The organism is Yersinia antarctica, assembly GCF_056636475.1.
Genome location: NZ_JBSJQF010000001.1, coordinates 977,952 through 1,093,294 on the forward strand (window position 1 = coordinate 977,952; position 115,343 = coordinate 1,093,294).

Sequence of the window (115,343 nt, forward strand, 5' to 3'; positions counted from 1 at the left end):
AAACATCACTTTGTTTGATGGGCATGTCGATGCTGAAAAACGTCAACGTATTGAACGTTCACTCCAAGGGCTGCAATTAACCCCGGTTATCGATAAGTTGCCCGGTGGCCTCAGCGCTTTGGTACGTGAAAGCCATGCCGCACTCTCTTTAGGCCAGCGTCAGCGGTTATTGCTGGCCAGAGCGATGTACAGCGATTGCCCGGTATTGGTGTTAGATGAACCTACTGCCAATCTGGATGAAGATACCGCCCATCAGGTGATGCAGACCTTATTGGCACATTGCCGGGAATATCAGAAAACACTGATCACCGTGACACACAGTGAAAGTGTCTTACCCATGTTTGACAGTGTTTTCCGCTTAAATGACGGTCAGTTGGCGCGTTTTGCGCAATCTGCGGCATTAAGCCGCCTGACACCGGTTGCAGGTTAATTATGCGTATAAACATAGTGAACAACAGACCACGGTTACTCCTGATCCTGCTTATTACACTGCTGTTAGTTATCGGCGGTGGGGTAGTGCTGTGGTTATCTAATAGCGAGCAGGACGTACCGCAATTAAGCGAAACTATTGGTCGCGGTGATATCGAACGAAACGTCATGGCAACCGGCAGCTTAAAACCCTCATTGCAGGTGAATGTCGGCGCGCAGGTCAACGGGCAGCTAACCAAACTCTATGTTAAACAGGGCGATCGCGTCACTCGTGGCCAATTGTTAGCTGAAATAGACCCGACCTTGCAGCAAAACGAGTTACGTAAATCGGAAGCTGAATTACAGAGCGCGCAGGCACAAAAGCAGGCAAGCCAAGCATTGTTACGCCAATATCTACTTGAATTTCGCCGTCAACAGACTTTGGCAACGGAAGGTTCTGGTGTGAAAAGTGCGCTAGAAAAAGCACAGGCGCAATACGACAGCCAGTTAGCACAATTGCACGTTAACGAAGCGCAAATTGTGCAAAGCCAAATGTCACTGGAAACCGCCAAAGCCAATCTGGGTTTTACCCGCATCATGGCGCCGATTGACGGCGAAGTACTGGGGATTGTCACCAAAGAGGGGCAAACCATTGTTTCCTCGCAAACCGTGCCGACAATTTTGGTGCTGGCGAATGTCGATACCATGACGGTTCACACCCGTATTTCAGAAACCGATATTCTCAAAGTCAGCGTTGGGCAGCCACTATGGTTCTATGTGGTCGCTGACCCCGAGCGCCGCTATGAGAGCCGGATGGATGCTATTCAGGAAGCGTCGGCAGAAAGCTTGCGCGAAGAGAGTTCCGTCACATCTAACAGTCAGCAACCTTCTGCCGTCTATTACAACGGCATATTCAGCATTGCCAACCGTGAGCGACTATTGCGCACATCAATGACGGCGCAGGTATTCATTATCACCGCGCAGGCGAAAAATGTGTTGCGAGTACCGCTATCAGCGCTGGGGAGTCAACAGTCAGATAAACGCTATCAGGTTCAGGTCATCCAAGGCAAACAAACGGTGGTTCGTGAGGTATTGCTCGGTCTGCGTAATGATCAATATGCCGAAGTAAAAGAAGGCTTACAGCCAGGTGATCAGGTGGTGCTAATGGGTGCACCTCCGGGAGTCACTAATGCGCGCTAATACCATTGATTCACCATGTCCGTTGATCGAACTTAATGGAATTTATCGCCATTTTGCGTCGGGTAGCCAATCGGTCGCGGTCCTTAAAGATATCTCGCTGTCTATTGGTTGCGGCGAAATGGTGGCGATCATCGGTGCTTCCGGGTCAGGTAAATCGACGCTAATGAATATCATTGGTTGCCTTGATAAGCCAACTCAGGGGGAGATGTCGATTCATAACATCTCTACCCGGCAGGCCAGCAGTGAGCAACTGGCGCAATTAAGAAGCCAGTACATCGGTTTTATTTTTCAGCGCTACCACCTGATGCCATATCTGACGGCAACGGAGAATGTGGTCATTCCGGCACTTTACACTGCTATGCCATCTGCTGAGCGTCAGGAGCGTGCGACCTATTTATTGCGCCGCTTAGGCCTTGGTCAGCACCTGTTACACAAACCAGCACAGCTCTCGGGCGGGCAACAGCAGCGTGTCAGTATTGCCCGCGCTCTGATGAATGGTGCCGGTATTATTTTGGCCGATGAGCCGACCGGTGCGCTCGACAGAGCCAGTGGGCAAGAGTTGATGGGAGTATTGCATGGCCTGCATCAGTCCGGCCACACCATTATTATCGTGACCCATGATCGTAATATCGCTAATCAGGCCCAGCGCATTATTGAGATAAGCGACGGTGAAATCATTGCTGATCGCCATAATGAGGCGTCTGAGACGGAGGCTGTTCACGCCGCGTTACCCGCCACACTGGCAACGGGTCGGCCACACTGGTGGTTGAGTGTCAGGGAAGCTATCAAAATGGCCTGGCGCTCACTGCTCGGGCATCGTATCCGTGCTTTCTTATCGATGTTGGGCATCATTATCGGCATCTCATCGGTGGTCTCTTCCATGGCGGTGGGCGAAGGTGCGCGTCAAGAAATTCTAAGTGAAATCAGTCAACTGGGTACCAGTAATCTGGATATTCGTCCCGGATTGGGCTGGGATAAACCGCGCCCTGATTTTGAGCGCGCACTCACGCAGGCAGATGTGGCATTACTTAGTCAACAACCCTATGTCGATAGCGTGTCACCGGTGGTGAGCAAGATGGTTGCCGCGGTGCGTGGCGACAAACAAGTGATGATTTCGCTCTCTGGGGTCAGTAACGGTTTCTTTCAAGTAAAAGGGCTGAGTTTTACTGTGGGCGATGGTTTTACCCAGCACCACGTCAATGCGCGTGAGCCGGTGGTTATCTTGCAACCTGAACTCAGTGACACCCTGTTTGCTGTTGGGGAAAATCCGATTGGCGAAATTGTTCAACTCGATGGTATTCCTCTGCGGGTGATCGGGGTCGCCAAGCGTAATGGTTCGTCATTTGGCGGGTTATTGGCCGCCTGGATGCCTTATACCTCACTCACCGAGCGCATTTCAGGTGATATTCCACTCGAATCAATCACCGTGCGGGTACGTGAGGGTTACAACCTGAATGAGGTGCAGCGCGAGGTTGAAACGCTGCTGGATATGGCCCACGGCCAGCGGGACTTTTTCATTCTAAGCAATGACCAGATGAGCAAAGCGATTCAGAAAACCTCTGATTCGATGACATTGTTAATCACTTCCATTGCCGCGATTTCGTTGCTGGTGGGTGGGGTTGGGGTGATGAATATTATGCTGGTGTCAGTGACTGAACGGACCCATGAAATTGGTATTCGCTTGTCAGTTGGTGCTCGCCCCAGTGACATCATGATCCAGTTTCTGATTGAAGCGGTGGTTATCTGTACTCTCGGCGGCTTGATTGGGATTATCGGTTCGGCGCTGGCGGGGGTGATTTTCTCGTGGGTTACCCAAGAATTTACTATGATTTTTACCTGGCCGCCGTTAGTGCTGGCGTGCAGTTTCTCTGCGCTTATCGGGCTAGGGTTTGGTTTTTTCCCGGCGCGCAATGCCGCCCGTTTGCACCCAACCGAGGCACTGGCACGAGAATGAGCAGACTGATTAATGTAGGACTTATCATGCTGCTGTTAACCGGCTGCGGTTCATCACTGAAAAGCGATTATCAGCGCCCCATGCTGTCGGTTCCCGAGGAGTGGCGGGTTAAAGATACTGGCGGGGGTTACCTGCATCACAGTGTGCACTGGTGGGAAAATTTCGATGATCCACAACTGTCTGACAGCATCAGTCGGATGTTGGTCAGTAATAATGACTTAGCTGCTGCTGGCCTGAAGTTACAGCAGGCGCGCCTGACGGCAGGGCTGACCAATACCAATTTGACACCGGATATCACCATGACCGGTGCGGGCAGTAATACCCGTTCGCTGAATGAAAATACCCAGCCGCGAGAAAGCTATAGCACCTCGCTTGGTCTGAGTTACGAGCTGGATTTGTGGGGCAAACTGGCCCGCGCCCGTGAGCAATCCGCCTGGCTGGTCAATGCGACCGAACAGGATCGACAAGAAACTGCACTGTCACTGATTGGGACCACTGCGGATCTCTATTGGCAGATTGCTAAATTTAACCAGCAGTTGGGCTACCAACAGGCGGCGTTAGCTATTTCGCAAGATACGCTCAACATTGTGCGCTCGCGTCTGGCGGCGGGGGATGCAAGTGAAATTGAACTATTGCAGGCACAACAAGCCCTGCTGGATAGACAAAATCAGTATCAAAATCTCGAACAACTGCGGGAAGCTGCACGTAATGCCATGGCACTGCTGTTTAACCGCGCGCCTGATTATCGTCAGGCCGAACGCAAGTCATTGGATTTACAACAGCAAGTTGCGATAGCGGAAAGTTTACCGTTACAGGTGATTGCTCAACGGCCTGATGTGCAGGCTGCCGAATGGCGCTTGCGTGCAGCCTTGGCCGGATCTGATGTTGCCAAGCTGAATTTCTACCCGACCCTTTCGCTAGGAGCGAGTTTAGATGCCGGTAGCGCGGTGTTTTCACAATGGTTTAGCAACCCGAGCCGGACACTCAGTGTCAACAGCGCGCTGCCTTTCCTCCAGTGGAACACTGTGCAGCTCACCATCGAGCAGTCAAAGCTGGAAGTGAAATTGGCGGCTGTTGATTTTCGCAGCAAGGTTTATAGCGCCTTGAAAGATGTCGATGACGCGATGACGGCACGGCTGAGCTATCAGCAACAAAAACAGAATCAGTGGCAAAACCTGCAACTCAGCCAACGTCGGCTAATCCTGACTAACAGCCAATATCAAGCAGGTGCCGTCTCATTTCAGACCTTACTGGATGCGCAGGATGCCCTGCTGACCAGTGAAACCAATTTGCTCGAACTTCAATATAACTACCTAAATGCCACCATGAAACTGTGGTTGGCGCTAGGGGGGGGTGTTGATAACAGCAGGGAAAGTAAAGGAATTAAATCATGACAAATACAAATAAACAGCGCCGCGTGGTGGTAACCGGCTATGGCAGCGTGACCCCGATGGGCATGACGGCACAGCAGAGCTGGGCGGCGATTATGGACTATCAATTGGGTTATCGTTATTACGATAAATCTGAGCAGGGTATCAAGTCGCGCTTTTTTGGTTTGCTTGATGCTGAGCCGAATCTGAAATCAGTGCCTGCGGCTATCCGCCGCCGCCTACCGCGTTATGCCCGTTTGGTACTGGCGGCAGCGAAAGAGGCGATGGGGATGGCCTTCGCCGAGCAATCTCCTGAGGCTTATTATGACTTGTTGGACTGCGGAACCATCATTGGTAGCGGTTGGGCGGGGCAGGATGAAACACATGATAACTATGAAGGTTATCTGGCAACCGGGCTGGGTACGCCTTTTGGCTGCTTCCTCTCAATGCCTAATGCGGGCACTGCGGCGTGCAGCCTGTACTGGGGGTTACGCGGCTATCAGAACTCCCCGATTGCTGCCTGCGCTACCGGGACCATTGCCATCGGTGATGCATTTGAAATTATCCGTAGTGGTCGGGCGTCAATGATGCTGGCAGGGGCGGGTGAATCATTGCGCAGCGATGCCGCAGTATGGAATATCGATATTCTGGGTGCACTGGCGCGCGAGCAAGACGATATCACCAAAGCCAGTTGCCCGTTTAGTTTGGATCGCAACGGCTTTGTGCTGTCTGAAGGTGCGGCGGTACTGTGCTTGGAAGAACGAGAAGGTGCGATTGCACGCGGTGCGACCATCCTCGGTGAGATCAAAGGTTACGGTAACTACTCTGATGCATTTGATTTCACCGCACCGGCGGAAGATCGGGTGGCGCGGGTGAAGACTATCCGTCACGCCTTGCAACAGGCCGGTTTGAGTGCTGATGAGATTGATTATGTGAACTTGCACGGCACCTCGACCCAGCTTAACGATCTCAATGAGACTCAGGCCATTAAACAGGCCTTTGGCGAAGCGGCTTATACCACGCCACTGTCCAGTACCAAATCTTATTCCGGCCATCTGATTGCGGCGGCGGGCAGTTTTGAATCCATTATCTGTCTGCAAGCGCTTGAGCATCAGATAATGCCCGCCACCTGTAATTTGAAAAATGCTGATCCACAGTGCGACCTTGATTACATCAGCGAGGGGCATCGACCTAAAGCACTGCGCAATACCCTAAACCTGAGTTTCGGTTTTGGTGGCGCCAATGCCGCCTTGGTTATCGGGCTGGATTGAGCATGATATTCAACTACACCCTCAGTGATGCACAGCGTTGGGCTGCGTTTTCCGGCGATTACAATCCGATCCATTTTGATCTGCAACATGCACAACGGTTCGGCCAACAGGCACTTACCGTACATGGTATGCGTGCGATGTTAGATATCAAATATCAGCTCAGTGCTGGGTTATTACCCTGCTTGCCTGCAACGGATTTTCTGCGTTTTAACACCCGTTTACGTCAGCCGGTTCTGTGCAATACCCCCTACTACCTGCAACTCGAGCAAGGGGCTAGCCAGGCCAGTGGCAATCTGGTGGATATTGGCAGCGGCGAAAACTGTTTTAACAGCAAATTGCGCAGCGCACCGGCGTTGGTATTGTCAAAAAGCGAGCATTGGTCGGTCCTCTCGGCGGATAACCTTCATCAGTTAAGCCAACAGTATCCAGGAGATGCCACGCAACCTGCTGAATGTTGGGGTTTTTTCGATGCGTTGCTGTTTAAGTTATTAGTCGCAGCCCCACAAACACTGGCCACCGCAAAACAGGTGTTACCGGGCATTCAGGCTGACACCTTGATTGATGTCTTTAAGCATGTGCCAGTCATCCAGACTCACCATGACGTGCATTTCAGTGCTGAATTTATGGGCGTCAATAACCCAAATTTATTTGTCCGTGGCGCATTGCGCTACAGCATCGAGCCAACACTTATCGTCGGTAATGCCGATGATGGTTGGGTATTGCGCGCCGCTATTCAGGCCTGCTTAGATGCTGGGGCATTAATTACCACCGCTGTAACATTAAAAACGTGGCCATTAGCCGCGCACTAAATAAGGATAAGACCATGGAAAAGTATCAACACGTCTATGACACCGTTTGTGAAATGTTATCTGACGCCAAAGATCTGGAAATGTCGGCATTGTCGCCGGATATGCCGCTGCATCAGCTAAAACTCGACAGCCTTGATTATGTCGAGCTGATGGTGCTGGCAAAGCGCGAATTCGGGGCGACGCTGAATGCGGAAATGTTTATGGAAAATCCAGATATGACTTTAGGCGAGCTTTGCCAGAAGTTGGCAGAACAGAAGAAATAATATTATGAGTAGGCAATGGGTATTAATTACCGGTGGCAGTCGTGGTATTGGCCGTGCTTTGGTCGAAGAACTGGCCAAAGAGTGGAATGTGGTCTTTACCTGGCGCAGCGGTGAGCAACAGAGTCACGATGTGATAGAAAGCTGTGCCGGCCTGCCTGGCTGGGTAACCCACTATCGTTGTGATGGTAGCGATGAAGCGGATGTCGACCACCTCGCGCCACAACTGCTGGAGAAGTATGGTGCGCCCGGCGCGGTAATCCATAATGCGGGTATTACTGGTGATGGCCTGCATATTCAGCAAAATGGCGATAACTGGCGCAATGTGATGAACACCAATTTGAACGCTATCTTCTATTGGAATAAGCACCTATTGCCGCCGATGATCATGCAGGGCGAGGGCGCAGTTTTGCTGATGTCGTCGGTAACCGCTATCAAAGGCAATGTCGGGCAGAGCGCATATGGTGCCAGTAAAGCCGCAATGATTGGCCTTGGTCGCTCATTGGCGCTGGAGATGGGGCGTTTTGGTATTCGGGTTAATTGCCTGCTGCCGGGGATAATCGACAGCGATATGACGCGCGCGATGCCTGCCGATGCCTTAAAAGGCTTACGTAAACAGATACCACTACGGCGTTTAGGTGATGCGCAAGAAGTCGCCCGTGTCAGTGCTTTTATGATAGGCAATGACAGCCGCTATATGACCGGGCAAACACTGGTATTGGACGGCGGATTGACCGCCTAATTCAGGTAGCCTGTTCAAATACACTTGGCCTGACCCCATCTTGAATTTCGTATGGATGGCGGGCAAAATCCCACTTTTCGCGGTGTTGTTATCAACGTGTTTGTTGGGTAATCGGGGGGCCAGCCCCCCTTTATATCGTAGGTCGACACAGGATAACGGCGGTTACACCCAACCCTGGGTGCGGAACATTTTTAGCACCGAGACAAAGGCCATCATCTCTTCCGGCGTCCCTAACGTGAGGCGGTTCCAACCCACCGCGGGGGGAAATTCACGCCCGACAAACACGTGATATTGTTTCATGCGGTTTTGATAGGTTTTCACATCCCCGTTCACCTGATGAAAAACAAAGTTTGCCTGCGACGGAACATAGGATAATTTCAGTTCGTCCAGGGTCTGAGTAACAATTCGACGCGCCTGATCGGCTGACTGGCGGCTGTATTGTACAAAGGCTTTGTCTTGCAACGAGGCTAAAGCCGCCGCTGCGCCGGCGGTATTGGTATTATCCAGTGAAACAAAGTTTTCCACCGCGGCTATCAGTTCTGGATGCGCGATACCATAACCTACCCGAAGGCCCGCTAGCGCGTAAATTTTGGAGAATGTCCGGGTAACCAACAGATTTTTGTGGCCGGCTTGAACCAGCCCGATAGCACTGCGAAATGCAGGATCGCTGACAAACTCGGCATAAGCCTCGTCGATGATAAACAAGGTTTCCGGTGAGGCATTTTTAATCCAGCCTTCAATAAGGTTTGCCGGGGTAATGGTCGCGGTAGGGTTATTCGGATTACACAGATAGACGATTGAACGCCCTTTGAAGCTGGCGACTTTCTGCTGCATTACAGGCAGGTCAAATGCCATTTCTTTGGTCAGAACGACTTTCTCAATGGGAATGTCAAAAGGCTTGGCATAGAGTTCGGCGTAGTTAAATGTAGGGTCCGGCACCACGAGCTGGATTGGTGTATTCGCAAGTTCAGCTTGGCGGATAACCGCTTGAATGACGGCCTGAATCGTCTCTGATGAGCCATTCCCCAGCGAGATATTCTCGGTTTTGAGTTGGTATTCTGTGGCGATATTAGCAATCAATTGTTCGCGGGCAGCATCGGGGTAGCGAAATGCAGTCGGCAACGCGGCGATAATAGCCTGATGCGCTTTTGGTGACATTCCTAACGAGTTTTCATTAAAATTCAACAGCAGTGGCTGCTGTTCAGTAGGGATCAGCGGTTGTGCGTTTATCTTAGAACTTTTGGCCTGAGCCGTTGAAATAAAGTTACCCAGTGTTAATCCGCCCAGTAATAGACCGGATGATTTTAACAGTGTACGACGATCCATGCTAACTTCCCCTGTATACCCCTTTACTTGTAGTTATAGGTGTATTAGCGACGTTCACTCACCCGAATGGCTTACTGACGTAAGTTGAACTGGATTAATGAGCCTTTTTGAGATTCACCCTACGGGCATGGCATACATGCTGTTCAAATCAGTTCATAACCGATTCTCCCTTCACCTACCGCTCACCTGCAACTACAACTTCTTTGGGTATAACGCTCTGTTACATTTTGTTATAAGTGGGATGAGCATAGCCTGAGGCCTTATTTTTAAGCAATACCTTTTATCATAAACTCATTTTTTACCAGTAACTTACAAGATTATTCTTATCACTATCGGCGAATTCAATTTAGTTTGGGTTATTGGCTATTCATGGCGAAGATATCCGTTACAAAATGGATAATAGCCCCTCAACATACCAACGGGTATTGCGGGGGTAATACTCGTTATTGACGCGGAATATATCCCCCTATCGGCCTTTTCCGACCCGTCATCGTGATGCTGCTCACAATAATTTGTGCAGTTGCCTAAAAAAACACGCCTTTATTGCCAATTTTGCAGCCAATCTCCTAATGACTAATGCAAGGTTATCTTCAATACTGGTAATGTGAAATGATATTCCATTTAAATAGATCCGATGTTTTATTATTTTAAGTGAGCTAAATCATCATAAAAAATAGGGGTTTACTGCGTTAACTGACCAGAGACTCAATGAATTATAAAGGCAGGTAATCAGGTGAAAATAATATCAGTAGATGTAACCGTTTTTTCTTATCCGACCCGGCGTGTTTCTGATACCGCAGGGCACTCGCATCCAGGCGCAGAGTCCTTAGCCAAAATGGCCATGCTGACGCTGACCACTGACGAAGGTGATTGCGGTTATGCATTTGCACCACCGGAAGTGATTCGCCCGCACATCGTCAATAGCTTCTTTAAAAAAGTTCTGATTGGGCAAAACCCGTTTGACCGCGAACGGTTATGGAATGATCTGGTGCATTGGCAGCGCGGCAGTGCCAATCAGTTAACCGACCGGGCGCTGGCCATTGCCGAGCAAGCTATTTGGGATTTGTTGGGGCGCAAACTGGGCCAGCCAGTCTATAAATTACTGGGCGGATATCGCGACAAAGTATTGGCTTACGGTAGCACCATGTGTGGTGATGAGTTAGCTGATGGATTGTCGACCCCGGATGAGTATGCGCGCTTTGCCGAGCAACTGGTCGCCCGTGGCTATAAGGGTATTAAGCTGCATACCTGGATGCCGCCAGTCTCTTTTGCGCCAAGTCCGCAGATGGATGTTCGTGCTTGTGCGGCGGTGCGTGAAGCCGTCGGCCCAGATATTGCTCTGATGCTGGATGGCTACCATTGGTACAGCCGCAGTGACGCCCTCTATATTGGTCGTGAACTGCAAAAACTTAATTTCAGTTGGTTCGAAGAGCCTATGGAAGAGCAGAGCATGGCCTCTTACTGCTGGCTGCGGGAAAATCTACAAATTGACATTATCGGACCTGAAAGTCTGGCCGGTAAATACTTTAGCCGCGCTGATTGGGTGAAGGCCGGTGCTTGCGATATTTTACGCGCTGGCGTCCAAGGCGTGGGTGGTATCACACCTTGTCTGAAAGTGGCTCATCTGGCGGAATCGTTCGGCATGGATTGTGAAATCCACGGCAATGGTGCGCCGAATCTGGCGGTAGTCGGTGCAATCCGTAACTGCCGTTGGTATGAGCGTGGGTTGTTGCATCCATTCCTGGATTATGACGAGCCTGCCGCTTATCTCAACAGCATCATTGACCCGATGGACAGTGATGGCTATGTCTCTCTGCCAACGAGAGCAGGCTTGGGCGAAGATATTAATTTCGATTATATCGCCGCCAATACCCTTAGTGCTTGAAGCCGCGGCGGTGCGAACTGCCTACCTGCGACTCCAATCACTTTGGGGATAACTCTATTGTATCGACCTATAAAAACAAGCATTCAGATCTAGCCTTTTCTTACCGGAGATGGTCCATGAACGCGATAATAATAGTAAGAACACTCCTCTTTACCCTACTGATCACCCTGACGTCGACCAGCGTCAGTGTCGCTAAAACACCTGATGACCAACTGATTGTTGGCATGAATATGAATAACCTGCTGTCGCTCGATCCGGCAGCCATGACCGGCAATGATGCTGTCGCTATCATTGTTAACCTGTACGACTCTTTGGTGGAACTGGATCCACACACTCCCAGTAAGGTGCTGCCCGGTGCTGCCACCGAGTGGAAAATCAGTGACGACGGCAAGTTGATCACCTTTACGTTGCGTGAGGGTATGAAGTTTCACTCCGGCAATCCCGTGACGGCGGCAGATTTTGCCTGGTCGATGAACCGCTTGATGCATCTGAATCTGGCACAGGCCACCACCTGGAAATCCTACGGTTTTACCGCCGATAACGTGGAGCAATTGATCCGCGCCAAAGATCCACTGACGGTAGAAATTGAGTTACCGAAACCCACCGATCCCAAGCTGGTAATTTATTCATTAGGTACCTTAGGTAGTGGGTCGATTCTTGATCGCGCCACCGTCATGCAGCATGAGAAAAACGGTGACTGGGGTAATGGCTGGCTAACCACCAATGAAGCTGGCTCCGGCCCATTCAAACTGGATGTTTGGCAGGCAAAAGATGTGTTACGTATCAGCCGGGTAGATAATTACTGGCAAGGTGACGCCAAAATGAAGCGGGTGATATTCCGCCACATGACTGAGTCGCAGGCGCTGCGCTTAATGATTGAAAAAGGCGATATCGATATCGCCAGCGGGATGTCGGTACCGGATATCAACGCGCTGAAAAGTAACCCGCAAATCCAGGTTGATGAGGTCCAGCGTGGCACTATTTATTATGTCGCGATGAGCCTGAAAGAGCCGCATTTCGCTAACCCTAAAGTACGAGAGGCTGTGCGCTATCTGGTTGATTATGATGGTATTAATAAAACGATTATGCCGGGTTATGGCATCTTCCATCAGCGGCCAATCCAGAAGGGTATGGATGTCACGCTACCGGATCCCGGCTACAAGTTGGATGTGGCTAAAGCTAAAGCATTGTTAGCGGAAGCCGGCTATCCCGACGGTTTCACCACCACCCTGCGGGTATTGTCTGATCCGCCGTTTATTAATGTCGCCACCTCGGTTCAATCGACACTGGCACAGGCAGGGATTCAGGCCAAAATTCTGACGGGCACCGGTAATCAGGTGTATGGCGCAATGCGTGATCGTCAGTTCGATATGCTGGTGGGTCGTGGTGGTGGTGGTGTCGATCCGCACCCGCACTCCAGTCTGCGTTCCATTGCTTATAACCCCGATAACAGCGATGCCGCCAAACTGACCAACTTCCAGGGTTGGCGCACTTCATTCTATGATCAACAACTCAACTCGCTGATCGACAACGCGTTAATCGAGAAAGATCCGGCTAAACAGAAGCAGATGTACATTGAAGTTCAGCAGCGTTATGACGCGCTATTCCCAGCCATTTTGCCGATTTCCCAAATGGTTGATTCGGTCGTCGTGCGTAAAGACGTGATGGATTATGTACCACATCCGTCGACCACAACCCGCCTGTTACAGGTGTATAAGCAGCGTTAAACCGCTGCATGTTGGGGGAGATAGCATGAATGTTTCAGATTGGATGGCTCCGCACGGGATCGTGCGGCGTTTATCGAAGCGCTTTTTGCAGGTGGCCGTAACCTTATTCGGTTTATTGATTCTTACTTTTATTATTGGTCGGGTGATGCCGATTGATCCGGTACTGGCGATTGTGGGTCAGGATGCGGATCAAAGTACCTATCAGCAGGTCTACCTGCAATTGGGGCTGGATAAACCGCTATGGTCACAGTTCTTTATCTATTTTAACTCACTGATCCACGGTGATTTGGGCAATGCCTTACTCACCGGCCGTCCGGTAGTGGATGACATTATCCGGGTCTTCCCAGCCACCATTGAGCTGGCAACCATGGCGATTCTGGTCGGGGCTGGTCTCGGTATCCCGTTGGGGGTCATGGCGGCAGCACGTCGCGGCAAGTTTGCCGACTATGTGGTGCGGTTTATTAGTCTGGCGGGTTACTCAACTCCGATTTTCTGGGTGGGCATGATGGGCCTGTTGGTGTTCTACGCCTGGCTAAACTGGGTGGGGGGGGCAGGTCGGGTAGATATGGCCTACGACGGTTTAGTTGATCGCCGCACTGGCTTATTGTTGATTGATTCGGCGCTGGCAGGGGAGTGGGAGGTGTTTCGCAGCGCGGTAAACCATCTGGTGCTGCCCGCTACCATTCTCGGTTTCCACTCGCTGGCCTATATCAGCCGTATGACCCGCAGTTTTATGCTGGCGCAGTTGTCACAGGAATACATCATTACCGCCAAAGTGAAAGGATTGTCAGAGTTTCAGGTGCTGTGGGGCCATGCATTCCGCAATATTCTGGTGCAATTGCTGACCGTGGTGGCACTGGCCTACGGCTCATTACTGGAAGGCGCAGTCTTGATCGAAACCGTCTTTTCATGGCCCGGTTTTGGCTCTTATCTGACGGGCAGTCTGTTATTGGGTGACATGAATGCGGTGATGGGCTGTGTATTACTGGTGGGGCTGATCTTTGTTTCACTGAATTTACTGTCTGACATGCTGTATCAGATCTTCGACCCGAGGACGAATCAATGATGCTTTCCTCCGAACCCGATAATGTCGTAGCGCGCCCTGAGATGAAACCTCAGGGATGGAAGCGCGGGCTACGGCGGGTAGTTAATTTCTTCCGTTTGTTAATGGGTAACCCGCTGACGGCTATTGGTGTCGCTATCATCGGTTTGCTGTTAGTGGTGGCATTCTTGGCTCCGTGGCTGGCGACCCATGATCCATTGGCGCAAGATCTCAATAACTCACTACAGGCACCCGGTAGCCAACATTGGTTTGGCACCGATGAGTTTGGCCGTGATCAGTACAGCCGGTTGATTTATGGTGCCCGTACCACGCTGTATATCGTGGCGCTGGTGTCAGTGACTGTGGGACCAATCGGCCTGTTATTGGGGGTGGTAGCGGGTTACTTCGGCGGTAAAGTCGACAGTATCCTGATGCGTATTACCGATATTTTTATCTCATTCCCGAGCCTGGTGTTGGCGCTGGCTTTTGTCGCGGCATTAGGCCCCGGTCTGGAGCATGTGGTTATTGCTATTACCCTGACGGCATGGCCGCCGATTGCCCGTCTGGCAAGGGCGGAAACCCTCTCTTTGCGTAATGCGGACTTTGTTTCTGCGGTGAAATTGCAGGGCGCGTCGCCACTGCGGATCTTGCTGCGTCACATTGTGCCGCTGTGCCTGCCGTCGGTAATCATCCGTATCACCATGAATATGGCCGGTATCATTCTGACTGCTGCTGGTCTGGGCTTCCTTGGTTTGGGGGCTCAGCCACCGGACCCTGAGTGGGGAGCGATGATCTCCAGTGGCCGCCGTTACATGATGGAGTGTTGGTGGCTGGTGACAATTCCTGGTCTGGCGATTCTGCTGAACAGCCTGGCATTCAACTTCCTAGGAGATGGCCTACGTGACATTCTTGACCCCAGAACAGAATAAATCAGTGCCTTTGCTGGAAGTGGATGACCTGCGGGTTAGCTTCGTCAATGGCAAACAGGTGACCGACGCGGTGCGTGGTGTTTCGTTTTCCCTTGGTAAGGAGAAACTGGCGATTGTCGGTGAGTCCGGCTCGGGTAAATCTACGGTTGGCAGGGCGCTGCTCAAGCTGCATCCGGCCAGCGCGCAGATCCACGCCAATAGGTTGCGCTTTGCCGAAGTAGATTTGCTGAACGCCAGTGAAGCCCACATGCGTGAAGTGCGTGGTAAGCGTATGTCGATGATTATGCAGGATCCAAAATACTCGCTCAATCCGGTGGTGTGCGTGGGTGATCAGGTGGCAGAGGCCTATCTGGCGCACCATAAAGTCTCGCGACAGGAAGCGCGCGAGCGCGTATTGGCGATGTTTGATGTGGTGCGTATCCGTCAGCCACAAAGGGTGTATCACCTCTATCCACACGAGGTATCCGGCGGGCAGGGGCAGCGCATCATGATAGCGATGATGCTGATAACCGGGCCGGAAATGGTGATCGCCGATGAGCCAACCTCGGCACTGGATGTCTCGGTGCGTTTGCAGGTATTGGCGATGCTGGATGATTTGGTGCAAGAGCGTGGCTTGGGGCTGATCTTTATTAGTCATGATATCAATCTGGTGCGCAGTTTCTGCGATCGGGTGCTGGTGATGTATGCCGGTCGGGTCGTGGAGTCGATCGCGGCCTGTGACCTTGATCAGGCGCAACACCCCTATACCCGTGGTTTGCTAAATGCATTACCGGATATCGGTAACCGCCGTGATCGCTTGCCGGTTATGGTGCGTGATCCGGCCTGGATGAATGGTTAAGGAGCCTGTTATGTCTGCAAATGCGATGATTGAAATCAATAACCTTAACCTTATTTTTGGTGAAGGCAGCCAGCAGAATCAGGTGTTGTTTGATGTTAATCTGACGGTGAATAACGGTGAGATTTTTGGCTTGGTTGGGGAGTCCGGTTCGGGTAAAACCACAGTGCTGAAATGCCTGGCGGGGCTGTTTAACCATTGGAGCGGTCAGCTAACCTTGAATCAGATCCCCTTGGCACACCGCATTGAGCGTGAGCGCTGCCGCCATGTTCAGATGGTGTTTCAGGATCCCTATGGTTCGCTGCACCCGCGTCATACCATCGAATACATTTTGTCTGAGCCACTGATTATCCATGGCATTGGTGATCGCGACCAACGGATCGACACTATTTTAGATAAAGTGGGCCTCAACCGGCAGTTTCGCCAGCGCTATCCCCATCAGCTCTCGGGTGGGCAGCGCCAGCGCGTCGCCATTGCGCGGGCATTGATTCTTGAGCCGCGGGTATTGCTGCTGGATGAACCGACCTCGGCTCTGGATGTGTCGGTGCAGGCAGAGATCCTAAATCTGCTGGCTGAGTTGCAACAGCGGGAGAAACTAACCTATCTGATGGTAACTCATGATTTGGGGGTCATTGCTCATCTTTGCCATCGGGTCGCGGTGATGCAACATGGCCGGATTCTGGAAACACTGAACACTGAGGATTTGACCACTGACTGCGAAAAAACCGCTTATACCCATATGCTGGTAGATGCCAGCCGCCACTATAGCCGTGATTTGGCGCAAAAAGCTGCCGAGATGTCGTAATCGCGTCAGGCGCTTCTGCGAGGGAGCGCCTGCGCCTCAGGACTCATCAGCCATCTTCTTAAGCCACTGAATAAACGCATTAATCTTTGGCCATTGCCGGTCGGATAATGTTGAAATGTAATAGCGTTGTTCACATCTGACTTCCATGTCGGGGAACGGCATAATCAACTCTTGGTTTTCCAACCGTTTGTTGACCAGTTTTTTACGGCCCATCGCCACCCCAACATGATTTATGGCTGCGATAATCGCCAAATCGGAGCGATCAAACCCCATGCTGCGCTGGGTGGGATCAAGATCAAAACCGATTTGCTGACTCCAGCTATTCCACTCACTGCGATCGGAGTCATAGCTCCAGGCTTGCCGATCGTGCAGCAAGGTGCATTGCCGCAGATTGATCAGATTGCCGTGTAACTGATGTTTTTCCGCATATTCCGGGCTGCACACGGGGACCATCGATTCATCCATCAAGTGTTGATATGACAGTTTCTCCGGCGTTTTATCATCGAAATAAATCGCTAAATCAATACCGCCGCCCTGAAAGTTAACATTCTCATTGCCGGTCAGAATATTCAGGCTAATGGCAGGATAGCGATGGGCAAAGTCCGCCAATTTCGGTACCAGCCAACATTGGGCGATGGATGGCCGGGAATAGACGGTTAATGTACCGGACAACTCCTGATTTTTTATCTCCAAAATTTCCTGATTCAGGTACTCCAGCGACGATTTAAGTACCCAAAAGACGCGTTCCCCCTCGCTGGTGAGTTCCACTTTACGATGAAAACGCTGGAACAGTTTGAACCCCAACTCCTCTTCCAAACTATTGATCCGGTGGCTAACGGCACTGGGGCTGATGGATAACTCATCAGCCGCCAGCGCAAATGAGCTGTGCCGCGCGGCAATTTCAAAGGTATAGAGTTTGGATAGCTGATAACCATTAAGCAGCTTATTACGGGTGATATAGCTTTTTTCCGGGTACATGGCGGCGGCTCAGATAATCATTTTTGACTCAATAGCATATCGTATTTATTGCTGGAGCAGATATTTAGGGTTATCTAATGTGATGCAAACCTGAATAAATCATAAAACTTTGACTGATATTACCTATTTGGGTCAATCTAGCTCATCTTAAGCTGGATTTTCATCATTTGTCAGCCCCGGCTAATTCTTATTCAATAGTGATAGAACTTATTATTAGATGAGGTTGGCTATGGACTCACAAATATGGGTAGTGGGTACGTTATTATCAAGTATCATTATTATCATCTTCACCATTGTAAAACTGAAAATACATCCTTTTCTGGCGCTATTATTAGCCAGTTTTTATGTCGGGCTATTAATGGGCATGAATCCCATTGAGATGGTTAATTCCATTGAAAGTGGGATTGGCGGGACGCTGGGCTTTTTAGCCGCAGTGATCGGGCTGGGCACCATTTTAGGCAAAATGATGGAGATATCGGGTGCGGCAGAGCGTATCGGTATCACCTTACAACGTTGCCGCTGGCTATCACCTGATGTCACGATGGTGTTAGTTGGGTTGATCTGTGGCATTACGCTATTTGTTGAAGTGGGTGTGGTGTTATTGATTCCACTGGCTTTTTCCATCGCAAGAAAGACCAATACCTCGCTATTAAAACTGGCAATCCCGTTGTGTACGGCGCTAATGGCCGTTCACTGTGTGGTGCCACCGCATCCGGCAGCCATGTATGTCACCAATGCCTTAGGGGCTGACATTGGCACTGTGATTGTCTACGGGCTGGTGGTTGGGCTGTCAGCATCATTAATTGGTGGGCCGTTATTCTTACGGCTAGTGGGTAATCGACTGCCCTTTAAAGCGGTACCGCAAGCGTTCTCTGAAATTAAAGTGCGCAATGAAGATGAATTACCCTCTCTGGGGGCAACTCTATTTACCGTATTACTGCCCATTATTCTGATGTTGGCGAAAACCGCCGCAGAACTGAATATGGAAAAAGGCACTCCGTTATATTCAGTATTATCGTTTATCGGTAACCCCATTACCGCCATGTTTATTGCCGCGTTTGTGGCCTACTACATGCTGGGCATTCGCCAAAATATGGGTATGAGTGCGCTGCTGGCTAAAACCGAAGATGGTTTCTCCTCGATTGCTAATATCCTGTTGATTATCGGTGCCGGTGGGGCTTTTAACGGCATATTAAAAGCCAGTGGTTTGGCAGATACGCTGGCAGTGATTTTATCCAATCTGGATATGCACCCGATTCTACTGGCCTGGTTGGTGGCCTTGATTCTGCATGCGGCGGTTGGCTCGGCTACGGTAGCAATGATGGGGGCGACGGCGATAGTGGCACCGATATTACCAATGTATCCCAATGTCAGCCCAGAAATTATCACCTTAGCGATTGGCTCCGGTGCCATTGGTTTCACCATCGTCACTGACTCGCTATTCTGGTTGGTAAAGCAATACTGCGGTGCCACCCTTAATGAGACCTTTAAATATTACACCACCGCGACGTTCATCGCCTCGGTGATCGCATTAGGTACGACCTTCCTACTTTCTTACATTATATGACCGAAAAGAGACATGCTATGAAACACACTGAAATTGATAAATTGATTACCGACTTTCCTTTGGTCACAAAGCTTATCAATTTAGAGGAGGTCACTTGGTTTAACCCGTTATCGACCATATTGGCAGAGGGATTGCCGTATGTCGGATTAACGCCGTGGGATGTGGCGGATGCCGAGGCACGGCTGCAACGCTTTGCGCCCTATCTGTGTCAGGCATTCCCTGAAACACAAAAGACTCACGGTATTATTGAATCTGATATCGTGGCGATTCCCACCATGAAAGAGACGTTGCAACAGCGATACGGCGTTGAAATTAGCGGTCGACTGCTATTAAAAAAAGATAGCCACCTGCCGATTTCTGGTTCGATTAAAGCGCGTGGCGGCATTTATGAAGTGTTAACCCATGCTGAAAAGTTGGCGCTACAGGCTGGGTTATTGGCCGAAACCGATGATTACAGCAAACTGTTCTCAGATGATTTCCGCCAATTTTTCAGCCAGTACAGTATTGCGGTGGGGTCTACCGGTAATCTGGGGATGTCGATTGGCATCATGAGTGCCAAGCTGGGGTTCAGTGTCAGTGTGCATATGTCTGCCGATGCGCGTGAATGGAAAAAACGCAAACTGCGGGAACACGGTGTAAATGTAGTTGAGTATGCACAGGACTACGGCGTGGCGGTGGCACAAGGGCGCAAAGAGGCAGAATCTGATCCGAATTGCTTCTTTATCGACGATGAGAACTCGCCAACACTCTTTTTGGGCTACTCGGTGGCAGGCAGCCGGCTGAAAAAACAGTTTGCCGAGCAGCAGATTGTGGTTGATGAAAACCATCCGCTGTTCGTTTATCTGCCTTGTGGGGTTGGTGGTGGCCCTGGCGGGGTTGCTTTCGGCCTGAAGCTAGCGTTTGGTGACCATGTGCACTGCATTTTTGCCGAACCGAGTCATTCGCCGTGCATGCTATTAGGTGTCTATACTGGCCGGCATGATGGTATCTCCGTGCAGGATATTGGTATCGACAACATCACCGCCGCAGATGGTTTGGCGGTAGGGCGGGCATCAGGATTTGTTGGCCGCGCTATGGAACATTTACTGGACGGTTTCTATACCTTAAGTGATGCTGAGATGTACGATCTGCTCGGCTTGCTAAATCGCGATGAAGGTATTCAGTTGGAGCCTTCGGCACTGGCTGGAATGCCGGGTGCGGCGCGGGTAAATCAGTGTTCTGACTATTTAAGTAATAACCACTTTAGTGCTGAGAAAATGCAGAATGCGACCCATCTGGTTTGGGCTACCGGCGGTGGGATGGTACCTGCCGAAGAGATGAAAAAGTATCTCGCAACAGCAAAGATTTGATTTCATGAGATGATAACAATATAAAAACGGGGTAAATGATTACCCCGTTTTTATATGGGGGATTATGTTATCGGCTGGGCGTCGCCAGCGATGGGAGATAGGTCAACATCGTTGCCGCCTTCTTACATCATAAAAGCAATTTGATCATGATAGCTCTCAGGGATCTGTTTGGTCGGTTATTGCGTTGCGGTAATGTGTGGTGCGACATCTTTATATCTATATTATTGATAGGGGAATTTAACTAAATCATCGCGCCATGGCGGATGAAAAGGTAAAGGGATGTCGCAATGGAAAGAATGGCGTTAGCTGCCGGTGGTGTCGCTGCTCAAAAATCGCCCGGTAGAATTATGCTCGCGGGCGGCGCGCTTGGCGTGGTTTTCGGCGATATCGGTACCAGCCCTCTCTATACACTGAAAACCGTCCTGTTGCTGTCAGGAAATAACCCGACACCTGCAGTGATAATGGGTTTGTTATCACTGATTATCTGGACACTGATTCTGGTTACCTCGGTAAAGTATGCCGTTTTCGCCATGCGTATTGATAACAATGGTGAAGGGGGCATTATGGCCTTAATGTCGCTGTTGGTACGTAAGGGGAAGGGGAACAAGTGGGTTATTTTTTCTGCTTTACTCGGAGCGGCATTAATTTACGGTGATGGTGCCATTACGCCAGCGATATCTGTACTCTCAGCCCTTGAAGGTCTGAAAATTGTTCTCCCAGACGCTCAACCCTATATTTTACCTGGGACAGTTATTATTTTGGTTGCGTTATTTGCTCTTCAGCCTTTTGGTACCGCAAAAATAGGCAAAGTTTTTGGCCCCATTATGGCACTGTGGTTTTTCGCTATTGCGGGGCTGGGAATATGGGGGATAGTTCAACACCCAGCAGTGTTGCTGGCTATTAATCCATACTATGGCATCAAGTTCTTGTTTTCCCATGGCTTTGCCAGCTTTCTGGTATTAGGCGGTATTTTCCTGTGTGTCACGGGGGCGGAAGCCTTATATGCGGACATGGGGCATTTTGGTAAAAAACCTATCTGGATGGCGTGGTTCGGTTTGGTTTTTCCCAGCCTGTTACTTAATTATGCCGGTCAGTCGGCGCTGATTTTAGCCGGTGCTGATATTTCACATAATATCTTCTTCCGCTTGTGCCCGCCGATAATGCAACTTCCGTTGGTGATTCTGGCGACACTCGCGACCATTATTGCCAGTCAGGCGATTATTACCGGCGCGTTTTCCATGACTCGCCAAGCGATTCAATTAGGGTGGCTACCTCGTTTGCGGATTAAGCAGACAGCCGCTGAGAGCTACGGGCAAATTTATATTGGCACGATCAATTGGCTATTAATGATAGTGACTATATTTCTGGCTGTATTCTTTAAATCCTCTGAAAACCTGGCCGCAGCTTACGGTATTGCAGTGTCGTTAACGATGTTGATGACGTCTGGTTTGTTATTTGTCGCTATGCGCAAGATATGGCGTTGGAATTTACCAACCAGTATGTTAGTGGCGGGGGGATTTCTGATTATCGATACCAGCTTTTTAATCGCTAATCTCATCAAAGTGTTGGACGGCGGTTATATCCCGCTGCTGCTGGCGACCGTGGTCTGTACAGTGATGTTGGTATGGCACCGAGGGGTTAAAGCAACCTCACTCGCTATCAGCGAGAAAGTGGTGGGAAGCGATGAATTCTTTAGTAAAATCCGCGATAAAAATATCCCTCGAGTATCGGGTTCTGCGGTGTTTTTGACCCGCACTCAGAATGAGATTCCCCCAGTCATGCGCTGGCATGTGGCCCGTAATCGCGCCCTACAACAGAAGGTGTTATCACTGACGATCACTATTTTGAATGTTCCACTGGCGGAGGCGGCAGAGCGGCTGGTGATGACCGAGCAAGCGCCAGATTATTGGCGCGGAACGGCACAATACGGTTTTATGGAGCGGCCGCATATACCGGCATTATTACAACGTATTGCCGATATGGATTGTCAGTTTGAGCTGGATGATGTGACCTATTATTTAGGCCATGAAACCATTGTGGGCCGTGAAGATGGCAGGGGATTACCGGCATGGCAACGAAGCAGCTTTGCTTTTATGGTCAGAAATTGCACTCATGTGACTGATTACTATCATTTACCCAGCGATCAGGTGGTAGAGATTAGCCGGCGGGTCGCTATCTAGCCAATTAAAAGCCGCCAGCGTAAAATTTTCCACTGGCGGCTGAGTATGTTACTGCGGTTTAACGTTTAGCCCTTACTGCCCCGGGCGGCAATAATCGTATCGGCGACATTACGTGGTGCTTCAGCATAGTGCTTGAACTCCATGGTATAGGTGGCACGGCCTTGCGACATGGAACGCAGCACGGTGGAGTAACCGAACATTTCGGATAACGGCACTTCTGCGCGGATAATCTTCCCGCCGCCAATCATCTCTTCCATGCCTTGTACCAAGCCACGGCGAGAAGAAAGGTCACCCATCACGTTACCGGCGTACTCTTCCGGTGTTTCTACTTCCACACTCATCACCGGTTCCAGAATCACTGGTGACGCCTGTTTGACCGCTTCTTTAAAACCAAAGATGGCGGCCATTTTAAACGCCAGTTCCGATGAATCCACTTCGTGATAGGAACCGAAAGTCAGTGTTACTTTCACATCCACTACCGGATAACCGGCCAATACACCGGTATTGGTGGCTTCGAGTACACCTTTCTCTACCGCACCGATATATTCACGCGGGACCACACCGCCTTTAGTTGCATCAACAAACGCAAAGCCGCTGCCCGCTTCCTGCGGTTCGAGGGTAAAGACCACATGGCCATATTGCCCCTTACCGCCAGACTGCCGCACAAATTTGCCTTCGACGTCAGTCACGGTTTTACGCACAGTTTCACGGTAGGTCACCTGTGGTTTACCGATATTGGCTTCCACACCGAACTCACGTTTCATCCGATCGACAATTATCTCCAGATGTAGCTCGCCCATACCGGAAATAATAGTCTGGCCTGATTCCTCGTCAGTACGGATACGGAACGACGGATCTTCTGATGCCAACCGTTGCAATGCGATCCCCATTTTCTCCTGATCGACTTTGGTCTTCGGTTCAATCGCTTGCGAAATCACTGGTTCGGGGAACTCCATCCGTACCAAGGTAATCACGGCATCCGGGTCACATAACGTCTCGCCGGTGGTGACATCTTTCAAACCGACACAGGCCGCAATATCACCGGCGCAGATTTCATCGACTTCAATGCGGTTGTTGGCATGCATCTGAACAATACGGCCAATACGCTCTTTCTTGCCGCGAATCGGGTTATAAACGCTATCACCTTTTCGCAACACACCGGAGTAAACCCGCACGAATGTTAACTGGCCGACGTAGGGGTCAGTCATCAGTTTAAATGCAAGTGCCGAGAATTTTTCATTATCATCGGCGCGGCGACTGACTTCATTGCCCTCTTCATCAGTGCCACTGACCGGTGGGATATCGACCGGTGACGGCATTAGTTCAACCACCGCATCCAGCATCCGCTGCACACCCTTGTTTTTAAAGGCACTGCCGCACATCATGGGCTGTATTTCGCCCGCAATGGTACGGATACGCAGACCTTGGGTGACCTCTTCCAGCGTCAGGTCACCGGTCTCCAGATACTCGGTCATTAGCGCCTCAGAGGCTTCAGCCGCTTCAGCGACCATCTTTTCGCGCCACTCATTGGCGGTTGCCAGCAAGTTTTCCGGGATCGGGGCGTAACTGAATGTCATACCCTGAGAGGCTTCATCCCAGATAATGGCCCGCATCAAACGAAGATCTACCACACCGATAAAGTGCTCTTCACTGCCGATCGGAATCACAATCGGCACTGGATTGGCCTTCAGGCGGTCAATCATCATCTGCCTAACGCGGAAGAAATCAGCACCTGGGCGGTCCATCTTATTGACGAAAGCCAATCGTGGCACGCGGTATTTGTTGGCCTGACGCCAGACCGTTTCTGATTGTGGCTGTACGCCACCTACCGCGTCATACACCATGACTGCACCGTCGAGTACCCGCATGGAGCGTTCCACCTCAATGGTGAAATCCACGTGCCCGGGGGTGTCGATAATATTAATACGGTGTTCCGGTAAGGTACGGTCCATACCTTTCCAGAAGCAGGTCACGGCAGCCGATGTAATGGTAATGCCACGTTCCTGCTCCTGAGCCATCCAGTCAGTTGTCGCGCCACCATCATGTACTTCACCCAGCTTATGACTGACGCCAGTGTAGAACAGAATACGCTCAGTGGTGGTTGTTTTACCGGCGTCGATGTGGGCGGAGATACCGATGTTGCGATAGCGCTCGATAGGAGTTTTACGTGCCATATTAAGTCCTTAAAAGATAATGGCAATTTCGGGGCGGGCGGTTTGCTGCTCTGCCGGGAAGTTGTTAAGTTATGATCTTGGTTGATCAATCGGTCGAGAGCAGCATAGTCCAATTGTACGAATATACACGTACAATTTGATTATTTGTTCTTAAAATATGCAATAATGGCGGCGTACAACGGCTGAGGTAGCTTTCAGCATGGCATGAGAATTAATTGTAGGGTCGACATGGCGTATAGGCTATATTGCGGCGCAGCTAAGCTGTGTAGCGGTAGCCAAATCAGGCGTGCTGGCCTGTCACTTATCTATAGGAATACTATGATTGCAAATCACCCTGAGCGTGAGCAGATCCGGCTGGAAAATGTGCTGACGGCTTTAGGTAATCCGCTGCGGTTAGCGGTAGTACGTAGGTTGGCGGCTGGTGGGGAGCATGCATGTGGCACCTTAGTGCAAGGGTTGTCTAAATCCACCCTGACCCATCATTGGCGCGTATTGCGGGAAAGCGGTGTTATCTGGCAGCGGCCTTGCGGGCGCGAGAGTTTGCTATCACTGCGACGCGATGATATTGATGCCCGTTTCCCCGGTTTATTGGATGTGTTGTTGAGCGCGGTGGAGAATGATGCAACCACCGATGAATCAACGGCGAAGCATCTGCCGGAGTGAGCTGAGGGCGACAGTGGCTATTTGCCGCCCTTAGTCAAAAGGTTAAATCTCTTGGGCGTGCGCCAAAACAAAATCTTCCGCTTCTTTCGACCACAAACCGTCGGTTTTACGCAAAATAGCCTGGAGTTGCTGTAATAACGGCAGCTCTTGTGATTGGCTCATCAACTCACTCAATGACGTCAGCGGGATATTTTTACCGGTATAGACCAATTTCTTACCGCCAATAATCTGCGGTAGATTTAAGGTGGTCTCTGCCGCGTCATTTAAACCCAGAATATGGGAGACCACTTTGCCGGCATTCACCTTCTTCGCTTCAATTAATTTTACTGCTTCGCGCATATCATCGGTATTACCGCCAGAGGTACCGACATAATGGGTAAATGAATAATGGATATCGTAGAAATTAACCGACGCCATAAAATTCTTATCCTGCGGGCCGGCAAAGAAATTAAAGCAGCCGTCCGGTGCCAATAAGCTTGAAGCCAAGGTGACTAATTCTGCGGAAGGTACGAAGACAAATATATCGTCGTAGCCTTTTCCGCCAGTCAAAGCCATTAAACGTTCAAACTGATCCTCTGTTTGTTTGGTATTGAGATAATGTACTGCTGTTGATGATTCGCTCGGATACAGGCGGGCGGCATAATCTAGTTTTTGCTGGTGACGGTCAGTTATCACCAGTAATTGTGGATTGACTGGCCCGTGCAGCGCGTAATCAATGGCCAATAATCCCATCGGACCAGTACCGCCGAGAATTAGCACATTCCCACCAGGTTTTATGCCCATCTTATGCTGGTATGTGCCGGGAATAAGATGGTAATTGGCGTTAAATGCGCCGATAACACAAGAAAGCGGTTCTACCAAGGATCCTTCGAAATAGCTTTCACCTTCATAAGGCAGCAGACAGTCTTGTTCCATCACCTCATTAGGGATAACCACATGGGTGGCTTCGCCGCCGACATAAGGGAATGAATAGCCTGGGCAGTCAGGGCGGTCGGGTAATTGCAAGTTGGCTTGAATCACATAACGGCTGCCGGGTTTAAATTTATGCTGCCATTTTTTACCCACTTGTAAAATATCGCCGCAAAATTCATGGCCGATAATAATCGGATTTTCTGCCACATTATCCGGCACCTTTTTATGCTCAGCCCCCAGATTGGCCTCTTTCCACGAAGAAAGACAAATACTGTCGGTCACTACCGTGGCCAGAATTTCATCATCATTTATTTCCGGTAAGGTGAAGCTTTCCAGTCGTAGGTCATTCTTACCATATAAACGCAATGCTTTGGTCTTCATTTGGAACCACCTCAATCATTTTTAAATATAAAAAAACAGCAGATCGAATAAAAAATCTCCCCGGCATAAATCAGGAAAGAATGCCAAGCCATGAGCCTAAAATACCAAGGCCAAACAAGGAGAAGATAAGCCAGATAGGGTTAATTTTACGTTTGAGTAATCGCATCATTAACAGGGTTAGTGCCAGTGCCAACAGGCCGGGACAGAGCTGATCCAGAATGTTTTGCACCGTCATGGTTACCGTGCTGCCGTCCTGTGCCGGTGTTTTCGAAATCACCAGTGGCACATTGATGCTGGTCCATTTGGTGACCAAAACCCCCATGATAAACAGGCCCAGAATGGACGCGCCTTCCGTCAGCTTTTGTAGCAGATTGCCGCCAAGGTCTTTGACGATATTGACCCCCTTGGTAAAGCCGTATTGCAGGCCGAACCATTTCAATGCCAGACGAACAGAGTTGAAGGATAAGAAGAACAGTATCGGGCCTAGTACATTGCCATTTAGCGCCAGCGAGGCCCCCAAGGCTGCGGTGATTGGGCGTAAGGTTCCCCAGATCAATGGGTCACCGACTCCGGCCAATGGCCCCATTAGCCCGACTTTCAGACTATTAATTGCCCCTTCATCAATGTCGGCCCCATTGGCTCGCGCTTCTTCCATCGCCGCCGTCACCCCGATAACCGGGCCACAGACGGCGGGAGTGGTGTTGAAGAACACTAAATGACGTTTTAAGGCAGCAACCTGATCTTCTTTCAGTGGGTACAAACGCTTGATTGCGGGCACCATGTCATAGCAAAAACCTAAGCCGTGGATACGTTCATAGTTAAAAGAGGCCTGTTGTAAGTTACTGCGTAAGAACATTTTAAACAGATCAGAGCGAGTTAATTGTTTGTGAGGTGTGCTCATTTCAGCGTCTCCTAATCTTCTAATTCATCAAGTTTGGCGTGGCTGGCTGACGTCGCAGGAGCCGCCGGTTTCTGATACAGAGGATTTAACTGGATATATAGCAAGGCAATAATCAGGCCGATGCCACCGAAGGCGAGCAGGCTGAAACCAAGGTAGCCACCGACAATAAAACCGAGGAAGAAGAAGGGCATAAGGTATTTCACGCCCATCATGTTGAGTACCATGGCATAACCGACCACCACAATAAATCCGCCCGCGATTTGTAACCCATGGGTGACTACGGTTGGAATCGCGCTGAGCATGTGACTGACGGTATCGGCACTGACAAAGATGGATACGATCAAAACCGGTATCGCCACGCGCAGAGCCTGAACCAGTAGGGCTGAGACATGCATTAAGTCGATCATGGCAAAGTTGGCTTTTTCTGCGGCCCTATCTGCTGCGTGCTGGAAAACCACGGTAATGGTACGGGCGAACACTGTCAGCACCTGACCGGCTGCCGCCACGGGTAGGGCGATAGCAATCCCGGTGGCAATGTTTTGATGGCCGACAATCACCAGAATGGTTGAGATAATACTGGCGAGGGCGGAATCGGGGGATTGCGCCGCACCGACGTTCATCCACCCGAGGGCGATCAATTCCAAGGTACCGCCGAGAATCACGCCGGTGGTCATATCACCGAGGATCAGGCCAGTAATGGTACAGGCGATTAATGGCCGATGAGTTTGAAATTCATCCAGCACACTGCCCATACCGGCGATGCATGAGAAAATAAAGATTAAGATTATCTGTACTAAACTTATTTCCATGGTGGACCCCTTTCGGCAATATACTCCTATTAACCCTGGCCACTATCGCCATGGATTATCATTAAATAGTTTCATTGCCCAGGTTGAGTAATCGGATTTAAATGTTTAATAAAACCTGAGTTATTATTTGTCGGTTGTGTTAAATGTCGTTATTTAGACTCCAGTTCACGTATTTTTTTAATCACATCTACCTGAGGGTCGGAAGTGACTACCCGTAAATCCAAATGTACGCCACGTTCAGCTAATGCATAAAAGGCTTTAATATCCTCCTGATCAACTGATACTGCTTTAGTTAATTGCCTTTTACCTTGTTTAAATGCCATGCCACCAATATTAATAACTTCAATCTTCACGCCTTGATCCACCAGGCGCAAAACATCGGTCGGATTGGTAAATAAATAAAAAACCGTATCATTACTGTAATTAGGATTGTGGTAAACCGCGACGGCTTTTTCTATATTAACCACGTTTACTTTTATTCCCGGAGGTGCTGCCTGTTTTAATAACGTTTTACGAATATCATCGTTATAGACTTCGTCGCTACAGATAATAATCCGCCCAGCTTTGGCCTCTTTCGCCCATACTGTGGTGACCTGACCGTGAATCAGCCGGTCGTCAATTCTTGCCAGATTGATTTTCATATAAAGTCGGCCTCTTCTTCTTCGACATTCTGTAAGTGATGGAATGACTGCACACACTGCGCGCCGATTTCCAGTAAGTAATCAGCCAGTTCTATTACTGCCATCGAGTGCTGGTTATCGGCAATCTCCAGTGCCAGTGGTAGTGATAATCCACTGATAACTTGAATGTTGTGATTGTTGAATGCCAACCGTGCGGCAGCGTTGTATGGGCTGCCACCTTGCAAATCAACCGCAATCAGCCAAGAGCAACTGTCACTATGTGCCATCACATCCTGCATTTTTGTCACTAAATCTTCGGCATTTTCACCACGGTTAAATAACAGCGGGGTAATATTTTGTGTTTCGCCATACACCATATTGACGGAGTTAAGCATTGAAACCGCTAAATCACCATGAGCACAAAAAATGACACTAACCATCATACCTCCTGTTTAGCCTCGGGTTTTACCACCGGCAATGTTGTAGGTAACGCCGGTAATATAGCTGGCACGTTCGGATAATAAGTAAGTCACAAAATCAGCCACTTCTGATAGTTTTCCAGCCCGGCCAATTGGAATGGCATTCTTGGTATAACCGTCACGTAACTGCTCAACCGTTATATTACGGGTGTAGGCCAGTGCTTCTTCATAATCCAGGGTGCGCAAACCGGTTTTCTCCAAAATACCCGGCGCGACGCCCACCACACGAATACCGTATTTTCCCAGTTCTTTGGCCCAGGAGCGGGTAAAACTATATAGTGCGGCTTTAGTTGCGGCATAACAGCTTTGTCCTTCAGAGCCTTCTAATCCACTTTCCGACGTGAGATTAATAATGACACCGCGTTTGTTCTCAACCATATTGCGTGCCACGGCTTGTGACATCAGATACACCCCTTTCTGATTCACATTTACCATTTTTTCAAATTCGTTATCTTTCAGCTCATATTGGCTGTGGCTCTGTTTCGGATCGACCAGCAGACGGGGGAGATTAATCCCGGCATTATTAACTAATGCATCAATATGCCCATGTTGGGTTAGAATATTATCAATTGCAGTCTGTACACTGCTACGGTCTGAAATATCCAATTGAATAAAACTCAGCTGTGGATTATTTTTAATGTCACCGTCAAGTTTATTAACATCGGCTAATTGCACCTTGGCACCTGCCGCCAGTAACTCTTCCACAATAGCGTAGCCAATCCCTGATGCACCACCGGTTACAATGACAACTTTATCTTTTAAATTAAGCCAATCGTTCATAGAATTTCCCTGCTGTTCTGAATTTTGCTAATACTCAGCCATACACCCTAAGGCGCAATTAATTGAGTTTTTTTATATAAAGAGGAAAGGTTAATGATGACTGACAGTAAACTTTTCCTCATTGTATTTCTTTAGCTGCTTTTTATGCCGTTAGTTTGAGTATCTCCTCAGCAGTTTCTTTCGTGGTCACCAGACTATTAATATACTTTCCTTTAATTGCTCCGATGATCCCGCTGATTTTTTCATGGGAATGCGCAATACCGATGGAATAACGGGCTTTTTTAATTTTCTCTAAGTCGATAGTGATCGTCTTATCGCTAATGTAGGTTTCCACCGGGTTGCCCTGCAAATCGTAAAAACGCGAACAAATATCGCCAGCAACCTGTCGGTCATTAAAGTGATCAATAACATCACTGCCATAAAAAGCGCGCCAGGTGGAATTCCCCGAGATATTGGGTGAACCAATACCGAATATAGCGATATCCAGCCGCTGCCAATAGTCAGCGATAGCCTGATAATGCTGAGATTGCACAATGCCATCACGGATAACACTTTTCTCCAGAATTGCCGGGAAATCGATCAACAATGACTCGCCTTTTAATTTCATTGCGGCGCTATAAACCAGGGTATTCACATGATAACGGCTTTCCAGTTTACCTGAGGGGCCACCCACCATCGGGATACAGGTTAACTGACGCGATACCGGTGATATATCCATTTGCTCAATCAGGGTGGCAATCGCACTGCCCCAAGAGAAGCCGAGGATATCGCCATTTTCAATAATTCGGTTTAACAATGCGGCACACTGTTTTGCCATTAATATCAACTGATGTTCTGGCGATTGATCATGTTCTGAAGAGACGACAATCGCCTCACGTAATTTAAAACGCGACTTCAACTGCTGTTCCAGTAACAGATTCTCGTTATAGTTATAATTGATTGAAATAGTAACAATGCCCTGTTCGCGTACTTTTTTTAGCATTCGGCTGATACTGGTGCGATAAATACCGAGCGCGCGTGCTATCTCCGCTTGCGTGAAGTTTTGCTCGTAATACATTTGTGCAATTTTCACCATCAGGCGCAGATCGTCGCTCTTTTCCATTTTCAACCTCTTGCACATTTGTGCAAATGTTATTAAGTTATCTATGGCTTGATATAATCACTTTCCATTTTTGAAGTCAAAAGCACAATATAACGAATAACTCTCAATATCTTCCATAAAAAACCAATTGAAGCGCTATTACCCACTTTAGTTATCGCACAGATGTGCATTTATATTTAATGAATTGATTTATATTAAATAAATTGAAATAGGGTTTTTGTGTGCCGCAACGATCTTGACGACAAAATTTGGATTGTGATCACATTTTTATTTTGCGTGATATGGTTGGTTTTGCACATATGTGCAAAATGGCGCGGTTATAGCACTAACCCCGGTAATACTTATCCGAGGTTAGTCAGGGAAAGGGACTAATTCAGTAACGGTTTGTAGTGATGGGGCTGGCGCATGGTGACCAGATCTTTACGGCGCACGACATTGGTTGGGTAGGGGCTGCCGGCGAGAGACGCGGTATTAATGGTTTGTGTTACGGCTTGCGTTTCTTGCCACAGCAGCCGCTCAAGACGTGGGAAAGTGAAGGTTTCCGGCCCGAATATTCCGCTATATCCTCCTTGCTGATTGAGGTCATCGACAGCATTGGCAAAGGCCAAATAAAGATTATTTTCCCCCGCGCGGGTTCTGAATAAGTGCCAGTGTAGCGGGTCGGCTCCCATTGGAATCGGATAATTTTGCACCACGACACTGCCCGCATGCGCAGCAGTGAACCCCGCAGGAAGTGCGGCGGAACAGGCGATAATATCGCATCCCATCAGGGCCAAAATACGCGCTGATTCGGGCAACAGTGCATCATGGCCCAGCAGCAATCCGACCCTTCCGAGCGCAGTATCAAATACGCGCCAGTGCTCCCCAGCGCTAGCCCACGCTTGATGTGCTCGAGACAGATGTATTTGCCGATAGGTGCCAATGACCCCCTCCGGCCCCAACATAATCTGGGTGTTGTAGCACTTATCTTGCTGTTTTTCGGCCATTCCTACTACCAGATATACCCGTAACTTTATAGCCAGACGAGCCAGCGCCTGCACCGCGGGACTTTCTGATGTTTGGGCCTGAACCGCACCCGCGAGATAACCGGTCAGTGATAACTCCGGGAACACGATAAGCTCACTGCCTTGCTGTAACACCGCCTCTTCTGTCAGGGCGGTAATTGCTGCCAAATTATCCTCCACCCGTTCTGTTGGGGAGAACTGCGCTACCGTGATCCGGCTCTGCTTACCGGGCGGCAACGGCCGTTGCCCGTAAAGCCCAAAGAAATCCTGTGGGTTCCACAAAAAACTGTCACTTAATAGCGCGTGATAATAGTCAGGGCGGCGCTGCTCAAACACTAACTCGCCTAACACTTGACGCTGACGGCTACGGCTGATGTCAATTTCGGCATAAGCAATCCCATCGCCGCCATCCACCACCGCAGCAATGTTGCCATCAGGCTCAATGATGCAACTGCCACCGCTAAATTGCACGCCGCGCTCTAATCCCCAGCGGTTGCTTTCCAACAGATAGCAGCCATTTTCCATGGCCCGGCTGATCCAGTAAGGGGCCGGAGTGCGCTCTGCCAGCCAGTTGCTGATATGGCAAATGACATCAACGCCATCCAGTGCCAGCAGACGGGCCGTTTCGGGAAAATGAATATCCATACACACCAGCATGCCAATACGTCCCAGCGGTGTATCAAACACTTGATGCCCGACGTCACCCGCAGCAGCCCATTTAGGCTCTGAAATATAGGGGTGGCTTTTGCGATGGCAGCCAATCACCCCCTGCGGCCCGATGAGTACCGCACTGTTGTAATACAGCGCTGTTTGCGGATCCACTTCTGGCATCCCTAAGACGATATAGCATTGATAACGCTGCGCCAGTTGCGCAAAGCGGGCGGTGCTCTCACCGGGGACGGTTTCGACCATGGGCGCAATCTCTTGTCGATCAAACCAACAGTAACCGGTGGTCGCCATTTCTGGCGTGGTAATCAGACGAGCACCTTTCTGTGCCGCCTGTTCTACCAATGCCAGTAACTGACGCAAATTCGCTTCTTTGGCAAACATTAAGGGTTCAAATTGAATTGCGGCTGCAAGAAAAGGCGTTATCGACATGATGATCCTCATAAATAATAAATTTTAGGTTCGGCATATAGCGGCAATTAAACTCAATTCTTCCGGTGATTGGCAGCCGCTGGTGTGGTCCAAGAGAAAATATCGTTGGCTTGAATCAATGCGCACGAGATCTCTTCGACGGTAATGCGCTTATCCATGGCCTGATGGCGCAGGATGTCGTAAGCCTGCTCTTCACCAATGCTGTGCATCCGCATCAGGATCGCTTTGGCCTCACTGACCTGGCGAACCCCGAGCACTTTTTTCTCCAGCCGTTCGATTCGATCACTCATCAGCCGCTGCTGTTGGGCATGGTGTAAAGCAAACACCATGGCTGACAATAAGCCTGAGGCGCGAATGGGAGTGGTTATCGAGGTGCCCGCGCCCATATTGAGTGCTTGATCAATAAATGTCGGATTTTCATAGGTAATAACTGCTATCAGGGCATGTTTGTTAGGGTTGAGCCATGACACATCTGGTTCCGGGTTATCTGACTGTAATGCATAGAAAATCAGATCTGTATCGGCGGGGAGTTGCTCAGGGATAGGCCAGAAAGCCTTAACCTTAAACCCCATTCGGCGTAAATGATTGGTGAGGGTGGCACCGTCTTCGTCGTCGGGATGTAACACCACACAACGGATCCCACGACTGAGTAATAGGGCGGTTGCACTGATTCTGCTATCGCTAGGTCGCATGTGGATACCCCACTGTCGTTAACTTCGTGACCCAATCGCCCTGAATCTGATTAGTCATATAGGGGTCGGGTTCGACGATACGGCGAGACTCCTGCACGACGGTAAATTGCCCATGCTCATTCGCCATACCAATGCGTGGATACAGTCCGGTATGTTGATTCAGCGGGTCAATACGAATGCGGCCTTGAGGGGCATCAAATTGGCTCCCACGCAGTGCGGCAGACAGTGGGAAGATATGGTCGCTGCCGCATTCTGCCATGGCTTTGGCAAACAGATGCACCTGGCTGTAAGTGGCTTCCCAATTCATGTCGGTGGTGAGTTCCGGCCCGAATTGTTGATGGAATTGTTTAAGTGCTGATTGATTTGCTTTGGTGCTAATGCTTTGGAAATAGGGAGCTGAACTGAAATGGCCCTGTGCCACTTGTGCCCCCATAATGGCAATCTCGGTTTCTGATGTATTCAAGCTGCCAATTGGCATGCGGCCAGGATCCAGCCCCGCAGCCTGATAAGCCTGATACAAAAAGGGGACTGTTTGACCTACCACGGTACTGAAGATGAAGTCGGGCTGCTTTTTGGTTATCTCCTCAATGATGGGCAGAAACGCCTCATAAGGTGCATTCAGATCTAAATAGCGCTCGCCAATAACCGCGCCATCGTGGCGTTGCAGAATTAACTCCTGCATGTTGCGATTACATTCATAAGGGTAAATATAACGGGAGCCAATCAAATAAACCCGCGCGCCAAACTGCCCGGTGAGATAGTCCGCCAGTTGTACACAGTTTTGATTAGGTGCCGCGCCGCCGTAAAAGATATTCTCCGAAAACTCAAAGCCTTCATACAGTTGTGAGTAGAACAGCAGCCGACGGTACTTTTCGACGATGGGTGACATGGCTTTACGGCTACTGGAGGTGTAGCCGCCAAAAATCACATTAACCTCATGTTCGACGATCAATTGTTCGGCCAAGGCACGGAACTGCGTATCGTCAGATTGTGGGTCAAAATGAATCGCATTCAGTGGCCTGCCGTTGATGCCGCCATTTTGGTTAATTTCGGCAATAGCCTGTGTTGCTCCCCGCCATTGCGACAGCTCTTGTGCCGCCGTCACACCGCTGAAGGAGTACAGTAAGCCAATGTTGACCGGTGTATCTGAACTCATAGGCACCTGCTTATCCAAACTCGATGAATACCCGTCATACTTCAAGCTGCAGGGGTGTTGGCTGCCCTCGTTACTGGGCCTCGCCTCTGCGAGGCCGCTGCAAACAGCGTTCAAATTGGTTCCTGACCGATTTGTCACTCACTTGCCGCCTTCCTGCAACTCGAATTATTTAGGGTCTAGAATTTTTACTGTGCTAGCTGTTTTTACTGCGCTAAAAGTTCTTTGTTAAGCATCGCGCCGACGGTGTATTTCGGGTCGACCATGTTGCCCAGCCGCACTTTGCCGCATTGGCTCAGTAACATGTAGGCATCCCACTGTTCGAAGCCAAAATCGGCCACCAGCCAGTAAATCAGGTCGCGATAAGCAATACGGGTGGCATCCTCTAACGGGCGCGCACTGCCGATACTCATGATGGTTTCGGCGTTCTCCATTCGTGGCCAGGAGAGTTGCCAGTTCTTAATCAAATCCACTTTGATGGTGGTGATTGAGGCGAACTCCACCGCGGTGCCGCAAATCTCCCCATCCCCCTGACAGGCATGAGCATCACCAATAAACAGGCGTCCTCCGGGGGCGCGCACCGGCAGATAAGTAATGCTCCCCGGCCCGATATCCGGGACATCCATATTCCCGCCGTGATTATCCGGCGTGAGTGAATTGATTGAGTCAATTTCTGGCGACACACTTAGGGTGCCAATGTGGGGTTTATAGGGCAGGGTATGGCGTTCGCTCCAGTAGACCTTTTCGCTATCGAGCTTAATCATGCGCACTTTTTCTGGTAGTGGGTCATTGAGCATGGCGGTTAGATCTGTTCCGGTCAGCCCGCCAAAATGGGGGATCATCGCACAGATGCCGTGCGGGTTAACGCCACGCGGCAACATGGATTCGATATAAACTGCGATCACATCCCCTTTCTCGGCACCATTGACCATGATCGGGCCATTTTGTGGGTTGAGAAAGGGCATTTTGAGCAGTTGGCTCGGAATATCTTGCTCTGAGCTAATGGCACCTTCAAAGGCATCGCGGGTATCGACAATCACCCGATCACCGGGTTCAATGGTCAGCACCGGTGTTGAGTAGGGGCCGATAGTATAGTGAAACTCTTTTTGCATCTCTTCGGTCAGATGATGGGCCACCGGTTTACGTCCAGCACCGACACCGCGTTTGACCATGATTGATTCTTCCAGCCATTTCATTAGCAATTCTCCACGTAATATACTCGTCATACTTCAAGCTGCATGTGCGCTGGCTGCCATCACTCACCCAATATATTGATTTATCTAAACTAATTGGGTTGGTTTCGTTGCCACTTTCCTGAAACTCGAACTATTTAGGGTATAGCGGCATCCGGTTACAAAGCCAGATGACGGCGCATTAAAAGATCATCAGAAAGTTGTTGTTGGGTCAGGTTTTCTACTATTTGGCCTTTGTCCATCACTGCGCACCGTTGTGCGGCCCGCTGGATCATTGCGATATCCTGTTCAACCAGAATCACTGCCACATGCAGTTCGCGGGCAATGCGCACCAGAGTATCGGCAATGATATTGACGATAGAGGGCTGAACACCTTCCGAGGGTTCATCCAACAGTAATACTTTGGGTGAGCCGACCAAGGCTCTGGCGATAGCCAATTGTTGTTGCTCGCCGCCACTCATGGTGCCGGCTTTTTGTTTGAGTCTTTGGCGCAAGATGGGGAAGTAATCCAGCACCCGCTCCAGCAAGTCTTTAGCAAACTCACGGTGTTCTCGTACAAACTGCATGCCGACTTGCAGGTTCTCCGCCACCGTCAGACCAGCAAACACTTCACGTCCTTGCGGGACGTAACCAATCCCCAAGCGGGCACGGCGCTGCGGTGAGGCTAGGGTGATGTCAGTCTCGCCCAACAAAATGCTGCCTTGTTTCGTCGGTACCGCACCAATTAAAGTGCGCATCAGTGTGGTTTTCCCCACCCCATTGCGGCCAATCAAACCTAAGACTTCTGCGGCGTGCAGTTGCAGTGTTACGCCATTAAGCACTTGCCCACCGCCATAACCGCCGGTCAGCCCCTCTATTTGCAACACCACGTTATTCATACCGCTTTCCCCAAATAGATATCCGCCACATCCTCACGGGCCAGCACGTCGGCGGCATTGCCGTCAGCAAAAACCTGCCCGCCATGGAGGACCGTGACTTGTGAGGCAATCTGGCGCACGAATGTCATGTCGTGTTCCACGACCATCAGCGTCAGACCATCACTCTGCATCTGCTTAATCAGCTCACCAGTGAGATAGGTTTCATCAATAGATAAGCCTGCCACTGGCTCATCAAGCATTAGCAACGTCGGTTGCAGCGACACGGCCATCGCAATTTCCAGCCACTGTTTTTTGCCGTGAGACAAGTTACCGGCCAACTGATGGTATTCAGAGCTCAGCTTAAAGCGCTCGAGTAGCTCATCGACACTGACCGCTTGTGAGCGAACCTCTGGGCGTAAGTGGCTGAGTGATAATTGCAAATGTTGCTCAACGGTCAATTCAGGGAAAATACCGGGGATCTGAAACTTAATGCTCATGCCCATCCTGATGCGCTGGAAGGGGGCTAAAGTATTCAGCCGACGATTGAAGAAACGGATATCCCCATCACTTGGCGTATGTTCACCAGTCAGTAATTTGAAAAAGGTACTTTTACCGGCGCCATTCGGGCCAATGACACAGCGCACTTCACCGCGACGTATTTGCAAATCGACCTTATTGATAACCTGAATGCCACCGAAGCGCTTACTCAGCCCACGGGTTTCGAGGATCAGATCCTGTGATGCCTGATTCATAGCGATTCCCCTTTCTTCTGACGTGCGGCAGATAAGCGGGTGATTTTTTCTGCCAGCCAAGGTAATAGACCATTAGGGGCGGCCAGCACGACAAACAGCAGAATGGCCCCCAGCAGGATCATGGCGTATTCGCTGCCATAGATAGCCAACCATTGGGATAACCACACCAGCAGGGCTGTGATGACCACCGTGCCGAAAATGTTTTTACGCCCAGCGGTCGCTACCCAGATAACCGGCATCGCGGCGGCAGTTAGCCCCATGGAAGAGGGGGTAATGTAAGAACCCCACAGGGTATAAAGTGCGCCGGATAACCCGGAGAGCACGCCACCCAGCACGAACACCAGTAATTGGTAGCGGCGGATATCAATACCGAGCATTTCTGCCCGACGTGGGTTCTCACGAATAGAGGCCAGTGTCAGGCCAAAATCGGAGCGCAATAAGCGCCGAACAGCCCAATAAACCCCCGCGAGCAGCACGATAATCAGGTAGTAGAACGCATTGCCTTCCAGTGTCAGTAATTCGCCGCCAAACCACGGTAGGGAGAGTGGCGGCATACCTGACATACCATTAAACCCATTCAGTCGCGCGCTGCCGATAGCCCATTGCGGGCCTGCGGTCTGGGACATAAAGGTTTCCAATACCAGCGTGAAAGAGAGCGTCACAATGCCGATAAAAATACCGGTCACCCCGCCGTAAAACATCAGATAGCCCAGTGCCGCCGCCACGGTGGCAGCCACTAGCAGTGCCATGACCAGCCCCGACCAGGTGGAGAGTACCCCATCGCCAAAATTCAGCGTCATCACGCCATAGGTGTAACCGGCAAGGCCAAAGAAGGCGGTCTGCCCGAAAGATAAAATGCCGCCATGCCCCCACATTGCGGCCAATCCGATGGCACAGAAGGTCCAGAGTAGGAAGTAGGAGAAGTCGCCTATCATGGCGCTATCGACCACTAACGGCAGCGCGAGTGCGCCGGCCAGAATTAACATTGCCGCCAGCCGAGTGGTGGAGGGCGTGCGTTGCTTCACCGTCGATAAATTAACAGAGGTCATTGTCACATTAGGCTCCTAGCGGTTACGGGTAAACAGGCTGCCAATACCGTTAGGCAGTAAGCGGATAACCAAGACAGCGGTGACCAGTAAGCCAATTTGCCCCGCCAGTTGCCCATACCAGGAGTTCAGCCCGGTTTGTATCGCACCTAAGGCAATCGCTGCAGGAATGGTGCCAACAAGTACATTGGCGCCACCGACCACTACCGAAACAAAGGCTTGAACAATAAAGCTGCTGCCCATGGTGGGTACGGCGGTTAGCGTCGGGGCATAAATGGCCCCTGCGAGCCCCGCCAGCCCTGCGCCCAGCGCGAATGTCAGGGTATAAATACGATCAGTTTCTAACCCCAGGCAGGAGGCCATGCGGGCGTTTTGAATGGTAGCTCTGGCACAGACGCCGTAATTGGTGTGGAAGAACAGCCAATAGAGCACCATTAATATGGCAATGGCGAAAAAGGGTAGTAATGCGCGGTAAGTGGCAAACGAGTATTCGCCAAGGGTGAAAGAGCCGAAAGGCGTAGACAATCCCTCCAGTGATGGACCGGCGATCAGCAACATACTTTGCTGCACAATCAGGCTGATAGCCCACGTCGCCACCACCGAATCATACAAACGGCCATAGAGATGGCGCACCACAAGGCGCTCGACCACCCCGCCGAAGAACGCCGCCGCTAAGGTACCGGCGAGCATGGCAAAAGGCAGTGGCAAGCCTGCTTTGTTCATCAGGATGGTGACATAAGCACCACACATAATGAATTCGCCATGTGCCAGATTTATCACGCCCATCATGCCAAAAATAACCGCCAGCCCTAGTGCTGCCAGCACCAGATAGGCGAAGTTATCGCCAAACTGATAAATCACCGAATAGAGAAAGGATAGCGTTAACATCGTTTGGCAATCCCTGGTGTCCTGATTGACACTATTGAAAATGGATAACACAGGGAAGCCCGCTCAAGCGGCGACTTCCCTATAAAATAGCCCGTTCAAACTGCTGACAAAGTCAAATGAAGGGGAAACGTGCCGCTGGGATCGCTCTTAGTTTCAAATACAAGTGCGTAAGCCATCGGAGCGCCCCGAGGTGTGGTCCCCCCTTCACTCACCAAGCTATCAATAGCTTTGTCATTAGCGTGGTTTAGGCCTTTTTCGGCGGAGATGATGGTGTGTATTGGCTGTTATCCGGTTTCACCGGCAAGTTACAACCGGCCTCACCCAACCAATACGGTTTGATATCGGCCCACACTTTCGGGATCTCGATTGAGTGGTCATCTTTGACATGAGCCAGATAGATGGTGTGGCTCAAATGATGGCTTTTCGGATCGATACAGACTTTTCCTGAAGGGCCATCGGTACAGATATCACCACTTTCCAGTGATTTACGCACCGCGTCCATATCGGTGCTGCCCGCTTTTTCTACCGCCGCTTTGTACAGATAAACTGCGTCGTAGGCATTGGCCGCTTCCTGATTGATGTACGGTTCATTCGGGAATTTGGCGTGAAAACGCTGTTTGAAATCATTACTGGCGGGGCTATCCACCTCTTCAATGTAGTTAGCCGTGATATACATATCTTTCAGTGCCGGGGCTTTAAAGCGTTTGTGCTCATAAGCTTGGCCGACGTTAACTGAACTCCCCATCGGCAAGTTCAATTTTGCTGCGGCTTGTTGCTCGTAATAAGAAGATTGGTTCGCTCCGACCAGCAAAGTCATCACGAAATCAGGTTTGGCTTTCTGGATGTTCTGAATGGTTTGACCAAATTGCGAAACACTCAGCGGAATAAACTCCTCACCCACCATGGTGCCGCCATTCTCTTCCACAATTTTGCGTACCCATTCAGCTGAGATTTGCCCGAAGTTATAGTCGGCAGCAATGGTGTAAACTTTTTTGCCGTACTTCTCCATCATCCATGGGATCAGGGTTGAGAACTGCTGTTCAGGCACGGCGCCGGTGACGAAAACATTGGAGTCACACACGCCGCCTTCATACTGATTGTTATACCAGTAGAGCTGCTTTTCACGGTCCATTATCGGGCGGATAGCTTCGCGTGAGGCACTGGAAAACGCCCCGAATATCACATCTACTTTGTCATTTTTAATTAAGCGGCGAGCCATTTGTTGAAAGCGGGTGTTATCGGATTGCGTATCGTATTTGACCAACTCGATTGGGCGTCCGAGTATGCCGCCTTTGGCATTGATTTCTTCTACTGCCAGTTCTGTAGCATGAATTTTGGGAATAACCGGCAAAGCAAAGTTACCGGAAGCATCTTCCAATAAACCAATTTTCACCGGTTTTTCTGCCGCGATCGTCATACCTGAGTAGGTCACGGCAAATGCAGTTGCCAGCGCGATTGAGAGCGCAGCGTAATGACATTTTATTCTTGACCGTTTTATTCTGGACATAAGTACCCCTGATATTGGTTAAAAAAGTGGGTCTGAAAAAAAGCCAAAAAAAAAGCCCGGCAAAGTCAGATGACATTGCGAGGGCTCTATTGCCATAACCACAAGCCGACAACGTTGGCGTTCTTGCGGAGAAGTCAGGGTCACTATAAAAAGTAATCAGAGTTATTGTCAACGAAGAATTTCCAATAAAAATCAAATAGTAAAATTGAAATTCGTTGCACTAAATCAGGGCTTTACGTTGCACGTAAATGGTTCATTCGTTTGGGGCTGGTGGGGGGCGCTAACTGTGGATGATGAAAAGCAAAATGGCGAGATTATCCATGTAGAGCATAGTGAAGAGAATGGCGGAGGTTAATAAATTGCACCAGTGGGGTGCTTAAAAACTATTCGAAATTTTATCTGCTTTTTATCTGTAAATTTTTTATTTGTAAACTTTTTATTTGTAATAAATCCAACCCCGGCGAAACCACCGAGGTTGGATTTTAATGTTAACCGCAGCGGTTACATCTTGATGCCTGGATCTGTTGGAAGAAATCATTACCTTTATCATCTACCAAGATAAAGGCTGGGAAGTCTTCCACTTCAATTTTCCAGATGGCTTCCATACCCAGTTCAGGATATTCCACACACTCCAGACTCTTAATGCTGTTTTGTGCCAATACTGCGGCTGGGCCGCCAATGCTGCCCAAATAGAAGCCGCCGTGTTTGTGACAGGCATCGGTCACTTGCTGGCTACGGTTGCCTTTTGCCAGCATGATCATGCTGCCGCCGTGGGATTGCAGGAGGTCCACGTAGGAATCCATGCGGCCCGCGGTGGTTGGCCCGAGGGAGCCTGATGCATAACCTTCTGGCGTTTTGGCCGGCCCGGCGTAGTAGATCGGATGATCTTTAATGTATTGCGGCAAACCTTCACCGTTATCCAACCGTTCTTTTAATTTTGCATGGGCAATATCACGGCCAACAATAATCGTCCCACTCAGTGACAGGCGGGTTGATACCGGATACTGAGACAGCTCTTTTAAGATATCGGCCATTGGGCGGTTAAGGTCGATTTTAACCACTTTGCCTTCGGTGCTCTGGCGCAAATGCTCAGGAATATATTTCCCTGGGTTTTGCTCTAGCCTTTCCAGCCAAATCCCTTTGCGGTTAATCTTGCCTTTAATATTACGGTCGGCAGAGCAGGAGACCCCCATCCCGACAGGGCAGGATGCACCATGACGCGGCAAACGCACCACCCGCACATCATGAGCAAAGTATTTGCCGCCGAACTGCGCGCCTAAACCTAAGTCCTGTGCCGCTTCCAGTAGCTCTTGTTCCAGCGCGGTATCACGGAAAGCTTGCCCGTGCTCATTCCCTTCAGTCGGCAGACCATCATAATATTTGGTTGAGGCTAATTTGACGGTCTTGAGGGTACTTTCAGCCGACGTCCCACCAATCACAAAGGCGATATGGTATGGCGGGCAGGCCGCGGTACCCAAGGTGCGCATTTTCTCGACCAGATACTCTTTCAGCTTGCCCGGAGACAGCAGCGCCTTGGTTTCCTGATACAGATAGGTCTTGTTGGCTGAGCCACCACCTTTGGTGACGAACAGGAATTTGTAGTCCTCGCCTTCAGTGCTGTACAGGTCAATTTGTGCTGGCAGGTTGGTGCCGGTGTTCACTTCTTGGTACATATCCAGCGCCGCGTTTTGCGAGTAGCGCAGGTTATCTTCAATAAAGGTGTTATACACGCCGCGTGACAGGGCTTCTGCGTCATTGCCACCGGTCCAAACACGTTGGCCTTTTTTGCCGACGATAATTGCGGTGCCGGTATCCTGACAGGTCGGTAAAATCCCTTTGGCGGAAATTTCCGAATTACGCAGGAATTGCAGAGCAACATATTTGTCATTTTCGCTCGCTTCTGGATCATCCAAAATAGCGGCAACTTGCTTTTGGTGAGCGGGGCGTAGCAGGAATGAGGCGTCGTGGAAAGCGTGTTGGGCGAGGAGGGTCAGGGCTTCTGGCTCGACTTTTAGCATGTCGTGGCCTTCAAACTGGGTAACCGAGACGTGATTATTACTGACAAGGTAATACTCAGTATCATCTTCCTTTAACGGGAAGGGATCCTGATAGTGGAACGGTTTGTTTGACATATTTTTCTCACATTCAACATCAGTTAGCGAAAGCGTTCGATAACAGAAACAATCGTTAGTAATCGATAGAAGAACCAAGCCGATATTTTTTAGTATGACTTTAACAAGAATTTTACTATAGATTGTCAGTGCGAGGCGACGGCTCCACCCTCTTTATAAAGGGTGGATCTCATTTTCCGCACTTATCGGTGGTTCTGGCAGGATGATGGTGGGACACTATTATATCCTTCATACTTGAAACTGCCGGAGTGTTAGCTACGTTCACTCACCCGAATCACTGACTTATGTCAGCTCATCGGGATTCGCTTTCTTGCTGCCTACCTGTAACTCCAATTATTTTGGCTATAACTTGATGATGTTATTGTGTTTTTCACTAAATTCTGCCTGTGATGCAACTACATGACTCTGCTTAACGCCTCGGCAATGCACTTAAACTTGTCAAAACGCGCTCTCAATATCTGGTGTTTTTCAGCATTGGGTAGCAGGCGAGTGATAGGCGGCGGGCTGGCAGTGATGGCGTCCTCAAAACCGCGATAATAGCCGCTTCCCACTGCCGCACACAGGGCCGCAGCCCGGCAACCGGATTGCTGAATATCGACAATTTCTAATGGCAAATTACTGGCATCACAAAACATTTGCATCCAGATGGCCGAGTGAGTGGGGCCGCCGCTGAAACGGATGCAGTCGGTGTTATCGCCCAGCGCCAGAATCTGGTCCTGATGCAACAGATGCGAAAAAACAATCCCCTGATAAATCGCGTAAACAATATCCTGGCGAGTATGGTGCCCGCTCAGCCCTAACAGACCGCCGCTAAGATTGGCACTGTAATTGGAGCCGTATAGCCACGGGAAAAACAGCAAATCTTCCGACTTCGCATAACCCAACTCAGCCCATTGATTGAGTGTTTGATAGCTGTCGGGCAAATCTGGTAGGAATTGCTGTACAAACCACGCCAGATTACTGGCGGAGGTTGGGCTGCCTTCGTGAACAAAGTAGGTACCGGGGATGCAATATTTCCCCCACACATAAGGGTAGTCAGATGGCTGTACGCCTTCGAATACCCGGGTAGCTATTGACCAGGTTCCTGCCACAGCACTGAGCTGGTGGCTATCATGCAAGCCGGAGGTTAACGCCGCACCGACTACATCAAACATACCACCGTATACCGCAATACCGGGTCTTAAGCCACAGGCCTGTGCCGCCTGTTGACTGACATAGCCTGCCAGATCCGCAGAGCCAATAATCGGTGCGGTTTTCTCGGCGACTTCCTCAATGGCGAATATCTTCATCAGTTGCGGATCAAAATTGCCGCTGTATTGGTTATAAAGATTACTGCCAGAGATATTAGTCTCTTCAATGGTGAACTCGCCTGTCAGGCGATAGCGGATATAGTCATGTGCCATTAACACATAACCGCTGCGGTGATAGTTTTCCGGTTCGTTCTCTTTAAGCCAACGCAGTAGGGCTGCCGGATGGGATGGCCACAGTTGTTGTAGGCTGAGTGCATAAGCTTGGTTTGCTTTGCCTTCTTTTTGCCAGCGGCTAACCAAAGTTTGCGCGCGGGAATCGGAAGAAACAATGCCATGGCGCACCGGTTGGCCCTGTTTATCTACCAAATACAATCCTTTACCGTGAGCAGAGAAGCTGATGCCGTGAATTTGCTCGGCCGCCACACCAGCCACCGCCTGCGCATTATTGAGGGTCTGGCGGATAACCTGGCAAGTCGCCGCCCATAGTGCTTCCATATTGCGCTCACAAAACCCTACCTGTGGGCTAAGCACCGGCAAAGCCTGCTCTGTAACCGCAATTTCGCACCCTTCGGCGGTATAAATCCCGGCCTTGGTTACCGTGCCGCCAAGGTCAATGCCGAGAAAATAGTGGCTCATTATGGCTCCTTAGCATGCAGCCGGTAAGGTATCGTTACCCCAACCAGCCAGCCGCATTTTGTCTTCAATCCAGTGGCGGGCATGGATGATGTCTAGCAACGGTTCGGCTGATTTCTCGGTCCACATTTCAATCAGAAAGGTGCCGCGATAGTTCAGACGCCGCAGGGTTTTAAACAGACTAACAAAGTCGACACAGCCTTCACCGAAGGGCACATCACGAAACTGACCAGGGCAATCTGTGGTGACGGCAAAAGTATCTTTCAGATGGATAGCCGCAATTCGGTCAATGCCACTTGCCAGTTCAGTATCCACTTCATTGCCCCACGCGGTGAGGTTGCCAATGTCGGGATACACGGTAAACCACGGCGAGCCAATTTTGCGGTCCAACGCCTTCCACTTGCTGATGGAATTCATAAACTGTGTGTCCATGATCTCTACCGCACACATCACTTGTGCCGCCGCTGCCTGCTGTGCTGCCCATGCCATACCTTGTTCAAAACGGCGGATGGTTTCGCTGTCTTGTGGCTCGTAATAAACGTCATAACCCGCCAGTTGAATGGTGCGAATACCCAGATCTTGCGCCAGCCGGATGGCTTGCAACATGATAGTGTGTGCTTGCTCACGGGTGGCAGCATCACGACTGCCAAAGGGATAGCGGCGATGTGCCGACAGGCACAGTGTTGGAATTCTCACCCCGGTTTGCTGGATAGCGCTAATAACTGCCATGCGCTCCTCGCGGCTCCAATTTAACCGGGCCAGCCGCTCGTCGCTTTCATCAACCGACATCTCGACAAAGTCGAAACCGCAGGACTTTGCTACCGCCAGCTTTTCAACCCAACTGGTGCCCACAGGCAGTGCTTTTTCATAGATTCCTAATGGGTGAATTCGCATTATTCTGTTTTCCCTATGGCCATCTTACTGAAATTTTTCAATCGGTTATTTTTCATGGCACGTTTGGCTTTCCATTTCTCTTTGAAGAACTTAAAGGCCAGCGCGAAGATAAGCGTGATCCCCCAAACCGCCAGATTGAAGTGCAGGCTGACACCCAGTAGGCTCAGGCCGGTGGCGATGACCTGCAATACCAGTAGCGCACAAAACACATGGCTAACTTTCCCTACTCCGCCGAACGGATTGGTCCCACCCAGCACGATAGCCAACACGGTCAGTAACAGATAAGAGTCGCCATATCCCATGCGTGCTGAGTTAAAACGCGACATCATAATCAGGCCGGCTAACACACATAACAGGCTGGAGATGGAGTAGATAGCAATCATCACGCGGTCAGTACGGATACCACTGAACCAGGTGGCGTTGATATTGCTGCCGCACATATAGATGGTTTTACCTAGCCGTGTTTTACCTAATATCAGTGCCAACAGCAGTGAGGCGACGACAAAAATAATCATCGGGATAGGGATGCCCATCACCACCTCTGATCCCATGCTGCGCATAATGGGCGGCATACCACTGAGTGCGGCCCCTTTGGTCAGATAAACACCGATCCCGCTAATAATGGTCATGCTGCCCAATGTCACCAGAATCGGGTGCGCGCCGATGCGAGCGATCATCAGCCCGGTTAGCGTGCCGATAATGACGGCAATCAGCGCCGCCCCCAACAGGGCAATCACCAGCCACATCAATTGTGTCGCGGTGCTGGCATCCGCTGGAACATATTGAATAAGCAACCAGGCCATAAACAGGCCGGTGAGGTTAGCTGTGCCGATGATGGACAGATTTAGCCCGCCGCTGAGCATCGGCACAAACATGGCAAAGGTCAGCAGCCCTAACTCCGGCAATTGGAAAGCGATGCTCAAAAAGGTGTTCGTGGTAAAGAAGTGACCGGGCATAGCCAGACTGAAAGCCAGTGTTGCCAGACAGCAAATACTCAGTAAACCGGAGATGGTGCCGTCGATATGGAAAAACGTGTTCTTTTTCATAAAAAGCCCCTGTCAGACAAAGCCAACATCAGTTTCTTTGCGTTTCTTGTAATGGGTGACGCAAATGGCGGCGACGATCACCACGCCAATCACAATGTTGACGAAGTAACTGGAAACGCCGATCAGGTTGAGGCCATTTTTCAGAATACCAATGAGGAAGACGCCCATCAGTGTGCCAACCACCGAGCCGCGCCCACCGGACAAACTGGCACCCCCTAACACGGCTGCGGCCAGAACATCCAACTCGCCGCCCACCAGTGCACTTGGTACCACCTCACTCATTCGGTAGGTCTGCAACATGCCACCGATTGCTGCCGTTGCCCCTAAATAGCCATAGGCGAACAGATAAAGCAGTGACCCGCGAATACCGATACGGCGCGCAGATTCAGGGCTACCGCCGACGGCATATAATTGACGACCAATATGAGTTTTATTCAGTAGCAGCCAGGTGAGTAGGGCAATAGCGAGCATAATGACCAGCGGCAAGCCAATCTGGTAACTCTCGCCATCAACGCTAAAGGGCAGAATGGATCGCTGGGTTATCCACCAGTCCGGCAAGTCATAAATACTGTGGCCGTTGGTTATCCACATCAGGATGCCAAACAGTACCGATTGCATACTGATGGTGATAATGATGGAAACGATATTTAGATAGTAAATCAGTATCGCATTAACGAAACCGAGCAACACGCCGATGGAGATAGCGATAACCAGGCACAATAGCGGGCTGGCAATCACGTCATTGAGTAGCAGTGATGCCACCACGTATTGCACCACCGAGGCCACGGCAGCAAAGGAAATATCGATACCGCCGGTCACCAGTACTACAAAAAGCCCGAGGGCAAAGACGCCGGTGACGGCATAGCTTTCCGTCAGATCCAGCAGGTTTTGAATGGACAGAAACTCACTGCTAAGCAGGGAGAACAGGGCCAGCATAATGACGATAACCCAGGCTAGCCACCCTTCAACGGATTGCGGTTTGAGTCTGCTGATATTAGGCATTGATGGCCTCCGCAAGCTGTTGCTCAGTCATTTGATTCGGGATCAATTCATTGACGATGCGCCCCTGTTTCATATGCAGGATGCGATCACAGTTGTAATAGGCTTCTGGCACTTCGTCGGAGATAAGCAGTACCGAAATACCGACACCTGATAGGCGGTGAATTAGCTTGTAAATACTGTCTTTCGCACCGATATCGACGCCCACGGTAGGGGAGTCAAGAATCAGTACTTTCGGTTTGGTCAGAATCCATTTGGCCAGCACCACTTTTTGCTGATTACCGCCGGATAAGGTTGACAGTGGGTTATCGGGGTTGGTGACTTTAATGTCTAAATCTTTTACCCATTCCTGCACCAGCGCCGCTTTTTTCGTTTCATCAAGTAGGTAGAGCGGGGTGCGAATACGTTGCAATATTGACAGCATCATGTTGTCGGCGACCGATTGCGGTAGCACGGCGCCGAGTGTCAGGCGGTCTTCAGAGACGTAACCAATCCCCAGCTCGATGGCGCGGGTATTATCTTTGATGTGAACCGGTTTGCCATCAATAGCAATCTCGCCGCTATCAGGGTGGGTGATGCCAAATAGACTCAACGCCAGTTCTGTGCGCCCGGACCCGAGCAAGCCACAAAGCCCTAGCACCTCACCGCGATGCAGACTAAAGGAAATATTCTCAAACTGCCCTTTGCGGCTGAGCTTATCTAACTGCAATACCACTTTGCCCAGTTCGGCATTCGGTAATTTCTGCTCATGGGTAATGGTTAAACCGGTCATCAGCTCGGTAATCCGCCCCACGGAAAGAGTGCTTGCCGGCCAGGTTCCCACTTTCTCGCCATCACGAATGACGGTAATTCGGTCCGAAATCTCTTTCACTTCATCCAACCGGTGGCTGACAAACACCACGGTGATGTTCTTGTCGCGCAGGTAATTCACCGTGCGCAGCAACTGATTCACTTCTGTTCGGGTGAGAGACGCAGTTGGCTCATCCATAATCACCAAACGGGCATCAGCAACCAATGCGCGACAAATAGCAACCTGCTGACGTTGAGCAATAGGTAAGTTTTGTACCAGCGCATCGGGGTCGATGGTAAAGGCCAACTCTTGTAAAACCTGGCAAGCTTTCTGTTTGAGTTTGGTTTTGCTAAACCAACCGAAGTAACCTTTCAGGTTGTATTCGAAAGCAATGTTTTCCGCCACCGTCAGGTTAGGGAACAGCGACAAGTCTTGATAGATAACCTGCACCCCCAAATCGCGAGCGCGATCAGGGGTTAAACGCGGGTACGATTTATCGTCGATAATAATTTCACTACCGTCATCAGGGGCATACACACCACTGATGGTTTTTATCAGCGTACTTTTGCCACAGCCATTGGCCCCAGCTAAACAGTGCACTTCACCTTTATTCAACGTCAGAGTGATATTTTTGAGTGCCTGATGTCCGCCAAAGCTTTTTGATAGCTCTTTTAGCGTGATAAGCGGCACTCCTTTATCAGCATCAGAAATATTAGTCATAGTGCTGTTCCCCGGAAAACGGCCTCAATACTGCGGGCCGAAATAAGCACCGAGCAGTGCCCGGCGCTGTTTTTTAGTTTGGATTGTGTTTACAGACCAAGTTTGACCAGACGCTTGGTGTTTTCTACATCCAGTTTTTCCGGGTTATCACTGAGGATGGTATTCCCCTTGGTTTTGATTTCACCCATATCGCCCAGTTTGACGCCGTCTTTAATTGGCTCGCCGTTCATCATGGCGGTGGCTACCTGCACGAATACCTTACCGGCCACCATTGGATTGGAAATATAACCGCCATCAATCGCACCTTTCTCTAACAGCTTGATACCTTGACCCGGAGTAAAGGTACCGAATACGCAGGTGGTGTCGTTTTTCTTACGTTTATCAATCGCGCGGCCAGCGCCAATCGGACCTTGTGAACCGAAGGACATAATACCTTTTAGATCTTTATGTTTAGAGAGCAAGTCATTGGCGGTACGCATGGAGTCATCCACCGACTCAGCAACGCCGAAACGGTCTTCAACCAGGAGCATTTTTGGATAATGTGCTTTTTGATAAGCAATGGCGGCATCGGCCCACTCATTCACCAGTGGCACAGTCAAACTACCGACAAACATGGCATATTTGCCTTCCTCACCCATGCATTGCGCCATATCTTTCATATGGTTAGCGCCCATGCTTTGGGTGTCTAATAGCTCAAAGTCCCAGTCGGCATTGATTTGGCCTGGTGATTCGTGAGTAATGACTTTAATGCCTGCTTCCTGCGCCCGTTTCAGCACTGGCTCCAGCACTTTGGCATCATTTGGCACCACACCAATCACATCGACTTTTTTGGCAATCAAGTCTTCAATAGCACGAACTTGCTCGGCGGGGTCTGCGGTGGTTGGCCCGACTTGCCAGGCATTGACGCCGAGAGCCTGACCTTCTGCTTTAATGCCCTGTTCCATCACATTGAACCAAGGAATACCCCCCACTTTAACCACTACCCCCATAGTGAATGGTTTATTGGCTTTTTGTGGCACTTTACTGTCATCCGCCCAAGTAGCATGGGAAGTAATTAATGTGGTTATTAAACAGGGTAAGATTAACTTTTTCATTATTAAATCCTCTGAAAGAACAATTTTAGAAAGCATCAAGACGTCCTGCTTTGTATATATAAAGAGAGAAAACAAAGCAGCTTGGCTTATTCTTATTGTGTGACTGTTTCACTGGTGTTGACGCTATTATTCCGATGAATAATTTTGTTATTTATCTGATTCAATAATATTTAATTTTGGATTGTCACTGCGATAGTTTTGCGAACTTAATCTATTAGTAATAAGAATATCGACTTCATCTAACATGCATATTTTACAAAATGCATACTGGTCAAATTTACTAGAGTCGGCCAATAATATTTTTTGGCCCGAGACTTGTAACATAACTTGTTTTAACTTGGCGTTAATGTCGTTGCCATCACGCACCCCACTTTCCTGATTAATACCCTGGCAAGAGAAGAAAAAAGTATTGATCTGGAAATTGCGGATAGCATTCTCCGCCACCGGACCATGGAAGTCATCATGGCGGGCAGAATACTCACCGCCAATACCAATGATGCGCACTTTGTCACGGCAGGCCAGTGCCTGGATAATCTTCACTGAGTTGGTGACGACGGTAATCTCAATGTCTGGGATTTGGCGTGCCAGAAACCAGCAAGAGCTACTGTTATCCAGTAAAATACAGTCGCCCGGATGGATAAATTGTAATGCTGCTTTAGCAATTTTCATTTTAGTATCAGGGTGTTCCTCCGTACGTTTACGGAAGGATTCGGCCCGATCAATAGCATTAAGGCTGTAGTGGGTCTCTTTAATATCAATGACGGAGAGATCAGGGCCATCCAGTGCCACCGCGCCACCAAAGCTACGGATCAGTTTTTGCTTTTTTTCCAGCACCGTCAGGTCACGGCGAATAGTTTCTTGCGAAACCTGGCATAATACCGATAACTCAGTTACCAGCGCCGAGCCTTGCTGCTGCACATGGCTACAGATGATTTTATAGCGTTCGGCTTGTAACATATTTACCTCAAAAATTGTCTTAGCGCTTAATGCTAAAAAGCACCCGTAGCACTCATGCTGCTATACCTGAAGTTGTTGGTATTGCAGGTAGCACGTCTGCGGCTTCAAATACGATGATGATATATTGGTATTTATCTGCTGTTTATACAGTGACTGAATTCAAGTATTGCTTTAAGGGGTGTTTTCCTCTGAGATTGTGTGGTGAGAATCACATATATTAATATGTTATTCATTTAATTATCATAAATAATGTGATTCATGCCTCATGTTAAGGGCTTCTTTGCCTTACGAATGGTCAATACTGGTAATGAAAGCACACATTCGGGCATGACAATAATGCCCGTTTGTGACCGAATTCAACCGATTCTTTTTGTTTGATGATTAACTCGCCTTTCATCCTCTTTAATTTAGCGATAAATAGAGTTAGGTTAGTTTGCAGCTAGATATTATTTTTGGGGATAGATAAAGCCTGGGCTGAAGAATAGATTTTGAATGACGGATTTAAGTTGGTTATTTTTAATTAACAGTTTTCTTATTTATTAAGCTCATTACCAATGATGGCTATTTATAGCGAGTTGCTTGTTTAATCACGGCCATTAAATAATCTAACGACATCATGTGCGTTATTGGTGATTGTTAATTGCCGTACTGAATATTATTTCATGAGGTAGCATCATGTTAGAACAGTTAAAACAACAGGTTTTTGACGCTAATTTAGCATTACCAAAATATAAACTCGTGACTTTTACCTGGGGTAATGTCAGCGGTATTGATCGTGAGCTCGGGTTGGTGGTAATTAAGCCCTCTGGTGTTGAATACGAGGCCATGAGTGTGAATGACATGGTGGTGGTGGATTTGGCAAGCGGTAAGGTGGTGGAGGGAAATAAAAAACCGTCTTCCGATACCGATACCCATCTGGTGCTATACCGGGCCTTTCCCGAAATAGGTGGTATTGTCCACACCCATTCTCGCCATGCCACCATTTGGGCGCAGGCGGGTAAGTCGCTCTCAGCATTAGGCACCACTCATGCTGATTATTTCTATGGCCCCATCCCATGCACCCGCCTTATGACTGATGCCGAAATTGCTGGCGACTATGAGTATGAAACCGGCAATGTCATTGTCGAAACCTTTGCCCATCAGGCGTTAAGTGCGGGGGAAATACCGGCGGTTTTGGTCAATGGTCATGGCCCGTTTGCCTGGGGTAGCAATGCGGCCAGTGCGGTGCATAACGCGGTAGTGCTGGAAGAAATTGCTTATATGAACCTGTTTACTCATCAACTTCGGCCTGCGGTGGCTAATATGCAGCAAACATTGTTGGATAAACACTATCTGCGCAAGCATGGCGCAAAAGCCTATTACGGTCAGTAAGGTGAATGGCAGCTTAGTGGCGTAGAGCAAGTCTGCGCCATCAGTTACTCTGCATCGACATTGGAGATGACCTGTTCTACATCATCCAGCGTCCCGATTTTTACCTCTCCCGTTCGGCACATTTTACTTTTGTCGATCAGTAAGATGGATTGCGTGGCCCGTTTTAACAGCATGGTCTTGAATTCGGCATTAAACGGGTTTGAATCCCATAAGGTGCCGTCGGCATCAATGCCTTCGCACGAGAAAATAAACAGATCAATTTCGATGGTTTTTAGCAGTGAAAAGAGTGCGGGGTTAACGTAGCAGGCATATTTACGCTGTAAGCGACCACCGGCACTGATCAACTCAATATTTTGGTGTTTCACCAATTCCTGGCAAATCCGTACACTATTGGTAAACACCGTTATATCGATATCGGGCAGCTTTTTGGCTAAATACCAGCAGGTGGAACTGGCATCCAATGCGATCACCATTCCACTGTCAATCAGTGACAGGGCATGGTCAGCAATGCTGGCTTTGCTGGATAGGTGACTTTTTAGCCGGGTGGTAAAAGGATCGCCGCTGTCTTTGGTGGCACGCTTAATGCTTTTGGCGCGCCCGTGCTGGCGGATGATCAGCCCTTGCGCCTGTAACTCGTTCAAGTCACGGCGAATGGTCTCTTGGCTGACCTCAAGTAACTGAGCCAGATCTGCGGTTGTCAGCGTTTCATGCTGTTTGATATGTTGCAGGATTTTCTGGTGACGAGATGCTTTCATGATCCTCTCCGTCAGCAAAGCCATGTATACATTGATTGATATTAATATATTGGTTAATACCAACACATCGGTTAATACCAACAAAGAGTACATGGCTAAAGGGATGAGGTTACGTGATCACGGGTTTAAAAAACAGGCGTCACCCCCTTCTTTAATAGAATATTACCGTATTTGGCGGTCTCTCCGGTGATGACGATGGCATAGGCTTGCTGAGCGCGCTGATAAAACGCAAAACGATCAATACGTTCCACTGGCAACGCTTCCTGGCTACCAAACAGGGCATGTAAATAGCGTTTTTCAACCGCGGCATCAAGGGTGTCGCCTGCCACCGCGGCCATCATTACCAATGGTGGTGCGTAGCTGTCCAGTTCAAATAACGGAATAGTGGCCGCTAGCAATGCGCTAACAGATAAACCATCGGCATGAATCACCAACGGGCCACCGTTTTTTCCAATCGCGTGCGCTGGGAAATGGGCATCCGAAAAGATTATTTCATCACCGTGCCCCATCTCTGCCAGCGTTTTTAGCAGTTGTGGTGACAGTAATGGCGAAATGGTTTTAAGCATGAATGGCTCCTTCAGTAATGGGATATGGGCTGTCGCTCAGTGCCTGATAAAGCGGTTGTTGCTCGCCTGGCTGATAGTATTGATAGCGGTAATTGACCTGCTCCCGCGCTTGTTCAGCACTGCGGTAATAGCCAGTGCCACTCCAGACAAACAACGCCGCCCCCAGAACCGTGGTTTCAGCTTCATCAATTACTTTGATGGGCAGATTGAGCACATCGGCTTTGATCTGGTTCCACAAGGTATTACGGCTACCACCACCAACCAGCAGCAGTTCGCGGGTACGGAATTCACCAATCTCTTCGAGTAATGACAGATTGCTTTTTAACTGCCAGGTAAGGCTTTCCAACGCAGAACGGTAAAAATGCCCGCGCCGCGCCGCCAGCGAGACCCCTTGCCAGCCGCCCGATTGATGATGCTGAGCACTGCCCAGTAGGTTGCAATTCATACGTATGCCGTTTGCCCCGGGTACGATAGCCTCAGCTTCACTAATCATTTGCTGGTAGACCTCGGCACTGGCTTCGTTATGCCAATACAACTGCCGCACCCATTCCAGTACCCCTGAAGCTAGCCATTGCAAACCTGGGTTAAACAACCTTGGGCAGCTATCAAGTTCACAAGTGGAACCGGCAAATTGTGGCAATAGTGTCGTATTCACTTTTGGGGTCCGAACCATCAGGATTTCCCAGGTACCGGATGACAGTACCGGTTGATCCAAATCAGCACCCGAACCAAATAGTGCAAACTGAGTATCGTGACCGGCTGATATCACCGGCAAACCCGCGGGTAACCCTAACTCAGCGGCGATATCTGGCAGTAGCTGACCAATGATTTCACCGGCGGCCACCATCGGTGGGAATAAATCAGCGTGAATACCGATCTTTTGTAAAATCGTGCTGCTGAATTGCTCACGTTTGACATCCAACAGTTGGCTGGTGCCAGCCATGGTGCGGTCGGTGGTAAATTCCCCGGTAAGGCGATGGTTGATTAAAGATGAAATAAACAGCCAGGCATGGGCTTGTTCAACTAAATCGGGTCGATTTTCCTGTAACCAAATCAACTTGTATAAGGTGTTAAAACTGAACTGACCGATACCGGATATTTGTTGTAACTTTTCTGCAGACATATAGCGGGAGATACTCTCCATCACCGCCACGGTACGTGGGCATTTCCAACTGATAATGGGGTACAGCATTTTGCCGTTGGCATCCACCAATGCACCGTCTACGCCGAAGGTAGTAACAGTCATGCCATGGATCTTATCCTGATGAATCTGTGGCAGTAATTGGCGGCAACACTGAGCGAAACTGTGCAAGATGCCATCGAGCGGCCACAACTGCCATTGCGGATTAGCCGGATCGGGTTGGCTGTGGTTCGGCATCACAGCTTTCGCCACCACCACACCTTGAGGATCGACTGCGATCGCCCGGATATTAGTTGCGCCGCAATCTAAAACAATGACCACATCGCGCTTCATAAATGCTCCTGTTACTGCTGTTAGGCAGAAAATGTCTTGCCACGGGGGCGGATAACGCGGAACGAAGGGAATATGGGGCGTCGAGGCGGTAACGACGTGAGCCGCTAAATCCTCGGGGCACGATAAACCCTTCGTTCACCTTGCTGACAGCAAGGGTTGTTTTATGACTCAGGTAAGGAGTGCTCCACACCTGAGACCCTGCTCAAACATCACATTATCTTTTGTATAGTGGGCCGTAATTTTGGCAGGCACGGTAATCCTGCCCTTCGATATCCATACCGTGCGCGCCCCACGCAGTTGGCCGGTAAACACTCTCTTCTTCGACGTTATGCATGCATACCGGGATGCGTAACATCGAGGCGAGTGTAATCAGGTCCGCCCCGACATGGCCGATGGTCAGCACGCCATGGTTAGCTCCCCAGTTCGCCATTACCGAATAAACATCGCTGAATGGCCCTTTGCCGGTCAGGCGTGGAGCAAACCAGGTGGTTGGCCAACTTGAATCGGTTCGCTTGTCCAGGGTGTCGTGAACGGATTTCGGTAATTCGACACTCCAGCCCTCGGCAATTTGCAAGACCGGCCCGACGCCTTTAATCAGATTGATACGGCTCATGGTGAAGGGCACCCCACCACGGGTCAGGAAACGCGAAGAGAAGCCACCGCCACGGAAGTATTCATGGATAGCAGGGCACCATTCGGTTGCCGCCAGACAAGCATCGGCTTCTTGCTGGCTCACTTGCCAGTGCGGTTTGATGGTCGGTTTACCTTGCGCATCGTTTTGGCGGCAAGTGCCGTCCAACGCGGCAGAGCCGGAGTTAATCAGATGGATAATGCCGTGTTCGGCAACCCCCTCCAGTTGATGGCCGGTAACCCGCTGTACCGCTTCCGGTGACCAGTAGGTACGGACATCCGCAAAGATCTGCGCGGTGCCGGTCAGGGTATGGCCAAATAGCATCGCCACGCCGTTCAAACTGTCGTTTTCGGTGGCGACAACCATCGGTTCGCGCACGCCGTTCCAGTCGAACGAACTATTCAGCAAGGCTTCAGCGGTATCGCCATTTGGATATTGATCGGTCCAGTGGCGCTGACCCTGGAAACCGGCAGCAATAGCGTTATAGCCTAAGGCTTCTTCACCAAAACCTTTCGTTGCCAGTGTTGGATTACCTTGCATCATGTCGCGGATACATAACGCCATTTGCAGGCTTTCACGCAGTACCGCGCGGCTGCTTTCCGGTGAACGGCGGTATTGTTCTGCGTTTTTATCCGGTCCGTATTTGAAGTTTTTATCTGCCCATGACAACGCCAGTTCTAGCTCTTGCTCGTCATAGATTTTTTGATCAATGCGGCGGCGCAACTCTGTCATATCGACCGCTTGCACTTTCATTCCTAACCAGGATTCAAAGAAGTTATGGTCAACAATGGAGCCGGCAATCCCCATGGATACCCCACCGAGAGAGAGGTAACTTTTGCCCTTTAAGCTGGCAACGGCTAAACCTGCGCGAGTAAAGCGCAGCAGTTTTTCCTGCACATCGGCAGGGATGCGGGTGTCATTAGCATCCTGCACGTCATGGCCGTAAATGGAGAAGGCTGGCAATCCTTTTTGATTGTGCGCCGCCAGTGCTGCTGCCAGATAGACCGCGCCAGGGCGTTCGGTACCATTAAAGCCCCAAATAGCTTTCGGGCGGAACGGGTCCATATCAATGGTTTCGCTGCCGTAGCACCAACAAGGTGTCACCGTGATGGTTAGGCCAATATTCTGTGCGCTGAATTTATCGTCACAGGCGGCGGATTCTGCCATTCCGGCAATGCAGGTATCAGCAATGACACATTCAACGGGCGTGCCGCAAGGATGGTGTACCACCTCTTGCAGAAACTCTGCGGTGGCACGGGCCATTTTCATGGTTTGCTCTTCCAACGATTCACGCACACCCATTCTGCGTCCATCAATGACTGGGCGAATGCCAATTTTAGGTAATTGAATTGTCTTTTTCATTATTAGTCCTTGTGTTCAGTAGCAAAAATTTAATGTTAATTTGTCCGTTACCCGTATTATTAATTAACAGGAATTGTTTTGTACTTGGCGAAAATAAATATAATGGCAAAACATAAAGCAGGAATAATTTCAGCCGTAGGTATATTCCCTGCCGCATCGCTAACTAATCCCATGATCGGGGTGACGATACCACCACCGACAATGGTCATAACAATAATAGATGCGCCATATTTAGTGTCTTGATTTAGGTTCTTAATGCCTAATGAGAATATGGTTGGGTATTGGATTGACATAAACATACTGCACAGGGTAAGTGCTAATAATCCAATGTGTCCGCCGAAGGCCGCAGAGATAATACATAACAACATAGAGATAAATGCATAAGCCGCTAAAACTTTCTCTGGTGCGAAACGAGTAATTAACCAGGTGCCACTGAATCGACCTATAAAGAAACATACCATAGTGGCCGTTAAATAATTAGCCGCATATCCCGGTGTGATATTCGGTAACTCTTCAATGGCATAACGAATTAAATAGCTCCAACATGCGGTTTGTGCGCCGACATAACAGAACTGTGCTAATACCGCCCAGCGCCAATGTGTTATCTTTAATAACCGTGGTAGTGATGCAAAGAAAGAACCGTTATGCGAATCATCCGATTCACTTTTTATTGCCGGGAAACGAGTGATTAAAATTAATAGCGCAACAAAAATAACCACCGCAACAATAATCAGATAGGGTAATTGAACAGCTTTTACTAAACTATGATGATAGCTATTCAAATCCTCAGCAGACAATTTATCCAGTACTTCCTGTGTTTGGTGGGGCACATTGGAGAGTATTAAACTTTGGCCGAACACTACCGCAATAATGGCCCCGAAAGAGTTAAAGGTCTGTGCCAAGTTAATACGGAAGTGACCGGTTTTTTCTGGCCCCAATACAGTGACAAAAGGATTGGCAGCCGTTTCAAGGCAACCTAAACCGGCAGCGATAATAAATAATCCGATTAAAAACAAGGTGCAATTCATCGTTTCGGCCGCAGGCCAGAACAATGCCGCCCCGAAGGCATAGAACAGTAATCCAGTAATAATCCCCGCCTTATAGCTAAACCTTTTCATCAATATCCCGGCAGGTATTGGGATTAAGAAGTAGCCAAAATAGAAGGAGGATTGAATCAGCCCTGCTTGAAAGTTGGTCAGGGTGAAAGCCTGTTGAAATTGAGGTAATAAAATATCATTTAGGTTGTTTGCTACTGCCCAAAGGAAGAACAGTGAACACAGTAATGCGAAAGGAATCAGATACCTTTTTTTATTTTCTGCCTCGTCACTTACCGAGGCGGAAATTTTAGTGCTATCTGTTTGTATTAAAATATTTCCCATGATGCCCTCGTCAGATACTTCACTAGTCCGAAAGTTTGTAATGTTCGACGGAATTATTTTTGTTTAATGAGTGATACTTTCTCTGGCGAGCCACAACTGCCTGAGTGACAAATTTAAATATCCTCATTGCGATAAGTCCCGTTCTTTATAAGGTAAAAATCGCTAAAAAGTATGAGCTGAATCACATTGGTAACTCAATGCTGATATTTTGTGATGATAGTCACTTTAAATAAAAACATTTCATGACTGTTTGAAATGAATTGTGTTTCAAACACACATAGGTAATGACCGATTTTTCTATTTCTGTCACAAACGGTCAGTTATCGAGAAATATCCCGGCATTTAATCATTCAGCGTCACTTGACCGTTTTCCCATATTGTTTTTTCAAACGGACATTTAATGAAAATAAATAATATCTAAATTACGATGAAGTCATGAATAGTCATGACATGGCTCACATTTTGGTGTGCTTTATTTTTCAGTTGAATTAAATGAGCGAAAGATATATCCACAGTTGTTAACGCTTATTCGCCTACATCCATTATTCAATGCATTTTTATATTTAGGTATTTGCATCTTAAGAGAGGAACAAATGAAGAGAGAAGCACTGGCGCGCGATATTATCAATACTTGCCTGGAAATGACCCGTTTAGGGTTGAATCAAGGGACTGCTGGCAATGTTAGTGTGCGTTACCAGGATGGATTTTTGATTACGCCCTCCGGTATTGCCTACGACAAACTGACGGAGTCGCATATTGTTTATATCGATGCCAGCGGCCACCATGAGCCTGGCAAAGTCCCTTCCAGTGAGTGGCGTTTTCATCAGGCGGTTTATCATACTCGGGCAGACGCCAATGCGGTGGTACACAACCACTCAGTCCATTGCACCGCAGTATCGATTCTTAACCGCCCGATCCCGGCGATTCATTACATGATTGCCGCTGCCGGTGGCGATGATATCCCCTGTGCGCCCTACGCCACTTTTGGTACCAAAGCGCTGTCTGAACATGTCGCCGTGGCGATGAAGCACCGCAAGGCCACGCTGTTGCAGCACCATGGCCTGATTGCTTGTGAGGAGAATTTGGCCAAAGCGTTGTGGCTTGCTCATGAAGTTGAGGTGTTGGCAACACTGCTGCTGGCTATCTTGCCGATTGTCGATGAGGTGCCGGTGTTATCCAAAGAAGAGATCAGCGTGGTACTGGAGAAATTCAAAACCTACGGTTTACGGGTTGAAGATTAGCGTGCGGGTTAAAATACCGAGAGGAATCAGTCATGAACAGAATGATTTTAAACGAAATGGCGTGGTTTGGGCGCGGTTCACTGGATGCGCTCACCGATGAAGTGACACGGCGGGGATATAAAAAGGCGTTAGTGGTCACCGACAAAATACTGATGGAGTGCGGTGTTGCGGCTTGCCTAATCAGCCGCTTGCAACAGGCCGGTCTGGATTTTGCTGTCTTTGATGCGGTAACGCCCAACCCGACAATCGCCATCGTACAACAAGGTGTGGCTGTTTTTCGCCAAAGCGAGGCGGATTATCTCATCGCGCTGGGCGGCGGTTCGCCACAAGATACCAGCAAGGCCATCGGCATTATTATCAATAATCCTGAGTTTGCTGATGTGCGCAGTTTGGAAGGGGTGGCTGACACCCGCAACGTTTGTGTACCTATTCTGGCCATTCCAACCACCGCCGGTACTGCGGCAGAAGTGACCATTAACTATGTAATTACTGATGAAGAGCGGCGGCGCAAATTTGTTTGCGTCGATCCTCATGCTATTCCGGCAGTGGCATTTATTGATGCTGACATGATGGACAGTATGCCAGCGGCCCTGAAAGCCGCGACCGGAGTTGATGCGTTGACCCACGCCATCGAAGGTTATCTGACTAAAGGGGCTTGGGAACTGACGGATGCTTTGCATCTTAAAGCCATTGAAGTCATCAGTCGTTCATTGCGGGCTTCCGTGCAAGGTGATGCCGCCGCCACCGAAGATATGGCTCTTGGGCAGTATATCGCTGGAATGGGGTTCTCAAACGTAGGGCTGGGGTTGGTTCATGGTATGGCACACCCTCTGGGGGCGTTTTACAACATGCCACACGGTGTCGCCAACGCCATTTTACTGCCTTATATCATGCGTTATAACGCCGCTTATACCGGTGAACGCTTGCGTCAAATCGCGATGGCGATGGGCCTCGACAATGCCCTGAGTGGGTCATTGGCACAGGTTCGTGAGCAAACCATTCAGGCAGTAATTGAATTGAACCGTGATATTGGCATTCCGTCATCCCTGAGTGCGGTGGGTTTGCTGGCTGATGATATTCCCGCGCTGGCAGCAGCAGCCTTCGCGGATGTATGTACCGGCGGGAACCCGCGTGAAGCGTCGATTGATGAAATTATGGCGCTGTATCATCAGGCTTGTTAAACCGAACGGTTATTTGTCACAGATTCATCATAAAGCAGTGAGGAGAAGGCAATCCCCACTGCTTTATTGATACCAGACAACACCCGCACTCCCCATAAGAGGTAGGCTCATAACTGCGGGGAGAACTGTTTATCATCCTAACTATAATAACTGCTGTAGCTGGGCCACTGCGCTCTCATTCATGACACAACCTCTCCCGCAGAATTACTCATTTTTTTGAATTAATCGGATTTCATCTATCACAGATGTTGTCCATTTTCTGGAATGCAACCAAGTGGGAATCTTATGAAAGAGACCAACGAATCCCGGCTATTAACGGCAGAAGTCACGCGCCGAAAACTGGTCCAAACGACGCTTATCGGCAGTCTTGCCATGGCAACCGGGGCCTTTTCGCTCCCGTTCTCCCGCGCCGCCCGTGCGGTGCAATCGGCAATAAATCCGCTCAATGATGACAAAGTGATCTGGAGTGCTTGTACTGTCAACTGCGGTAGCCGCTGCCCGCTACGTATGCATGTCGTTGATGGCGAAATCAAATATGTCGAAACCGACAACACTGGCAATGATGATTTTGATGGCTTGCATCAGGTGCGTGCCTGTTTGCGTGGCCGCTCCATGCGCCGCCGGGTATACAACCCTGACCGTCTGAAATACCCAATGAAGCGTATTGGCGCGCGTGGGGAAGGCAAATTCAAGCGCATCTCATGGGAAGAGGCATTCGACACCCTTGCGGGCAGCATGCAAAGTATCATTAAGGAATATGGTAACGAAGCTATCTATCTGAATTACGGCACCGGCACCTTAGGTGGCACCATGACCCGCTCATGGCCACCGGGATCGACGCTATTGGCGCGGCTGATGAATTGCTGTGGTGGCTACCTTAATCATTATGGTGACTACAGTACTGCGCAAATCGCTGCTGGCCTGAATTACACTTATGGTGGCTGGGCTGATGGTAACAGCCCGTCCGATATCGAAAACAGCAAGCTGGTGGTGCTGTTTGGTAACAATCCGGCTGAAACGCGCATGAGTGGTGGTGGGGTCACCTACTATCTGGAGCAAGCGCGGGAGAAATCCGATGCCAAGATGATAGTGATTGATCCACGCTATACCGATACCGCAGCAGGTCGGGAAGATGAATGGATCCCGCTGCGGCCCGGTACCGATGCGGCACTGGCATCGGCCTTGGCCTATGTGATGATTAGCGAGAATCTGGTCGATCAGCCGTTCCTCGATAAATATTGTGTCGGTTATGATGAGAAAACCTTGCCGGCAGATGCGCCAAAAAATAGCCACTACAAAGCCTATATTTTAGGGCAGGGTGCAGATGAAACCGCCAAAACACCACAATGGGCGCAAGCCATCACCGGTGTTCCAGCCGCAAGAATCATTAAACTGGGGCGTGAAATAGGGTCGGTGAAACCGGCTTATATTGCGCAAGGGTGGGGGCCGCAGCGCCATTCCAACGGCGAAAATACCAGTCGGGCCATTGCCATGTTGGCTATCCTGACGGGGAACGTTGGCATTAATGGCGGTAATTCAGGTGCCCGCGAAGGCTCTTACGGTTTGCCATTTGTCCGCATGCCAACACTGGAAAACCCAGTTAAAACCAGTATCTCGATGTTCCTGTGGACTGACGCGATTGAGCGCGGGCCAGAAATGACCGCTACCCGTGATGGTGTGCGCGGTAAAGATAAGCTGGATGTACCGATCAAGTTTATCTGGAATTACGCCAGTAACTGTTTGATTAATCAGCATTCAGAAATCAACCGTACCCACGACATTCTGCAAGATGATAAAAAATGTGAAATGGTGGTGGTTATCGATAATCACATGACCTCGTCAGCCAAATACGCCGATATCATCCTGCCTGACTGTACCGCCTCTGAGCAGATGGACTTCTGCCTTGACGCTTCCAGCGGCAATATGGCGTATGTGATTTTTGCCGATCAAGTCATCAAACCGCGTTTTGAATGCAAAAATATCTATGAAATGACCACTGAACTGGCAAAACGCATGGGGGTGGAGCAGCAATTTACCGAAGGGCGCACGCAAGAAGAGTGGTTGCGTCATCTCTACCAACAATCGCAACAGGCCATTCCTGAACTGCCTTCTTTTGAGGCGTTCCGCGAACAGGGTATCTTTAAAAAACGCGATCCGGCGGGGCATCATGTTGCCTATAAAGCGTTCCGCGCAGACCCTATTGCCAATCCGTTAACCACACCATCGGGCAAAATTGAGATTTACTCTGCCGAACTGGCACAGATTGCCGCCACGTGGGAACTGCAACAAGACGATGTTATCGATCCGCTGCCTGTCTATGCCGCAGGTTTTGAAAGCTACGATGACCCGCTCAATCAGCAGTATCCATTACAGTTAACGGGTTTCCACTACAAAGCCAGAACCCACTCCACCTACGGCAACGTCGATGTTTTAAAAGCGTCCTGCCGTCAGGAGATGTGGATTAACCCAATGGATGCCCGCGAGCGTGAGATCAAAAATGGCGATATGGTGCGTATTTTCAATGGCCGAGGCGAAGTTCAGATTAACGCCAAAGTCACGCCGCGCATGATGCCGGGGGTTGTGGCACTGGGTGAGGGGGCATGGTATAGCCCAGATGAGAAACGCATTGATCGCGCGGGCAGTATTAACGTATTGACCACTCAGCGGCCTTCTCCGTTGGCGAAAGGGAATCCATCCCATACCAACCTCGTTCAAGTTACCAAGGCATAAGGAGCTGACTGATGACAACGCAATATGGTTTTTACATCGACTCCAGCCGTTGCACTGGGTGCAAAACTTGCGAGTTGGCTTGCAAGGATTTCAAAAACTTGTCTACCGATGTCAGCTTCCGGCGTATCTACGAATATGCCGGTGGGGATTGGCAGCAAGATAACGGCGCATGGCACCAAAATGTGTTCGCTTACTATCTCTCTATCGCCTGTAATCACTGTAGTGATCCTGCCTGTACCAAAGTATGTCCGAGTGGCGCAATGCATAAGCGTGATGATGGTTTCGTTGTGGTAAACGAAGACATTTGCATCGGTTGCCGCTATTGCCATATGGCATGCCCATACGGTGCGCCGCAATATGACGAAGCAAAAGGGCATATGACCAAGTGTGACGGCTGCTATGAAAGAGTCGCTGCCGGTAAGAAACCGATTTGTGTCGATTCTTGCCCACTGCGGGCACTGGATATGGCCCCTATTGATGAATTACGCGAGAAATACGGTGATTTGGCCGAAGTCGCACCATTGCCAGCAGCCCATTTCACGCTGCCGAATATCGTAGTGAAACCTAATGCCAACAGCCGTCCGGTCAGAGATACCACCGGTCATCTGGCAAATCCGAAGGAGGTATAATATGGGCATGGGATTGCATGAATGGCCACTAATGGTCTTTACGGTACTGGGGCAGTGCGTGGTCGGCGGCTTTATAGTGCTGGGGCTGGCGCTGATATTCGGTGGTTTGAGTCACGGGCAGCAACAGCGAATTCACCGCAGCATGTTGGTACTGTGGGTGCTGATGGCACTGGCTTTTATCGCCTCGACACTGCATTTAGGCTCGCCAATGCGAGCATTCAATTCATTAAGCCGCATTGGCGAGTCGGCGCTCAGTAATGAAATAGCCGCCGGTTCACTGTTCTTTGCGGTGGCAGGTTTTTACTGGTTGTTGGCCGTATTGGGTAAAATGCCAGCGGTACTCGGCAAAGTCTGGCTAGTGGTCGCCATGGTGCTGGGCGTGGTATTTGTCTATGCCATGTGTCGAGTCTATTCCATTGATACTGTTCCTACTTGGGACAACCTCTATACTCCGCTAGGTTTTGTTCTTACCACCTTGATTGGCGGCCCGATGTTGGGTTATTTGTTGTTACAACTGGCCGGGATTAATGGGCGAATGATGCTGCAACTACCGATGATCAGTGTATTGGCACTGATTATCAGTATTGCCAGTGTCATTATGCAGGCGGCCAGTTTGTCGACGATTTACAGCTCGGTACAGCAAGCTTCAGAGCTTATTCCCCACTATGGCACACTGATGGTATGGCGTTTGGTGCTACTGGTTCTGGGGCTGGGTTGCTGGATTTGTCCGTTAATCAGAGGCCGCACACCGACGACGCTCGGCATGGTCTTCGCTATGCTGCTTATTTTTGCGGGTGAGCTAATTGGCCGTGGCGTGTTTTACGGGTTGCATATGACAGTCGGAATGGCAATCGGCGGTTAAATATAGCCTGATGGCGACTGAGCAAAGCCCATGCTGGGTTTACGCCCAACGTGGCTTTGCTCGCAATGCTTCACCCGTTTGATGGCGAATTGATCGCGCTCCTGAGGTAACAAAATGGTTGAAAACAATATGACTTATCAACAAATTGCGCTGACTGGCCACGTATTGGGTGCGCTGTTTTATTGTGAACCGGACAGTCCGGCGTGCAGTGATATTGTGGCGCAACTCAGCAGTGATGAGTGGGTAGCCCAGTGGCCTTATGGCCTGGAAACTCAACTAATGCCCATTGCCGCTTTATTGGCGCAAGACAAGTCAGATGAAACCCTGGAAGAGGCTTGGCAGCGGCTGTTTATTGGCCCATATGCACTGCCCGCTCCCCCGTGGGGATCGGTTTATCTGGATAAAGAAAATGTCCTGTTTGGCGACTCGACGCTCAAACTGCGTGATTGGATGGCGCAGCAGCAAGTGGAGGTGACACTGGAGCAGCAAGAGCCAGAGGATCATTTCGGCTTATTGCTGATGATGGCCGCCTGGCTGGCAGAACATCAACCAGCGGATTTACCGGTTTTACTGGCAGAGCACCTGTTGCCGTGGGGGTATCGTTACCTCGCCTTGCTGCAATCTGATGCCAGACACCCGTTTTATCAGGGGCTAGCTGAGTTAACGACCCTGACATTGACCCACTGGCAACACGAATTACAGGTGACGCCTGCGGTGATTGAGTTATATCGCTGAGTATTAAGAAAATATAGCCTTGTTATTAATATAGATATTATTTTCAGTATATTAACACTGGCTTTCTTTGGTCCAGTCTTCTATTAGGAGGGCTGGAGCCATTGAAAAAGCTTTGTCGTTTGTCACCAAAATGGCTCCAAGGCTGAGTGCATGGGCTGCAATTAATTGATCTAGAGCTCCCATGATATGTCCCTTTTTTTCCATTTTTGCACGTAGTTTGCCATAGCATTCTGCAGCTTCGCTATCCCACGCATGCAGGGTTACCGAGTCCAGAAAGGCTGCTACCATCGTTTTTAGCGCTTTGTTTTGACGTTTTGCTACTCCGTAGAGCAATTCAGCTTCTGTAATACTGGAAATACAGACATCAGAAGGTTTCACGTGCTGTATGCTGAGCAAAACATTAGGATGACGTCGAAATAAATGGCTCACTGTATTGGTATCAAGCATATACATGGCGCTACTTTATCCCGTCGAATGGGTCACGGTTTGCTGTACCTTGCTGACGTTCATTGATACTCAAGAAATCAGCAGGTACGCGTGTTTTATTGATTAACTGAAGCAGTTGGCTCCAGTCATCCGGTTTAGCTGGTTGCTTCGATAAGATTATATTTCCATTTTCGTCACGGCGAATATAGACTTGATCAGTATCAAACTCGAACTCAACGGGTAACCTAACTGCCTGATTTCTACCATTTTTAAATAACTTCGCAACTCTATCCATCATTTACTCCTTGTTTCTTGGCCTATGCCTTAGCATATGCTCGTTTTTGTTCTGTGCCAAGGGCTAAATTGCTTTTCCCTAATATGTAATTTCTCACTTATCTTTTAACTCTCTTTTTGACTAATTTGTGACCGGCTTCTACTTTCCTTGCACTCACATTGGACAAGCTGCGGGGCGTTTGTATTATTACATTGAATATAAATTTAATAGTGAATATATATTCAATGCGGAGAAAAATAATGAAAAATACCCTACTGAAATCCTGTCTTACCGCAGCATTGATCTCAATGGCGGGTGTTGCTGGTGCCGCCAGTAACGGCCTGATCGCCATTATCACCCCATCCCACGATAACCCGTTCTTTAAAGCGGAGGCGGAAGGTGCTAAAGCCAAAGCGACGGAACTGGGATACACCGTACTGGTGGCTTCCCATGATGATGATGTGAACAAACAAAACCAACTGCTGGAAACTGCCATCGCTCGTAAGGCTAAAGCGATCATTCTGGATAACGCCGGATCAGATGCCACTATCGGGCCATTGAAAAAAGCCAAAGCGGCCGGTATTCCGACTTTCCTGATTGACCGTGAAATCAATGAAACCGGAATCGCAGTATCGCAAATTGTGTCGAACAATTATCAGGGTGCGCAACTCGGCGCTGAGAAATTCGTTACGTTGATGGGGGGCAAAGGCAAATATGTTGAATTGCTCGGCCGTGAGTCCGATACCAACGCTCATGTTCGTTCACAGGGTTATCACGACGTGATTGACGAACATAGCGACATGAAGATGGTTGCCCAACAGACTGCAAACTGGAGCCAGACTGAAGCGTTCAACCGTATGGAGTCCATTTTGCAGGCTAACCCAGATATCACTGGGGTAATTTCCGGTAACGACACCATGGCACTTGGTGCAGAAGCTGCATTAAAAGCAGCAGGCCGCAATGATGTCATCGTCGTCGGCTTTGACGGCAGTGACTATGTTCGCGACTCCATCATCAACAAAGGCAATATCAAAGCCACTGTATTACAGCCGGGTTGGGCACAAGCTCAGATGGCGGTGGTGCAGGCTGATAAATATCTGAAAACCGGCAAAACCGGGTTGGAAGAAAAGCAACTGATGGATTGCGTATTGATTGATGAAAACAATGCCAAGAATCTGAATGTCTTTGCACTGAAACAATAATCGCGACTGAAACACCCATCTTATAATCACCGGTTATTAAAACCATGGTTTAAGAATGAGGGGCGTAATCGCCCCTCCTGACAGGAGGCAGTATGTGGTTCAGTGCCTTATCGAAAGCAGGCGGTTTGTTGGTTATCAGTACGGTGCTGGTGGCTTGTACCGTGGTTGATTTGGATGAAAACGGTAAACCGATTCTGCCAGTCGATCCTAACGCGGTGGTCAGTGACTATAACCAGCCACCGGACAAAGTCGCCTCCACCATTTGGGTGAGTAAAGTTATGCCGTTTGCCAATAGCAATGCGCTCAGTTGGCAGCAGGTAAAGCAGCAACAAAGTCAGCCAGCAGCAGGGAAAAATAGCCAAAGTCGTTTTGTTCGTTTTAACGGCAAAGTGATGGCGGTAGACACAGAAGGGCGGGAAGGGTTGATTCGTTTGGCCATTGACGGTGATGAACAAGTGCTGCAAGTGGGGCCAATCGTCAAAGGTAATGCCATTCGTGATGCATCAACGTTTATCCGCTTCGAAGATTTTAAAAATCAGGTGCAATACGCCCAGCTCTCTAAAGCATTAAGCAAGCGTGCTTTGCAGGATGTGGCAAAACCCGATGCCAGTTGGGTCGGGCAGCAAGTCGAGGTATTGGCAGCGGTGACACTCACCCCTACCGGTCTGAGCAATGGTGTGCCGCTCAGTTTGAATAAGGAGAGCCACTAATGGATCACAGACCTGACATCGTCATGCGTGCTGAGGACATTTCAATGCGTTTTCCTGGCACATTGGCGCTAGATGCCGTCAGTTATAACGTTTATCGCGGCAAAGTGAATGTGATTATCGGCGAAAATGGCGCCGGAAAATCTACCTTAATGAAGATCTTGGCTGGGGTACAGCAACAAACATCCGGCCAAATCTACCTGAATGGTAATGCGGTGAGTATTGCCAATACTCGTGAGGCTGCGGCGTTGGGTATTGGCATGGTTCATCAGGAGCTGAACCTGTCGGAAAACCTCAATGTTGCGGAAAACATCTTTCTGGGGCGTGAGATTCAGCAAGGCTTGAAACCCATTAATCAGGCAGCGCAGGAGCTGATTGCTGAACAGTTAATGGTGCGTCTTGATCAGGTTATTTCGCCGAAAGAAATGGTATCAAACCTGAAAGTAGGCCAACAGCAATTGATTGAAATCGCCAAAGCACTGGCAGAACAGGCGGATATTCTGATTCTGGATGAGCCGACGTCGGCGTTGAGTAAAACCGAAGTTGATATCCTGTTTCGGGTTATTCGCGAACTGACGCGACAGGGTGTTTCCATCGTCTACATCTCACATCGTTTGGAAGAGTTGATGGCGATTGGTGACTACATCACTATTTTGCGTGATGGCCGTTTTCAGGCTGAAGCTGCGGTAAAAGATATTGATGTACCGTGGATTGTCCGTGAAATGCTGGGCAGTGACCCGGTTTCCAGTTTTCTTCACCCGGACCGTACATTTGGTGCGCCGATGATGGAGGTTGATAACGTCACGTTAATCAATGAATCCGGCAACACGGTAGTGAATCAGGTCTCATTGCAAGTGCGGGCGGGTGAAATTGTCGGCATCTATGGGTTGATGGGGGCAGGTCGTACCGAATTGTTTGAATGTCTGCTGGGCACGCAGCAGAGCTACCTTGGCACTATCCGGCTCAATGGCACGTCGATTAATGCCAAGACCTCAACCGCAGAGCGCATTCGTCTGGGAATGAGTCTGGTACCGGAAGACCGTAAAAAAACCGGTATTTTCCCTGTGTCATCGGTGGCCAATAACCTGACCATTTCCAGCTTATGGCGTCGGTTAAAACACAGCTTCACTATCTGGCAAGAGAGTGAGTCACAAGTGGTGGCATCGGTTATCGGGGATTTGTCGATCAAAGTCTCTTCACCGGAAGTAGAGATTCAGGCTCTCAGTGGCGGTAATCAGCAAAAGGTGGTGATAGGGCGCTCATTACTGACCAGTCCAAACATTTTGCTGTTGGATGAGCCAACGCGAGGCATTGATGTCGGTGCGAAAGCTGATGTGTTTGAAATGATGGTGAAACTCTCTGAGCAGGGGATTGGTATTTTGTTCTCAACCTCTGATCTGAAAGAGATCATGGCGGTATCTGACCGCATACTGGTGATGTCGAATGGCAAGCTGACCGCGAACTTATCCCGTCAGTCGGCCAGTGAATCGGCATTGGTTACGGCAAGTGCACAAGGGTTCGAATGATGAAAGCAACAACTGGCACTGCGTTGGCGAGTCACCGGCCCGGTGGCGCGTCGTGGTCACGGGAAAATATGCTGCTGCTTCTGCTCAAGATGCGCACCTTTATTGCCCTGTTTTTGATTCTTGGTTTCTTCTCCGTGATGGTACCGGGCTTTCTGGCGACAGGCAGCTTGATCATTATGGTGAAGCATATCGCTATCAATGCCTTCCTCGCACTGGGCATCACGTTTGTCATTATCACCGCAGGGATTGACCTCTCTATCGGGGCAACCTTGGGGTTGTGCGGCATGATTGCGGGCTGGATGATCACCCAAGGTATTGTATTACCGATGTTTGGTATTGCCATTTTCCCCAGTGTTTGGGTGGTGGTCCCGGTGGTATTGGTCATCGGAGCACTGATTGGCGCGGTCAATGGTTGGATTATAACCCGCTATAACGTCGCGCCGTTTATCTGCACCCTCGGTACCATGTATGTGGTTCGTGGTGCGGCGATGCTGATTTCTGGCGGTGAAACCTTCCCAGGCTTACAGGGCAATCCACAACTCGGAAATACCGGTTTTGATCTACTGGGGTCCGGCACATTACTGGGTTTGCCGATCGCCATCTGGATCATGTTCATTTTGGCTCTGGTGATTGCCTATGTAGCGCGTCGCCTACCTTTTGGTCGCCATGTCTACGCTATCGGTGATAACGAGAGAGCAGCCGAACTGTCTGGTGTCAAAGTCCGGCAGGTCAAAGTCTGGGTTTACACCATTTCCGGTTTCTGTGCGGCAATTGCCGGGATCATTGTTTCCGCTCAATTGGTGGCCAGCCACCCTGCGAACGGCAGCGGCTTTGAGATGAATGCGATAGCGGCCGTGGTATTGGGGGGAACTTCTCTGGCCGGTGGCCGTGGCACCATCCTCGGCACACTGATCGGCGCATTTGTTATCGGTATTTTAGCTGACGGGCTGGTGATGATGGGGGTCAGTGAATTCTGGCAAATGGTTATTAAAGGTATCGTAATTATTGTGGCTGTGATTATCGACCAGATGCAAAACCGTATGCAGCATAAAGCAGCAATTGTGTCGCAAAAAGCCAACGTAGTTGCGCAAGTGGGCAAAAGCGAGCAGGCATAAAGAACCCATAACGGCTAATGGGCTGATGGGGTAACACCGTGCCCTAAGCCGCAGAACACTGAAGAGGTAACGCCGGAGGAGGCTTTCCGGTCAGGCTTGATGAAAGCTATTTTTTAGCACCATCAGGAATAAATATTCGCCAATGAGTAAAAATTCAATGGCGAAGGAAAATATAAGAGAGGTAATGTCATGAATCCGTATTCACTGTCAATCGATGAGCTGGTGAGAAAGGCGCGGGCTATCCGCCGCCGGATCGTCCTGCTTAATGCGAACAGCCCCGCAGGGGGGCATACCGGTGCTGATCTTTCGCAGGTAGAGATTCTGACCGCACTCTATTTCCGCATCCTTAATTGCGCACCTGACCGGTTAACTGATCCTGAGCGCGATATCTATGTGCAATCTAAGGGCCATGCCGTTGGCGGCTATTACTGTTGTCTGGCGGAAGCGGGTTATTTCCCAGAGGAATGGTTGGCAACTTATCAACACGCTAACTCTCATCTGCCGGGCCATCCGGTAAAACACAAAACGCCGGGGATCGAATTAAATACCGGCGCGCTAGGACATGGTTTGCCGGTCGCAGTCGGGATCGCATTAGCGGCAAAACGCGCCAACAGCAAACGCCGAGTGTTTGTTCTGACTGGCGATGGTGAGTTAGCCGAAGGCAGTAACTGGGAAGCGGCATTAGTGGCTGCTCACTATCAGTTAGACAATCTGATAATCATTAACGATAAAAACAAACTCCAGCTGGCGGGCACCACCAAGTCAATTATGAATACCGACCCGTTGGCGGATAAATGGCGTGCATTTGGTTTAGAAGTAACGGAATGCCAGGGTAATAACATGCAATCGGTGGTGGAAACACTGGAGGCATTACAACCCAAGGGTAAACCCAATGTGGTGATTGCCAACACCGAAAAAGGTGCCGGTATCTCCTTTATTCAAGGGCGCGTGGAGTGGCACCACCGGGTGCCGAAAGGTGCTGAAATTGATCTGGCACTGGAGGAATTGAGCGATGAGTAATGCAGAACATTTGGCCTCAGTGATGGTTGAGCAGTTTATCAAAGCCGTGGATAACGGTGTTGATCTGGTTCCGGTGGTGGCTGATTCCACTTCGACGGCGAAAATCGGGCCGTTTACTGCTCGCTTCCCTGATCGCGTGGTTAACGTAGGTATTGCCGAACAAGCGATGGTCGGCACCGCCGTGGGCTTATCCATGGGCGGGAAAGTTGCAGTAACCTGTAATGCCGCGCCATTCCTGATTTCACGCTCCAATGAGCAGCTAAAAATCGATGTTTGCTACAACAATAGCAATGTTAAGTTGTTCGGTCTCAATTCTGGCGCCAGTTACGGGCCGCTGGCCAGTACTCATCACTGTATCGATGATATTTCTATCTTACGTGGTTTTGGCAATATCGAAATTTATGCTCCCTCTGACCCACAAGAGTGCCGTCAAATAATTGATTATGCTATCGCCCATCAGGGACCGGTCTATATTCGTCTGGACGGCAAATCCTTGCCACAACTCCATGATGAGCACTACCACTTTGTACCGGGGCAGATTGATGTCTTGCAGGATGGTCAGGATATTGCTCTGGTAGCGATGGGTTCTACAGTGCATGAGGCTGTAAGCGCTGCCGCGATACTGGCGGATAACAACGTTTCTGCTGCGGTGGTCAACGTTTCTTCTATTCGTCCGTGTGATACTCAGCAACTGTTAGCCATTCTCCAGAAGAGTCAGCGGGTGATTACCATCGAAGAGCACAACATTAATGGTGGTGTGGGCAGTTTGGTGGCTGAAGTGTTGGCCGAAGCGGGCAGTGGGATCCCATTGGTGAGATTAGGTATTCCTGATGGCGGCTATGCGATTGCTGCCGACAGGGCAGATATGCGTGCCTATCATGGTTTTGATGCGGCAGGCATTGTAGCGCGTGCTCTGCGGTTTTGCCGAGGAGAGTAATCATGTCAACGCCGATTATTCTGGCTATTGATGAAGGCACCACCAATGCCAAAGCCATTGCAGTGGACACTGCCGGACAGATTCTGGCGAAGGCTTCAGTGCCTCTTCTGTTGAATCACCCAAGGCCTGGTTGGGCAGAGCAGGACCCGCTGGCTATCTGGCAGGCGGTCTCTTTGGCAATCGAAGGCTGTCTGAACCAGTTGGCAGGTGCGCGGGTGGCCGGTGTTGCCATCAGTAACCAGCGTGAGTCGGTGCTGATTTGGGAGCGGGAGACCGGCACACCACTGACGCCAGTGGTGAGTTGGCAATGTCGGCGCTCAAAGCTTTTCTGTCAAACGCTGAGCCAGTTACCGGAGGCGGCAATGATTGCCGAACGCACTGGATTGCCGATTGATCCGCTGTTTCCGGCCGCCAAGGTTCACGGCATGCTGGCAGAAATCCCACGTGGTGTGGAACGTGCGGCTCACGGTGAACTGTGCGTCGGAACCATCGACTGTTGGTTAACCTGGCAGCTCAGTGGCGGCCAAAGTTTCTCGACCGATTTCTCCAATGCAGCCCGTACCCAACTGTTTAATATTCATTCCGGCCAATGGGATCCTGACCTGCTGGCGCTATTTGGTATTCCCAGTCTTTGTCTGCCTGCGGTATTACCCTCGGCGGCTATCCACGGACATACCGGTAATACCGGTATTATTGGCTTGCCACAGGGGATACCGATTGTGGCACAAATCGGCGACTCCCACGCTGCACTCTATGGGCAGGGCGGTGACCGTGCGGGCGAAATCAAAGCGACCTATGGTACCGGCTCTTCCCTGATGACTACCGTGAAGCAGGCGGTAACACAGAGCAATGGCCTGAGTACCACCATTGCCTGGCATGACGGTGAACTACGTTACGCCCTCGAAGGCAATATCACGCATACCGGTTCGGGGGTGGCGTGGGTTTCACGCATGCTAGGTATCACGGATTTAGCGCACTTGACCGAGATGGCGCAAAGTCAGTCAGGTAATCAGGGCGTCTATTTTGTTCCAGCCCTCTCGGGATTAGGGGCGCCTTATTGGGATAGCCAGGCTCGTGGTCTGTTCTGCGGCTTGACCGATGCTACCACCCCTGCGGTATTAGCCCGCGCCGGGTTAGAGTCGGTCGCCTACCAAATAGCCGACGTCTTTTTTGCTATGGAGCGGGCTGGCAACCATCGTCTTGAACGGCTGCGGGTAGATGGTGGAGCGACCAGCAACCGCTGGTTGATGCAATTTCAAGCCGACCTGTTGCAGCGCACGTTGATACGCAACCATACCGCCGAAGTATCGGCACTGGGGGCGGCATATTTAGGCGGGAAAACCCTTGGCTGGTGGCAGGATAACCAGCAATTAGCCGCACTTCCCCGTGAAGTGGAATACATCGAACCGCGCGCTCAAAGTGCGGAGATGCAAGATAACTATAGCCTCTGGCAAACGGCCATCGCGCGTGCGCGTTTTCAGCCGAAATAACCCACACTAGGAGTAAGCATATGTCAGCAATACCTCGTAAGTTAACTTTCGCGGTGATTATCGGCAACCGGGGGTTTTTCCCAAGCTATCTGGTGGCTGACGCGCGCCGTGATGCTCAGGCGCTGTTTGATAGACTGGGCATCAACATCATTATGCTCAATGAAGAGCAAACCCCCTTGGGGGGGGTTGAAAACTGGCGTGATGCCAACGTGTGTGCCGAGTTATTCCGTAAGCACAGCGAAGAGATCCATGGTGTAGTGGTGATTCTGCCCAACTTTGGTGATGAAAAAAGTGTCTCAGATGCTATTCGCCTTTCGGGCCTTAAAGTACCGGTATTAGTACAGGCTGAAGAAGATGCGCTGGATAAAATGGGGCTAGCGACGCGTCGCGACAGCTTCTGCGGCAAAATCTCGTTATGTAACAATCTGCGCCAATATGGCATTCCATTCACATTGACCAAGCAGCATGTTTGTAGTCTAAACAGCGAAATATTTAGCCACGACGTCGAACAATTTGTACAACTGTGCCGTGTGGTGCATGCCATGAAACGGGTGCGTGTCGGGGCTATTGGTGCTCGTCCAACTAACTTTAATACTGTGCGCTACAGCGAGAAGTTATTGGAGAATTTGGGCATTACTGTTGAAACGCTCGATTTATCCGAAGTGTTCTTCCGCGTCGCTAATCTCAGTGATAACGATATTCGTGTTGGTGAAAAACTGGCGCTGTTAAAAGCCAACGGTGACACCAGTGCCATCCCACAAGATAAGTTACACAAAATGGCGAAACTGTTTGTGGTTATCAGTGAATGGATCATCGCCAACGATATCGATACCACCGCCATGCAGTGCTGGACCTCGCTGCAACAGAATTTGGGTATCAACGTCTGTTCCATTATGAGCGTGATGTCCGGGCAACTGATGCCAAGTGCCTGTGAAGTGGATGTAATGGGGGCACTATCGATGTATGCACTGGCGAGTTGCTCACTGGCGCCGGCCTCAATTGCTGACTGGAATAATAACTTTGGCGCAGAACGTGATAAATGTGTGTTATTCCACTGTGGCAACTTTGCCAGTGAAAGTCTGGAAAGCTCAACCATGGGCACCGCTGATATTATCGGAACAACTGTAGGTTGCGAGAATACCTGTGGTGCTGTCCATGGTCGCATGAAATCCGGGCCATTGACCTATTTCCGCCTCTCTTCTGATGATTTTACCGGTCGGGTTCGGGCTTATGTCGGTGAAGGCCGTTCTGTCAGTGACGAGTTAGATACCGTGGGTTGCCGTGCGGTAGTGGAAGTGCCACAGCTGGAAAGCTTACTTACGCATATCTGTAATAATGGTTTCGAACACCATGTGGCAATGAACCATTCAGCGACAGCTCAGGTATTGCAAGAAGCATTCAGTAAGTATCTGGGAGTTGATTGTTACTGGCATGGGAAGTCGCCGCTTTAGTTTCAATGACATTATCAAATGCCGCACCAGGGAGGGCGCGGTGAATCATTATGGTGATTATTAACCGAGCACAGTCGCTTTAAAGTAAGGTTTCGGCGGTTAACCTGTCGGTAATCAATACATCAACATAGTTACCCGTCAGTGCACCACGAATGGCAGCACTTTTCCCTACCCCTCCTGCCAGCGCTACCACTCGGGGGCAGGCACGCAGTTGTGGTAGCGACATACCAATCACTGGATCTTCTTCATCGCTAAGTACCGCATCGCCAGCAGCATCAAAATAATGCAGACATAAATCACCCACGGCCCCACGCTCTGCCAGTAACTTGAGCATCTCTTCGTGATAATAGTTACCGGAGTTTCTCAATAGCTGTGATGGCTCCAGATCACCAATTCCCACCAATGCCAGATCAACTTCGGCAAATTTATTCACTACGTCGGCAACTTCACCACTGGATATCAAGCGTGCGCGGTCTTCTGTCGAACGTTCAATACTTTGAGCGGGCAGCAAGTAAGCCGGACAATTTAAAATATTGGCTAATGCTTGAGTTAACAAGGTGGCTTGCACATTACCATTGGGGCCAACCCCTCCCAGTAATTGGATAACCCCGCTGGTTTTGATGTTAAGCGGATGAAGATTATCAACCATCGCCCGGATAGTGCTACTCCACGAAGAGATCCCCACCATATCGTTTGGGCGAATACTGGTTTGCATGTAATGGGCAGCAGCAGAACCAATAGCTTGCTTTATTTGGACTGGGTTGGCGTCATCAGCAATATCCACCACAATGGCCTGATCGATTCCATAGTGTTTTTGAATCCGTGATTCGATACCAATAAACATATTGGTAGGCTGAATCACGCTGATTTTCACCACTCCTTCTTTAACGCAGCGGGTGATCGCTCGGGAGACAAAAGATTGAGATAAATGCAGGCTGTCAGCAATTTCAGATTGCTTCATACCTTCGCTGTAATACAGCGTGGCTATTTTCACCAGCAACCGTTGCTCATCTTGTCTCGACATGGTTCCGTCCCGCTAATTATCTGATGCTGGTATTTTTATTCAAAGCTGAATAAATAACAAGCTGTACCGAATTTTAACGTCAGAGAGGCTGTACAAACAAACTGATACCCCTATGACCCCGAGTTACGGGGCGTTAGGTGTGTCTGTTGCAGACGATTCCTCTGTTTTTTCTACTTCTTCTTGTTGGTCAGGAGGCGGCATAACATCGTGGATCATTTGCTCGTCAAAGCTAGGGTTCAGCGCTGGTGACAGTGGGGAACTGACCAGGCTGTCCGGTATTGCCATGTGTGGAACCGGGGCATCGTTAACGAATTCGTCCTGATCTTGTTTCACCGTTCTGCTCAGTGTTATCAGGCTCACACCACACAGTACGAAGAATGCATATAGAATATTGCCACCCAATGGCTGAATCAGGGCACCTACAGCGAGCGGCCCAATACTGGCGCCAACGCCAAATGACATCAGTAAGCATGCCGCCAGTGAAACTCGCCGCTCTGGTGCAATCAGGTCATTAGCCAGAGCGACCACCAGTGGGTAGAGGGTGAACTGCAACATGCTGACGACAAACCCCAGACCCAGTAAAAAATGGAACGAGATATGGGGCACCAGGGCCAGCGGCAGTGCAGTTAATGCCAGTAATAATGCGTTAATACGGATCAGTAGCGTGCGGTTATAGCGATCGGACAACCAACTGAGAGGAAGTTGGGCCACTAAACCGGCAAAGATAGATAATGCCATAAACAGGCCGGTCTCCTGCGTTGATAGCGATTGCAGGCTGGCATAGACCGGTGCCAGACCATAGAAGGAGCCGACAATCATGCCAATTACCAAAGTTGATGCCAGTATTTTAGGAATTGAACTGATAAAGAATTTCAGCTCCATAGGGGCTGGGGACATTTGTTGGGCATTACTGCGCGTTGTTAGGGCTACAGGCACCAGGCAAAGGGCAAAAAATAGCGCAATAATCATCAGGGTGCTCAGACCCAACTCAGGTTGGAGCATTAATACCACCTGACCTAACGCCATACCGGCATAGGTTGCAGCCATATAAACACCAAACACGATACCGCGTTGATTAGAGGCTGCCTGATCATTGAGCCAACTTTCCAGCACCATAAACTGACACATCATACAGAGGCCAATAATCAAGCGCAGAACTACCCATGCGGGGATGTATTCAGTAAGTCCATGGCTTAACACGGCTGCCGTGATAATACCGGCACAGGCGACATAAGCGCGAATATGGCCTACGCGGGCAATCAGGAAATGGCCAACCTTGCCACCGATCACCAGACCAATATAATTTGCGGCAATAATTGCCCCAATTAATGCACCTGAGACATGGATGGCGGTCAACCTTAGCGAAATATAGGTCGTCAATAAGCCTGAACCCAGCAACATCAAAACGGTTGCACTATAAAGTGGGAAAAAGGCGTTAAGCGTTTTTTTCACTATCTCGTCCTTAGTTCATCATCCCGGATAACTATCCAGTACCCCTGATGCAACTTGCCGCATCCTACGTTGCCGATAAATTCAAACAGCTCTTTTGATACTAACAGCAAAGCCTGTGAGGTAAAGCTTTGTACGGGAAAGCGCTTTTTTTCATTCCTCCTTGCGAGAGGTTTCGCATAACTGACAGTGGTTGTCGTTACGGGCTAAAGAAGTGCTACTATCGGCGGCGGGAGATTTTATTAGAGTAGGGGGCAACAATGAGCGAGAAACAATTACGCCAGCTCAGTATTGCAATCGGGAATAAGCTAAAGGCCCGTGGTGCCTGGGTGACCTGTGCTGAGTCCTGTACAGGGGGTTGGGTGGCCAAAGCATTAACTGATATTGCGGGGAGTTCAGCGTACTTTGACCGTGGTTTCGTGACATACAGTAATGCAGCCAAACACGATTTGCTCGGTGTGGACGAAATCACGTTAGCAAATTATGGTGCTGTGAGTGAAGCCGTAGTACGAGAGATGGCGCTCGGAGCATTGAGAGAAGCGAATGCTGACTTCGCGGTATCTATTAGTGGCATTGCCGGGCCTGATGGTGGCAGTGCGGATAAACCGGTTGGTACGGTATGGTTTGCTTTCGCGGCACGTGAAGGGCAGATTTTGGCATGCAAACAGATTTTCCCCGGTGATCGCGATGCAGTAAGGCTGCAAGCGGCTGTTTTCGCGCTACAAACACTATTAGATGATTTTCTGTAAAAATAGGCTTGATACTGTATGATTGTACAGTATAATTAGCGGTAATTTCCTGCATAAAACAACATTCAGTGGTAATGGTAGGGGTAACCCCTGCATACCAGAGAGGGAGTAAAAATGGCTATTGATGAGAATAAACAAAAGGCGTTAGCAGCAGCACTGGGCCAAATTGAAAAACAATTCGGTAAAGGCTCTATTATGCGCCTTGGCGAAGACCGCTCAATGGATGTTGAAACCATCTCTACCGGTTCCCTTTCTCTTGATATCGCATTGGGAGCCGGTGGCTTGCCAATGGGGCGTATTGTTGAGATTTATGGTCCTGAGTCATCAGGTAAAACAACGCTAACGTTACAGGTTATTGCTTCCGCACAGCGTGAAGGCAAGACTTGTGCATTTATCGATGCTGAGCATGCTCTTGACCCAATTTATGCCAAAAAATTAGGTGTAGATATTGATAACCTGCTTTGTTCTCAGCCAGATACTGGTGAGCAAGCATTGGAAATCTGTGATGCATTGACTCGTTCTGGTGCTGTTGACGTTATCATCGTTGACTCGGTTGCTGCATTGACGCCTAAAGCCGAGATTGAAGGCGAAATCGGTGACTCTCACATGGGCCTTGCGGCACGTATGATGAGCCAGGCTATGCGTAAGCTGGCGGGTAACTTGAAGAATGCGAATACCTTACTGATCTTCATTAACCAGATTCGTATGAAGATCGGCGTTATGTTTGGTAACCCTGAAACTACCACCGGTGGTAACGCACTTAAATTTTACGCGTCTGTGCGTTTGGATATTCGCCGTATTGGCGCAGTAAAAGAAGGCGATGTAGTTGTTGGTAGCGAAACTCGCGTTAAAGTTGTGAAAAACAAAATTGCAGCGCCATTTAAACAAGCTGAATTCCAGATTCTGTACGGTGAAGGCATCAATATTAACGGCGAACTCGTTGATTTGGGTGTTAAACACAAACTGATTGAGAAAGCAGGTGCATGGTATAGCTACAACGGCGACAAAATTGGTCAAGGTAAAGCGAATGCCAGCAACTATTTAAAAGAAAACCCAGCGGTTGCGGCAGAGTTGGATAAAAAACTGCGTGAAATGCTACTTAACGGTGGGAACGGCGAACAACCTGTAGCAACAGCAGCATTTGCCGATGAGACTGATGAAACTAGCGAAGAGTTTTAATTAATAAGGTTAAAACAGCGCGTTAGTATCAGCAGATTAAGTAGTTAACAAGCGGCCCATTAATTGGGCCGCTTGAGTAAGTAAATAGCAATTCGTATTCAGCTCTCCACTCCTGCTCATATCCAAAATAATCAGAGCCCGTACCTACCTGCAACGCCGAGAGAGAAGGCTGTTACCCAAAATAATTTGATTACAGCAAGGTAGCCAACGAATGAGTTCCGATGAACTGACCCTTGTCAGTAATTCGGGCGAGTGAGAGCCGCTAACACAGCAGTAACCTCAAGTAAGAAGGGTATATGAATGACCTGTTAAGCCGTGCCATGAGATTACTCTCTCAGCGTGATCATAGTGAATCGGAGTTGCGCCGTAAGCTTGCAGCCCAGCCTTTTTCGGCAAAAGGGAATTGGGGTAGGCGCACCAGCGGTGAAAATAGCAAACCTGTCGAAGATATTGATCCTCAAGCTATCGAACAAGTTATTGCTTATTGCTATCAACACGATTGGTTAGACGATTCCCGCTTTGCCACCAGTTATATTAATAGCCGTAGTCGGAAAGGATATGGGGCACAGCGCATCCGTTCGGAATTGATGCAAAAAGGGGTCGATAAAGAACTAATTCAAGCTGCTTTTGAAATCAGTGAAATCGACTGGTGTCTGCTCGCAAAAGAAGTCGCACAGCGTAAATTTAGTGAAACTTTACCTCTTGAGTGGAAAGAAAAGGCGAAAGTTCAGCGTTATCTCCTCTATCGTGGCTTCTTCCAAGAAGAAATTCAGTCGATTTACAATGATTTTGTCGAATGAATGCACGCGGGATTTTACTTCCCCTCGAAGAAAATTTATCTTATTCCCACTTTTTGTTCGTGAGCTTACCCACTGCGTTATCAATAATTGATGCGCAATATGCTTGCGGGCCATTCTTTTAGCTTGTTTCCGGGGCAATTATGAGCAAGAGCACCGCTGAGATTCGTCAAGCGTTTCTCGATTTCTTCCATAGCAAGGGACACCAGGTTGTATCAAGCAGCTCTTTGGTTCCCAATAATGACCCGACGCTGTTGTTTACCAATGCGGGGATGAACCAGTTCAAGGACGTTTTCTTAGGTTTGGATAAACGGGCCTATTCTCGTGCAACGACCTCTCAACGTTGTGTGCGTGCAGGTGGTAAGCATAACGATCTGGAAAACGTAGGTTATACCGCGCGTCATCACACATTTTTCGAAATGTTGGGTAACTTCAGCTTTGGTGATTATTTCAAACATGATGCTATCAGTTTCGCTTGGGAATTATTGACCAGCGAACAGTGGTTTAACTTACCAAAAGAAAAACTTTGGGTAACCGTCTACGAAACCGATGATGAAGCCTATGAAATCTGGGCTAACGACGTTGGTGTTCCTCGTGAACGTATCATTCGTATCGGTGATAACAAAGGTGGTGCTTTTGCGTCAGATAACTTCTGGCAAATGGGTGATACCGGTCCATGTGGTCCATGCACAGAGATTTTCTTTGATCATGGTGACCATATCTGGGGCGGACCTCCTGGGTCGGCAGAAGAAGATGGCGATCGCTATATTGAGATCTGGAATCTCGTCTTCATGCAGTTTAACCGCCAGTCAGATGGCACTATGCTGCCATTGCCTAAGCCCTCGGTTGATACCGGTATGGGGCTTGAGCGTATTGCTGCGGTATTACAACACGTTAATTCTAACTATGAGATTGACCTGTTCCGCGATTTGATTAAAGCGGTGGCGCAAGCCACTGGTGCAACCGATCTTTCCAGCAAGTCGCTGCGTGTCATCGCTGACCATATTCGATCTTGTGCCTTCCTGATTTCTGATGGGGTTATCCCGTCAAATGAAAACCGTGGTTATGTTTTGCGTCGTATTATTCGCCGCGCTATTCGCCATGGCAACATGTTGGGGGCTAAAGAGACTTTCTTCTACAAATTAGTTGCTCCGTTGATTGCCGTGATGGGATCTGCTGCTGCTGAATTGAAACAACAGCAGGCGATGGTTGAACAAGTTCTGAAAACTGAAGAAGAGCAGTTTGCGCGCACCTTAGAGCGTGGCTTAGCCCTGCTGGATGAAGAGCTCAGTAAATTGACCGGTGACACCCTCGACGGTGAGACGGCTTTCCGCTTATATGATACTTACGGCTTCCCGGTTGATTTAACTGCTGATGTTTGTCGTGAGCGTAATCTGAAAGTGGATGAAGCTGGTTTTGAACAAGCGATGGAAGCTCAGCGTCGTCGTGCCCGCGAATCCAGTGGTTTTGGTGCAGATTATAATAGTATGATCCGTGTTGATAGCGCGAGCCAGTTCTCGGGTTATGACCATGTTCATCAACAAGCTACCGTTACCGCATTGTTCCGCAACGGGGTAGCCGTTGATGAAATTAATGCCGGTGAAGAGGCAGTTGTTGTCTTGAATCAAACACCATTTTATGGTGAGTCTGGTGGTCAGGTTGGTGACAAAGGCGAACTTAAAAATGCTACCGCCACCTTCGTGGTAGCGGACACTCAGAAATACGGTCAGGCTATCGGTCACTTGGGGCAATTGACTCAAGGTACTCTGCGAGTTAACCACAGTATTGATGCTCAGGTTGACGTCGCACGTCGTAATCGCATTCGGTTGAACCACTCCGCAACCCATTTACTGCATGCGGCATTGCGTAAAACGCTGGGTGAGCACGTTGCTCAGAAAGGCTCGTTAGTTAACGACAAGTATTTGCGTTTTGACTTCTCTCATTTTGAAGCGATGAAGCCAGAACAAATTCGTCAGGTAGAAGATCTGGTCAACGAGCAGATTCGCCGTAACTTGCCAGTCCAGACAGAAGTGATGGAACTGGATGCGGCCAAAGAAAAAGGGGCGATGGCCCTGTTTGGTGAGAAGTATGACGACCAGGTACGAGTATTAACCATGGGCGATTTCTCAACTGAGCTGTGTGGCGGTATTCACGCCAGCCGCACTGGTGATATTGGCTTGTTCCGCATCCTGTCTGAATCAGGTACGGCGGCAGGTATCCGCCGTATCGAGGCAGTCACTGGAGAGGGGGCTATTGCACTGCTACACCAGCAAACTGACCTGCTGGCGGATGTTGCTCATCTGGTGAAGGGTGATACCCATAATTTGGCAGATAAAGTCCGTGCCGTGTTAGATCGCAGTAAACTGCTGGAACGTGAACTCCAGCAACTGAAAGATCAACAAGCCGCTCAAGAAAGTGCGTCATTGTCATCAAGTGCGAAATTGGTTAACGGTGTGAAGTTACTCGTTAGTCAGTTAGACAATGTTGAACCAAAAATGCTGCGTACCATGGTTGATGATCTTAAAAATCAACTGGGGTCGGCCATTATTGTGCTGGCAACAACAGCGGATGATAAGGTCAGCCTGATTGTTGGTGTAACCAAAGATCTTACCGGAAAAGTAAAAGCAGGTGAGTTAATCGCAGATATTGCCCTGCAAGTGGGCGGTAAAGGCGGTGGACGGCCTGATATGGCACAAGCGGGTGGTACTGATGTTCTGGCATTGCCAGCGGCATTGGCAAGCGTAGACGCTTGGGTAGCTTCCCGGTTATAAGCAAGTAATGACCTATTAAATCAATACGCCATATCTCTATGCTGGGTATGGCGTTTTTCAATTTTCATGTCATAGTTCGAAAACAAAGTTAAACGCAAAGTTGTTTGCTTCAGCTAAACTTGTATTAGTTAGAGACTCGACCAAGCTACTTACATTTTATGTGAATGTGATGGCTTACGTTTTCACGGTGTATGATGGATAATGGCGGGGAAACTGAGAGACCCGACTCTTTTAATTTTTCAAGGAGCAAAGAATGCTTATTCTGACTCGTCGAGTTGGTGAAACACTCATGATTGGCGATGAGGTTACGGTTACTGTATTAGGGGTTAAAGGCAACCAAGTTCGAATTGGTGTAAATGCTCCGAAAGAGGTTTCTGTTCACCGTGAAGAGATCTACCAGCGCATCCAAGCAGAAAAGTCTCAACCGACGACTTACTGATTTTGAAGCAGCGTCTCGTGTTATACGAGACGCTACTGCTGTCTATTCTTCTCAGTTCTGCTGTTTTATCTCCTTTTAACCTTCTTCTCCCTGTAATAATTTTCTATTTTCAATCTCTTTAATTGGCCGCTGGTGAGAGTTTTATTTTTTCCTCTATCGAATTACGCCGCAATAAACACTATCTTGCCTGTTGATAAAACACTCTTTTTGACGTCAAACTGGTCATGTTGTGTGTGAATTGTGCAAATGAACGTGAGTTGGGAAAAATTGTTTGACTTATAAGTGCGGGAAAGTAATATGTGCGCCACGCAGTGCCGATGAGCTTCTTCAAAAGCAAGTCAGGCACAATTCGAAAGAAGCGTATGGTGAGGTGGCCGAGAGGCTGAAGGCGCTCCCCTGCTAAGGGAGTATACGGTCAAAAGCTGTATCGAGGGTTCGAATCCCTCCCTCACCGCCATTTACTATGCACCCATAGCTCAGCTGGATAGAGTACTCGGCTACGAACCGAGCGGTCGGAAGTTCGAATCTTCCTGGGTGCACCATATTTTGCAGTATGGTGAAATAGTCAAATGAACATCAGGTAGTGTCAAAGAATTAATTGCACCCATAGCTCAGCTGGATAGAGTACTCGGCTACGAACCGAGCGGTCGGAAGTTCGAATCTTCCTGGGTGCACCATCTTCTAGGTCATACATCTTGTTGTTAAGTTTCACTTGCTGAAACGCCTCCGTAAAATTAGAAATAAAAATCGCACCCATAGCTCAGCTGGATAGAGTACTCGGCTACGAACCGAGCGGTCGGAAGTTCGAATCTTCCTGGGTGCACCATATTAAGAAACCTCGCTACGGCGGGGTTTTCTGCTTTTTAGTTTTTGCTTCATGTTCCCTATAGCCCAGCAAAACGAAATACCTGAATTCTCTTATCTCGTAATCAACGCTTCAACTCATTGGTTTCTTCTATATCAAATAGCAACTTTATTAAGCTGAATTTATTATTTATCAAGTAAATTCATGCAATTATACAGTAAGCGACAATTTAGTTAGTTTGCGATAAAGTAGCTTTTCATTTATTCCTAGGCGCGGGGCCACGATGTACGATCGCTACGAAGGCCTGATTTTTGATATGGATGGCACCATTCTGGACACTGAGTCCACACATCGTCAGGCCTGGCGTCAGGTGCTAACGCCTTATGGTATGCATTTCGATGATCAAGCGATGGTGGCTTTGAATGGCGCACCGACTTGGCGAATTGCCCAGGCAATCATCGCTAATCATCAATCTGATTTGGATCCTCATTTATTGGCCACTGAGAAAACAGCATTAGTGAAGACGATGCTGTTGGATAATGTGAAGCCTCTACCGCTCATAGACGTGGTTAAAGCCTATCATGGGCGTATACCTATGGCTGTAGGGACAGGAAGCGAGCATGCTATGGCAGAGATGCTCTTGTGTCATCTGGGTCTGCGCGGTTATTTCGCGGCCGTTGTCGGTGCTGATGATGTCACCAAACATAAACCAGAGCCTGAGACATTTTTACGCTGTGCGCAGTTACTCGGCGTGCAGCCAGATAAATGTGTCGTCTTCGAAGATGCTGACTTTGGTGTTGAAGCGGCTAAAAGGGCCAATATGGCAATAGTTGATGTGCGCCTGTTGTGAGTAGTACGCTAGCTATTGCTTCTTTATTCGGGAGTAGCTTCCTCAGTGCGACGCTCTTACCCGGAAATTCTGAAATTCTGTTAGTCACTCTATTAACGGCAGGTAGTGCGCCGGCAATGATGCTGGTGTTATCTGCCACTGTCGGAAATACCCTTGGGGGGCTAACAAATGTTGTTATAGGACGTTTATTACCGGAGCTAAAGCCACAGCGGGGGATGAGTACAGCATTAGGCTGGCTCCAACGTTTTGGCCCAGCGGCTTTGTTATTGAGCTGGCTACCGATAGTGGGCGATTTGATGTGTGTGTTGGCAGGCTGGTTGCGAATGCCCTGGGGTCTTGTGGCTTTTTTTCTGTGTTTGGGAAAAGCATTACGTTATATCGTATTAACGGTAATTACGTTGCAAGGAATCGCCTGGTGGCAGTAAAGAATGTGACAAACTTACATAGTCACCTCGATGCAGTTTCAGTATGCTGGCGAGTTATGGTTTTCAAGAGCGGGAGGTCGATTTGATCCCGGATGTATCACACGCGCTAACTTGGCTGGAAGCGCACCCTAAAGCCCTGAAAGGGATCCGTCGCGGTATCGAGCGGGAAACATTGAGAGTGACTGCCGATGGCCAATTAGCCTCGACGGGTCATCCAGAGTCATTGGGTGCAGCCCTGACACATCAATGGATTACCACTGATTTTGCTGAGGCATTGTTGGAATTCATTACTCCAGTCGATGGTGATATTGACCATTTGCTGACTTTTTTACGTGATATCCACCGTTATACGGCACGTAAACTGGGTGATGAACGTATGTGGCCGCTCAGTATGCCTTGCTTTATTGAGGCTGAGCAGGATATTGAATTGGCTAAGTATGGTTCTTCTAATATTGGCCGTTTCAAAACACTTTACCGTGAAGGTTTAAAAAACCGTTACGGTGCGTTGATGCAAACTATCTCTGGAGTGCACTATAACTTCTCTTTGCCGCTGGAGTTTTGGCAGGCATGGGCAGGTATCACCGATGAAAAAAGCGGTAAGGAAGAGATCTCAGCGGGCTATTTCCGACTGATTCGCAACTACTACCGTTTTGGTTGGGTTATTCCATATCTGTTTGGTGCTTCACCGGCGATTTGCTCATCGTTCCTGCAAGGGCGCGAGACGGCATTACCCTTCGAGCGTAATGATAAGGGGATGTGTTATTTGCCCTATGCCACCTCTTTACGTCTGAGTGATTTGGGTTATACCAATAAATCACAAAGCAATTTGGGTATCACGTTTAATGACCTGCACACCTATGTTGCTGGGCTGAAACGTGCGATCCAAACGCCATCAGAAGAGTACGCAGCACTGGGGCTAAAAGACGGTGACCGTCATCTGCAATTGAATACCAATGTATTGCAGATTGAAAATGAATTGTATGCCCCTATTCGGCCAAAACGGGTTACCCGGGCTGGCGAATCACCGTCAGATGCTTTGCTACGTGGCGGCATTGAATATATCGAAGTGCGCTCTCTGGACATTAACCCATTCTCACCGATTGGCGTTGATGCAGTACAGGCACGGTTCCTCGATCTATTCCTGATTTGGTGTGTATTGGCCGATGCGCCTGAAATGAGCAGTGATGAACTACTGTGTACCCGTAAGAACTGGAATCGGGTTATTTTAGAAGGGCGTAAGCCGGGGCAGACGATTGGCAGGGGATGCAACGATACCCGTGAACCGCTGGAAAAGGTCGGAAAAGATCTGTTTGCAGACCTGCGCCGTGTTGCAGAAGTGCTGGATGGCAAAGACAGTACTGAATATCAACAAGTTTGTGATGAGCTTGTGGCGTATTTTGATGATCCAAGCCTGACATTCTCCGCGCGTATTTTGCAAGCGATGAAAGAAGGTGGTATTGGTGGTATTGGCCTTGAACTCGCGGAGCGATACAAGGAGATGCTGCAAAATGAACCATTGGAATTACTGACAGAAGAGCAATTAAGCGCAGAGCGAGATGCTTCATGGCAGCGCCAGCGTGATCTGGAACTCAAAGATCAACTAAGCTTTGAAGAATATTTGCTGCTTCATGGCGGCCAATAAAAAGAAAAGGCCACATTGCTGTGGCCAAATTAACATCTCTGATAACAGGGATGATGATAACAAATGCGCGTCTTTCACATATTAAGACGCACAGGATTCGAAAAAGTTTCACGGATTGCGAAAAAAGATCAGATAAAAAATTATTTTTTTATGAGGAGGTGACTAAATGCCATTATTGGATAGCTTTACCGTAGACCATACCATTATGAAAGCACCGGCTGTGCGTGTTGCTAAGACGATGAAAACCCCTCATGGCGACGAGATAACTGTATTTGATTTGCGCTTCTGTGTGCCAAATAAAGAAGTGATGCCGGAACGCGGGATTCATACACTGGAGCATCTATTTGCCGGTTTTATGCGTAACCACCTCAATGGCAACGGTGTTGAGATTATCGATATCTCGCCAATGGGATGCCGTACCGGTTTCTATATGAGCCTGATTGGTACGCCGGATGAGCAACGCGTTGCTAATGCCTGGAAAGCGGCAATGGCGGATGTGTTGAAGGTAACCGACCAACGGAAAATTCCTGAACTGAATGAGTATCAGTGCGGTACTTATCATATGCACTCACTGGAGGAGGCTCAGGCGATTGCCAAAGGTATCCTTGATCGTGATGTACGTATCAATCACAACGAAGAACTGGCGCTGCCGAAAGAAAAACTATCTGAATTACATATTTAGTTTTCGATAGGCTAATGCAAAAAAGACGCTGATAAGGCGTCTTTTTTATGTTCGCTAGCCGCATTGGTTACGCAGTTAGGCGGAGCTGCCTTGAGACACTATGGGGGCGACTCGCACCTGTTTAATCATGTTCTCTTGTACATCCAGAACATCAATTAGGTAATTGCCGATACGGACCTGAGCACCTACCTGTGGGATCTCTTGTAGCTCTTCCAGCAGCATGCCATTGATGGTACGGGCATCGATCGGAAGTGACCAGTTGAATGCTTTGTTCAGTTCGCGAACGCTGGCGCTACCATCAATGAGTACTGAACCATCGCTTTGCGGATTGACCTCTTCTGCCAGTGTTGGGGACATTGACGTGGTAAAGTCGCCAACGATCTCTTCCAAAATATCTTCAACTGTCACCAACCCTTGAATATCACCATATTCATCGACAATCATGCCGACTTTCTCTTTATTTCTCTGGAATTTCACCAGTTGCACATTCAGTGGTGTGCCTTCTGGAATAAAGTAAATTTCATCAGCTGCGCGCAGCAAATTCTCTTTATTGAACTCTTTTTTCTCCGTCATCAATCGATAGGCTTCCCGCACACGTAACATGCCGATGGCATCGTCCAATGACTGGCGATACAACACGATGCGCCCATGTGGTGAGTGGGTTAACTGGCGCATGATTGACTTCCAGTCATCATTGATGTCAATACCGACCACTTCATTGCGTGGCACCATGATGTCGCTAACTGTAACTTTTTCCAAGTCCAGTACCGATATCAACATATCTTGATTACGGCGGGATATTTGTGAGTGGGATTCATTCACAATACTGCGCAATTCATCTTTGCTGACGGCATCGCTTCTGTGAACATTCCCTCTAATGCCACACAGACGCATCAGCGCGCGCGTAATGGTATTTAACAACCATACCAGTGGCAGCATAATTTTCTGTAGGGGAACCAGTAAGAAACTGCTGGGGAAGGCGACACGTTCAGGATAAAGTGCCGCGATAGTTTTCGGCATCACCTCAGCAAAAATCAACACCACAAAAGTCAGCACTCCGGTTGCTATTGCGACTCCGGCATTCCCGTATAAGCGGATACCAACAATAGTTGCCAAGGCGGATGCCAAAATATTAACCAGGTTGTTGCCGATTAACACCAGACTTATCAGGCGATCGGGACGTCTTAGTAGTTTCTCAACTCGCCGTGCGGCGCGATTACCCTGTTTGGATAAATGGCGCAAACGATAGCGGTTAAGGGTCATCATACCGGTTTCGGAGGCAGAAAAATAAGCCGAGACCACGACCATAATGACCAGAATAATGATCAGCGTGCTAGTTGATACGTGATCCAACACTGTATTCCTTAATGGCGATGGTGGCTCTGTCAGTTCAACTGATCCATACGCTGATGATGGAGAGGATGATTAAGGAACTATAATTTCCTGCACCAAGCGGCTGCCAAAATAGGCCAGCGTAAGTAGAAATGCACCAGCGAAGCTGAACCAAATCACTCTACGCCCACGCCAGCCTTCATGGTAATGGCCCCATAATAGAACAATATAGACAAACCAGGCCATGATCGATAACACCGCTTTATGGACGTTTTCTTTACTAAATATGTTGTCCATATAAAGTAAACCAGTACACAGCGTCAGTGTCAGTAATACCACCCCAATTTGGGTGATATGGAACATTTTACGCTCAATACTCATTAATGGTGGCATGTCTGCATTAAATGTCAGTTTTTTATTCTTTAACTGATAATCGAGCCAAGCCAGTTGTAATGCATATAACGCTGCGATAATAAGTGTCGCGTAAGCAAAAAGCGCCAACCCAATGTGAACGAATATGGTGGGGCTGGTTTCCAGATGAGTAATAAACTCGCCCGGTAGCAAACTGGCAAGGGCCAGGTTGATCATGGCGAAGCTATAGACAATCGGCAGCAAGAACCAACCGCGCCCCCGTGAGGCGACGATAGTCATGATAGTGCAGATCATCAACCCCACGATGGAGCCAATATTCAATAAAGTGAGGTTTTGGCCCCCACCGACATCAAAAATCTGATGCTTCAGAGCAATAGCATGGCACACTAGAGCCACGACGGCAGAAACCAGCGCTAACCGCCGGTAAGCACTATTTTTCTGCACCAAGCTTGGGACAATCAGGCCCAGGCTGAGCAAATAAGCGATCAAAGCCAAAATGGAGAACACGGGCATAGCGGTATATGAGTATCGGCTAAGTGAATTAGATAGCCAGTATAGCGTTGAGCGCGTTCCTCTCCAACCGTTCTCCGACGTGAGAGCAGAGATCGTTTAAGCTTCGTGTTATAATCCCCCCATTGTGTCGCCAGAGCGGCCTGTTTCCACGTTGAGTATGAGACAATGTTTGAGAACTTAACTGATCGATTGTCGCGCACACTGCGCAATATCAGCGGCCGTGGCCGGCTGACAGAAGAAAATATTAAAGAAACGCTGCGTGAAGTGCGCATGGCGTTACTGGAAGCTGACGTAGCCCTGCCGGTGGTTCGTGACTTTATCAACCGGGTAAAAGAGCGTGCTGTCGGGCATGAGGTGAATAAAAGCCTCACACCAGGCCAAGAATTCGTCAAAATAGTTAAAAATGAACTTATCACCGCCATGGGTGAGGTCAATAACGAACTGAATCTGGCCGCTCAACCGCCAGCAGTGGTGTTAATGGCCGGTCTGCAAGGGGCGGGTAAAACCACCAGTGTGGCCAAACTGGGTAAGTTCCTTAAAGAGAAACAGAAGAAAAAAGTGCTGGTTGTGTCTGCCGACGTGTATCGCCCTGCGGCGATCAAACAGTTGGAGACGCTGGCACAGGGTGTTGATATTGATTTCTTCCCGTCTGATGTACAAGAAAAGCCGATTGATATTGTTAATCGTGCCCTGCAACAGGCAAAACTTAAGTTTTATGATGTTCTGATTGTCGATACCGCCGGTCGCTTGCACGTCGATGAAGCGATGATGGACGAGATCAAACAGATTCATGCCGCGATTAATCCGGTTGAAACCTTGTTTGTCGTCGATGCAATGACCGGTCAGGATGCTGCAAACACGGCGAAAGCATTCAACGAAGCGTTGCCGCTCACGGGTGTGGTGCTGACCAAAGTTGATGGTGATGCTCGTGGTGGTGCGGCTCTGTCTATCCGCCATATTACCGGCAAGCCGATTAAATTCTTGGGCGTGGGTGAAAAGTCCGACGCACTGGAACCATTCCACCCGGATCGCGTGGCTTCACGCATTCTGGGGATGGGCGACGTGCTGTCGCTGATTGAAGATATCGAAAGCAAAGTTGACCGTGCACAGGCGGAGAAACTAGCCACCAAGCTGAAAAAAGGTGATGGTTTCGATCTCAACGACTTCCTTGATCAGTTGAAGCAAATGCGCAATATGGGCGGTATGGCCAGCATGTTGAGTAAAATGCCGGGTGCCGGTCAGTTGCCAGAAAACGTGAAATCGCAGATGGACGATAAGGTGACGGTACGTATGGAGGCCATCATCAATTCGATGACGCTGAAAGAACGTGCTAAACCAGAGATCATCAAAGGCTCGCGTAAGCGCCGTATTGCTACTGGTTCTGGCGTGCAGGTACAGGATGTTAACCGCTTACTTAAGCAGTTTGATGAAATGCAGCGCATGATGAAGAAAATGAAGAATGGTGGCTTGGCTAAAATGATGCGTGGCATGAAGGGTATGATGCCACCGGGTTTCCCAGGCCGCTAAACGTCATACCCAAAGTGATTGGGGTTTCAGGTAGGCGGCCAGTAAACTAATCACGATGAACTTACTCAAGTAAATGATTCGGGTTAGTGCGCGCAGCCAACAACCCTGTGGTTTCAAGTACGAAGGGTATATTTCACGCAGTGGTGTTAACCGTGTGAGATGAGTAATGATTTCCCGCTGAAAACGGCGGTAAACGAAGAAAACTGTACTCATTCCAAAACTAGCGCACAGGAATCTACGCTTTAGATTGCTTTTTGCGCCAAAATGAGTAAAATTTTCGGGCTTTTTATATTGCAACTGGACCCCGTTCCCCGATGGGGTCCAGTTGTTTTATTAACTAAAGAGGATGTTATGGTAACAATTCGTTTGGCTCGTGGCGGCGCTAAAAAGCGTCCGTTCTATCAAGTAGTAGTGACCGACAGCCGTAATGCTCGTGACGGTCGTTTTATCGAACGTGTAGGCTTCTTTAACCCGATCGCAGCTGGTCAGGCTGAAGCTCTGCGTTTGGACCTGGACCGTATCGAACATTGGGTTGGCCTGGGTGCAACAGTTTCTGATCGCGTATCTGCGCTGATCAAAGACGCTAAGAAAGCAGCTTAATCTGTCGCGGTGGTGGTTATTATGAGCAAGCAACTCAATCCAGTGGTTCCCGATCAGCCGATTGTACTCGGTAAAATGGGTTCAACTTACGGCATTCGCGGTTGGCTCAGAGTATTTTCATCCACCGAAAACGCCGAAAGCATTTTTGATTACCAGCCGTGGTTTATCCAGCAGGCCGGTAAGTGGCAGCATGTCGAGTTGGAAGACTGGAAGCGCCACAGTCAAGATCTGATCATCAAAGTTAAAGGTGTTGACGATCGGGATGCCGCGAATTTACTGACTAATTGCGAAATTATCGTAGATTCCAAGCAACTACCCGCACTAGAAGAGGATGATTACTACTGGAAAGACCTTATGGGCTGTCAGGTAGTAACAACCACGGGTTACGAACTGGGTAAAATCATCGATATGATGGAAACCGGTTCTAACGATGTGATGGTAGTGAAGGCAAACCTGAAAGATGCATTCGGTATGAAGGAGCGGTTGGTCCCGTTTCTTCATGGGCAGGTTATCAAGAAAGTCGATCTCACTGCTCAACGTGTTGAGGTAGATTGGGATCCTGGTTTTTGACCTCCGAATTAAACGGCAAAAGTGAGTGGAACAAAACGATGTGGATCGGTGTTATTAGCCTGTTTCCCGAGATGTTCCGCGCAATAACCGATTACGGGGTAACTGGCCGGGCAGTAAAAAATGGCCTGCTGAGCGTGCAGTGTTGGAGTCCTCGTGACTTTACCTACGATCGGCATCGTACCGTGGATGACCGCCCATACGGCGGTGGCCCGGGAATGCTGATGATGGTGCAACCGCTAAGGGAAGCCATTCATGCAGCAAAAGCAGCGGCAGGCGAGGGAGCAAAGGTGATTTATCTGTCACCTCAAGGGCGCAAACTGGACCAACAGGGTGTTTGCGAATTGGCTACCAATCAGAAGATGATTCTGGTATGTGGTCGGTACGAAGGTGTTGATGAGCGCGTACTGAAAACCGAAATTGATGAAGAATGGTCAATTGGTGATTACGTTCTCAGCGGTGGAGAGCTGCCGGCAATGGCTCTGATAGATTCAGTATCCCGCTTTATCCCGGGAGTGCTAGGTCATCAGGCTTCAGCAGAGGAAGATTCCTTTGTTGATGGATTGCTGGATTGCCCACACTACACTCGTCCTGAGGTGTTAGAAGGGATGGAAGTTCCGCCAGTATTACTGTCGGGCAACCATGCCGAGATTCGTCGCTGGCGCTTAAAGCAGTCGCTGGGCCGTACCTGGCTTAGAAGACCTGAACTTCTAGAAAGCCTAGCTCTGACTGACGAGCAAATGGTGTTGCTGGCTGAGTTCCAACGGGAACACAAGCCCTGAAGCAACAGAACTATGAAAGGAGTGTTGTGCCGCGTGCCAACTTCCTGATATATCAGTTTACCTAGGGTAAGAGACTTATTATGAGCAATATTATCAAGCAAATCGAACAAGAGCAGATGAAGCAGGACGTACCTGCATTCCGTCCGGGTGATTCCGTGGAAGTGAAGGTATGGGTTGTTGAAGGTTCTAAAAAGCGTCTGCAGGCATTCGAGGGCGTGGTTATCGCTATTCGTAACCGCGGTCTGCATTCTGCGTTCACCGTTCGTAAAATTTCCAACGGCGAAGGTGTTGAGCGTGTATTCCAAACTCACTCCCCAGTAATCGACAGCATTACTGTGAAACGTCGTGGTGCCGTTCGTCAAGCGAAACTGTACTATCTGCGTGAGCGTACTGGTAAGTCTGCTCGTATTAAAGAGCGTCTTAACTAAGATACAGCTAGCGCTGCATCCAAAAGTTAATAGTTATGAAGGGGTTAGCCATCGGCTGACCCCTTTTTTTATTTCAATGATGACAAAAAAACGACAGAGATTTCAGCGCGATAAGTGGGGGAAGGCGAACTGAGATAATTAGCGTGGCATCACACCACGCTAAAGAGACTAATAGATGATTACAGGCCGTAAACCAGAGTTATTGATGTTGTGGTATCAGTATTTTTAGGCGCGCTGGCAGGTGGCTTAGTGTTATAAGTCACAACATAAGCCAGGCGCAGTGCGAAACTTTTATTGATGGCAACATTTAACGCAGTTTCAGAGTTCAGTGTAGTTTCTTCGTTCGCTAATGCGGAAACCCCTTCGCTAAACACCGTATTATCAGTTAGTTGATAGGTATAGTTCGCACCGCCATAAGCCAATGCTTTAGTGGCTCGACCACCACCATAAAATTCATCGTGGCGAACACCGGGACCAAATTCCACCCGTAGGTTGTGCAACGGTGTGGTCATAATCTGGCGGCCATAACCGGTAGTTAATACCGACCGGGAATCAAAACCGTTGTAGCGATCATTCAGCCAACTGGCTTGCCCGAACAGGTAGTTACTGTCAGTCAGATTATAGCGGGTACGCCCGCCTAGCTGGTAACGTTCGGAAGAGCGTTGATTGTTAGCGCTGGTATTACGTGCGGCTCCCCACAAACTATAGGCGGTGTTAGGTTGGAACCAGGTTAACGTTGAGTTAGCGGTCAACGTTGAGTTAGTGGTATTACCTGATTGTGCGGTATAGCCAGCCTCGACAGTACCATCAAAGCTCTTCTTGGCTGTAGCTGGATCATCTAAGGCAGTAAAAACAGTCCCATCAGCAAGAACTGAAGTGCTGATGAGGGATAAAGCGATTGCGCTGAGATAAAACGGCAACGCCCTGGTATGACGCAAAGAAAACATAATAGGCCCATGGTGAAAAAAATGATTTTTGTGCTGCGGCCCGCATTGTAGCAGTTGTGATCCAACTAAATCAGAAGATATTTCGGATTGAATAATTAATTATAATAAGAAGGTTTTTCCGATGAGTTAATTCTTAAAATGTAATAAAAAGAGTGTATCAACTTTTTACTGTGAGTAATAAAATAATAAAAACAGATATTTTGTTCACAGCATGAAATTCTTATGCCACAAAATTAAAGAGGCCAGTTCACAATGGACTGGCCTCTTTGCATATCATCTGTATACCGAGTAATTACATAAAGGTCGTTACCAGTAGGTAACCGGTGATACACGAGCTAATAACACCGATAAGACCTGGGATGATAAAACTATGGTTAATGATAAATTTACCAATCTTGGTGGTACCTGAACGGTCAAAACCGATGCAAGCAAGGTCGCTTGGATAAGTTGGCAGAACAAAGTAGCCATAAGCTGCAGGGAAGAAGGCAATCAACATTTTAGGATCAACACCAAGTTGCAGGCCCATTGGTGCGATGGCGGCTAATGCTGCCGCTTGGCTGTTTACCAGTTTGGAAACCAAGAACAGAACAATGGCATAAGTCCAAGGCTTACTTTTCACGACATCTTCCAATACCAGTTTCAAATCACCCATATGGGCTTGGAAGAAGGTATCACTCATCCAGGCAACACCGAATACCGAGAAGATAGCAACCATGCCAGCTTTAAATACGGCACCGTTAGAGATATCACTGGGTTTAACTTTACAGCCCATCAATATAACCGCACCAGCTATCAGCATCATCATCTGAATAACCAGGTTCATTGACAGTGACTGCAATTTGCCCTTAACTTCAAAGGCTGGTCGCAGATCAGCAAAAGCGCCCAGTAATACCACTATTGCGATAGCTGCGAAGAATATCCAGGTAGACCAGTAGGCTTGTTTCGGGAAAACCTGATTCAATAATGTATCTGTTGAACCATAGATAAAGGAGCGTTGCTCTGGATCTTTAATTCTCTCTTGAAAATCAGGGTCTTTATCCAGGTCTTTACCACGACGCAGACTCCACAAGGCTGCCATTAGTACCCCAACTAAAGAGGCTGGGACTGATACGGCCAGAATCTCCAGAATGCTGTAAGCATGGCCGATACCGTGGTTGGCACCAATAATTGATACTAATGATACGACAGCTACCGATACGGGTGAGGCGGTAATAGCCATTTGTGAAGCAACGGATGCAACAGCCATTGGTCGTTCCGGGCGAATACCTTTCTTAATGGCAATATCAGAAATAATCGGGAACATGGTATAAACAACGTGCCCGGTGCCACATAAAAAGGTTAATGACCAGGTTGTAAATGGAGCTAGTAGCGTAATATGCTGAGGGTGCCGACGTAATAAGCGCTCGGCAAATTGCATCATTACATTTAATCCACCGGCAGTTTGTAATACAGATGCACAACCAATAACAGCTAATATGGTGAGCATGACATCTACTGGTGGTTTCCCTGGTTCAAGCCCAAAGATAAAGGTTAGAATAAATAAGCCGATACCACTTATTAACCCCAGCCCCATACCTCCGTAGCGTGTCCCCAGTAGTAGACATATAATTATAATTATAAATTGTAGTGTTATCATAACGTTCCCTTGCTTCCAACATGAATGAAATTCGGTTAGGTATTTGCTGGTTTTAAGCAATGAGCATGGCTCTTACTCGACTTTCTCTATCAGAGCACAGATTGTATTGATTAAAACCTGGCTAATATCAAGGGAGTATTGTTTAGTTATGTAATTAATTAAATCTGAGATCTGCCTCTATTTTTATATCAGCCCAGACTTTTCTAATTAATTAAAGTGGCGTGAGGAGGGAATTATGGGATATATGGTCTGATTGTGAAAATAATGTATAAATATTGTATTCAATTAATGTGTTAATTTTCTAATAACACTTATTATTTCCCGTTTTAACACATTAATATTATCAATTGGATCATAACTTGAGGGCGGTTTTCCTTTTGCGTTGGCACCGCCATGCTGTTAATGATTGGCATGCATTGATAAAGCGTACAATCGGTCGGGGAATTTTCTGTGATTTTTAACTGCCACATCTCTCAACTAATACCTAATTTCTCCTTCAGTGATTTTAAGTAGCGGCGACTCACCGGGATATGCCTACCGCTACGGGTAATCACTTCGGCTGAGCCGTTATCCATCAGTTGAATTTCTCCCAGTTGTTCAGTATTCACCATATATTGACGGTGGCAGCGGATAAATGGTGTTTTTTCTTCGAGTGTTTTGAGTGACAACTGGGTATAGCCTGATTGCACTGTCCCGACGACATGCACCCCGCTAAGCTCAGAGCTTAGATATTCTACTTCTTCAATTTTCAGCAAAAAAATACGGTTATGACCGGAACAGGGGATATGCCGCAGCATGGGGTCAGTGATTTTATGTAAATTATTATTTACGGTAAGGCCGCGTCTTAAGCGTATTAGCGTTTTTGCCAGCCGTTGATAATCGAGTGGTTTTAACAGATAGTCAAAGGCGTGCTCTTCAAATGCACGGATAGCATATTCATCGTAAGCGGTAACAAACACGATGTGTGGCATGTTTTCTGGATTCAACATTGATGCCAATTCCAGGCCATTAATTCTTGGCATTTGGATGTCGAGAAACACCACGTCGGGCTGTAAGCGCTGGATTGCAGGGATTGCTTCCAGTGCATTACTGCATTCGGCGACGATCTCAATATCGTGTTCTTCACTTAGTCTTTCGCGTAAATCTTCACGCGCAGGTTGCTCATCGTCGACGATGATGACTCTTAACATACAGCCTCCACAAATTTTCCGCATTCTATCATGGCCTCCGAGGGAGGTTGGGACCATCTGCGGAAACTGCGACTTACCGCAAAAGTCGGACAGAAATAGGGTGGTAAAAGTGTGGTAATTATTTATTTACACATATGGATTGAAAACTTTACACGCCATGGTATTGTGTACCCCATCAAACGATAAATACGCTAAACGACATCCGCTAAACAGAGATAGGGTAAAGAATATGATCATGCAAAAAGATGCGCTCAATAATGTCCATATCAGTGCTGAACAAATACTGATAACCCCGGAAGAACTGAAAAACCAGTTTCCTTTGAGCGACAATGATCAGTATGCGATTGAATCCGCTCGCAAAACCATTGCTGACATTGTTCAAGGACGAGATCCACGTTTATTAGTCGTTTGTGGCCCATGTTCGATCCACGATGTGGATGCTGCTCTGGATTATGCGCGTCGTTTGAAAACACTCTCTGCGGAGTTGAGTGATAGCTTATATATCGTTATGCGTGTCTATTTTGAAAAACCAAGAACTACTGTCGGTTGGAAAGGCCTTATCAACGACCCGGCAATGGATGGCTCTTTCGATGTGGAAGCTGGCTTACATATTGCCCGTCGATTACTGCTGGATTTAGTGGGTATGGGGTTGCCGTTGGCAACTGAGGCACTGGATCCGAATAGCCCGCAATACCTGGGTGATTTGTTCAGTTGGTCAGCAATTGGTGCGCGTACCACTGAATCACAAACTCACCGTGAAATGGCATCTGGTTTATCCATGCCAGTTGGATTCAAGAATGGTACTGATGGCAGTTTGGGCACCGCAATCAATGCAATGCGTGCTGCGGCTATGCCACATCGCTTTATGGGAATTAACCAATCCGGTCAGGTTTGTTTGTTGCAAACCCAGGGCAATCCACACGGTCATGTGATTTTACGTGGTGGCAAAACCCCTAACTACAGTGCACAAGATGTCGCTCAGTGTGAAAAACAGATGCAGGATGCGGGACTCACTCCATCCTTAATGATAGATTGCAGTCATGGTAATTCGAATAAAGACTACCGTCGCCAGACTGCCGTCGCTGAATCTGTGGTTGAACAGATCAAGGCGGGTAATCGTTCTATCACCGGTGTGATGTTGGAAAGCCATATCCACGAAGGGAATCAGTCATCTGAACAACCCCGTACTGCTATGCACTACGGGGTTTCAGTGACCGATGCCTGTATTAACTGGGAAAGCACCGAAACCTTGTTACGTGGCATGCATCAAGAATTGCGTTCAGTGCTGGCGGCACGGACTGTAGAGGAAGAGTAAGTATGGTGGCTGAACTGACCGCTTTACGCGATCAAATTGATGAAGTCGATAAAGCCCTGTTGGACTTGCTGGCTAAACGCCTGCATTTAGTGGCAGAAGTAGGTGAAGTTAAAAGCCGTTATGGTTTACCTATTTATGTTCCAGATCGTGAGGCTTTGATGTTGGCCTCACGCCGACAGGAAGCTGAGGCTTTAGGTGTACCGCCGGATTTGATTGAAGACGTATTGCGTCGGATAATGCGAGAGTCTTATACCAGCGAGAATGACAAAGGTTTTAAAACCTTGTGCCCACAATTGCGGCCCGTAGTCATTATCGGTGGGCAAGGGCAGATGGGGCGTTTATTTAGCCGCATGCTGGGCTTGTCTGGTTACCAGGTGAAAACACTGGAGCAAGAGGACTGGCCACAGGCTGAGTCCATTCTGGCGGATGCTGGTATGGTGATTGTTAGTGTACCCATCCATATCACTGAAGAAGTGATTGGGCGATTGCCAAAATTACCGCCAGATTGCATTTTATTGGATCTCGCTTCGGTGAAAAACAAGCCGCTGCAAGCCATGCTGGCTGCTCATGAAGGGCCGGTTGTGGGTCTGCATCCGATGTTTGGCCCTGATGTGGGCAGTCTGGCGAAGCAAGTGGTGGTGTATTGTGATGGTCGCGACCCGCAAGCATACCAGTGGCTGTTGGAGCAGTTACAGGTATGGGGGGCAAGATTACACCGCATCAGCGCTGTCGAACATGATCAGAATATGGCATTTATTCAGGCATTACGGCATTTTGCGACCTTTGCCTATGGGCTACATCTGGCTGAGGAAAACGTGCAGCTAGAGCAATTGTTGGCACTGTCTTCACCGATTTATCGTCTGGAACTGGCGATGGTTGGGCGGTTGTTTGCGCAAGACCCACAGCTTTATGCCGATATTATTATGTCTTCGGAAGATAATCTGGCGCTAATTAAACGTTATTACAAACGCTTTGGTGAAGCGATTACTTTGCTCGAGCAGAGTGATAAACAAGCCTTTGTCCAAAGTTTTCAGAAAGTTGAGCACTGGTTTGGCGATTATGCAGAGCGTTTTCTGGTGGAGAGCCGTTCATTGCTGCGTCAGGCGAACGATAGCCGGCTATAATCATACCCGTCATTGGTTGCACTTGTTACTCGGCCCATCCTTGGGCCTTGTAAATCCTAAGCGTTGTGAATCTCTAAAGCTGCGTTAACTTGGATTGACCGGAATCACGTTCTCGCTTGGGTAGCAACCCAATATTTTCAATGAACGGGTAATAGGTGCTAAGTCTGCCAGCGCTTTTTGCATCGAATCGGACCGTAAATTAGCCTGCACATCAATATAAAACATCTCTTCCCACGGATTGCCATTAATCGGGCGGGATTCCAGTTTCGTCATGATGATACCGTGGTCTCGCAGCACTAATAGTGCTTCAACCAGTGCCCCTGATTGCTGACCCGTCGCCATAATTAAGGTGGTTTTGGCCGGTATCTGCTCTGAAACTTCAATGGACTTACGGGCAAGAACAATGAAGCGAGTGATATTTTGTTGCTGATTCGCCAGATTATGTTCCAGCACCTGCAAATTATACAGTGCACCACCGGCTTCACTACCCAGAGCGGCGGCTGTTGGCGAGTTCATTTGTGCCACTTTTTCCATCGCCGCAGCAGTGCTTTCGCAATACTCAATTTTCCAATGAGGGAAACGATTAATGAACTGGCTGCACTGCTGGAAAGGTTGTGGGTGACTGTATACGGTTTCGATTTTGCTCAGGTCAGTTTCAGTTGCAACCAGAACACAGTGGTCAATAGGGTTGGTTATTTCCCCTACGATGAACAAACTGGTGTGTTGCAGCAAATCATAAACGTCGTTAATAGAGCCGGAACTGGTGTTCTCTATCGGTAAGACGGCGTAATCCGCTTGCCCGGTTTCTACCTGAGTGAAAATATCTTGGAATTTCTGACAACCACATTCAATCAGTTGCTCAAAATGACGAGCGGCATATTGACGTGCAGCCAGATGTGAATAAGAGCCTTTTGGGCCCAGGAAAGCGATACGGGCAGAATGCAGGGCGGTTTGATTAAGCTGATGTTGTAACAGTGCCTGCTGAGTTAAGACCGAGTCTTCGATAATAAGTTGGAACAGACGAGTGACATAGAATCCGTCGAGGTCATAGGGCTTAGCGGCAGTTATCAAGGCATCCAGTAAGTCACGTTCACGCTCTTTATCGCGAATAGGACGATGATGGAGCTGCTTAGCTTTAGCGACATCCACTGCTAATTCACGCCGCTCTGCCAGCAAGGCGAGCAGTTTTAAGTCTAGTGCGCTGATGCGTTCACGTAGCACCAGTAATGGATTATCGGTCATAGGGATTTGCCTTATTTTTCTGAATGATTATACCCTAAATAATTCGAGCAGCAGGAAGGTAGCCAATGCACATGCAGCTTGAAGTATGACGAGGATATACACATAAAAAAAGCCTCCCGCTTGGGAGGCTTTGTTGTTCGTCTTCGCATTCTTTATCACACGACGAAACGCCTCCCAATCAGGGGAAGGTAAAAAAGAATGCGAAGAAAAACACTTTATTGATCATCGTTACTGGTTACCTGTTTTACTCGTAAGTGTGTTGCCACGAAAAAAATAGTAAAGAAAGTCAGTTCTTAAAACTGATCAGACTCTAAATTAACCGCCAGCCTGAATTGCTGTCAATAAAAAACGCGCCCAAAGGCGCGTTAGATCCGAAATGAGATGGATGGCTCCGGCTATTGTTCTTGCTCGGACTCTTCTTCCTCTACATCTACTGATTCCAGATTAGCTTCTTTAACACTACTTGCTGCGCGGCGAGCTTCACCTTTGTGCTGCACTTTATTTAATTGGCGTTCTAGTTTGGTGATAAGCTCATTAATTGCAGCATACATATCATCATGTTTGGCACTGGCAACCAATGGCCCCATTGGTGTACTGATAGTTGCATCGGCAACAAATCCTTGTGGACCTTTAGACAGTACGATGTGCGGGTTTATTAACTGGGCCTGCCATTTATCCAGTTTGGTGAGACGGTCTTCAACATGCTTGCGAATTGCTGGGGTAATATCCATTTGCTTACTGGTAATGTTGACTGTCATATGACTTACCTCTCTGTCTGCTCCGTCTTGGATAACTTCAGCATACCTCTCTTTCTCACAAAATGTATGATCAAGGTCACTTTTTTTTGTCACTTTTTGCAAAGGTCATGGGAACTGTGATTCAACGTCAGGAATAGCGGCTGGGGGCTTGAATCATTGATTATAATGCCGCATTATTGATAAGTTATATTGCCTGCATTCAGTTAAAAACGGCGTTATTTTTCTGTTTTAGATAGGATATTAGCGCGATAGTCTGATGCAGTGAGTTTTCTCGGCCTACACCAGTAAAGTGAACATCTGCCGTAAGGCAAGAATTGAAAACGGCAGCCTAGGCTGCCGTTTGTTATTTTATCGAGCCAGACAATATCAGGCTGGGTTCGCTGCAATTATCTTGGCAACTTTGTCTGCCTCGGCATTGAGTTGCAGTTGTTTATAAGCATTTTCCATCAATGGCAACGCATCACGGGTTGCTTGAGTATCAGGATAATCTCTCAACATTTGTTCTACACGGTTAACTACCGCGACGTAAGCGCCTCGTTTAGTGTAATATTGCGCCACGGCCAGTTCATGCTTGGCCAGACGATTTTTCAAGAACGTCAGGCGTTTTTGCGCATCAGTTGCGTACTGGCTGTTCGGATAGTTTTGAATCAACTGGTTAAAATCGCGGAATGCGGCCTTGGCATGTTGCGGGTCGCGGTCTGAACGATCAATCCCGAAGAAACCTTGCAATGCGCTGTCATCCAGAGCCATGTCAGTCAAACCACGCATATATAATACGTAATCGATGTTAGGATGTGTTGGATTGAGGCGCATAAAGCGATCGATTGAGGCTTGCGCCAACGGCAGATCAGCAGATTTATAATACGCATAAATCAAATCAAGCTGAACTTGTTGGGAGTAAGGCCCGAAAGGATAGCGGTTATCTAACGCTTCTAGTTGCGTAATAGCTCCCTTAAAGTTACCGTCCTGCAGTTTTTGCTGAGCGGTAGCATAGAGCTCAGAAGGCGGGTTATCGGGAACCACGTCCTTGTTACTGGAGCAACCGGTCAGCACCAGGCTCAACGTGGCGGCAGCCACCAGATATTTCATACGCGTCATGACGTTTTGATTATCCTCGAAGTGTTATTCCGGGAGACTGTCCGTTAAGCTCCCGACAAAGATCTAGATACAATAGCACATTATATTAAACGGCATCGCCGTCAAAACCCAACGTTAACGAACAAGAAGCTGCATATGGCACAACAAGTACAACTCAGCGCAACGGTGGCCGAATCTCAACTCGGTCAACGGTTAGATCAGGCTTTGGCCGAATTGTTCCCTGATTATTCAAGATCTCGCATAAAAGAGTGGATTTTGGAAGACAGGGTTAAAGTCGACGGTAAAACAATTAATAAGCCTAAAGAAAAAGTGTTGGGTGGTGAGCTCGTCGCCATTGACGCGCAAATTGAGGAAGATGCCCGCTGGGCGCCTCAAGACATCCCACTGGATATCGTCTATGAAGATAACGATATTTTGGTCATTAATAAACCCCGTGGTTTAGTTGTGCATCCCGGAGCCGGCAACCCAGATGGTACGGTTCTGAATGCGCTGCTCTATTATTATCCTGAAATCATGGATGTCCCGCGCGCGGGTATCGTTCATCGCCTGGATAAAGATACTACTGGTTTGATGGTAGTAGCAAAAACGGTTCCGGCACAAACGCGTTTGGTTGAAGCACTGCAAGCGCGTGAAATTACCCGTGAATATGAAGCCGTAGCCATTGGCAATATGACTGCGGGCGGTCGGGTCGATGAGCCAATTTCTCGTCATTCCACCAAGCGTACTCACATGGCTGTGCACCCAATGGGTAAACCAGCAACTACCCATTACCGGATTATGGAGCATTTCCGCGCCCATACCCGCCTGCGTTTGCGTTTAGAAACGGGCCGTACCCATCAGATCCGCGTGCATATGTCTCATATTAACCATCCACTGGTGGGTGATCAGTTTTATGGTGGCCGTCCGCGCCCACCTAGAGGCGCCTCTGATTCCTTTATTTCCATTCTGCGTGGTTTTGATCGTCAGGCATTGCATGCAACCATGCTGCGTTTGTATCACCCTATCAGTGGTATCCAAATGGAATGGCATGCAGCATTACCAGAAGATATGGTTGAGCTGATAAATGCGCTGAAGGCTGATACTGAAGAATTCAAAGACCAGATGGATTGGTAATGAGTCCCCAACTGATACTTCCAGACTGGCCGATGCCTGCCGGTGTTAAGGCATGTAGCACCACCCGTCACGGTGGTATCAGCGAATCGCCTTATGATTCATTAAACCTTGGTACCCATGTTGGTGATGTTGCAGCCAGTGTGACAGCTAATCGCCAGCGATTAGTTGAACTGGCTGGCTTGCCGCAAATGCCTGTTTGGTTGGAGCAGGTGCATGGTACTCGTGTCCTGCATCTGGATGGTAAGGCGGTAGCTGATGTACAGGCTGACGCGGCTTATAGCCGGGTTGCCGGGCAAGTTTGTGCCGTAATGACCGCAGATTGCCTACCGGTCCTGTTTTGTTCATTAGCAGGCGATGAAGTTGCGGCCGCACATGCTGGTTGGCGTGGTTTATGTGCTGGCGTCCTTGAACAGACGCTGGCGCAGTTCAACGCGGCCCCTGCTTCTATTATTGCCTGGTTAGGCCCAGCCATTGGCCCACAGCAGTTCGAAGTGGGTGAAGAGGTGAAACTGGCCTTTATCAATATCGACCCAGCATCCGCCTCTGCTTTTGTTCCCTCAGGCACTAAATATCTCGCTGACATCTATCTATTGGCTCATTTGCGGCTACAGGCTGCAGGTATTCACGCTATTTATGGCGGTAATTGCTGTACTGTGAGTGAAAAACAGCAATTTTTCTCTTATCGGCGCGATGGAATCACTGGACGTATGGCAAGTTTAGTCTGGCTGATATAACCTACTGAATTAGGACGATCCGCTGACGCATAACGAATTACTTTAAATATAGTGTCGAAATAACCTTGAAAATTTGAGGGATGACCTCATCTAATCTCCAGTAGCAATTTTGACCAATATCGGAGGTGTTATGCGTCTGGATCGTCTTACTAGCAAATTCCAGCTTGCCCTCGCCGATGCCCAGTCTTTAGCGCTTGGGCGCGACAACCAGTTTATTGAACCGTTACATTTGATGAGCGCACTGCTCAATCAGGATGGGGGGACGGTTCGCCCATTGTTGACCTCGGCGGGTATTAATGTTGCCAGTTTGCGCAGCGACATTGAGCAGGCTTTAGGTCTTCTTCCACAAGTTGAAGGTACCGGCGGTGATGTTCAACCATCAAACGAGCTGGTACGTGTATTGAATCTTTGTGACAAGTTAGCGCAAAAGCGTGCAGATAAGTTTATCTCTTCAGAACTGTTCGTGTTGGCAGTGCTTGAAGACCGCGGCACCTTAACTGACATGTTAAAGGCTGCCGGTGCAACAACTGATAAAATAGATAAGGCAATTGAAAATATGCGTGGTGGTGACAAAGTCGATGATCCAGGCGCCGAAGATCAGCGTCAGGCGTTGAAAAAATTCACTATCGACCTGACTGAGCGTGCAGAGCAGGGGAAACTTGATCCGGTGATTGGCCGTGATGAAGAGATTCGCCGTACTATTCAGGTGTTACAACGTCGTACCAAAAACAACCCGGTATTAATTGGTGAACCCGGTGTCGGTAAAACCGCCATCGTGGAAGGGTTGGCACAACGTATCGTCAATGGCGAAGTGCCGGAAGGCCTGAAACATAAACGTGTGCTGTCATTAGATATGGGCTCACTGATTGCCGGTGCTAAGTATCGTGGTGAATTTGAAGAGCGTCTAAAAGGCGTGTTGAACGATTTATCAAAACAAGAAGGTAGTGTGATCTTGTTTATTGATGAATTGCATACCATGGTTGGCGCTGGGAAAGGCGATGGGGCGATGGATGCTGGTAACATGCTGAAACCTGCGTTAGCGCGCGGTGAACTGCATTGCGTCGGTGCGACCACCCTGGACGAATATCGCCAGTATATAGAGAAGGATGCGGCGCTGGAGCGGCGTTTCCAGAAAGTCTATGTTGCGGAACCGACAGTCGAAGACACCATTGCTATTTTGCGCGGGCTGAAAGAGCGATATGAACTGCATCATCATGTGCAGATCACCGACCCGGCAATTGTTGCCGCGGCAACACTGTCGCACCGTTATATTTCGGATCGCCAGTTACCGGATAAAGCCATTGACCTGATCGATGAAGCCGGTTCCAGTATCCGTATGCAAATGGATTCAAAACCAGAATCATTGGATCGGCTGGAGCGCCGAATTATCCAATTGAAACTGGAACAGCAAGCGCTGAACAAAGAATCCGATGACGCCAGTAAAAAACGGCTGGAAATGCTCAATACCGAATTAGAGCAGAAAGAGCGTGAGTATTCTGAGCTGGAAGAAGAGTGGAAAGCTGAAAAAGCCTCACTGACTGGGACTCAGAATATTAAGACTGAGTTGGAACAGGCCAAAATTACCTTAGAACAGGCTCGACGTGTGGGTGACTTGGCTCGGATGTCAGAACTTCAGTACGGTAAAATCCCTGAGTTGGAAAAACAGCTAGCGGCAGCCAATGCGCTGGAAGGGAAAACCATGAAGTTGCTGCGCAATCGTGTCACTGAGGTTGAGATTGCTGATGTCCTGGCGCGCTGGACGGGTATTCCGGTATCACGCATGCTGGAAAGTGAACGCGATAAACTGCTGCGCATGGAACAAGACCTGCATAAACGTGTCATTGGTCAGGATGAAGCAGTCGAAGCAGTATCCAATGCTATCCGCCGTAGTCGTGCTGGGTTATCAGATCCGAACCGGCCAATTGGTTCCTTCTTATTCTTAGGCCCGACGGGGGTAGGTAAAACTGAATTATGTAAAGCATTGGCCACGTTCTTGTTCGACAGCGACGATGCCATGGTGCGTATTGATATGTCAGAGTTTATGGAGAAACACTCCGTATCTCGGCTGGTTGGTGCACCTCCGGGCTACGTTGGCTATGAGGAAGGTGGTTATCTGACGGAAGCGGTGCGCCGTCGTCCTTATTCTGTAATCTTGTTAGATGAAGTGGAAAAAGCACATCCTGATGTGTTCAACATCTTGTTGCAGGTATTGGATGATGGTCGCTTGACTGACGGGCAGGGGAGAACGGTTGATTTCCGTAACACGGTTGTCATCATGACCTCTAACCTCGGTTCAGATTTGATTCAGGAACGTTTCGGTGAAAGAAGTTATACCGAAATGAAGAATATGGTGATGGAGGTTGTTAGCCATCACTTCCGTCCTGAATTTATTAACCGTATAGATGAGGTGGTTGTCTTCCATCCGCTTGGTCGAGCACATCTGGCCTCAATTGCCAGTATTCAACTGGAGCGGCTGTATAAACGTCTGGAAGAGCGTGGCTATCAGGTTACCATTACTCAACCTGCGTTGGAATTCCTGGGGGAAACCGGCTTTGATCCTGTTTATGGTGCACGGCCATTGAAACGCGCGATTCAGCAGGAAATCGAGAACCCGCTGGCGCAGCAGATACTTTCCGGCAAATTAATCCCGGGAGTACCTGTTACTTTAGATGTGGAAAACGGGCATATCATTGCCAGACAGTAATCGTTAATCCTCAAGGGGGCGAGAAATCGCCCCCTTTTTGTTTTCTTTTTCGCCATATTTGCGATTTTTGCCGTATTAATGAGCGGTTGAAAATTTTTTTCAAATTAGGGGTTGCAGGCTGTCAGGAACTCCCTATAATGCGCCTCCACTGACCGGGAACAACGAAACATACTTCGCCGGGTCAGGAAGCGAAAAGAATGATTTTGACTTCGAAAGAAACCAAAGAAACTCTTGACTCTTCAGCGGGAAAGCGTATTATCTGCCTCCCGCGTTACCGTAAGATTCGCCGAAAGGCAAACGGGTAACGAACGCTCTTTAACAATTTATCAGACAATCTGTGTGGGCACTCGCAAGACGATATCGAAGCCTGTTTCGGCAGGCAGAAGAAATATCAAAGTCTTGAAGAGTGACCAAAGCAGTACACATTTGAACTTCGGTTCGAATGCTTATTTGCAGAAAGTAATCTTTGAGCATCGCTGCTTTTATTAGCAGCAAATCAAACAAATCTTAAATTGAAGAGTTTGATCATGGCTCAGATTGAACGCTGGCGGCAGGCCTAACACATGCAAGTCGAGCGGCAGCGGGAAGTAGTTTACTACTTTGCCGGCGAGCGGCGGACGGGTGAGTAATGTCTGGGAAACTGCCTGATGGAGGGGGATAACTACTGGAAACGGTAGCTAATACCGCATGACCTCGCAAGAGCAAAGTGGGGGACCTTAGGGCCTCACGCCATCGGATGTGCCCAGATGGGATTAGCTAGTAGGTGGGGTAATGGCTCACCTAGGCGACGATCCCTAGCTGGTCTGAGAGGATGACCAGCCACACTGGAACTGAGACACGGTCCAGACTCCTACGGGAGGCAGCAGTGGGGAATATTGCACAATGGGCGCAAGCCTGATGCAGCCATGCCGCGTGTGTGAAGAAGGCCTTCGGGTTGTAAAGCACTTTCAGCGAGGAGGAAGGCAATCGTGTTAATAGCACGGTTGATTGACGTTACTCGCAGAAGAAGCACCGGCTAACTCCGTGCCAGCAGCCGCGGTAATACGGAGGGTGCAAGCGTTAATCGGAATTACTGGGCGTAAAGCGCACGCAGGCGGTTTGTTAAGTCAGATGTGAAATCCCCGCGCTTAACGTGGGAACTGCATTTGAAACTGGCAAGCTAGAGTCTTGTAGAGGGGGGTAGAATTCCAGGTGTAGCGGTGAAATGCGTAGAGATCTGGAGGAATACCGGTGGCGAAGGCGGCCCCCTGGACAAAGACTGACGCTCAGGTGCGAAAGCGTGGGGAGCAAACAGGATTAGATACCCTGGTAGTCCACGCTGTAAACGATGTCGACTTGGAGGTTGTGCCCTTGAGGCGTGGCTTCCGGAGCTAACGCGTTAAGTCGACCGCCTGGGGAGTACGGCCGCAAGGTTAAAACTCAAATGAATTGACGGGGGCCCGCACAAGCGGTGGAGCATGTGGTTTAATTCGATGCAACGCGAAGAACCTTACCTACTCTTGACATCCACAGAACTTAGCAGAGATGCTTCGGTGCCTTCGGGAACTGTGAGACAGGTGCTGCATGGCTGTCGTCAGCTCGTGTTGTGAAATGTTGGGTTAAGTCCCGCAACGAGCGCAACCCTTATCCTTTGTTGCCAGCACGTAATGGTGGGAACTCAAGGGAGACTGCCGGTGATAAACCGGAGGAAGGTGGGGATGACGTCAAGTCATCATGGCCCTTACGAGTAGGGCTACACACGTGCTACAATGGCAGATACAAAGTGAAGCGAACTCGCGAGAGCAAGCGGACCACATAAAGTCTGTCGTAGTCCGGATTGGAGTCTGCAACTCGACTCCATGAAGTCGGAATCGCTAGTAATCGTAGATCAGAATGCTACGGTGAATACGTTCCCGGGCCTTGTACACACCGCCCGTCACACCATGGGAGTGGGTTGCAAAAGAAGTAGGTAGCTTAACCTTCGGGAGGGCGCTTACCACTTTGTGATTCATGACTGGGGTGAAGTCGTAACAAGGTAACCGTAGGGGAACCTGCGGTTGGATCACCTCCTTACCTAACGATACGCATTGCGTAGTGTCCACACAGATTGTCTGATAGAAAGTAACGAGCAAATAAGGCCGGACTGAGAGATTAGTCGGGCTTTAGTACCTTGTTGGGTCTGTAGCTCAGGTGGTTAGAGCGCACCCCTGATAAGGGTGAGGTCGGTGGTTCAAGTCCACTCAGACCCACCAACTCATCCTCATAGTGCGTTACAGACACACTCGTTTATACCCATAAACGTCGCGTGACTGCGCCTTGTCTGAGAATGAGTTATGCCGATAAGGTATTTTGCTTTTTATATGGGGCTATAGCTCAGCTGGGAGAGCGCCTGCCTTGCACGCAGGAGGTCAGCGGTTCGATCCCGCTTAGCTCCACCATATAAAAAAACTATTTCAAAACGTACTGCGGTCGTAAGGCACAGTGTGTTGTGAAATATTGCTCTTTAACAATCTGGAACAAGCTGAAAATTGAAACAATACAGCTGAAACTTATCTCTCCGTAGAATGACTGAGGTAAGGATTAACCTGTATTAGAGTCTCTCAAATAATCGCAATGCCAATGTGCATTCTGATGAAGAGAGTCGCGTGAGCTAAGTGAAGGCAAGGCGTACGGCACAGAGGAAGCGGAGTGAACTTCATGTTCATGAGCATTCCGAGTACCGCACAACGCTGTATTCACGACGCGCAACCGACTTGAACATAAGAAACACCTTTGGGTTGTGAGGTTAAGCGACTAAGCGTACACGGTGGATGCCTAGGCAGTCAGAGGCGATGAAGGGCGTGCTAATCTGCGAAAAGCGTCGGTAAGCTGATATGAAGCGTTACAACCGACGATACCCGAATGGGGAAACCCAGTGCAATTCGTTGCACTATTGCATGGTGAATACATAGCCATGCAAGGCGAACCGGGGGAACTGAAACATCTAAGTACCCCGAGGAAAAGAAATCAACCGAGATTCCCCCAGTAGCGGCGAGCGAACGGGGAAGAGCCCAGAGTCTGAATCAGTTTGTGTGTTAGTGGAAGCGTCTGGAAAGTCGCACGGTACAGGGTGATAGTCCCGTACACCAAAACACACTTGCTGTGAACTCGATGAGTAGGGCGGGACACGTGACATCCTGTCTGAATATGGGGGGACCATCCTCCAAGGCTAAATACTCCTGACTGACCGATAGTGAACCAGTACCGTGAGGGAAAGGCGAAAAGAACCCCGGCGAGGGGAGTGAAATAGAACCTGAAACCGTGTACGTACAAGCAGTGGGAGCCTACTTTGTTGGGTGACTGCGTACCTTTTGTATAATGGGTCAGCGACTTATATTTTGTAGCAAGGTTAACCGAATAGGGGAGCCGTAGGGAAACCGAGTCTTAACTGGGCGTCTAGTTGCAAGGTATAGACCCGAAACCCGGTGATCTAGCCATGGGCAGGTTGAAGGTTGGGTAACACTAACTGGAGGACCGAACCGACTAATGTTGAAAAATTAGCGGATGACTTGTGGCTGGGGGTGAAAGGCCAATCAAACCGGGAGATAGCTGGTTCTCCCCGAAAGCTATTTAGGTAGCGCCTCGTGAACTCATCTTCGGGGGTAGAGCACTGTTTCGGCTAGGGGGTCATCCCGACTTACCAAACCGATGCAAACTCCGAATACCGAAGAATGTTATCACGGGAGACACACGGCGGGTGCTAACGTCCGTCGTGAAGAGGGAAACAACCCAGACCGCCAGCTAAGGTCCCAAAGTCATGGTTAAGTGGGAAACGATGTGGGAAGGCATAGACAGCCAGGATGTTGGCTTAGAAGCAGCCATCATTTAAAGAAAGCGTAATAGCTCACTGGTCGAGTCGGCCTGCGCGGAAGATGTAACGGGGCTAAACCATGCACCGAAGCTGCGGCAGCGACACTTAGGTGTTGTTGGGTAGGGGAGCGTTCTGTAAGCCGTTGAAGGTGACCTGTGAGGGTTGCTGGAGGTATCAGAAGTGCGAATGCTGACATAAGTAACGATAATGCGGGTGAAAAACCCGCACGCCGGAAGACCAAGGGTTCCTGTCCAACGTTAATCGGGGCAGGGTGAGTCGACCCCTAAGGCGAGGCTGAAAAGCGTAGTCGATGGGAAACAGGTTAATATTCCTGTACTTGGTGTTACTGCGAAGGGGGGACGGAGAAGGCTAGGCTAGCCGGGCGACGGTTGTCCCGGTTTAAGCATGTAGGCGGAGTGACTTGGTAAATCCGGTTGCTTATCAACGCTGAGGTGTGATGACGAGCCACTACGGTGGTGAAGTAGTTGATGCCAAGCTTCCAGGAAAAGCCTCTAAGCATCAGGTAACATTAAATCGTACCCCAAACCGACACAGGTGGTCAGGTAGAGAATACTCAGGCGCTTGAGAGAACTCGGGTGAAGGAACTAGGCAAAATGGTGCCGTAACTTCGGGAGAAGGCACGCTGGCATTAGGTAAAGAGACTTGCTCTCGGCGCCGAAGCCAGTCGCAGATACCAGCTGGCTGCAACTGTTTAATAAAAACACAGCACTGTGCAAACACGAAAGTGGACGTATACGGTGTGACGCCTGCCCGGTGCTGGAAGGTTAATTGATGGGGTCAGCCGCAAGGCGAAGCTCTTGATCGAAGCCCCAGTAAACGGCGGCCGTAACTATAACGGTCCTAAGGTAGCGAAATTCCTTGTCGGGTAAGTTCCGACCTGCACGAATGGCGTAATGATGGCCAGGCTGTCTCCACCCGAGACTCAGTGAAATTGAACTCGCTGTGAAGATGCAGTGTACCCGCGGCAAGACGGAAAGACCCCGTGAACCTTTACTATAGCTTGACACTGAACATTGAGCCTTGATGTGTAGGATAGGTGGGAGGCATCGAAGTGTGGACGCCAGTCTGCATGGAGCCAACCTTGAAATACCACCCTTTAATGTTTGATGTTCTAACTCGGCCCCGTGATCCGGGGTGAGGACAGTGTCTGGTGGGTAGTTTGACTGGGGCGGTCTCCTCCCAAAGAGTAACGGAGGAGCACGAAGGTTAGCTAATCACGGTCGGACATCGTGAGGTTAGTGCAAAGGCATAAGCTAGCTTGACTGCGAGAGTGACGGCTCGAGCAGGTACGAAAGTAGGTCTTAGTGATCCGGTGGTTCTGAATGGAAGGGCCATCGCTCAACGGATAAAAGGTACTCCGGGGATAACAGGCTGATACCGCCCAAGAGTTCATATCGACGGCGGTGTTTGGCACCTCGATGTCGGCTCATCACATCCTGGGGCTGAAGTAGGTCCCAAGGGTATGGCTGTTC

The 115,343-nt window shown here is 49.0% G+C and carries 96 protein-coding genes, 6 tRNA genes, 2 rRNA genes and 1 other annotated feature (2 of these 105 cut by a window edge); of the genes, 60 read left to right on the plus strand and 44 right to left on the minus strand.

Features of this window, described 5'->3' with window-relative positions; translation table 11 throughout:
- The 8 genes in view from ACWJJO_RS04335 to ACWJJO_RS04370 are tightly spaced (at most 14 nt apart) and all read left to right on the plus strand, a layout consistent with a single transcriptional unit that may run on beyond the window.
- A protein-coding gene (locus ACWJJO_RS04335) for a peptidase domain-containing ABC transporter (protein WP_083160363.1) crosses the window boundary here: on the plus strand, positions 1-430 show its end. It extends 1,718 nt beyond the left edge of the window; 430 of the gene's 2,148 nt are visible here — the last part of the coding sequence; the start codon falls outside the window, past its left edge; it ends in the stop codon at positions 428-430.
- A 2-nt stretch (positions 431-432) separates the two neighbouring features.
- On the plus strand, positions 433-1,608 hold the full coding sequence (locus ACWJJO_RS04340) for an efflux RND transporter periplasmic adaptor subunit (RefSeq protein WP_481090674.1): 1,176 nt from the start codon (positions 433-435) through the stop codon (positions 1,606-1,608).
- On the plus strand, positions 1,598-3,562 hold the full coding sequence (locus ACWJJO_RS04345) for an ABC transporter permease (RefSeq protein ID WP_481090675.1): 1,965 nt from the start codon (positions 1,598-1,600) through the stop codon (positions 3,560-3,562). Before ACWJJO_RS04340 ends, ACWJJO_RS04345 begins: the two co-directional genes overlap by 11 nt.
- Positions 3,559-4,956 (plus strand): efflux transporter outer membrane subunit, encoded by a 1,398-nt coding sequence (locus tag ACWJJO_RS04350; protein ID WP_102970466.1) that lies wholly within the window; start codon positions 3,559-3,561, stop codon positions 4,954-4,956. Before ACWJJO_RS04345 ends, ACWJJO_RS04350 begins: the two co-directional genes overlap by 4 nt.
- Positions 4,953-6,203: a beta-ketoacyl-[acyl-carrier-protein] synthase family protein gene (locus ACWJJO_RS04355; protein ID WP_372568713.1), complete on the plus strand. Its 1,251-nt coding sequence runs from the start codon at positions 4,953-4,955 to the stop codon at positions 6,201-6,203. Before ACWJJO_RS04350 ends, ACWJJO_RS04355 begins: the two co-directional genes overlap by 4 nt.
- A 2-nt stretch (positions 6,204-6,205) precedes the next feature.
- Entirely contained in the window at positions 6,206-7,012 is an 807-nt protein-coding gene (locus ACWJJO_RS04360) for a hotdog family protein (protein WP_481090676.1), read from the plus strand.
- Positions 7,013-7,026: 14 nt separating this feature from the next.
- Positions 7,027-7,275 (plus strand): acyl carrier protein, encoded by a 249-nt coding sequence (locus ACWJJO_RS04365; protein WP_042568505.1) that lies wholly within the window; start codon positions 7,027-7,029, stop codon positions 7,273-7,275.
- Positions 7,276-7,279: 4 nt separating this feature from the next.
- Positions 7,280-8,014, plus strand: a complete 735-nt coding sequence (locus ACWJJO_RS04370) for an SDR family NAD(P)-dependent oxidoreductase (protein ID WP_083160353.1) — start codon at positions 7,280-7,282, stop codon at positions 8,012-8,014.
- A 162-nt stretch (positions 8,015-8,176) separates the two neighbouring features.
- Here ACWJJO_RS04370 and ACWJJO_RS04375 read toward each other — a convergent pair whose 3' ends face one another.
- Complete coding sequence (locus ACWJJO_RS04375) at positions 8,177-9,340, minus strand: pyridoxal phosphate-dependent aminotransferase (RefSeq protein ID WP_481090677.1); 1,164 nt, start codon at positions 9,338-9,340, stop codon at positions 8,177-8,179.
- A gap of 733 nt (positions 9,341-10,073) precedes the next feature.
- Here ACWJJO_RS04375 and ACWJJO_RS04380 point away from each other — a divergent pair.
- The 6 genes from ACWJJO_RS04380 to ACWJJO_RS04405 all read left to right on the plus strand — a co-directional run bounded on the left by ACWJJO_RS04380 (position 10,074) and on the right by ACWJJO_RS04405 (position 16,563).
- Positions 10,074-11,225 carry a mandelate racemase family protein gene (locus tag ACWJJO_RS04380; RefSeq protein ID WP_372558083.1) on the plus strand — a complete coding sequence of 384 codons (1,152 nt, stop codon included), beginning with the start codon at positions 10,074-10,076 and terminating at the stop codon, positions 11,223-11,225.
- A 116-nt stretch (positions 11,226-11,341) separates the two neighbouring features.
- Positions 11,342-12,952 (plus strand): ABC transporter substrate-binding protein, encoded by a 1,611-nt coding sequence (locus tag ACWJJO_RS04385; RefSeq protein WP_481090678.1) that lies wholly within the window; start codon positions 11,342-11,344, stop codon positions 12,950-12,952.
- 25 nt (positions 12,953-12,977) lie between these two features.
- The gene (locus tag ACWJJO_RS04390; RefSeq protein WP_050132832.1) at positions 12,978-14,018 is read left to right on the plus strand and encodes an ABC transporter permease; all 1,041 of its coding nucleotides are present in this window, start codon (positions 12,978-12,980) and stop codon (positions 14,016-14,018) included.
- 41 nt (positions 14,019-14,059) lie between these two features.
- Positions 14,060-14,923, plus strand: a complete 864-nt coding sequence (locus ACWJJO_RS04395; RefSeq protein ID WP_072088690.1) for an ABC transporter permease — start codon at positions 14,060-14,062, stop codon at positions 14,921-14,923.
- Positions 14,886-15,761, plus strand: a complete 876-nt coding sequence (locus ACWJJO_RS04400) for an ABC transporter ATP-binding protein (RefSeq protein WP_372558084.1) — start codon at positions 14,886-14,888, stop codon at positions 15,759-15,761. Before ACWJJO_RS04395 ends, ACWJJO_RS04400 begins: the two co-directional genes overlap by 38 nt.
- Before the next feature lie 25 nt (positions 15,762-15,786).
- The gene (locus tag ACWJJO_RS04405) at positions 15,787-16,563 is read left to right on the plus strand and encodes an ABC transporter ATP-binding protein (protein WP_083163844.1); all 777 of its coding nucleotides are present in this window, start codon (positions 15,787-15,789) and stop codon (positions 16,561-16,563) included.
- 36 nt (positions 16,564-16,599) lie between these two features.
- Here ACWJJO_RS04405 and dsdC read toward each other — a convergent pair whose 3' ends face one another.
- Positions 16,600-17,541: a DNA-binding transcriptional regulator DsdC gene (dsdC, locus tag ACWJJO_RS04410; protein WP_050089255.1), complete on the minus strand. Its 942-nt coding sequence runs from the start codon at positions 17,539-17,541 to the stop codon at positions 16,600-16,602.
- Between the two features lie 229 nt (positions 17,542-17,770).
- Between dsdC and dsdX the strand changes: the two genes are divergently transcribed.
- The 3 genes from dsdX (at position 17,771) to ACWJJO_RS04425 (ending at position 22,637) form a co-directional block, all read left to right on the plus strand.
- Positions 17,771-19,108: a D-serine transporter DsdX gene (gene dsdX, locus ACWJJO_RS04415; protein ID WP_005181856.1), complete on the plus strand. Its 1,338-nt coding sequence runs from the start codon at positions 17,771-17,773 to the stop codon at positions 19,106-19,108.
- 17 nt (positions 19,109-19,125) lie between these two features.
- Positions 19,126-20,457: a D-serine ammonia-lyase gene (locus ACWJJO_RS04420; RefSeq protein WP_420073176.1), complete on the plus strand. Its 1,332-nt coding sequence runs from the start codon at positions 19,126-19,128 to the stop codon at positions 20,455-20,457.
- 296 nt (positions 20,458-20,753) lie between these two features.
- On the plus strand, positions 20,754-22,637 hold the full coding sequence (locus ACWJJO_RS04425; protein ID WP_481091560.1) for a potassium transporter Kup: 1,884 nt from the start codon (positions 20,754-20,756) through the stop codon (positions 22,635-22,637).
- Positions 22,638-22,702: 65 nt separating this feature from the next.
- Here the strand turns inward: ACWJJO_RS04425 and fusA are convergent, their stop codons facing one another.
- Positions 22,703-24,811: an elongation factor G gene (gene fusA / locus ACWJJO_RS04430; protein WP_083160343.1), complete on the minus strand. Its 2,109-nt coding sequence runs from the start codon at positions 24,809-24,811 to the stop codon at positions 22,703-22,705.
- A gap of 318 nt (positions 24,812-25,129) precedes the next feature.
- Here fusA and ACWJJO_RS04435 point away from each other — a divergent pair, with 318 nt between their 5' ends.
- Complete coding sequence (locus tag ACWJJO_RS04435) at positions 25,130-25,474, plus strand: ArsR/SmtB family transcription factor (RefSeq protein WP_005181869.1); 345 nt, start codon at positions 25,130-25,132, stop codon at positions 25,472-25,474.
- 42 nt (positions 25,475-25,516) lie between these two features.
- Here the strand turns inward: ACWJJO_RS04435 and ACWJJO_RS04440 are convergent, their stop codons facing one another.
- The 24 genes from ACWJJO_RS04440 to ACWJJO_RS04555 form a co-directional block, all read right to left on the minus strand.
- Complete coding sequence (locus ACWJJO_RS04440; RefSeq protein ID WP_083160341.1) at positions 25,517-26,767, minus strand: zinc-binding dehydrogenase; 1,251 nt, start codon at positions 26,765-26,767, stop codon at positions 25,517-25,519.
- Positions 26,768-26,837: 70 nt separating this feature from the next.
- Positions 26,838-27,668: a PTS system mannose/fructose/sorbose family transporter subunit IID gene (locus ACWJJO_RS04445; protein WP_083160339.1), complete on the minus strand. Its 831-nt coding sequence runs from the start codon at positions 27,666-27,668 to the stop codon at positions 26,838-26,840.
- 11 nt (positions 27,669-27,679) lie between these two features.
- Positions 27,680-28,477 carry a PTS mannose/fructose/sorbose transporter subunit IIC gene (locus tag ACWJJO_RS04450; RefSeq protein WP_193784718.1) on the minus strand — a complete coding sequence of 266 codons (798 nt, stop codon included), beginning with the start codon at positions 28,475-28,477 and terminating at the stop codon, positions 27,680-27,682.
- Between the two features lie 149 nt (positions 28,478-28,626).
- A complete protein-coding gene (locus ACWJJO_RS04455; RefSeq protein ID WP_372558090.1) occupies positions 28,627-29,118 on the minus strand; it encodes a mannose/fructose/sorbose PTS transporter subunit IIB in 492 nt (163 codons plus the stop codon).
- Positions 29,115-29,537: a PTS sugar transporter subunit IIA gene (locus ACWJJO_RS04460; RefSeq protein WP_442821456.1), complete on the minus strand. Its 423-nt coding sequence runs from the start codon at positions 29,535-29,537 to the stop codon at positions 29,115-29,117. The genes ACWJJO_RS04455 and ACWJJO_RS04460 overlap by 4 nt, the downstream gene beginning before the upstream one ends.
- Before the next feature lie 12 nt (positions 29,538-29,549).
- Positions 29,550-30,356, minus strand: a complete 807-nt coding sequence (locus ACWJJO_RS04465) for an SDR family oxidoreductase (RefSeq protein WP_083160331.1) — start codon at positions 30,354-30,356, stop codon at positions 29,550-29,552.
- A 142-nt stretch (positions 30,357-30,498) separates the two neighbouring features.
- Entirely contained in the window at positions 30,499-31,458 is a 960-nt protein-coding gene (locus ACWJJO_RS04470) for a sugar-binding transcriptional regulator (RefSeq protein WP_083160323.1), read from the minus strand.
- 368 nt (positions 31,459-31,826) lie between these two features.
- Positions 31,827-33,560 (minus strand): nitrilase-related carbon-nitrogen hydrolase, encoded by a 1,734-nt coding sequence (locus ACWJJO_RS04475; RefSeq protein ID WP_481090679.1) that lies wholly within the window; start codon positions 33,558-33,560, stop codon positions 31,827-31,829.
- Between the two features lie 53 nt (positions 33,561-33,613).
- A complete protein-coding gene (locus tag ACWJJO_RS04480) occupies positions 33,614-34,252 on the minus strand; it encodes an ANTAR domain-containing response regulator (protein ID WP_481090680.1) in 639 nt (212 codons plus the stop codon).
- Positions 34,242-35,408, minus strand: a complete 1,167-nt coding sequence (locus ACWJJO_RS04485; protein WP_372568720.1) for a transporter substrate-binding domain-containing protein — start codon at positions 35,406-35,408, stop codon at positions 34,242-34,244. The genes ACWJJO_RS04480 and ACWJJO_RS04485 overlap by 11 nt, the downstream gene beginning before the upstream one ends.
- Positions 35,409-35,611: 203 nt before the next feature.
- Positions 35,612-36,601, minus strand: coding sequence for an acetamidase/formamidase family protein (locus tag ACWJJO_RS04490; RefSeq protein ID WP_481090681.1), 990 nt, complete (start codon positions 36,599-36,601; stop codon positions 35,612-35,614).
- A 155-nt stretch (positions 36,602-36,756) separates the two neighbouring features.
- The gene (locus ACWJJO_RS04495) at positions 36,757-37,476 is read right to left on the minus strand and encodes an ABC transporter ATP-binding protein (RefSeq protein ID WP_083160315.1); all 720 of its coding nucleotides are present in this window, start codon (positions 37,474-37,476) and stop codon (positions 36,757-36,759) included.
- Entirely contained in the window at positions 37,473-38,207 is a 735-nt protein-coding gene (locus tag ACWJJO_RS04500; RefSeq protein ID WP_083160313.1) for an ABC transporter ATP-binding protein, read from the minus strand. Before ACWJJO_RS04500 ends, ACWJJO_RS04495 begins: the two co-directional genes overlap by 4 nt.
- The gene (locus tag ACWJJO_RS04505; RefSeq protein ID WP_083160311.1) at positions 38,204-39,262 is read right to left on the minus strand and encodes an ABC transporter permease subunit; all 1,059 of its coding nucleotides are present in this window, start codon (positions 39,260-39,262) and stop codon (positions 38,204-38,206) included. Before ACWJJO_RS04505 ends, ACWJJO_RS04500 begins: the two co-directional genes overlap by 4 nt.
- A 9-nt stretch (positions 39,263-39,271) precedes the next feature.
- On the minus strand, positions 39,272-40,141 hold the full coding sequence (locus ACWJJO_RS04510; protein ID WP_005181910.1) for an ABC transporter permease subunit: 870 nt from the start codon (positions 40,139-40,141) through the stop codon (positions 39,272-39,274).
- A gap of 244 nt (positions 40,142-40,385) precedes the next feature.
- Positions 40,386-41,552, minus strand: coding sequence for an urea ABC transporter substrate-binding protein (locus ACWJJO_RS04515; protein ID WP_019080392.1), 1,167 nt, complete (start codon positions 41,550-41,552; stop codon positions 40,386-40,388).
- Between the two features lie 584 nt (positions 41,553-42,136).
- Complete coding sequence (gene fumA / locus ACWJJO_RS04520) at positions 42,137-43,780, minus strand: class I fumarate hydratase FumA (protein WP_083160309.1); 1,644 nt, start codon at positions 43,778-43,780, stop codon at positions 42,137-42,139.
- A gap of 395 nt (positions 43,781-44,175) precedes the next feature.
- Entirely contained in the window at positions 44,176-45,666 is a 1,491-nt protein-coding gene (locus ACWJJO_RS04525) for an FGGY-family carbohydrate kinase (RefSeq protein WP_372568721.1), read from the minus strand.
- Between the two features lie 9 nt (positions 45,667-45,675).
- Positions 45,676-46,557 carry an L-ribulose-5-phosphate 3-epimerase gene (locus ACWJJO_RS04530; RefSeq protein ID WP_083160305.1) on the minus strand — a complete coding sequence of 294 codons (882 nt, stop codon included), beginning with the start codon at positions 46,555-46,557 and terminating at the stop codon, positions 45,676-45,678.
- Positions 46,557-47,603 carry an ABC transporter permease gene (locus ACWJJO_RS04535; RefSeq protein WP_481090682.1) on the minus strand — a complete coding sequence of 349 codons (1,047 nt, stop codon included), beginning with the start codon at positions 47,601-47,603 and terminating at the stop codon, positions 46,557-46,559. Before ACWJJO_RS04535 ends, ACWJJO_RS04530 begins: the two co-directional genes overlap by 1 nt.
- A gap of 12 nt (positions 47,604-47,615) precedes the next feature.
- A complete protein-coding gene (locus ACWJJO_RS04540; RefSeq protein ID WP_481090683.1) occupies positions 47,616-48,605 on the minus strand; it encodes an ABC transporter permease in 990 nt (329 codons plus the stop codon).
- Positions 48,598-50,112 carry a sugar ABC transporter ATP-binding protein gene (locus tag ACWJJO_RS04545; RefSeq protein ID WP_420073705.1) on the minus strand — a complete coding sequence of 505 codons (1,515 nt, stop codon included), beginning with the start codon at positions 50,110-50,112 and terminating at the stop codon, positions 48,598-48,600. The genes ACWJJO_RS04540 and ACWJJO_RS04545 overlap by 8 nt, the downstream gene beginning before the upstream one ends.
- Before the next feature lie 89 nt (positions 50,113-50,201).
- Positions 50,202-51,206, minus strand: coding sequence for a substrate-binding domain-containing protein (locus tag ACWJJO_RS04550; RefSeq protein WP_442848101.1), 1,005 nt, complete (start codon positions 51,204-51,206; stop codon positions 50,202-50,204).
- A 147-nt stretch (positions 51,207-51,353) separates the two neighbouring features.
- The gene (locus ACWJJO_RS04555) at positions 51,354-52,163 is read right to left on the minus strand and encodes a DeoR/GlpR family DNA-binding transcription regulator (protein WP_005181936.1); all 810 of its coding nucleotides are present in this window, start codon (positions 52,161-52,163) and stop codon (positions 51,354-51,356) included.
- 675 nt (positions 52,164-52,838) lie between these two features.
- On the opposite strand from ACWJJO_RS04555, the gene ACWJJO_RS04560 reads away from it, so the two are divergent.
- On the plus strand, positions 52,839-53,534 hold the full coding sequence (locus tag ACWJJO_RS04560; RefSeq protein WP_083160295.1) for an L-ribulose-5-phosphate 4-epimerase: 696 nt from the start codon (positions 52,839-52,841) through the stop codon (positions 53,532-53,534).
- A 44-nt stretch (positions 53,535-53,578) separates the two neighbouring features.
- Here ACWJJO_RS04560 and fucR read toward each other — a convergent pair whose 3' ends face one another.
- The 5 genes from fucR to fucP form a co-directional block, all read right to left on the minus strand.
- Positions 53,579-54,313, minus strand: coding sequence for an L-fucose operon activator (gene fucR / locus ACWJJO_RS04565; RefSeq protein WP_372558101.1), 735 nt, complete (start codon positions 54,311-54,313; stop codon positions 53,579-53,581).
- Positions 54,314-54,414: 101 nt separating this feature from the next.
- Positions 54,415-54,855, minus strand: coding sequence for an L-fucose mutarotase (gene fucU / locus ACWJJO_RS04570; protein ID WP_083160291.1), 441 nt, complete (start codon positions 54,853-54,855; stop codon positions 54,415-54,417).
- Complete coding sequence (fucK, locus tag ACWJJO_RS04575; protein ID WP_083160289.1) at positions 54,848-56,329, minus strand: L-fuculokinase; 1,482 nt, start codon at positions 56,327-56,329, stop codon at positions 54,848-54,850. Before fucK ends, fucU begins: the two co-directional genes overlap by 8 nt.
- A 214-nt stretch (positions 56,330-56,543) precedes the next feature.
- Positions 56,544-58,322 (minus strand): L-fucose isomerase, encoded by a 1,779-nt coding sequence (gene fucI, locus ACWJJO_RS04580; RefSeq protein ID WP_083160287.1) that lies wholly within the window; start codon positions 58,320-58,322, stop codon positions 56,544-56,546.
- Positions 58,323-58,381: 59 nt separating this feature from the next.
- Positions 58,382-59,701: an L-fucose:H+ symporter permease gene (fucP, locus tag ACWJJO_RS04585; RefSeq protein ID WP_481090684.1), complete on the minus strand. Its 1,320-nt coding sequence runs from the start codon at positions 59,699-59,701 to the stop codon at positions 58,382-58,384.
- 593 nt (positions 59,702-60,294) lie between these two features.
- On the opposite strand from fucP, the gene ACWJJO_RS04590 reads away from it, so the two are divergent.
- The 6 genes from ACWJJO_RS04590 (at position 60,295) to dmsD (ending at position 67,079) form a co-directional block, all read left to right on the plus strand.
- A complete protein-coding gene (locus ACWJJO_RS04590) occupies positions 60,295-60,942 on the plus strand; it encodes an L-fuculose-phosphate aldolase (RefSeq protein ID WP_005181951.1) in 648 nt (215 codons plus the stop codon).
- 32 nt (positions 60,943-60,974) lie between these two features.
- On the plus strand, positions 60,975-62,123 hold the full coding sequence (fucO, locus tag ACWJJO_RS04595; RefSeq protein ID WP_372568728.1) for a lactaldehyde reductase: 1,149 nt from the start codon (positions 60,975-60,977) through the stop codon (positions 62,121-62,123).
- 285 nt (positions 62,124-62,408) lie between these two features.
- Positions 62,409-64,853 carry a dimethylsulfoxide reductase subunit A gene (gene dmsA, locus ACWJJO_RS04600; protein ID WP_083160278.1) on the plus strand — a complete coding sequence of 815 codons (2,445 nt, stop codon included), beginning with the start codon at positions 62,409-62,411 and terminating at the stop codon, positions 64,851-64,853.
- Positions 64,854-64,864: 11 nt separating this feature from the next.
- A complete protein-coding gene (locus ACWJJO_RS04605) occupies positions 64,865-65,482 on the plus strand; it encodes a DMSO/selenate family reductase complex B subunit (protein WP_005181957.1) in 618 nt (205 codons plus the stop codon).
- A 1-nt stretch (position 65,483) separates the two neighbouring features.
- The gene (locus ACWJJO_RS04610; protein WP_083160276.1) at positions 65,484-66,344 is read left to right on the plus strand and encodes a dimethyl sulfoxide reductase anchor subunit family protein; all 861 of its coding nucleotides are present in this window, start codon (positions 65,484-65,486) and stop codon (positions 66,342-66,344) included.
- Positions 66,345-66,473: 129 nt separating this feature from the next.
- A complete protein-coding gene (gene dmsD / locus ACWJJO_RS04615; RefSeq protein ID WP_442848354.1) occupies positions 66,474-67,079 on the plus strand; it encodes a Tat proofreading chaperone DmsD in 606 nt (201 codons plus the stop codon).
- Positions 67,080-67,130: 51 nt separating this feature from the next.
- Here the strand turns inward: dmsD and ACWJJO_RS04620 are convergent, their stop codons facing one another.
- Both ACWJJO_RS04620 and ACWJJO_RS04625 read right to left on the minus strand, forming a co-directional pair.
- Positions 67,131-67,532: a PIN domain-containing protein gene (locus ACWJJO_RS04620; protein WP_481090685.1), complete on the minus strand. Its 402-nt coding sequence runs from the start codon at positions 67,530-67,532 to the stop codon at positions 67,131-67,133.
- 4 nt (positions 67,533-67,536) lie between these two features.
- Complete coding sequence (locus ACWJJO_RS04625) at positions 67,537-67,800, minus strand: antitoxin (RefSeq protein WP_083160272.1); 264 nt, start codon at positions 67,798-67,800, stop codon at positions 67,537-67,539.
- Positions 67,801-68,039: 239 nt separating this feature from the next.
- On the opposite strand from ACWJJO_RS04625, the gene ACWJJO_RS04630 reads away from it, so the two are divergent.
- The 8 genes from ACWJJO_RS04630 (at position 68,040) to ACWJJO_RS04665 (ending at position 77,227) form a co-directional block, all read left to right on the plus strand.
- Positions 68,040-68,981, plus strand: a complete 942-nt coding sequence (locus ACWJJO_RS04630; protein WP_050086418.1) for a D-ribose ABC transporter substrate-binding protein — start codon at positions 68,040-68,042, stop codon at positions 68,979-68,981.
- 92 nt (positions 68,982-69,073) lie between these two features.
- Positions 69,074-69,691, plus strand: coding sequence for a DUF2291 family protein (locus ACWJJO_RS04635; RefSeq protein WP_372568729.1), 618 nt, complete (start codon positions 69,074-69,076; stop codon positions 69,689-69,691).
- Positions 69,691-71,214 (plus strand): sugar ABC transporter ATP-binding protein, encoded by a 1,524-nt coding sequence (locus tag ACWJJO_RS04640; protein ID WP_083160267.1) that lies wholly within the window; start codon positions 69,691-69,693, stop codon positions 71,212-71,214. The genes ACWJJO_RS04635 and ACWJJO_RS04640 overlap by 1 nt, the downstream gene beginning before the upstream one ends.
- A complete protein-coding gene (locus ACWJJO_RS04645; RefSeq protein ID WP_372559834.1) occupies positions 71,214-72,329 on the plus strand; it encodes an ABC transporter permease in 1,116 nt (371 codons plus the stop codon). Before ACWJJO_RS04640 ends, ACWJJO_RS04645 begins: the two co-directional genes overlap by 1 nt.
- A gap of 189 nt (positions 72,330-72,518) precedes the next feature.
- A complete protein-coding gene (locus ACWJJO_RS04650) occupies positions 72,519-73,349 on the plus strand; it encodes a transketolase (protein ID WP_005181977.1) in 831 nt (276 codons plus the stop codon).
- Entirely contained in the window at positions 73,342-74,286 is a 945-nt protein-coding gene (locus ACWJJO_RS04655) for a transketolase family protein (RefSeq protein WP_420073098.1), read from the plus strand. The genes ACWJJO_RS04650 and ACWJJO_RS04655 overlap by 8 nt, the downstream gene beginning before the upstream one ends.
- Before the next feature lie 2 nt (positions 74,287-74,288).
- Positions 74,289-75,776 carry an FGGY family carbohydrate kinase gene (locus tag ACWJJO_RS04660; RefSeq protein ID WP_481090686.1) on the plus strand — a complete coding sequence of 496 codons (1,488 nt, stop codon included), beginning with the start codon at positions 74,289-74,291 and terminating at the stop codon, positions 75,774-75,776.
- A 20-nt stretch (positions 75,777-75,796) separates the two neighbouring features.
- A complete protein-coding gene (locus ACWJJO_RS04665) occupies positions 75,797-77,227 on the plus strand; it encodes an L-fucose/L-arabinose isomerase family protein (RefSeq protein ID WP_083160258.1) in 1,431 nt (476 codons plus the stop codon).
- A gap of 79 nt (positions 77,228-77,306) precedes the next feature.
- Here the strand turns inward: ACWJJO_RS04665 and ACWJJO_RS04670 are convergent, their stop codons facing one another.
- Both ACWJJO_RS04670 and ACWJJO_RS04675 read right to left on the minus strand, forming a co-directional pair.
- The gene (locus ACWJJO_RS04670) at positions 77,307-78,251 is read right to left on the minus strand and encodes a sugar-binding transcriptional regulator (protein WP_420073096.1); all 945 of its coding nucleotides are present in this window, start codon (positions 78,249-78,251) and stop codon (positions 77,307-77,309) included.
- Between the two features lie 123 nt (positions 78,252-78,374).
- A complete protein-coding gene (locus ACWJJO_RS04675; protein ID WP_083160254.1) occupies positions 78,375-79,703 on the minus strand; it encodes an MFS transporter in 1,329 nt (442 codons plus the stop codon).
- A 257-nt stretch (positions 79,704-79,960) separates the two neighbouring features.
- On the opposite strand from ACWJJO_RS04675, the gene pncC reads away from it, so the two are divergent.
- From pncC to luxS, 13 genes are all read left to right on the plus strand, one after another.
- Positions 79,961-80,449, plus strand: coding sequence for a nicotinamide-nucleotide amidase (gene pncC, locus ACWJJO_RS04680; RefSeq protein ID WP_481090687.1), 489 nt, complete (start codon positions 79,961-79,963; stop codon positions 80,447-80,449).
- A 114-nt stretch (positions 80,450-80,563) separates the two neighbouring features.
- Positions 80,564-81,628 (plus strand): recombinase RecA, encoded by a 1,065-nt coding sequence (recA, locus tag ACWJJO_RS04685; RefSeq protein WP_083160250.1) that lies wholly within the window; start codon positions 80,564-80,566, stop codon positions 81,626-81,628.
- 296 nt (positions 81,629-81,924) lie between these two features.
- Positions 81,925-82,428, plus strand: coding sequence for a recombination regulator RecX (gene recX / locus ACWJJO_RS04690; RefSeq protein ID WP_083160248.1), 504 nt, complete (start codon positions 81,925-81,927; stop codon positions 82,426-82,428).
- 140 nt (positions 82,429-82,568) lie between these two features.
- Entirely contained in the window at positions 82,569-85,196 is a 2,628-nt protein-coding gene (alaS, locus tag ACWJJO_RS04695) for an alanine--tRNA ligase (RefSeq protein ID WP_372568732.1), read from the plus strand.
- A gap of 253 nt (positions 85,197-85,449) precedes the next feature.
- On the plus strand, positions 85,450-85,635 hold the full coding sequence (gene csrA / locus ACWJJO_RS04700; protein ID WP_002209449.1) for a carbon storage regulator CsrA: 186 nt from the start codon (positions 85,450-85,452) through the stop codon (positions 85,633-85,635).
- 364 nt (positions 85,636-85,999) lie between these two features.
- Positions 86,000-86,092, plus strand: a tRNA-Ser gene (locus ACWJJO_RS04705).
- An 8-nt stretch (positions 86,093-86,100) separates the two neighbouring features.
- Positions 86,101-86,177 (plus strand) — tRNA-Arg (locus ACWJJO_RS04710).
- A gap of 58 nt (positions 86,178-86,235) precedes the next feature.
- Positions 86,236-86,312 (plus strand) — tRNA-Arg (locus ACWJJO_RS04715).
- Positions 86,313-86,384: 72 nt separating this feature from the next.
- Positions 86,385-86,461 (plus strand) — tRNA-Arg (locus tag ACWJJO_RS04720).
- 262 nt (positions 86,462-86,723) lie between these two features.
- Positions 86,724-87,290: a fructose-1-phosphate/6-phosphogluconate phosphatase gene (gene yqaB, locus ACWJJO_RS04725; RefSeq protein WP_083160244.1), complete on the plus strand. Its 567-nt coding sequence runs from the start codon at positions 86,724-86,726 to the stop codon at positions 87,288-87,290.
- Entirely contained in the window at positions 87,287-87,715 is a 429-nt protein-coding gene (locus tag ACWJJO_RS04730) for a YqaA family protein (protein ID WP_083160242.1), read from the plus strand. Before yqaB ends, ACWJJO_RS04730 begins: the two co-directional genes overlap by 4 nt.
- 43 nt (positions 87,716-87,758) lie before the next feature.
- Positions 87,759-89,357, plus strand: a complete 1,599-nt coding sequence (gshA, locus tag ACWJJO_RS04735; RefSeq protein ID WP_481090688.1) for a glutamate--cysteine ligase — start codon at positions 87,759-87,761, stop codon at positions 89,355-89,357.
- A gap of 166 nt (positions 89,358-89,523) precedes the next feature.
- Complete coding sequence (gene luxS / locus ACWJJO_RS04740; RefSeq protein ID WP_083160240.1) at positions 89,524-90,039, plus strand: S-ribosylhomocysteine lyase; 516 nt, start codon at positions 89,524-89,526, stop codon at positions 90,037-90,039.
- A gap of 75 nt (positions 90,040-90,114) precedes the next feature.
- On the opposite strand, the gene ACWJJO_RS04745 is transcribed toward luxS, so the two are convergent.
- Positions 90,115-91,392, minus strand: coding sequence for an HlyC/CorC family transporter (locus ACWJJO_RS04745; RefSeq protein ID WP_193784716.1), 1,278 nt, complete (start codon positions 91,390-91,392; stop codon positions 90,115-90,117).
- A gap of 72 nt (positions 91,393-91,464) precedes the next feature.
- A complete protein-coding gene (locus tag ACWJJO_RS04750) occupies positions 91,465-92,256 on the minus strand; it encodes a cytochrome C assembly family protein (protein WP_083160235.1) in 792 nt (263 codons plus the stop codon).
- 165 nt (positions 92,257-92,421) lie between these two features.
- Between ACWJJO_RS04750 and ffh the strand changes: the two genes are divergently transcribed.
- From ffh to rplS, 5 genes are all read left to right on the plus strand, one after another.
- Positions 92,422-93,783 (plus strand): signal recognition particle protein, encoded by a 1,362-nt coding sequence (gene ffh / locus ACWJJO_RS04755; RefSeq protein WP_083160233.1) that lies wholly within the window; start codon positions 92,422-92,424, stop codon positions 93,781-93,783.
- A 351-nt stretch (positions 93,784-94,134) separates the two neighbouring features.
- Positions 94,135-94,383, plus strand: a complete 249-nt coding sequence (gene rpsP, locus ACWJJO_RS04760; RefSeq protein ID WP_005182026.1) for a 30S ribosomal protein S16 — start codon at positions 94,135-94,137, stop codon at positions 94,381-94,383.
- Between the two features lie 21 nt (positions 94,384-94,404).
- Positions 94,405-94,953 (plus strand): ribosome maturation factor RimM, encoded by a 549-nt coding sequence (gene rimM, locus ACWJJO_RS04765; RefSeq protein WP_032905542.1) that lies wholly within the window; start codon positions 94,405-94,407, stop codon positions 94,951-94,953.
- Positions 94,954-94,991: 38 nt separating this feature from the next.
- A complete protein-coding gene (trmD, locus tag ACWJJO_RS04770; protein WP_005182033.1) occupies positions 94,992-95,732 on the plus strand; it encodes a tRNA (guanosine(37)-N1)-methyltransferase TrmD in 741 nt (246 codons plus the stop codon).
- Positions 95,733-95,812: 80 nt separating this feature from the next.
- Positions 95,813-96,160, plus strand: a complete 348-nt coding sequence (gene rplS, locus ACWJJO_RS04775) for a 50S ribosomal protein L19 (RefSeq protein ID WP_005182038.1) — start codon at positions 95,813-95,815, stop codon at positions 96,158-96,160.
- A 179-nt stretch (positions 96,161-96,339) separates the two neighbouring features.
- On the opposite strand, the gene ACWJJO_RS04780 is transcribed toward rplS, so the two are convergent.
- From ACWJJO_RS04780 to btsR, 3 genes are all read right to left on the minus strand, one after another.
- Positions 96,340-97,107: a DUF481 domain-containing protein gene (locus ACWJJO_RS04780; RefSeq protein ID WP_083160229.1), complete on the minus strand. Its 768-nt coding sequence runs from the start codon at positions 97,105-97,107 to the stop codon at positions 96,340-96,342.
- A 292-nt stretch (positions 97,108-97,399) separates the two neighbouring features.
- Positions 97,400-98,743 carry an anaerobic C4-dicarboxylate transporter gene (locus ACWJJO_RS04785; RefSeq protein ID WP_372558120.1) on the minus strand — a complete coding sequence of 448 codons (1,344 nt, stop codon included), beginning with the start codon at positions 98,741-98,743 and terminating at the stop codon, positions 97,400-97,402.
- Between the two features lie 473 nt (positions 98,744-99,216).
- Positions 99,217-99,933: a two-component system response regulator BtsR gene (btsR, locus tag ACWJJO_RS04790; protein ID WP_481090689.1), complete on the minus strand. Its 717-nt coding sequence runs from the start codon at positions 99,931-99,933 to the stop codon at positions 99,217-99,219.
- A 235-nt stretch (positions 99,934-100,168) separates the two neighbouring features.
- Here btsR and ACWJJO_RS04795 point away from each other — a divergent pair, with 235 nt between their 5' ends.
- Both ACWJJO_RS04795 and tyrA read left to right on the plus strand, forming a co-directional pair.
- Positions 100,169-101,248: a 3-deoxy-7-phosphoheptulonate synthase gene (locus ACWJJO_RS04795; RefSeq protein ID WP_083160223.1), complete on the plus strand. Its 1,080-nt coding sequence runs from the start codon at positions 100,169-100,171 to the stop codon at positions 101,246-101,248.
- A gap of 2 nt (positions 101,249-101,250) precedes the next feature.
- The gene (gene tyrA / locus ACWJJO_RS04800; protein WP_083160221.1) at positions 101,251-102,372 is read left to right on the plus strand and encodes a bifunctional chorismate mutase/prephenate dehydrogenase; all 1,122 of its coding nucleotides are present in this window, start codon (positions 101,251-101,253) and stop codon (positions 102,370-102,372) included.
- Between the two features lie 84 nt (positions 102,373-102,456).
- Here the strand turns inward: tyrA and pheA are convergent, their stop codons facing one another.
- The 3 genes from pheA to bamD all read right to left on the minus strand — a co-directional run bounded on the left by pheA (position 102,457) and on the right by bamD (position 105,470).
- The gene (gene pheA / locus ACWJJO_RS04805; RefSeq protein ID WP_083160219.1) at positions 102,457-103,614 is read right to left on the minus strand and encodes a bifunctional chorismate mutase/prephenate dehydratase; all 1,158 of its coding nucleotides are present in this window, start codon (positions 103,612-103,614) and stop codon (positions 102,457-102,459) included.
- Positions 103,615-103,716: 102 nt separating this feature from the next.
- Positions 103,717-103,841 (minus strand) — a sequence feature (Phe leader region).
- A 168-nt stretch (positions 103,842-104,009) separates the two neighbouring features.
- A complete protein-coding gene (gene raiA / locus ACWJJO_RS04810; protein WP_083160217.1) occupies positions 104,010-104,372 on the minus strand; it encodes a ribosome-associated translation inhibitor RaiA in 363 nt (120 codons plus the stop codon).
- 366 nt (positions 104,373-104,738) lie between these two features.
- Positions 104,739-105,470 (minus strand): outer membrane protein assembly factor BamD, encoded by a 732-nt coding sequence (bamD, locus tag ACWJJO_RS04815; RefSeq protein WP_032905545.1) that lies wholly within the window; start codon positions 105,468-105,470, stop codon positions 104,739-104,741.
- A gap of 135 nt (positions 105,471-105,605) precedes the next feature.
- On the opposite strand from bamD, the gene rluD reads away from it, so the two are divergent.
- The 7 genes from rluD to ACWJJO_RS04850 form a co-directional block, all read left to right on the plus strand.
- Positions 105,606-106,583: a 23S rRNA pseudouridine(1911/1915/1917) synthase RluD gene (gene rluD, locus ACWJJO_RS04820; protein ID WP_481090690.1), complete on the plus strand. Its 978-nt coding sequence runs from the start codon at positions 105,606-105,608 to the stop codon at positions 106,581-106,583.
- Positions 106,583-107,317: a purine nucleoside phosphorylase YfiH gene (gene yfiH, locus ACWJJO_RS04825; protein ID WP_442848095.1), complete on the plus strand. Its 735-nt coding sequence runs from the start codon at positions 106,583-106,585 to the stop codon at positions 107,315-107,317. The genes rluD and yfiH overlap by 1 nt, the downstream gene beginning before the upstream one ends.
- Before the next feature lie 130 nt (positions 107,318-107,447).
- Complete coding sequence (clpB, locus tag ACWJJO_RS04830) at positions 107,448-110,021, plus strand: ATP-dependent chaperone ClpB (protein ID WP_481090691.1); 2,574 nt, start codon at positions 107,448-107,450, stop codon at positions 110,019-110,021.
- A gap of 509 nt (positions 110,022-110,530) precedes the next feature.
- Positions 110,531-112,073: ribosomal RNA gene (locus tag ACWJJO_RS04835) — 16S ribosomal RNA — on the plus strand.
- A 102-nt stretch (positions 112,074-112,175) separates the two neighbouring features.
- A tRNA-Ile gene (locus ACWJJO_RS04840) sits at positions 112,176-112,252 on the plus strand.
- Between the two features lie 110 nt (positions 112,253-112,362).
- Positions 112,363-112,438, plus strand: a tRNA-Ala gene (locus ACWJJO_RS04845).
- Between the two features lie 345 nt (positions 112,439-112,783).
- Positions 112,784-115,343 (plus strand): 23S ribosomal RNA (locus tag ACWJJO_RS04850) (it continues 348 nt past the right edge of the window).
- The 16S and 23S rRNA genes sit together here with 2 tRNA genes alongside, the layout of an rRNA operon.

What these genes read in the sequence shown, in the direction of transcription:
- rluD (WP_481090690.1), top strand. Translation starts at nt 105,606, where the DNA reads ATGGCACAACAAGTACAACTCAGCGCAACGGTGGCCGAATCTCAACTC.
- ACWJJO_RS04560 (WP_083160295.1), top strand. Translation starts at nt 52,839, where the DNA reads ATGTTAGAACAGTTAAAACAACAGGTTTTTGACGCTAATTTAGCATTA.
- ACWJJO_RS04345 (WP_481090675.1), top strand. Translation starts at nt 1,598, where the DNA reads ATGCGCGCTAATACCATTGATTCACCATGTCCGTTGATCGAACTTAAT.
- ACWJJO_RS04495 (WP_083160315.1), bottom strand. Translation starts at nt 37,476, where the DNA reads ATGAATAACGTGGTGTTGCAAATAGAGGGGCTGACCGGCGGTTATGGC.
- ACWJJO_RS04405 (WP_083163844.1), top strand. Translation starts at nt 15,787, where the DNA reads ATGATTGAAATCAATAACCTTAACCTTATTTTTGGTGAAGGCAGCCAG.
- ACWJJO_RS04385 (WP_481090678.1), top strand. Translation starts at nt 11,342, where the DNA reads ATGAACGCGATAATAATAGTAAGAACACTCCTCTTTACCCTACTGATC.
- ACWJJO_RS04660 (WP_481090686.1), top strand. Translation starts at nt 74,289, where the DNA reads ATGTCAACGCCGATTATTCTGGCTATTGATGAAGGCACCACCAATGCC.
- ACWJJO_RS04465 (WP_083160331.1), bottom strand. Translation starts at nt 30,356, where the DNA reads ATGAACGATTGGCTTAATTTAAAAGATAAAGTTGTCATTGTAACCGGT.
- ACWJJO_RS04795 (WP_083160223.1), top strand. Translation starts at nt 100,169, where the DNA reads ATGCAAAAAGATGCGCTCAATAATGTCCATATCAGTGCTGAACAAATA.
- yqaB (WP_083160244.1), top strand. Translation starts at nt 86,724, where the DNA reads ATGTACGATCGCTACGAAGGCCTGATTTTTGATATGGATGGCACCATT.
- ACWJJO_RS04390 (WP_050132832.1), top strand. Translation starts at nt 12,978, where the DNA reads ATGAATGTTTCAGATTGGATGGCTCCGCACGGGATCGTGCGGCGTTTA.
- ACWJJO_RS04630 (WP_050086418.1), top strand. Translation starts at nt 68,040, where the DNA reads ATGAAAAATACCCTACTGAAATCCTGTCTTACCGCAGCATTGATCTCA.
- btsR (WP_481090689.1), bottom strand. Translation starts at nt 99,933, where the DNA reads ATGTTAAGAGTCATCATCGTCGACGATGAGCAACCTGCGCGTGAAGAT.
- clpB (WP_481090691.1), top strand. Translation starts at nt 107,448, where the DNA reads ATGCGTCTGGATCGTCTTACTAGCAAATTCCAGCTTGCCCTCGCCGAT.
- luxS (WP_083160240.1), top strand. Translation starts at nt 89,524, where the DNA reads ATGCCATTATTGGATAGCTTTACCGTAGACCATACCATTATGAAAGCA.
- ffh (WP_083160233.1), top strand. Translation starts at nt 92,422, where the DNA reads ATGTTTGAGAACTTAACTGATCGATTGTCGCGCACACTGCGCAATATC.
- ACWJJO_RS04635 (WP_372568729.1), top strand. Translation starts at nt 69,074, where the DNA reads ATGTGGTTCAGTGCCTTATCGAAAGCAGGCGGTTTGTTGGTTATCAGT.
- gshA (WP_481090688.1), top strand. Translation starts at nt 87,759, where the DNA reads ATGCTGGCGAGTTATGGTTTTCAAGAGCGGGAGGTCGATTTGATCCCG.
- ACWJJO_RS04355 (WP_372568713.1), top strand. Translation starts at nt 4,953, where the DNA reads ATGACAAATACAAATAAACAGCGCCGCGTGGTGGTAACCGGCTATGGC.
- ACWJJO_RS04605 (WP_005181957.1), top strand. Translation starts at nt 64,865, where the DNA reads ATGACAACGCAATATGGTTTTTACATCGACTCCAGCCGTTGCACTGGG.
- ACWJJO_RS04460 (WP_442821456.1), bottom strand. Translation starts at nt 29,537, where the DNA reads ATGGTTAGTGTCATTTTTTGTGCTCATGGTGATTTAGCGGTTTCAATG.
- rpsP (WP_005182026.1), top strand. Translation starts at nt 94,135, where the DNA reads ATGGTAACAATTCGTTTGGCTCGTGGCGGCGCTAAAAAGCGTCCGTTC.
- ACWJJO_RS04650 (WP_005181977.1), top strand. Translation starts at nt 72,519, where the DNA reads ATGAATCCGTATTCACTGTCAATCGATGAGCTGGTGAGAAAGGCGCGG.
- ACWJJO_RS04610 (WP_083160276.1), top strand. Translation starts at nt 65,484, where the DNA reads ATGGGCATGGGATTGCATGAATGGCCACTAATGGTCTTTACGGTACTG.
- raiA (WP_083160217.1), bottom strand. Translation starts at nt 104,372, where the DNA reads ATGACAGTCAACATTACCAGTAAGCAAATGGATATTACCCCAGCAATT.
- ACWJJO_RS04510 (WP_005181910.1), bottom strand. Translation starts at nt 40,141, where the DNA reads ATGTTAACGCTATCCTTTCTCTATTCGGTGATTTATCAGTTTGGCGAT.
- ACWJJO_RS04480 (WP_481090680.1), bottom strand. Translation starts at nt 34,252, where the DNA reads ATGCGACCTAGCGATAGCAGAATCAGTGCAACCGCCCTATTACTCAGT.
- ACWJJO_RS04670 (WP_420073096.1), bottom strand. Translation starts at nt 78,251, where the DNA reads ATGTCGAGACAAGATGAGCAACGGTTGCTGGTGAAAATAGCCACGCTG.
- pheA (WP_083160219.1), bottom strand. Translation starts at nt 103,614, where the DNA reads ATGACCGATAATCCATTACTGGTGCTACGTGAACGCATCAGCGCACTA.
- ACWJJO_RS04785 (WP_372558120.1), bottom strand. Translation starts at nt 98,743, where the DNA reads ATGATAACACTACAATTTATAATTATAATTATATGTCTACTACTGGGG.
- ACWJJO_RS04540 (WP_481090683.1), bottom strand. Translation starts at nt 48,605, where the DNA reads ATGCCTAATATCAGCAGACTCAAACCGCAATCCGTTGAAGGGTGGCTA.
- fucO (WP_372568728.1), top strand. Translation starts at nt 60,975, where the DNA reads ATGAACAGAATGATTTTAAACGAAATGGCGTGGTTTGGGCGCGGTTCA.
- ACWJJO_RS04425 (WP_481091560.1), top strand. Translation starts at nt 20,754, where the DNA reads ATGGCGTTAGCTGCCGGTGGTGTCGCTGCTCAAAAATCGCCCGGTAGA.
- rplS (WP_005182038.1), top strand. Translation starts at nt 95,813, where the DNA reads ATGAGCAATATTATCAAGCAAATCGAACAAGAGCAGATGAAGCAGGAC.
- ACWJJO_RS04365 (WP_042568505.1), top strand. Translation starts at nt 7,027, where the DNA reads ATGGAAAAGTATCAACACGTCTATGACACCGTTTGTGAAATGTTATCT.
- ACWJJO_RS04555 (WP_005181936.1), bottom strand. Translation starts at nt 52,163, where the DNA reads ATGTTACAAGCCGAACGCTATAAAATCATCTGTAGCCATGTGCAGCAG.
- ACWJJO_RS04450 (WP_193784718.1), bottom strand. Translation starts at nt 28,477, where the DNA reads ATGGAAATAAGTTTAGTACAGATAATCTTAATCTTTATTTTCTCATGC.
- pncC (WP_481090687.1), top strand. Translation starts at nt 79,961, where the DNA reads ATGAGCGAGAAACAATTACGCCAGCTCAGTATTGCAATCGGGAATAAG.
- fucU (WP_083160291.1), bottom strand. Translation starts at nt 54,855, where the DNA reads ATGCTTAAAACCATTTCGCCATTACTGTCACCACAACTGCTAAAAACG.
- tyrA (WP_083160221.1), top strand. Translation starts at nt 101,251, where the DNA reads ATGGTGGCTGAACTGACCGCTTTACGCGATCAAATTGATGAAGTCGAT.
- ACWJJO_RS04360 (WP_481090676.1), top strand. Translation starts at nt 6,206, where the DNA reads ATGATATTCAACTACACCCTCAGTGATGCACAGCGTTGGGCTGCGTTT.
- fumA (WP_083160309.1), bottom strand. Translation starts at nt 43,780, where the DNA reads ATGTCAAACAAACCGTTCCACTATCAGGATCCCTTCCCGTTAAAGGAA.
- recA (WP_083160250.1), top strand. Translation starts at nt 80,564, where the DNA reads ATGGCTATTGATGAGAATAAACAAAAGGCGTTAGCAGCAGCACTGGGC.
- ACWJJO_RS04400 (WP_372558084.1), top strand. Translation starts at nt 14,886, where the DNA reads ATGGCCTACGTGACATTCTTGACCCCAGAACAGAATAAATCAGTGCCT.
- ACWJJO_RS04620 (WP_481090685.1), bottom strand. Translation starts at nt 67,532, where the DNA reads ATGTATATGCTTGATACCAATACAGTGAGCCATTTATTTCGACGTCAT.
- ACWJJO_RS04395 (WP_072088690.1), top strand. Translation starts at nt 14,060, where the DNA reads ATGAAACCTCAGGGATGGAAGCGCGGGCTACGGCGGGTAGTTAATTTC.
- dsdX (WP_005181856.1), top strand. Translation starts at nt 17,771, where the DNA reads ATGGACTCACAAATATGGGTAGTGGGTACGTTATTATCAAGTATCATT.
- fucP (WP_481090684.1), bottom strand. Translation starts at nt 59,701, where the DNA reads ATGGGAAATATTTTAATACAAACAGATAGCACTAAAATTTCCGCCTCG.
- ACWJJO_RS04340 (WP_481090674.1), top strand. Translation starts at nt 433, where the DNA reads ATGCGTATAAACATAGTGAACAACAGACCACGGTTACTCCTGATCCTG.
- ACWJJO_RS04640 (WP_083160267.1), top strand. Translation starts at nt 69,691, where the DNA reads ATGGATCACAGACCTGACATCGTCATGCGTGCTGAGGACATTTCAATG.
- ACWJJO_RS04485 (WP_372568720.1), bottom strand. Translation starts at nt 35,408, where the DNA reads ATGAGTTCAGATACACCGGTCAACATTGGCTTACTGTACTCCTTCAGC.
- ACWJJO_RS04370 (WP_083160353.1), top strand. Translation starts at nt 7,280, where the DNA reads ATGAGTAGGCAATGGGTATTAATTACCGGTGGCAGTCGTGGTATTGGC.
- ACWJJO_RS04440 (WP_083160341.1), bottom strand. Translation starts at nt 26,767, where the DNA reads ATGAAGACCAAAGCATTGCGTTTATATGGTAAGAATGACCTACGACTG.
- fucR (WP_372558101.1), bottom strand. Translation starts at nt 54,313, where the DNA reads ATGGCTTTGCTGACGGAGAGGATCATGAAAGCATCTCGTCACCAGAAA.
- fucI (WP_083160287.1), bottom strand. Translation starts at nt 58,322, where the DNA reads ATGAAAAAGACAATTCAATTACCTAAAATTGGCATTCGCCCAGTCATT.
- ACWJJO_RS04665 (WP_083160258.1), top strand. Translation starts at nt 75,797, where the DNA reads ATGTCAGCAATACCTCGTAAGTTAACTTTCGCGGTGATTATCGGCAAC.
- alaS (WP_372568732.1), top strand. Translation starts at nt 82,569, where the DNA reads ATGAGCAAGAGCACCGCTGAGATTCGTCAAGCGTTTCTCGATTTCTTC.
- ACWJJO_RS04550 (WP_442848101.1), bottom strand. Translation starts at nt 51,206, where the DNA reads ATGAAAAAGTTAATCTTACCCTGTTTAATAACCACATTAATTACTTCC.
- dsdC (WP_050089255.1), bottom strand. Translation starts at nt 17,541, where the DNA reads ATGTACCCGGAAAAAAGCTATATCACCCGTAATAAGCTGCTTAATGGT.
- ACWJJO_RS04590 (WP_005181951.1), top strand. Translation starts at nt 60,295, where the DNA reads ATGAAGAGAGAAGCACTGGCGCGCGATATTATCAATACTTGCCTGGAA.
- ACWJJO_RS04375 (WP_481090677.1), bottom strand. Translation starts at nt 9,340, where the DNA reads ATGGATCGTCGTACACTGTTAAAATCATCCGGTCTATTACTGGGCGGA.
- recX (WP_083160248.1), top strand. Translation starts at nt 81,925, where the DNA reads ATGAATGACCTGTTAAGCCGTGCCATGAGATTACTCTCTCAGCGTGAT.
- ACWJJO_RS04535 (WP_481090682.1), bottom strand. Translation starts at nt 47,603, where the DNA reads ATGAAAAAGAACACGTTTTTCCATATCGACGGCACCATCTCCGGTTTA.
- ACWJJO_RS04545 (WP_420073705.1), bottom strand. Translation starts at nt 50,112, where the DNA reads ATGACTAATATTTCTGATGCTGATAAAGGAGTGCCGCTTATCACGCTA.
- rimM (WP_032905542.1), top strand. Translation starts at nt 94,405, where the DNA reads ATGAGCAAGCAACTCAATCCAGTGGTTCCCGATCAGCCGATTGTACTC.
- ACWJJO_RS04525 (WP_372568721.1), bottom strand. Translation starts at nt 45,666, where the DNA reads ATGAGCCACTATTTTCTCGGCATTGACCTTGGCGGCACGGTAACCAAG.
- fucK (WP_083160289.1), bottom strand. Translation starts at nt 56,329, where the DNA reads ATGAAGCGCGATGTGGTCATTGTTTTAGATTGCGGCGCAACTAATATC.
- ACWJJO_RS04445 (WP_083160339.1), bottom strand. Translation starts at nt 27,668, where the DNA reads ATGAGCACACCTCACAAACAATTAACTCGCTCTGATCTGTTTAAAATG.
- ACWJJO_RS04780 (WP_083160229.1), bottom strand. Translation starts at nt 97,107, where the DNA reads ATGTTTTCTTTGCGTCATACCAGGGCGTTGCCGTTTTATCTCAGCGCA.
- ACWJJO_RS04625 (WP_083160272.1), bottom strand. Translation starts at nt 67,800, where the DNA reads ATGGATAGAGTTGCGAAGTTATTTAAAAATGGTAGAAATCAGGCAGTT.
- ACWJJO_RS04470 (WP_083160323.1), bottom strand. Translation starts at nt 31,458, where the DNA reads ATGGAAAAGAGCGACGATCTGCGCCTGATGGTGAAAATTGCACAAATG.
- bamD (WP_032905545.1), bottom strand. Translation starts at nt 105,470, where the DNA reads ATGACGCGTATGAAATATCTGGTGGCTGCCGCCACGTTGAGCCTGGTG.
- ACWJJO_RS04475 (WP_481090679.1), bottom strand. Translation starts at nt 33,560, where the DNA reads ATGTCGATAACGCCTTTTCTTGCAGCCGCAATTCAATTTGAACCCTTA.
- ACWJJO_RS04350 (WP_102970466.1), top strand. Translation starts at nt 3,559, where the DNA reads ATGAGCAGACTGATTAATGTAGGACTTATCATGCTGCTGTTAACCGGC.
- trmD (WP_005182033.1), top strand. Translation starts at nt 94,992, where the DNA reads ATGTGGATCGGTGTTATTAGCCTGTTTCCCGAGATGTTCCGCGCAATA.
- ACWJJO_RS04455 (WP_372558090.1), bottom strand. Translation starts at nt 29,118, where the DNA reads ATGAAAATCAATCTGGCAAGAATTGACGACCGGCTGATTCACGGTCAG.
- ACWJJO_RS04420 (WP_420073176.1), top strand. Translation starts at nt 19,126, where the DNA reads ATGAAACACACTGAAATTGATAAATTGATTACCGACTTTCCTTTGGTC.
- csrA (WP_002209449.1), top strand. Translation starts at nt 85,450, where the DNA reads ATGCTTATTCTGACTCGTCGAGTTGGTGAAACACTCATGATTGGCGAT.
- ACWJJO_RS04655 (WP_420073098.1), top strand. Translation starts at nt 73,342, where the DNA reads ATGAGTAATGCAGAACATTTGGCCTCAGTGATGGTTGAGCAGTTTATC.
- dmsA (WP_083160278.1), top strand. Translation starts at nt 62,409, where the DNA reads ATGAAAGAGACCAACGAATCCCGGCTATTAACGGCAGAAGTCACGCGC.
- dmsD (WP_442848354.1), top strand. Translation starts at nt 66,474, where the DNA reads ATGACTTATCAACAAATTGCGCTGACTGGCCACGTATTGGGTGCGCTG.
- ACWJJO_RS04530 (WP_083160305.1), bottom strand. Translation starts at nt 46,557, where the DNA reads ATGCGAATTCACCCATTAGGAATCTATGAAAAAGCACTGCCTGTGGGC.
- ACWJJO_RS04645 (WP_372559834.1), top strand. Translation starts at nt 71,214, where the DNA reads ATGAAAGCAACAACTGGCACTGCGTTGGCGAGTCACCGGCCCGGTGGC.
- ACWJJO_RS04500 (WP_083160313.1), bottom strand. Translation starts at nt 38,207, where the DNA reads ATGAATCAGGCATCACAGGATCTGATCCTCGAAACCCGTGGGCTGAGT.
- ACWJJO_RS04750 (WP_083160235.1), bottom strand. Translation starts at nt 92,256, where the DNA reads ATGCCCGTGTTCTCCATTTTGGCTTTGATCGCTTATTTGCTCAGCCTG.
- ACWJJO_RS04435 (WP_005181869.1), top strand. Translation starts at nt 25,130, where the DNA reads ATGATTGCAAATCACCCTGAGCGTGAGCAGATCCGGCTGGAAAATGTG.
- ACWJJO_RS04490 (WP_481090681.1), bottom strand. Translation starts at nt 36,601, where the DNA reads ATGAAATGGCTGGAAGAATCAATCATGGTCAAACGCGGTGTCGGTGCT.
- yfiH (WP_442848095.1), top strand. Translation starts at nt 106,583, where the DNA reads ATGAGTCCCCAACTGATACTTCCAGACTGGCCGATGCCTGCCGGTGTT.
- fusA (WP_083160343.1), bottom strand. Translation starts at nt 24,811, where the DNA reads ATGGCACGTAAAACTCCTATCGAGCGCTATCGCAACATCGGTATCTCC.